This is a genomic window from Ruegeria sp. BG7, assembly GCF_056535685.1.
On record NZ_JBQFIU010000002.1, the window covers coordinates 576,714 to 692,056 of the forward strand.

General features: G+C 55.3%; 108 protein-coding genes, 1 tRNA gene and 1 pseudogene (2 of these 110 cut by a window edge). 55 read left to right on the forward strand and 55 right to left on the reverse strand.

Translation table 11 applies throughout. From position 1 onward, the window contains the following. The 3 genes from ACR3EH_RS20420 to ACR3EH_RS20430 form a co-directional block, all read right to left on the reverse strand. Window positions 1-1,626, reverse strand: partial view of an ABC transporter permease gene (locus ACR3EH_RS20420; RefSeq protein ID WP_171185435.1) — the 5' portion only. 366 nt of this gene lie to the left of the window's left edge; only the first 1,626 of its 1,992 coding nucleotides appear in the window; the start codon lies at window positions 1,624-1,626; its stop codon lies beyond the left edge, outside the window. Next, on the reverse strand, window positions 1,623-2,645 hold the full coding sequence (locus ACR3EH_RS20425) for a quaternary amine ABC transporter ATP-binding protein (protein ID WP_171185433.1): 1,023 nt from the start codon (window positions 2,643-2,645) through the stop codon (window positions 1,623-1,625). The genes ACR3EH_RS20420 and ACR3EH_RS20425 overlap by 4 nt, the downstream gene beginning before the upstream one ends. A gap of 75 nt (window positions 2,646-2,720) precedes the next feature. Beyond that, a complete protein-coding gene (locus ACR3EH_RS20430; protein ID WP_171185431.1) occupies window positions 2,721-3,656 on the reverse strand; it encodes an ABC transporter substrate-binding protein in 936 nt (311 codons plus the stop codon). A 215-nt stretch (window positions 3,657-3,871) separates the two neighbouring features. Here ACR3EH_RS20430 and ACR3EH_RS20435 point away from each other — a divergent pair, with 215 nt between their 5' ends. Further along, window positions 3,872-4,645, forward strand: a complete 774-nt coding sequence (locus tag ACR3EH_RS20435; RefSeq protein WP_171094839.1) for a DeoR/GlpR family DNA-binding transcription regulator — start codon at window positions 3,872-3,874, stop codon at window positions 4,643-4,645. 4 nt (window positions 4,646-4,649) lie between these two features. Here ACR3EH_RS20435 and ACR3EH_RS20440 read toward each other — a convergent pair whose 3' ends face one another. From ACR3EH_RS20440 to hutI, 13 genes are all read right to left on the reverse strand, one after another. Further along, entirely contained in the window at window positions 4,650-5,405 is a 756-nt protein-coding gene (locus tag ACR3EH_RS20440) for a methyltransferase domain-containing protein (protein ID WP_171185429.1), read from the reverse strand. Beyond that, window positions 5,402-6,022, reverse strand: a complete 621-nt coding sequence (locus ACR3EH_RS20445) for a DUF452 family protein (RefSeq protein WP_171185427.1) — start codon at window positions 6,020-6,022, stop codon at window positions 5,402-5,404. The genes ACR3EH_RS20440 and ACR3EH_RS20445 overlap by 4 nt, the downstream gene beginning before the upstream one ends. Then, window positions 6,019-7,305, reverse strand: coding sequence for an adenosylmethionine--8-amino-7-oxononanoate transaminase (gene bioA / locus ACR3EH_RS20450; RefSeq protein ID WP_171185424.1), 1,287 nt, complete (start codon window positions 7,303-7,305; stop codon window positions 6,019-6,021). Before bioA ends, ACR3EH_RS20445 begins: the two co-directional genes overlap by 4 nt. Then, window positions 7,302-7,922: a dethiobiotin synthase gene (bioD, locus tag ACR3EH_RS20455; RefSeq protein WP_171185422.1), complete on the reverse strand. Its 621-nt coding sequence runs from the start codon at window positions 7,920-7,922 to the stop codon at window positions 7,302-7,304. The genes bioA and bioD overlap by 4 nt, the downstream gene beginning before the upstream one ends. Beyond that, window positions 7,919-9,052, reverse strand: a complete 1,134-nt coding sequence (locus tag ACR3EH_RS20460; RefSeq protein WP_171185420.1) for an 8-amino-7-oxononanoate synthase — start codon at window positions 9,050-9,052, stop codon at window positions 7,919-7,921. The genes bioD and ACR3EH_RS20460 overlap by 4 nt, the downstream gene beginning before the upstream one ends. Further along, window positions 9,049-10,029, reverse strand: a complete 981-nt coding sequence (bioB, locus tag ACR3EH_RS20465) for a biotin synthase BioB (RefSeq protein WP_171185418.1) — start codon at window positions 10,027-10,029, stop codon at window positions 9,049-9,051. Before bioB ends, ACR3EH_RS20460 begins: the two co-directional genes overlap by 4 nt. Before the next feature lie 114 nt (window positions 10,030-10,143). Beyond that, window positions 10,144-10,992 (reverse strand): carboxylating nicotinate-nucleotide diphosphorylase, encoded by an 849-nt coding sequence (gene nadC, locus ACR3EH_RS20470; protein WP_171185416.1) that lies wholly within the window; start codon window positions 10,990-10,992, stop codon window positions 10,144-10,146. Beyond that, window positions 10,989-12,557, reverse strand: a complete 1,569-nt coding sequence (locus ACR3EH_RS20475; protein WP_171185415.1) for an L-aspartate oxidase — start codon at window positions 12,555-12,557, stop codon at window positions 10,989-10,991. Before ACR3EH_RS20475 ends, nadC begins: the two co-directional genes overlap by 4 nt. A 6-nt stretch (window positions 12,558-12,563) precedes the next feature. Continuing rightward, window positions 12,564-13,613, reverse strand: coding sequence for a quinolinate synthase NadA (gene nadA, locus ACR3EH_RS20480; RefSeq protein ID WP_171185413.1), 1,050 nt, complete (start codon window positions 13,611-13,613; stop codon window positions 12,564-12,566). A gap of 143 nt (window positions 13,614-13,756) precedes the next feature. Continuing rightward, window positions 13,757-15,439 (reverse strand): urocanate hydratase, encoded by a 1,683-nt coding sequence (hutU, locus tag ACR3EH_RS20485; RefSeq protein WP_171185411.1) that lies wholly within the window; start codon window positions 15,437-15,439, stop codon window positions 13,757-13,759. Next, complete coding sequence (hutG, locus tag ACR3EH_RS20490) at window positions 15,436-16,230, reverse strand: N-formylglutamate deformylase (protein ID WP_171094860.1); 795 nt, start codon at window positions 16,228-16,230, stop codon at window positions 15,436-15,438. The genes hutU and hutG overlap by 4 nt, the downstream gene beginning before the upstream one ends. Next, the gene (gene hutH / locus ACR3EH_RS20495) at window positions 16,227-17,765 is read right to left on the reverse strand and encodes a histidine ammonia-lyase (protein ID WP_171094862.1); all 1,539 of its coding nucleotides are present in this window, start codon (window positions 17,763-17,765) and stop codon (window positions 16,227-16,229) included. Before hutH ends, hutG begins: the two co-directional genes overlap by 4 nt. Further along, window positions 17,762-18,973 (reverse strand): imidazolonepropionase, encoded by a 1,212-nt coding sequence (hutI, locus tag ACR3EH_RS20500; RefSeq protein WP_171094864.1) that lies wholly within the window; start codon window positions 18,971-18,973, stop codon window positions 17,762-17,764. Before hutI ends, hutH begins: the two co-directional genes overlap by 4 nt. An 84-nt stretch (window positions 18,974-19,057) precedes the next feature. Between hutI and ACR3EH_RS20505 the strand changes: the two genes are divergently transcribed. Together ACR3EH_RS20505 and ACR3EH_RS20510 are read left to right on the forward strand one after the other, a co-directional pair. Further along, the gene (locus ACR3EH_RS20505; RefSeq protein WP_171185403.1) at window positions 19,058-20,419 is read left to right on the forward strand and encodes a formimidoylglutamate deiminase; all 1,362 of its coding nucleotides are present in this window, start codon (window positions 19,058-19,060) and stop codon (window positions 20,417-20,419) included. Window positions 20,420-20,499: 80 nt separating this feature from the next. After that, entirely contained in the window at window positions 20,500-21,201 is a 702-nt protein-coding gene (locus ACR3EH_RS20510; protein ID WP_171185402.1) for a GntR family transcriptional regulator, read from the forward strand. Here the strand turns inward: ACR3EH_RS20510 and phnY are convergent. Together phnY and ACR3EH_RS20520 are read right to left on the reverse strand one after the other, a co-directional pair. After that, the gene (gene phnY / locus ACR3EH_RS20515) at window positions 21,195-22,643 is read right to left on the reverse strand and encodes a phosphonoacetaldehyde dehydrogenase (protein ID WP_171675956.1); all 1,449 of its coding nucleotides are present in this window, start codon (window positions 22,641-22,643) and stop codon (window positions 21,195-21,197) included. The genes ACR3EH_RS20510 and phnY overlap by 7 nt on opposite strands. Window positions 22,644-22,768: 125 nt before the next feature. Continuing rightward, complete coding sequence (locus ACR3EH_RS20520; protein ID WP_171185398.1) at window positions 22,769-23,743, reverse strand: LysR family transcriptional regulator; 975 nt, start codon at window positions 23,741-23,743, stop codon at window positions 22,769-22,771. Between the two features lie 362 nt (window positions 23,744-24,105). On the opposite strand from ACR3EH_RS20520, the gene ACR3EH_RS20525 reads away from it, so the two are divergent. From ACR3EH_RS20525 to ACR3EH_RS20535, 3 genes are all read left to right on the forward strand, one after another. Then, on the forward strand, window positions 24,106-27,306 hold the full coding sequence (locus ACR3EH_RS20525; RefSeq protein WP_171185396.1) for a beta strand repeat-containing protein: 3,201 nt from the start codon (window positions 24,106-24,108) through the stop codon (window positions 27,304-27,306). A 63-nt stretch (window positions 27,307-27,369) separates the two neighbouring features. Next, window positions 27,370-29,130: a type I secretion system permease/ATPase gene (locus ACR3EH_RS20530; protein ID WP_171185394.1), complete on the forward strand. Its 1,761-nt coding sequence runs from the start codon at window positions 27,370-27,372 to the stop codon at window positions 29,128-29,130. Next, window positions 29,127-30,497 carry an HlyD family type I secretion periplasmic adaptor subunit gene (locus ACR3EH_RS20535; protein WP_171185391.1) on the forward strand — a complete coding sequence of 457 codons (1,371 nt, stop codon included), beginning with the start codon at window positions 29,127-29,129 and terminating at the stop codon, window positions 30,495-30,497. Before ACR3EH_RS20530 ends, ACR3EH_RS20535 begins: the two co-directional genes overlap by 4 nt. Window positions 30,498-30,590: 93 nt before the next feature. On the opposite strand, the gene ACR3EH_RS20540 is transcribed toward ACR3EH_RS20535, so the two are convergent. Then, window positions 30,591-31,223 (reverse strand): TetR/AcrR family transcriptional regulator, encoded by a 633-nt coding sequence (locus tag ACR3EH_RS20540; protein ID WP_171185389.1) that lies wholly within the window; start codon window positions 31,221-31,223, stop codon window positions 30,591-30,593. Between the two features lie 147 nt (window positions 31,224-31,370). Between ACR3EH_RS20540 and ACR3EH_RS20545 the strand changes: the two genes are divergently transcribed. The 5 genes from ACR3EH_RS20545 to mtnA all read left to right on the forward strand — a co-directional run bounded on the left by ACR3EH_RS20545 (window position 31,371) and on the right by mtnA (window position 36,369). Further along, on the forward strand, window positions 31,371-32,300 hold the full coding sequence (locus ACR3EH_RS20545; protein ID WP_171185387.1) for an AEC family transporter: 930 nt from the start codon (window positions 31,371-31,373) through the stop codon (window positions 32,298-32,300). Window positions 32,301-32,405: 105 nt separating this feature from the next. Then, window positions 32,406-33,239: an S-formylglutathione hydrolase gene (gene fghA / locus ACR3EH_RS20550; RefSeq protein WP_171094884.1), complete on the forward strand. Its 834-nt coding sequence runs from the start codon at window positions 32,406-32,408 to the stop codon at window positions 33,237-33,239. A gap of 3 nt (window positions 33,240-33,242) precedes the next feature. Beyond that, window positions 33,243-34,700 carry a Si-specific NAD(P)(+) transhydrogenase gene (gene sthA, locus ACR3EH_RS20555; RefSeq protein ID WP_171185386.1) on the forward strand — a complete coding sequence of 486 codons (1,458 nt, stop codon included), beginning with the start codon at window positions 33,243-33,245 and terminating at the stop codon, window positions 34,698-34,700. Continuing rightward, window positions 34,697-35,152 (forward strand): YaiI/YqxD family protein, encoded by a 456-nt coding sequence (locus ACR3EH_RS20560; RefSeq protein ID WP_171185383.1) that lies wholly within the window; start codon window positions 34,697-34,699, stop codon window positions 35,150-35,152. The genes sthA and ACR3EH_RS20560 overlap by 4 nt, the downstream gene beginning before the upstream one ends. A gap of 122 nt (window positions 35,153-35,274) precedes the next feature. Then, the gene (gene mtnA, locus ACR3EH_RS20565) at window positions 35,275-36,369 is read left to right on the forward strand and encodes an S-methyl-5-thioribose-1-phosphate isomerase (protein ID WP_171185381.1); all 1,095 of its coding nucleotides are present in this window, start codon (window positions 35,275-35,277) and stop codon (window positions 36,367-36,369) included. Between the two features lie 98 nt (window positions 36,370-36,467). Here the strand turns inward: mtnA and ACR3EH_RS20570 are convergent, their stop codons facing one another. After that, window positions 36,468-37,703 (reverse strand): MFS transporter, encoded by a 1,236-nt coding sequence (locus ACR3EH_RS20570; RefSeq protein WP_171185379.1) that lies wholly within the window; start codon window positions 37,701-37,703, stop codon window positions 36,468-36,470. A 148-nt stretch (window positions 37,704-37,851) separates the two neighbouring features. Between ACR3EH_RS20570 and zapE the strand changes: the two genes are divergently transcribed. Next, window positions 37,852-38,910 (forward strand): cell division protein ZapE, encoded by a 1,059-nt coding sequence (gene zapE, locus ACR3EH_RS20575; RefSeq protein WP_171185377.1) that lies wholly within the window; start codon window positions 37,852-37,854, stop codon window positions 38,908-38,910. Window positions 38,911-38,972: 62 nt separating this feature from the next. On the opposite strand, the gene ACR3EH_RS20580 is transcribed toward zapE, so the two are convergent. The 4 genes from ACR3EH_RS20580 to ACR3EH_RS20595 all read right to left on the reverse strand — a co-directional run bounded on the left by ACR3EH_RS20580 (window position 38,973) and on the right by ACR3EH_RS20595 (window position 45,218). Continuing rightward, window positions 38,973-40,247 (reverse strand): bifunctional folylpolyglutamate synthase/dihydrofolate synthase, encoded by a 1,275-nt coding sequence (locus ACR3EH_RS20580; protein WP_171185374.1) that lies wholly within the window; start codon window positions 40,245-40,247, stop codon window positions 38,973-38,975. Continuing rightward, on the reverse strand, window positions 40,244-41,173 hold the full coding sequence (gene accD / locus ACR3EH_RS20585; protein ID WP_171185372.1) for an acetyl-CoA carboxylase, carboxyltransferase subunit beta: 930 nt from the start codon (window positions 41,171-41,173) through the stop codon (window positions 40,244-40,246). Before accD ends, ACR3EH_RS20580 begins: the two co-directional genes overlap by 4 nt. Before the next feature lie 60 nt (window positions 41,174-41,233). Continuing rightward, a complete protein-coding gene (locus ACR3EH_RS20590; protein ID WP_371732116.1) occupies window positions 41,234-42,043 on the reverse strand; it encodes a CPBP family intramembrane glutamic endopeptidase in 810 nt (269 codons plus the stop codon). Window positions 42,044-42,110: 67 nt separating this feature from the next. After that, entirely contained in the window at window positions 42,111-45,218 is a 3,108-nt protein-coding gene (locus tag ACR3EH_RS20595) for an ABC transporter transmembrane domain-containing protein (RefSeq protein WP_171647163.1), read from the reverse strand. A 249-nt stretch (window positions 45,219-45,467) separates the two neighbouring features. Here ACR3EH_RS20595 and ACR3EH_RS20600 point away from each other — a divergent pair, with 249 nt between their 5' ends. From ACR3EH_RS20600 to ACR3EH_RS20610, 3 genes are all read left to right on the forward strand, one after another. Continuing rightward, window positions 45,468-46,229 carry a DUF6478 family protein gene (locus ACR3EH_RS20600; RefSeq protein ID WP_171185366.1) on the forward strand — a complete coding sequence of 254 codons (762 nt, stop codon included), beginning with the start codon at window positions 45,468-45,470 and terminating at the stop codon, window positions 46,227-46,229. A gap of 11 nt (window positions 46,230-46,240) precedes the next feature. Beyond that, a complete protein-coding gene (locus ACR3EH_RS20605; RefSeq protein ID WP_171185364.1) occupies window positions 46,241-46,600 on the forward strand; it encodes a hypothetical protein in 360 nt (119 codons plus the stop codon). A gap of 78 nt (window positions 46,601-46,678) precedes the next feature. Continuing rightward, entirely contained in the window at window positions 46,679-48,205 is a 1,527-nt protein-coding gene (locus ACR3EH_RS20610; RefSeq protein WP_171647161.1) for an MFS transporter, read from the forward strand. A 112-nt stretch (window positions 48,206-48,317) separates the two neighbouring features. Here the strand turns inward: ACR3EH_RS20610 and ACR3EH_RS20615 are convergent, their stop codons facing one another. From ACR3EH_RS20615 to ACR3EH_RS20640, 6 genes are all read right to left on the reverse strand, one after another. Further along, on the reverse strand, window positions 48,318-49,658 hold the full coding sequence (locus tag ACR3EH_RS20615; protein WP_171185360.1) for a S41 family peptidase: 1,341 nt from the start codon (window positions 49,656-49,658) through the stop codon (window positions 48,318-48,320). 6 nt (window positions 49,659-49,664) lie between these two features. Beyond that, on the reverse strand, window positions 49,665-50,795 hold the full coding sequence (locus ACR3EH_RS20620) for a murein hydrolase activator EnvC family protein (protein ID WP_171675954.1): 1,131 nt from the start codon (window positions 50,793-50,795) through the stop codon (window positions 49,665-49,667). Continuing rightward, the gene (gene gpmI / locus ACR3EH_RS20625; protein ID WP_171185356.1) at window positions 50,792-52,309 is read right to left on the reverse strand and encodes a 2,3-bisphosphoglycerate-independent phosphoglycerate mutase; all 1,518 of its coding nucleotides are present in this window, start codon (window positions 52,307-52,309) and stop codon (window positions 50,792-50,794) included. The genes ACR3EH_RS20620 and gpmI overlap by 4 nt, the downstream gene beginning before the upstream one ends. Window positions 52,310-52,411: 102 nt before the next feature. Further along, a complete protein-coding gene (locus ACR3EH_RS20630) occupies window positions 52,412-54,082 on the reverse strand; it encodes a sulfatase-like hydrolase/transferase (protein WP_171185354.1) in 1,671 nt (556 codons plus the stop codon). Window positions 54,083-54,152: 70 nt separating this feature from the next. Next, window positions 54,153-54,389 carry a (Na+)-NQR maturation NqrM gene (gene nqrM / locus ACR3EH_RS20635; protein WP_171094920.1) on the reverse strand — a complete coding sequence of 79 codons (237 nt, stop codon included), beginning with the start codon at window positions 54,387-54,389 and terminating at the stop codon, window positions 54,153-54,155. Between the two features lie 14 nt (window positions 54,390-54,403). Next, window positions 54,404-55,429, reverse strand: coding sequence for an FAD:protein FMN transferase (locus tag ACR3EH_RS20640; RefSeq protein WP_253746462.1), 1,026 nt, complete (start codon window positions 55,427-55,429; stop codon window positions 54,404-54,406). A gap of 374 nt (window positions 55,430-55,803) precedes the next feature. On the opposite strand from ACR3EH_RS20640, the gene ACR3EH_RS20645 reads away from it, so the two are divergent. Continuing rightward, window positions 55,804-56,328, forward strand: a complete 525-nt coding sequence (locus ACR3EH_RS20645; RefSeq protein ID WP_171094924.1) for a CBS domain-containing protein — start codon at window positions 55,804-55,806, stop codon at window positions 56,326-56,328. A gap of 2 nt (window positions 56,329-56,330) precedes the next feature. Here the strand turns inward: ACR3EH_RS20645 and ACR3EH_RS20650 are convergent, their stop codons facing one another. Continuing rightward, entirely contained in the window at window positions 56,331-56,996 is a 666-nt protein-coding gene (locus ACR3EH_RS20650) for a metallophosphoesterase (protein ID WP_371732117.1), read from the reverse strand. A gap of 283 nt (window positions 56,997-57,279) precedes the next feature. Between ACR3EH_RS20650 and ACR3EH_RS20655 the strand changes: the two genes are divergently transcribed. Next, window positions 57,280-58,293: an NAD-dependent epimerase/dehydratase family protein gene (locus tag ACR3EH_RS20655; RefSeq protein WP_171185348.1), complete on the forward strand. Its 1,014-nt coding sequence runs from the start codon at window positions 57,280-57,282 to the stop codon at window positions 58,291-58,293. Between the two features lie 57 nt (window positions 58,294-58,350). Here the strand turns inward: ACR3EH_RS20655 and nqrF are convergent, their stop codons facing one another. From nqrF to ACR3EH_RS20685, 6 genes are read right to left on the reverse strand one after another with little or no spacing between them, the layout of a single operon-like run. Beyond that, window positions 58,351-59,574: an NADH:ubiquinone reductase (Na(+)-transporting) subunit F gene (gene nqrF, locus ACR3EH_RS20660; RefSeq protein WP_171094931.1), complete on the reverse strand. Its 1,224-nt coding sequence runs from the start codon at window positions 59,572-59,574 to the stop codon at window positions 58,351-58,353. 10 nt (window positions 59,575-59,584) lie between these two features. Next, the gene (gene nqrE, locus ACR3EH_RS20665) at window positions 59,585-60,193 is read right to left on the reverse strand and encodes an NADH:ubiquinone reductase (Na(+)-transporting) subunit E (protein WP_050603817.1); all 609 of its coding nucleotides are present in this window, start codon (window positions 60,191-60,193) and stop codon (window positions 59,585-59,587) included. Continuing rightward, window positions 60,193-60,846, reverse strand: a complete 654-nt coding sequence (locus ACR3EH_RS20670) for an NADH:ubiquinone reductase (Na(+)-transporting) subunit D (protein ID WP_152460184.1) — start codon at window positions 60,844-60,846, stop codon at window positions 60,193-60,195. The genes nqrE and ACR3EH_RS20670 overlap by 1 nt, the downstream gene beginning before the upstream one ends. Beyond that, window positions 60,846-61,661 (reverse strand): Na(+)-translocating NADH-quinone reductase subunit C, encoded by an 816-nt coding sequence (locus ACR3EH_RS20675; protein WP_171185346.1) that lies wholly within the window; start codon window positions 61,659-61,661, stop codon window positions 60,846-60,848. The genes ACR3EH_RS20670 and ACR3EH_RS20675 overlap by 1 nt, the downstream gene beginning before the upstream one ends. After that, a complete protein-coding gene (locus ACR3EH_RS20680; RefSeq protein WP_171185345.1) occupies window positions 61,654-62,862 on the reverse strand; it encodes an NADH:ubiquinone reductase (Na(+)-transporting) subunit B in 1,209 nt (402 codons plus the stop codon). The genes ACR3EH_RS20675 and ACR3EH_RS20680 overlap by 8 nt, the downstream gene beginning before the upstream one ends. Window positions 62,863-62,867: 5 nt before the next feature. Beyond that, a complete protein-coding gene (locus ACR3EH_RS20685; protein WP_171185343.1) occupies window positions 62,868-64,211 on the reverse strand; it encodes a Na(+)-translocating NADH-quinone reductase subunit A in 1,344 nt (447 codons plus the stop codon). A gap of 298 nt (window positions 64,212-64,509) precedes the next feature. Here ACR3EH_RS20685 and ACR3EH_RS20690 point away from each other — a divergent pair, with 298 nt between their 5' ends. Both ACR3EH_RS20690 and ACR3EH_RS20695 read left to right on the forward strand, forming a co-directional pair. After that, entirely contained in the window at window positions 64,510-65,625 is a 1,116-nt protein-coding gene (locus ACR3EH_RS20690; RefSeq protein WP_171185340.1) for a THUMP domain-containing class I SAM-dependent RNA methyltransferase, read from the forward strand. Between the two features lie 108 nt (window positions 65,626-65,733). Beyond that, a tRNA-Pro gene (locus tag ACR3EH_RS20695) sits at window positions 65,734-65,810 on the forward strand. Between the two features lie 63 nt (window positions 65,811-65,873). Here the strand turns inward: ACR3EH_RS20695 and ACR3EH_RS20700 are convergent. From ACR3EH_RS20700 to ACR3EH_RS20715, 4 genes are all read right to left on the reverse strand, one after another. Further along, window positions 65,874-66,245: a hypothetical protein gene (locus tag ACR3EH_RS20700; protein ID WP_171675952.1), complete on the reverse strand. Its 372-nt coding sequence runs from the start codon at window positions 66,243-66,245 to the stop codon at window positions 65,874-65,876. Further along, window positions 66,221-66,460, reverse strand: coding sequence for a hypothetical protein (locus ACR3EH_RS20705; RefSeq protein WP_171185337.1), 240 nt, complete (start codon window positions 66,458-66,460; stop codon window positions 66,221-66,223). The genes ACR3EH_RS20700 and ACR3EH_RS20705 overlap by 25 nt, the downstream gene beginning before the upstream one ends. Then, complete coding sequence (locus tag ACR3EH_RS20710; protein ID WP_171185335.1) at window positions 66,447-66,848, reverse strand: hypothetical protein; 402 nt, start codon at window positions 66,846-66,848, stop codon at window positions 66,447-66,449. Before ACR3EH_RS20710 ends, ACR3EH_RS20705 begins: the two co-directional genes overlap by 14 nt. A gap of 330 nt (window positions 66,849-67,178) precedes the next feature. Beyond that, on the reverse strand, window positions 67,179-67,592 hold the full coding sequence (locus tag ACR3EH_RS20715) for a MerR family transcriptional regulator (RefSeq protein WP_153218054.1): 414 nt from the start codon (window positions 67,590-67,592) through the stop codon (window positions 67,179-67,181). 76 nt (window positions 67,593-67,668) lie between these two features. Here ACR3EH_RS20715 and ACR3EH_RS20720 point away from each other — a divergent pair, with 76 nt between their 5' ends. From ACR3EH_RS20720 to ACR3EH_RS20770, 11 genes are all read left to right on the forward strand, one after another. Beyond that, a complete protein-coding gene (locus ACR3EH_RS20720; RefSeq protein WP_253762079.1) occupies window positions 67,669-68,076 on the forward strand; it encodes a mercuric transporter MerT family protein in 408 nt (135 codons plus the stop codon). 15 nt (window positions 68,077-68,091) lie between these two features. After that, entirely contained in the window at window positions 68,092-68,394 is a 303-nt protein-coding gene (locus tag ACR3EH_RS20725; protein WP_253762077.1) for a heavy-metal-associated domain-containing protein, read from the forward strand. A 10-nt stretch (window positions 68,395-68,404) separates the two neighbouring features. Further along, window positions 68,405-68,656 carry a hypothetical protein gene (locus ACR3EH_RS20730; protein WP_171675949.1) on the forward strand — a complete coding sequence of 84 codons (252 nt, stop codon included), beginning with the start codon at window positions 68,405-68,407 and terminating at the stop codon, window positions 68,654-68,656. Beyond that, the gene (gene merF / locus ACR3EH_RS20735) at window positions 68,653-69,036 is read left to right on the forward strand and encodes a mercury resistance system transport protein MerF (RefSeq protein ID WP_037941655.1); all 384 of its coding nucleotides are present in this window, start codon (window positions 68,653-68,655) and stop codon (window positions 69,034-69,036) included. The genes ACR3EH_RS20730 and merF overlap by 4 nt, the downstream gene beginning before the upstream one ends. Further along, on the forward strand, window positions 69,036-69,173 hold the full coding sequence (locus tag ACR3EH_RS20740) for a hypothetical protein (RefSeq protein ID WP_153218051.1): 138 nt from the start codon (window positions 69,036-69,038) through the stop codon (window positions 69,171-69,173). Before merF ends, ACR3EH_RS20740 begins: the two co-directional genes overlap by 1 nt. A 1-nt stretch (window position 69,174) precedes the next feature. Beyond that, window positions 69,175-70,605, forward strand: coding sequence for a mercury(II) reductase (merA, locus tag ACR3EH_RS20745; RefSeq protein ID WP_216601653.1), 1,431 nt, complete (start codon window positions 69,175-69,177; stop codon window positions 70,603-70,605). A gap of 21 nt (window positions 70,606-70,626) precedes the next feature. Beyond that, window positions 70,627-71,979, forward strand: coding sequence for a dihydrolipoyl dehydrogenase family protein (locus ACR3EH_RS20750; protein WP_037941653.1), 1,353 nt, complete (start codon window positions 70,627-70,629; stop codon window positions 71,977-71,979). A gap of 56 nt (window positions 71,980-72,035) precedes the next feature. Beyond that, complete coding sequence (locus ACR3EH_RS20755) at window positions 72,036-72,362, forward strand: YnfA family protein (protein WP_171675946.1); 327 nt, start codon at window positions 72,036-72,038, stop codon at window positions 72,360-72,362. Between the two features lie 568 nt (window positions 72,363-72,930). After that, window positions 72,931-74,229, forward strand: a complete 1,299-nt coding sequence (locus ACR3EH_RS20760) for a TAXI family TRAP transporter solute-binding subunit (RefSeq protein ID WP_171675944.1) — start codon at window positions 72,931-72,933, stop codon at window positions 74,227-74,229. Window positions 74,230-74,422: 193 nt separating this feature from the next. Next, on the forward strand, window positions 74,423-76,297 hold the full coding sequence (locus ACR3EH_RS20765; protein WP_171647149.1) for a DUF3604 domain-containing protein: 1,875 nt from the start codon (window positions 74,423-74,425) through the stop codon (window positions 76,295-76,297). 234 nt (window positions 76,298-76,531) lie between these two features. After that, window positions 76,532-76,942: a PaaI family thioesterase gene (locus tag ACR3EH_RS20770; RefSeq protein ID WP_170741046.1), complete on the forward strand. Its 411-nt coding sequence runs from the start codon at window positions 76,532-76,534 to the stop codon at window positions 76,940-76,942. 50 nt (window positions 76,943-76,992) lie between these two features. Here ACR3EH_RS20770 and ACR3EH_RS20775 read toward each other — a convergent pair whose 3' ends face one another. Beyond that, window positions 76,993-78,387 carry a pyridoxal phosphate-dependent decarboxylase family protein gene (locus tag ACR3EH_RS20775; RefSeq protein ID WP_171675942.1) on the reverse strand — a complete coding sequence of 465 codons (1,395 nt, stop codon included), beginning with the start codon at window positions 78,385-78,387 and terminating at the stop codon, window positions 76,993-76,995. Window positions 78,388-78,823: 436 nt separating this feature from the next. Then, a complete protein-coding gene (locus ACR3EH_RS20780; protein WP_171675940.1) occupies window positions 78,824-79,147 on the reverse strand; it encodes a 5-aminolevulinate synthase in 324 nt (107 codons plus the stop codon). 442 nt (window positions 79,148-79,589) lie between these two features. Here ACR3EH_RS20780 and ACR3EH_RS20785 point away from each other — a divergent pair, with 442 nt between their 5' ends. The 6 genes from ACR3EH_RS20785 (at window position 79,590) to ACR3EH_RS20810 (ending at window position 85,031) form a co-directional block, all read left to right on the forward strand. Beyond that, window positions 79,590-80,117 (forward strand): hypothetical protein, encoded by a 528-nt coding sequence (locus ACR3EH_RS20785; RefSeq protein ID WP_171238398.1) that lies wholly within the window; start codon window positions 79,590-79,592, stop codon window positions 80,115-80,117. A 378-nt stretch (window positions 80,118-80,495) separates the two neighbouring features. Beyond that, window positions 80,496-81,041, forward strand: coding sequence for a hypothetical protein (locus tag ACR3EH_RS20790; protein WP_171675938.1), 546 nt, complete (start codon window positions 80,496-80,498; stop codon window positions 81,039-81,041). A 578-nt stretch (window positions 81,042-81,619) separates the two neighbouring features. Then, on the forward strand, window positions 81,620-82,771 hold the full coding sequence (gene rsgA, locus ACR3EH_RS20795; protein ID WP_171675936.1) for a ribosome small subunit-dependent GTPase A: 1,152 nt from the start codon (window positions 81,620-81,622) through the stop codon (window positions 82,769-82,771). Next, on the forward strand, window positions 82,689-82,880 hold the full coding sequence (locus tag ACR3EH_RS20800) for a MerR family DNA-binding protein (RefSeq protein WP_480634858.1): 192 nt from the start codon (window positions 82,689-82,691) through the stop codon (window positions 82,878-82,880). The genes rsgA and ACR3EH_RS20800 overlap by 83 nt, the downstream gene beginning before the upstream one ends. Window positions 82,881-83,229: 349 nt before the next feature. Further along, window positions 83,230-84,387, forward strand: coding sequence for a sensor histidine kinase (locus tag ACR3EH_RS20805; protein WP_480634859.1), 1,158 nt, complete (start codon window positions 83,230-83,232; stop codon window positions 84,385-84,387). After that, window positions 84,384-85,031, forward strand: coding sequence for a response regulator (locus tag ACR3EH_RS20810; RefSeq protein ID WP_171185294.1), 648 nt, complete (start codon window positions 84,384-84,386; stop codon window positions 85,029-85,031). Before ACR3EH_RS20805 ends, ACR3EH_RS20810 begins: the two co-directional genes overlap by 4 nt. Window positions 85,032-85,105: 74 nt before the next feature. On the opposite strand, the gene ACR3EH_RS20815 is transcribed toward ACR3EH_RS20810, so the two are convergent. The 4 genes from ACR3EH_RS20815 to ACR3EH_RS20830 form a co-directional block, all read right to left on the reverse strand. Beyond that, a complete protein-coding gene (locus ACR3EH_RS20815) occupies window positions 85,106-85,942 on the reverse strand; it encodes a hypothetical protein (protein WP_216600409.1) in 837 nt (278 codons plus the stop codon). Window positions 85,943-86,088: 146 nt separating this feature from the next. Next, window positions 86,089-86,970 (reverse strand): cation diffusion facilitator family transporter, encoded by an 882-nt coding sequence (locus tag ACR3EH_RS20820; protein WP_171185292.1) that lies wholly within the window; start codon window positions 86,968-86,970, stop codon window positions 86,089-86,091. Between the two features lie 165 nt (window positions 86,971-87,135). After that, window positions 87,136-87,963 (reverse strand): c-type cytochrome, encoded by an 828-nt coding sequence (locus ACR3EH_RS20825; RefSeq protein WP_171185290.1) that lies wholly within the window; start codon window positions 87,961-87,963, stop codon window positions 87,136-87,138. Window positions 87,964-88,057: 94 nt separating this feature from the next. Continuing rightward, window positions 88,058-88,525 carry a c-type cytochrome gene (locus ACR3EH_RS20830; RefSeq protein WP_171185288.1) on the reverse strand — a complete coding sequence of 156 codons (468 nt, stop codon included), beginning with the start codon at window positions 88,523-88,525 and terminating at the stop codon, window positions 88,058-88,060. A gap of 86 nt (window positions 88,526-88,611) precedes the next feature. On the opposite strand from ACR3EH_RS20830, the gene ACR3EH_RS20835 reads away from it, so the two are divergent. Next, entirely contained in the window at window positions 88,612-89,457 is an 846-nt protein-coding gene (locus ACR3EH_RS20835) for a LysR family transcriptional regulator (RefSeq protein ID WP_171185286.1), read from the forward strand. 405 nt (window positions 89,458-89,862) lie between these two features. On the opposite strand, the gene ACR3EH_RS20840 is transcribed toward ACR3EH_RS20835, so the two are convergent. Further along, on the reverse strand, window positions 89,863-90,696 hold the full coding sequence (locus ACR3EH_RS20840; protein ID WP_171185284.1) for an IclR family transcriptional regulator: 834 nt from the start codon (window positions 90,694-90,696) through the stop codon (window positions 89,863-89,865). A gap of 231 nt (window positions 90,697-90,927) precedes the next feature. Here ACR3EH_RS20840 and ACR3EH_RS20845 point away from each other — a divergent pair, with 231 nt between their 5' ends. From ACR3EH_RS20845 to ACR3EH_RS20875, 7 genes are all read left to right on the forward strand, one after another. After that, window positions 90,928-92,022 (forward strand): TRAP transporter substrate-binding protein, encoded by a 1,095-nt coding sequence (locus ACR3EH_RS20845; RefSeq protein WP_171185282.1) that lies wholly within the window; start codon window positions 90,928-90,930, stop codon window positions 92,020-92,022. 81 nt (window positions 92,023-92,103) lie between these two features. Then, the gene (locus tag ACR3EH_RS20850; protein ID WP_171185280.1) at window positions 92,104-92,712 is read left to right on the forward strand and encodes a TRAP transporter small permease subunit; all 609 of its coding nucleotides are present in this window, start codon (window positions 92,104-92,106) and stop codon (window positions 92,710-92,712) included. Continuing rightward, window positions 92,705-94,069 carry a TRAP transporter large permease gene (locus ACR3EH_RS20855; RefSeq protein ID WP_171185278.1) on the forward strand — a complete coding sequence of 455 codons (1,365 nt, stop codon included), beginning with the start codon at window positions 92,705-92,707 and terminating at the stop codon, window positions 94,067-94,069. The genes ACR3EH_RS20850 and ACR3EH_RS20855 overlap by 8 nt, the downstream gene beginning before the upstream one ends. Next, window positions 94,066-95,421: an amidase gene (locus ACR3EH_RS20860; protein ID WP_171185276.1), complete on the forward strand. Its 1,356-nt coding sequence runs from the start codon at window positions 94,066-94,068 to the stop codon at window positions 95,419-95,421. Before ACR3EH_RS20855 ends, ACR3EH_RS20860 begins: the two co-directional genes overlap by 4 nt. A gap of 4 nt (window positions 95,422-95,425) precedes the next feature. After that, window positions 95,426-95,620, forward strand: a complete 195-nt coding sequence (locus ACR3EH_RS20865) for a hypothetical protein (RefSeq protein WP_171185274.1) — start codon at window positions 95,426-95,428, stop codon at window positions 95,618-95,620. Window positions 95,621-95,624: 4 nt separating this feature from the next. Then, a complete protein-coding gene (locus tag ACR3EH_RS20870; protein WP_171185272.1) occupies window positions 95,625-96,587 on the forward strand; it encodes a 2-hydroxyacid dehydrogenase in 963 nt (320 codons plus the stop codon). A gap of 14 nt (window positions 96,588-96,601) precedes the next feature. Then, window positions 96,602-97,474 carry an NAD(P)-dependent oxidoreductase gene (locus ACR3EH_RS20875; RefSeq protein ID WP_171185270.1) on the forward strand — a complete coding sequence of 291 codons (873 nt, stop codon included), beginning with the start codon at window positions 96,602-96,604 and terminating at the stop codon, window positions 97,472-97,474. Between the two features lie 691 nt (window positions 97,475-98,165). Here ACR3EH_RS20875 and ACR3EH_RS20880 read toward each other — a convergent pair. Further along, entirely contained in the window at window positions 98,166-98,519 is a 354-nt protein-coding gene (locus ACR3EH_RS20880) for a Rossmann-fold NAD(P)-binding domain-containing protein (protein WP_171185268.1), read from the reverse strand. Between the two features lie 316 nt (window positions 98,520-98,835). Between ACR3EH_RS20880 and ACR3EH_RS20885 the strand changes: the two genes are divergently transcribed. The 6 genes from ACR3EH_RS20885 to rfbA all read left to right on the forward strand — a co-directional run bounded on the left by ACR3EH_RS20885 (window position 98,836) and on the right by rfbA (window position 105,552). Continuing rightward, window positions 98,836-99,885, forward strand: a complete 1,050-nt coding sequence (locus ACR3EH_RS20885) for a M10 family metallopeptidase C-terminal domain-containing protein (RefSeq protein WP_480634860.1) — start codon at window positions 98,836-98,838, stop codon at window positions 99,883-99,885. Continuing rightward, a complete protein-coding gene (locus ACR3EH_RS20890; RefSeq protein ID WP_480634861.1) occupies window positions 99,843-101,783 on the forward strand; it encodes a hypothetical protein in 1,941 nt (646 codons plus the stop codon). The genes ACR3EH_RS20885 and ACR3EH_RS20890 overlap by 43 nt, the downstream gene beginning before the upstream one ends. Before the next feature lie 417 nt (window positions 101,784-102,200). Next, on the forward strand, window positions 102,201-102,770 hold the full coding sequence (rfbC, locus tag ACR3EH_RS20895) for a dTDP-4-dehydrorhamnose 3,5-epimerase (RefSeq protein WP_171187862.1): 570 nt from the start codon (window positions 102,201-102,203) through the stop codon (window positions 102,768-102,770). Then, window positions 102,767-103,807: a dTDP-glucose 4,6-dehydratase gene (gene rfbB, locus ACR3EH_RS20900; protein ID WP_171187860.1), complete on the forward strand. Its 1,041-nt coding sequence runs from the start codon at window positions 102,767-102,769 to the stop codon at window positions 103,805-103,807. Before rfbC ends, rfbB begins: the two co-directional genes overlap by 4 nt. After that, on the forward strand, window positions 103,804-104,667 hold the full coding sequence (gene rfbD / locus ACR3EH_RS20905; RefSeq protein WP_171187858.1) for a dTDP-4-dehydrorhamnose reductase: 864 nt from the start codon (window positions 103,804-103,806) through the stop codon (window positions 104,665-104,667). Before rfbB ends, rfbD begins: the two co-directional genes overlap by 4 nt. An 18-nt stretch (window positions 104,668-104,685) precedes the next feature. Beyond that, window positions 104,686-105,552, forward strand: coding sequence for a glucose-1-phosphate thymidylyltransferase RfbA (rfbA, locus tag ACR3EH_RS20910; RefSeq protein WP_171187856.1), 867 nt, complete (start codon window positions 104,686-104,688; stop codon window positions 105,550-105,552). A gap of 126 nt (window positions 105,553-105,678) precedes the next feature. On the opposite strand, the gene ACR3EH_RS20915 is transcribed toward rfbA, so the two are convergent. Beyond that, window positions 105,679-106,557, reverse strand: a complete 879-nt coding sequence (locus ACR3EH_RS20915; RefSeq protein ID WP_480634862.1) for a glycosyltransferase family 2 protein — start codon at window positions 106,555-106,557, stop codon at window positions 105,679-105,681. Window positions 106,558-107,120: 563 nt separating this feature from the next. Here ACR3EH_RS20915 and ACR3EH_RS20920 point away from each other — a divergent pair. From ACR3EH_RS20920 to ACR3EH_RS20930, 3 genes and pseudogenes are all read left to right on the forward strand, one after another. Continuing rightward, complete coding sequence (locus tag ACR3EH_RS20920; RefSeq protein WP_171187854.1) at window positions 107,121-108,029, forward strand: class I SAM-dependent methyltransferase; 909 nt, start codon at window positions 107,121-107,123, stop codon at window positions 108,027-108,029. Continuing rightward, a pseudogene (locus ACR3EH_RS20925) lies at window positions 108,029-109,293 on the forward strand (glycosyltransferase WbsX family protein). The gene ACR3EH_RS20920 and the pseudogene ACR3EH_RS20925 overlap by 1 nt, the downstream one beginning before the upstream one ends. Window positions 109,294-109,421: 128 nt before the next feature. Beyond that, window positions 109,422-110,699 carry a glycosyltransferase WbsX family protein gene (locus ACR3EH_RS20930; protein ID WP_216601668.1) on the forward strand — a complete coding sequence of 426 codons (1,278 nt, stop codon included), beginning with the start codon at window positions 109,422-109,424 and terminating at the stop codon, window positions 110,697-110,699. On the opposite strand, the gene ACR3EH_RS20935 is transcribed toward ACR3EH_RS20930, so the two are convergent. The 4 genes from ACR3EH_RS20935 to ACR3EH_RS20950 form a co-directional block, all read right to left on the reverse strand. Further along, window positions 110,593-111,507, reverse strand: coding sequence for a TylF/MycF/NovP-related O-methyltransferase (locus ACR3EH_RS20935; protein WP_480634863.1), 915 nt, complete (start codon window positions 111,505-111,507; stop codon window positions 110,593-110,595). The two genes, ACR3EH_RS20930 and ACR3EH_RS20935, sit on opposite strands and share 107 nt — an antisense overlap. A 489-nt stretch (window positions 111,508-111,996) precedes the next feature. Next, window positions 111,997-112,287: a dockerin type I domain-containing protein gene (locus ACR3EH_RS20940; RefSeq protein WP_171648131.1), complete on the reverse strand. Its 291-nt coding sequence runs from the start codon at window positions 112,285-112,287 to the stop codon at window positions 111,997-111,999. A gap of 418 nt (window positions 112,288-112,705) precedes the next feature. Next, window positions 112,706-112,924, reverse strand: coding sequence for a calcium-binding protein (locus tag ACR3EH_RS20945; protein WP_217352363.1), 219 nt, complete (start codon window positions 112,922-112,924; stop codon window positions 112,706-112,708). A 159-nt stretch (window positions 112,925-113,083) separates the two neighbouring features. After that, a complete protein-coding gene (locus tag ACR3EH_RS20950) occupies window positions 113,084-113,311 on the reverse strand; it encodes a hypothetical protein (RefSeq protein ID WP_480634848.1) in 228 nt (75 codons plus the stop codon). A 113-nt stretch (window positions 113,312-113,424) separates the two neighbouring features. Here ACR3EH_RS20950 and ACR3EH_RS20955 point away from each other — a divergent pair, with 113 nt between their 5' ends. Further along, window positions 113,425-114,330, forward strand: a complete 906-nt coding sequence (locus tag ACR3EH_RS20955) for a hypothetical protein (protein ID WP_480634864.1) — start codon at window positions 113,425-113,427, stop codon at window positions 114,328-114,330. Further along, window positions 114,327-114,653, forward strand: coding sequence for a beta-barrel domain-containing protein (locus tag ACR3EH_RS20960; RefSeq protein ID WP_480634865.1), 327 nt, complete (start codon window positions 114,327-114,329; stop codon window positions 114,651-114,653). The genes ACR3EH_RS20955 and ACR3EH_RS20960 overlap by 4 nt, the downstream gene beginning before the upstream one ends. A gap of 96 nt (window positions 114,654-114,749) precedes the next feature. On the opposite strand, the gene ACR3EH_RS20965 is transcribed toward ACR3EH_RS20960, so the two are convergent. Then, window positions 114,750-115,343: the 3' portion of a response regulator transcription factor gene (locus ACR3EH_RS20965; protein WP_171187842.1), read on the reverse strand. It continues 108 nt past the right edge of the window; the window shows 594 of its 702 coding nt (coding positions 109-702); the start codon falls outside the window, past its right edge; the stop codon is at window positions 114,750-114,752.

The window sequence follows — 115,343 nt, forward strand, 5'->3', positions numbered from 1 at the left end:
CGCATAAAGGACGATTGCGATCAGCGCAGTGAAATCTCCTACCCGGAACAACATCACAACGGGGATCAGATAAACAAAGCTGGGCAGGGTTTGCAGCGTGTCGATCAGCAGGTTGATCACCGCTCCGGCGCGTTTGTTCAACGCCGCCAGTACCCCGAGAGGCACCCCGATCAGCGTAGCAAGGATCACCGAGGCTCCGCACAGATAGACCGTCACCATCGCCTTGGACCACAGGCCCGACACAAGGATCAGAGAGGCCATTCCTCCACACAGCAGCGCCAGCCGCCAGCCGCCCGCGTGCCAGCCCAACAGGGTCAGCATTGCAATGGCCCACGGCCACGGGATGCCCAGCAGAACCGTCTTTATCGGGATCATGAACCACGTGAGGAAGAAGACCTTGATCGCCTCGAAAACGTCGAAATAGTTGACGTTCAGATACTCGACGGTGTTATCCCAGAACGCGCCCGTGGTGATTGTCTGGCTGTCGGGATACTCCAACAGCAGCGGCGAGAACTGACCCAGCACCCAGGTCACAACCAACAGGATCAACACCAAAACAGTCCGGCGATGGCGCGCAACCCACGAGCCCGGTTGTTCGTGATGCACCTGCCCCATGCGTTCGGCAAATGCCTGGCTGAGACGATCGACAGCGATGGCCAATACTACAATGGCAATCCCGGCCTCGAACCCCGCGCCAATGTCCAGACGGCGCAGTGCAGCGAGCACGTCAAAGCCCAGCCCCCCAGCCCCGATCATCGACGCGATGATAACCATGTTCAACGTCAGCATGATCACCTGATTGACGCCCACCATCAGGCTGTGGCTGGCCGATGGCACCAACACGCGCCACATCAACTGTCGCTGGGTCGTGCCAGCCATGCGACCGAAATCGAGGATCTCGGGGTCCACGCCCTTGAGCGCCAGCGTGGTGATCCGCACCATTGGCGGCGTGGCGTAGATAATCGTGGCAACCAAAGCCGAGATCGGACCAAAGCCAAACATGAACAGGATCGGCACCAGATAGGCAAAGATCGGAATCGTCTGCATCAGGTCCAGAATGGGCGAGATGATCTTTTCGAACAGCGGATGGCGATAGGCGAGGATACCCAATAGCAGCCCTCCGCCCGCTCCAATCGGCACCGCGATCAGGACCGAGGCCAGCGTCACCATCGCGCTTTCCCATTGCCCGAAGACAGCGAGATAGATGAAACAGGCCCCGACCAATGCGGCAAGTGCCCAGTCACGACAATATTGTCCCAAAGCGATGACAGCGGTGATCACAACGATCCAGCTGATCGCAGGCAGGATGACCTGCGCGTCATTGCCCTGACCGCTGACAAACCCGTCCGCCAATAAGGCAAGCACCAGATTATAAGGTTGTTCAATCATCCACGCGATGGCGCGGGTGACATCGGTGAACGAGACGGGCCCGATGGCAGCGTCCTCGATCAGCCACGTCATCGCCGAGGAAATATAGGTCTTGAACGGGATCACCCAGGCCGAGGGGAACTTGGTCAGCCAACGCGCATCCAGCGCTTTGCCCAGATCGCGGCCATAGTACCCAAGCACGATTGTGATCAGAACAAGGGCCAGAGCAATGGCCTGCGCCCGGTTCAACCGGATCATGCCGCATCTCCGTCGCCGAATAGTACATGCGCAACAGCTTTGCGATCAATCGCTCCCACGGGTTGCCCCTCCGCATCCACAACAGGGATCGGCGCATCGGCGGCGATGATGCGTTCGGCCACGTCAGAAACGCGGGCAGATTGCGCAATTGGCTCTCCTTCACCTGCGGCGCCGGGGGTCATGACGCCGCCGACGGTCAGAACCTTCGAACGCGGGATATGTCTTGTGAACTCAGCCACATATTCCGTGGCAGGGTGCATCACCAGCTCTTCCGGAGTGGCGATCTGAATCACTTCGCCATCTTTCATGATGGCGATGCGGTCTGCCAGGCGGACAGCCTCTTCAAAGTCGTGCGTGATGAAGACGATGGTCTTGTGCAGGCGTTCCTGAAGCCGCAGAAACTCGTCCTGCATCTCGCGCCGGATCAGGGGGTCGAGGGCCGAAAACGGCTCATCCAGAAACCACAGATCGGGTTCGGTCACCAGCGAACGGGCGATACCCACACGCTGTTGCTGGCCGCCGGACAGCTCACGCGGATAGTAATCCTCGCGCCCTTTCAGACCAACCAGTTCCACCACTTCGCGAGCCTTCGTTTCGACCTCGGCTTTTGGTGTGGCCTGAATGGTCAGAGGGAACATCACATTCTGCAAGACGGTCAGATGTGGCAGCAATGCAAAATGCTGGAACACCATGCCCATCTTGTGGCGTCGAATTTCAATCAGTTCTTTATCGTTTGCACGTAACAGATCAGCGTCGTCAAAAATGACCTCACCACCAGTGGGTTCAATCAAGCGCGACAGGCAACGAACCAAAGTCGATTTCCCCGACCCGGACAGCCCCATAATGATAAAGATCTCGCCTTCCGCGATGTCGATATTGGCGTTGCGCACGGCCCCAATCAAACCTGCATCACGGATGTCATCCGCCGACGGGTTGGGGTTTTGCTTCAACAGCGCTTCAGCGTTTGGCCCGTATAGTTTCCAAACGTTGCGGCAGGACAGTTTCGTCTTGGGGGGCATCGGTGTGGTCCGGTAAGTTTGCAAAAAATGGCCAGAGCGGTCCGAGAGAGCGAAAGGGCCGCTCTGGCCAGTGGATTATTTTGAGATCCAACCCGACCAGCGGTCTTTGTTGGTCTCCATCCACTCTGAAACAACACTGTCAATTTCCACGCCGTCCAGATCGGCCTTGCCGACCATCGCGCTCATTTCGTCATTGTTGATGTTGTACGCCTCGATGATGTCATAAGCGCCGGGCCATTTTTCCTGCAAGCCGGACCAGGCGGCCTTCCAGATTGGCCCACGCGGTTTGCCGCAGTCATAAGCCATGTCGGGGTTCACACCAACCGAAGGGTCGCTATAGCATTCGGCCGAAAATGGCGGGAATTCTACGAATTCACCCTCATACTTGGCCGGCGCCCAATGGGGTACGTAAACCCACAGAACGATCGGATCTTGCCGCTGATAGGCAGATTCAAGCTCGGCGAACAAAGCGGCATCGGTACCCGCATGTACCACCTCGAAATCCAGCTCCAGAGCTTCGACACGCTCTTCGTCGAAGCCGCCCCAGGTCACGGGTCCACCGACATAGCGGCCGCTTGGAGCGGTTTCAGCGGTCGAGAATTCTTCCGCGCAATCGCGCAGAGCTTCCCAATTCGGCAGCCCCGGGCAACGCTCTTTCATGTAGCTGGGATACCACCACTCTTCGATGGCCATCAGACCGGTTTCCCCGACATTCACAACATTGCCCGAAGCCGTCGCTTCGTCCAATGCCTCGCGGCCGGTTGTTTCCCAGATTTCCATCGCCAGATGCAGGTCGCCCGTTTTCAGGCCAGCGAATTGGGCAATGTAGTCAGCCTGAACGTATTCGACGTTGTAGCCCGCTTCTTCAAGGATCGAACCCATGATCTTGGTATTGATCAGCTGACCGGACCAGTCGTGCAGCGTAAGCTTGATCGGATCAGTGGATTCCACCGCCCAGGCTGACGTAGCAGCCGCAACGGCAAGTACCGAAAGTCCCAGTTTGCATTTCATAACACCATCTCCCTGTCGTGAATTTTTTGATGAATCGGTGGCATTGAAGACAGACCAACACACTGTGGGGTTTTGTGTCAATAAAAACCAAGTAAAGCCACATATTTTTAATTCTGAGCTCAAATATTCTACTATGTTTTGGCGTAATGTTGCTTTCTGTGGGTGTTGCGGTATCCTTGAACTACTCGTATGACGAGACTATCAGAGCGAAAAACATGAACCTTAAAACAACCAACCAACGAGAAGAAGAGATTCTGCGCGCGCTGTTTCGCACAGGCGGATCCTGTCGCGTAAGCATCCTGGCGAATGAGTTGGGCGTTACGCTGGAAACCATTCGGCGCAATGTGCGCAATCTCGAGGAACGCGGCATCGTGCGTAAGGTTCATGGTGGCGTCCATCTGTTGGAGGACATCCTGGAGCCGTCGCTGGAAAGTCGGCTAGACAAGAAGGTTGATGCAAAAGAAAAGCTGGCCAAAGCAGTGGCCGAAGTCATCAGCGACGGAGATTCGGTCTTTCTGGATATTGGCTCGACTACAGCTTATGTGGCGCAGGCTCTGTGTGACCATAACAACCTGTTTGTGGTGACGAATTCGGTTTTTGTTGCCCAGACTCTGGCGTCCCGGAACAATAACCGGGTGTTTATGGCAGGCGGTGAACTGCGCCCCCATGACGGCGGCGCGTTTGGTGTTGAGGCACAAGACCTTATCAAACGTCTGAACGTCCGGTTTGCTGTTCTGTCGGTTGGGGCGGTCAATGCCGAGTCCGGCTTTATGCTGCATGACCTGCAGGAGGCCAACCTGGCGCGTATCGCCGCCCAGAATGCCCAGGTTCGCATCGTGGTAGCTGACGGAGAAAAGCTGGGTAAGCGCGCGCCGGTCACTTTGGACTCTGCCAGACAGATCAATCTGTTCTTTACGGACACCCGTCCGTCAGAGGATATCCGCCAGATGTTGTCTGCAAACGAAATTGATCTTGTTGTCGCCGAATAGGTGCCTATCGCTTTTGAGCGACAATCCAGATCGGGTGATATGTCAAAGACACCCCGTTGGCCGTTCCAAAATTTCGCACATAGTCTTCTTCAAACCGGGCCAGAGTGGACTTGGTCCATGTCCCTTTTGCACGCCCATTCACCCCGGTTCTGCGCAGATATTTTAAAACGTCCCTTGGTGTTTTGAAGAAAGATGGCCGTATGCATTCTCCAGCAGCCAGAACCTGCATCGACCCTTCGACAGCTGCGACTAATGAACGGGCTTCGCAAAGGCCGGGTGCGTGTGCAGTTGATCCGATGCGGGACAACTCTTGATATTGCTGCGGTCCAAATCCTGAAATGGCCAACCAACCCCCGGGGGCCAAGGCATCGACGGCCTGCTGCAACAATCCGGCCGGGTCTTCCATCCACTGGATCATCGAGGCCGAGGCGACCAGATCAATCTGATCGGGCCATTGCACCGAGCGCACGTCGCCTGAGATAAATGCTGCTGCTTCGGCCTCTGCCGTCACTTGGGCTTGTGGCGCGATGTCGTTCACGATGAAATCGGGAAGATCGAAGTTTTGCCGCAGCATTCTGGTCAGGTGGCCGGTACCACATCCCATTTCAAACGTTGTGTGAAACTGAGCCGGAGCACCGACACGGCAGAGTTCAGAAACCAGTTTTTCCGCGACCCAAGCCTGTTGACTGGCTGTGTCGTGATAGGTTTCGAAGCTTCTGCTGAAGCTTCGTTGCACCTTATCCGCCAGTTGCACGGTCATGACAGCCACTCCGCCCAGGTCTGACCCGCTTGGAAAGGCACATGGGGCCCGGCGATGGATCTGACATCGCCGGAAGAATGAGCCCAGGCCGCCTCTTGCGCCTTCGTCGGAATGACGCGGTCACGCTCGGGTATCCACACCAGATCAAACCCAGGGTCCGATGCCGGTCCGCGTTGAATCACCGAATGCAGCTCTTTTTGTGCGGTGGATATGTCCAGTTCCGGAGCGTCGCCGCGCAAGCCAGCGCGGCGGCAAAATTTGGCAAAGCTGGAGGTCGTAAGCTGATCCGCCGTAGCCCGGATCATGTCAGGCGCTATTCCGCGGTCAGCACAAGACGGGTGCAACGTGCCGCTGACCGCAACCAGCCGGTCGGGACGAAACGAAGTGTTGGCCAACCAATGCGCAGCGGATGCGACGCCAAAGGAAAACGCGAGCATGTCGACACGGTCAAAACCTGTCAAATCAGGCAAGGGATCATCAAGCCGGGTATAGTCATCAATCAGCAAAACAGACGCGTCACCGGTCAGACCCTGGAACGGTGCAGCACCAAGCGCCCAACCCCCGAACACAATGATCAGAGCGCCGTCGTCTGATTGCTCCAGCCACCTGTGCTTCATCCCTGCCCCCCGGCCAGCCCGACCATTGCACTCGTGACCTGGCTGAGCTCATCAGGAGAGATGACGTAAGGGGGCATACAATATATGTTGCGCGCGAAGGGGCGTAGCCACACTCCGGTCTTTGGGGCCAGCCGATGGGCGACAGAAGGATCAACTGTATCCTTCATTTCGATGACGCCGATGGCACCAAGGGCTCTGACATCCGCTACGCCGGGCAAATCGCGGGCTGGCTCCAGTTCGGCGCGCATCTGGGCCTCAATATCAGACACCTGTCGTTCCCATTTTCCCTCGGCCAGCAGATCGAGGCTGGCCGATCCTGCAACACAAGCCAGCGGATTGGCCATGTAAGTCGGGCCGTGCATGAACACGCCCGCTTCACTGTTGCCGATGCCATAAGCCACTTGCTCGCTGGTTACTGTTGCCGCGAACGAGATATGTCCACCGGTCAGCGCTTTGCCCAAGCACAGAATATCGGGTTTGACGTCAGCGTGATCGATGGCGAACAACTTGCCGGTACGGCCAAAGCCGGTTGCAATCTCATCGAAGATAATCAGCACGTCGTGGGCATCGCACAAGGCGCGGGCCGCGCGCAGCCATTGAGGGTGATAGAAATACATGCCACCTGTGCCTTGAACCACAGGCTCAAGGATCAGCGCCGCCAGTTGGTCGCCTTTTTCGGCAAGCAACCGTTCCAGCGGCTCCAACCCGTTCTGCGCAGAATCTGCGGGCCATTCGTCACCCAGCCGCACATGAGGGCGCGGCAGGAAGTGCTGGATTGACAAAGCCCCGCGGAACAACCCGTGCATACCGGTGACCGGGTCGCAGACACTCATAGCCTTCCAGGTATCGCCGTGATAGCCGCCCCGAATGGTGGCGAACTCGAATTTACCGGTGCGGCCATGGGCCATTTGGTTTTGCACCGCCATCTTCATCGACACTTCGACCGAGACCGAGCCACTGTCACAGTAGAAAATGCGGTCCAGTCCCTCGGGCAGCATGTCGACCATCCTGCGCCCCAGATCTACGGCCGGTTGGTGTGTCAGCCCCCCGAACATCACATGGGGCATCTTCTCCAGCTGTTTCTGCATCGCAGATGTGATCGCAGGGTGTTTGTGACCATGGATTGCACACCACCATGAGGACATGGCGTCGATCATCTTCACGCCGTCTTGCCGGTACAGATAAACGCCCTCGGCCCGGTCGATCAGGTGCATCGCGCCGGGGTTGGCCACGTTGGTGTAAGGGTGCCACAGGTGGCGGGCGTCAAATTCGAGCGGGGTCACAGGAACCTCCGAATGGTGGCAACGTCTATCGCCGAAAAGGCATCTGCCAGGCTTTGCTGTGTCAAATCGCTGAGCATCGGAAGCCGCCCAAGGTGACGAACATTACTCATCTCAACGATAGTTTGTTCAACATCCGGCTCAGCCTCACCGACAAAAGCAACACCCACGACCTCGCATCCCGCTCGTCGCAGGGCCATCAAGGACAATGTCGTGTGGTTAATCGTTCCCAGCGCGGTGCATGCGACCAAGACCACCGGAGCCCGCCATTGCGCGATCAGGTCCAGATAATAGCTTTTACGGTTCAGCGGCACCATCAGGCCCCCTGCCCCCTCAACGACCAGCGGCCCGTCAACTTGCGGCACAGCAAGGCGCGACAGATCAATCTCAACACCCATGTCTTCGGCAGACAGATGGGGTGAGGCAGGCATGTTCAGGCGATACGCCTCGGGCAATACTTCCGCACCGGACAATAAGCGGACGGTTTCAGTGTCTGTTGCGTCCTCCAAACCCGACTGAACGGGTTTCCAATACCGGGCATTCAGAGCCGCTGCCAGACCAGCGGAAAAAACGGTTTTTCCGACGCCCGTGTCGGTTCCGGCAACGATCAGCGCGCTCATGCTGCCTCCGATTGATAGCTGGCGATAGTTTCAAACAATGCCGAGATGTCTTCGTGGGCGATATTTCCGGTGATCGACACACGCAGTCTGGACGTTCCCTTGGGAACGGTGGGGGGGCGAATGCCGCGAATGTCAAAGCCCTGCTGCTGCAAGCCAGAGGCCGTCGCCATCGTTCTGGCCTCGTCCCCCAAAATAACCGGGATGATCTGGCTGGTGAGCGCCGAATCCGGCAATCCCGCTTCCCGGGCTACATCATGCGCATGGCCAACGCGTTCACGTGCAGCAGCAACCAAACGATCATTGGCAGCCAACTCTTGCAGAGTGGCCCGCACAAGAGCAGCGTTTAAAGGTGAGGGCGCGGTTGCGAAGATAAAAGGTCGTGCCCGGTTGATCAGCGTTTCAATCATCACACGCGGACCACAGATCAGACCGCCCGCAACGCCCAGACCCTTACCGCAGGTGTGCAGGGTCAGCAGATCCGCATTCAGGTCATGCGCCAAACCTTTGCCGTTTAGGCCGAAAATACCAGTAGCGTGCGCTTCATCCACGACGAGAACGGCGCCGGACTCACGGGCCAGGGACGAAAGGTCTTCCAGCGGAGCAAGATCACCTTCCATGGAATACACGCTTTCCACAGCAATCCAGATGTGGCCCGCACCACCCGTTGCCCGCCACTCGGCGAAAACATTGCGCGCATCTTCTAAGTCATTGTGGCGGAAGGCACGTAGATCCGCGCGGCTGGCACGCATCCCTTCATGGGCACTGGCATGAACCAAAGCGTCATAAAGCACCAGATCTCCAGCTGCCGGCAGGGCGGAAAAGATCGCCTGATTGGCCTGAAACCCTCCGCCCATGAAAAGCGCGGCTTCAGATCCAAAGAACGCGGCAGCTTCCTGTTCCAGCGCCTCATGTTCAGGGTGATTGCCCCGCAGCAGGCGCGAGCCTCCGGACCCAACCGGCACACCGCGCGCCAAGGCGGCCTGCGCTGCATCTTGTAGCAGTTTTGACCCCGCCAAACCCAGATAATCGTTCGACGCAAAATCCAAACCCTGCGCAGGGATCAAAGCCCGGCGGCGGTGCCGGGCTTCAAGTGCATCAAGCATGGATTCCAGCCGATCGACTGCTTTCATTCGGCAGCTTCCGTGCGCTTATGCTCTTCCGCAGTTTCAGCCTGAATGCCAAGTTTCGCAAACAGGATTGAGTCGGTGTCTTCCTCGGGGTTTTCCGCCGTCAGAAGCGTATCGCCAACAAAGATCGAGTTCGCTCCGGCGAAGAAGCACATCGCCTGCATCTCATCGCTCATGTCACTGCGCCCGGCGGACAGGCGAACATAGGATTTCGGCATCAGGATTCGTGCGGTTGCGATGATCCGCACAAAGTCGATAGGATCAATCGGCTCTGCATCGGCCAATGGTGTATCCGCCTGCGGCATCAGCATGTTGATTGGCACCGAATTCGGCGGAGGGGTCATGTTGGCAAGTGTCAGCAGCATGTCGATACGATCGCCGGTATGTTCGCCCATACCAAGAATGCCGCCCGAGCAAACTTTGATACCGGCTTCCTGCACCCGGTTCATCGTGTCGATCCGATCCGAGAATGTTCGGGTGGTGATCACTTCGGAGTAATAACGTTCGGAGGTGTCGATGTTGTGGTTGTAATAGTCCAACCCGGCGTCGCGCAGCTGAACCACCTGAGTGTCATCCAGCATGCCCAACGTCATGCAGGTTTCCATGCCCATCGCCTTAACGCCTTCAACCATGGCGACCAGCGCCGGCATGTCGCGCGGCTTGGGCTCGCGCCATGCGGCCCCCATGCAGAACCGGGTCGCTCCGCCATCTTTGGCTTTCTTAGCCTCGGCCAGAACACGCTGAACCTCGATCAGCTTGGACGCTGGCAGGGTCGATCCGTTGCGGGCCGATTGCGAGCAATAGGCGCAATCCTCGGCGCACCCACCGGTCTTGATCGACAGCAGCTTCGAGGTCTGGACCTTGTTGGGATCAAAGTTCTCACGGTGCACGGTTTGTGCCCGGAACAGAAGATCCATCAAGGGAAGATCATGAACAGCTTGCGCAGATTTTCGGGTCCAGCCGGAATGAGGGATGATCATTTTATCTATAAAACTTCCTGCAGCTTGCGTTGCTGCAGATTTATTATCGATAAAACTGAATTGCGCAACCGTGTTGGCGCAAACGAACCCAAATCAAGCGGAAATGCCGCGCCTTCAGAAATCCAGCCCCAGATCCACAGTGCGCGCAGAATGCGTTAAGGCACCGGACGAGATATAGTCCACGCCGGTTGCGGCGATGGACGCCACCCGCTCCAGGGTTACGTTCCCGCTGGCTTCGGTTTTCATCTGACCATCTACCATGGCAACAGCTTCGCGCAGCATGTCGTTGTCCATATTGTCCAGCAACACGACCGAGGCTCCGCCAACTTTCAGGACCTCTGCCAACTGGTCCAGACGGTCAACTTCGATCTCGACCGCCATCATATGGCTGGCCTGGGCCTTGGCGGCTTCCAATACCTGACGAATACCGCCCGCAGCAGCGATATGATTGTCCTTGATCAGGATCGCGTCGGACAGGGAATAGCGGTGATTGTAACCGCCTCCATGCAACACGGCCTGCTTTTCAACGATACGCAGGCCAGGCGTGGTCTTGCGCGTGCAGGTAATACGAGCGTTGGTGCCCTTGGTCTGCCCCACAAATGCGGCGGTCTTGGTGGCAATGCCGGTCAGACGACCGGCAAAGTTCAGGGCGACCCGCTCACCCGACAGGATTGAGGCAGCAGATCCCTTAATGGTCATCAGCGTGTCTCCACGACGACAGGGCGCGCCGTCTTTGACCAGCACTTCAACCTCAAGCGCGGGGTCCACAAGGCGGAACGCGATTTCGGCGACCTGCATACCCGACACGACAGCATCTTCGCGTGCGTTCAGCCGGGCCGTATATGTGGTCTCCTGCGGGATCACGGTTCGGGTGGTCACGTCGCCGTAGCTTCCCAAATCCTCCATCAGCGCAGCGCGGATCACAGGTTCAAGGATCAGATCTGGCAGGGTTGCAAATGTCATGTCGGTTCCTTGCAAGCTTCGGCCCGAATGCGCAGGGCCTCAGAGAGGTACATTTTGGACCGTTCACCGGGTTGGCCACCGGTGTCAGGGAAGTCAGAGCGTTCATGCGCACCGCGACTTTCTTCGCGCTGCAAAGCAGAGGCCGCAATCAGCGTCGCCGTCGCGCACATGTTCCTGAACGAGGGACAATCACCATGGCGCGCCTCTAACTCGGCTATGGTTTTCAATGCGCGGGTCAGTCCTGAACGTTCCCGGACGACACCGACATCACGGGTCATGGTATCGCGCAACTCTTGGACTGCTTGCGCCGTATCAGATGCCTCGCAGGGAGCGAACTGCAAGTTTATCGGGTCGGTATTTGTACCGGCGGGCAGCGACTTCGCTATGCTCTCAGAACAGATACGGGCAAAGACCAGCGCTTCGAGCAACCCATTCGATGCCAGACGGTTGGCCCCGTGCAGACCCGTCGAAGACGCCTCACCACAGACCCACAACCTGTCCAGGCTGGCCCGACCATCTGTATCCGTGGCAATGCCGCCCATATGATAATGGGCCGCCGGGGCGACCGGGATCGGGTCGCTTGCGGGGTCAATACCGTTGCGCGCGCAGGAGGCTGCCACTGCGGGAAACAGCTTATGAATTCGCGCACCCAAGGCGTCGCGTGTGTCCAGCATAGGTCGATTGCCTGCCTGCACTTCGGCAAAGATCGCACGCGCCACGACGTCGCGCGGGGCCAGTTCAGCGTCCGGGTGAACGGCCTGCATGAACCGGCTGCCCCGCTTGTTGATCAGGATCGCGCCTTCCCCACGCAGCGCTTCGGTGGCCAAAGGCGCAGGATCTTCACCCACATCCATAGCTGTAGGGTGAAACTGAACAAACTCGGCATCAGCAATAAGCGCCCCGGCGCGTGCGGCCATGCCAATAACCTGCCCCCGAATGCGTGCCGGGTTTGTGGTCAGCGCATAAAGCCCGCCCGAGCCGCCACCCGCCAGCAGCACCGCAGGTCCACGTAAAGTAATGGGTGCAGAGCCAGTCTGTCTTGCCTCCTGCAGCACCACCCCCGAGACTTTGCCCTCGTCCACGTCCAAAGCCACCGCAAGGACGCCTTCCAATATCTGAACCGAAGAAGTCTCGCGCACGCGCTCGATTAGGGCAGCCATGATTTCACTGCCCGCCTGATCGCCTTTCACGCGCACGACACGGGCGAAACTATGCGCGGCTTCTCGCGAAAGAACGTAACCGCCATCTTCAGTGCGGTCGAAGGGCGTGCCAATCTCGGTCAAGTCAAAGATGTATTCTCGTGCTTCGCGAGTGACCAGGTCGGCCACATCAGGCTCGACGGTGCCTGCACCGGCATTCACGGTATCGACGGCGTGCCTCTCCGGGCTGTCCGCCAAATCCATCGCCGCCGCGACACCCCCTTGCGCCCAAGCTGAGCTTGCCCCCTGCCCCAACGGATCAGGCGAGATCACCACCACCGGGCGCGGTGCCAGCTTCAACGCCGCATAAAGCGCGCCGATACCGGCCCCGACAATGATGACCCGATCCGTGGTAACGTCGGTCATTTGAAATCAGATGCCCAGCTTGCGGGACAAATCGATCATGGCCTGAACGGATTTGCGTGCCTTTTCCGCCACGTCTTCTGCAACTTCGACCTGACCTTCCATCGTGTGCAGGGCATAGAGGATTTTTTCCAGCGTGATCTTCTTCATGTACGGGCACATGTTGCAGGGGCCCACAAAATCGACCTCGGGCAGCTCGTCGGCAATATTCGACGCCATCGAGCATTCGGTGATCAGCATCGCCTTTTCGGGCTTCTCGTCATGCACGTATTTGATAATACCGCTGGTCGAACCCGAATAATCCGCTTCGGCCACCACATCTGGCGGGCATTCGGGATGAGCGATCAGCCGTGTGCCTGGATTCCATTCGCGGAAATCGCGCAGGTCTTGAGCTGTGTATTGTTCATGCACGATGCAGGACCCAGGCCAATAAACCACGTTCTTGTGGCTTTGATTTGCGACATTCTGCGCCAAATATTGATCCGGCGTCATAATAACCGTGTCGCTTTCCATCGCGTTCACGATCTGCAACGCGTTGGATGATGTGCAGCAAATGTCGGAACCCGCTTTGACCTCGGCTGTGGTGTTCACATAAGACACAACCGGTGCACCGGGATATTTGGCCCGCATCTCTTCGATTCCGTCCGCGGTGATCGATTCTGCCAGCGAACAGCCAGCCTCCATATCGGGCATTAGAACGGTTTTCTGAGGGCTCAGGATTTTCGACGTCTCGGCCATAAAATGTACACCGGCCTGGACGATCACATCCTCTTCCACCTCGCTGGCTTTGATCGCCAATTGCAAACTGTCGCCGACGAAATCAGACACACCATGGAAGATCTCGGGCGTCATGTAATTGTGCCCAAGGATCACAGCGTTACGCTCTTTCTTAAGCGCATTGATGGCACGCACATAGGGCGCATAGATTGCCCAGTCCGGTGGGCTGACCACGCGGTCCATACGGGCAAACGTGTCATTCATCTCATTGGCCAGCGTGGCCGATGGGGCGAGGTCATAGACGTCCGAAAGAACCGAGCGGACATGTGTAATATCGAGCAACGGGCGAGCCACCTTTGTCAGTTGTCGTTAGCCTTGCTGGCTGCTTAACGGCTTAGCCCTAGCCGAAAGACACCCGGTTCGAAACCGGAAATTTCGGCGTTAGCGCTAAGCCATGCAGACAAATTCAAAGATGGATGAACAATTCAGCCCAGAATGCCCGGCAAACGCAGCCTATGTTCACGTGCGCAGGCCTTGGCATCCTCATAACCAGCATCCGCGTGACGCCAGACGCCCGAGGCCGGGTCGTTCCAAAGCACTCGCTCCAACCGCTTGGCTGCTGCATCCGTGCCGTCGGCGCAAATGACAACACCTGCGTGCTGAGAGAAGCCCATGCCAACACCGCCGCCGTGATGCAGCGACACCCAAGTGGCACCTGACGCGGTATTGACCAGAGCGTTTAGCAAAGGCCAATCGCTGACAGCGTCAGAGCCATCTTTCATTGCCTCGGTTTCGCGGTTGGGCGAAGCGACCGAGCCGCTGTCCAAATGGTCTCGGCCGATGACAACGGGCGCTTTCAGTTCGCCGTTTCTGACCATCTCGTTAAATGCCAACCCAGCCTTATGGCGGTCGCCTAACCCGATCCAGCAAATACGCGCGGGTAGGCCCTGAAACGCGATGCGCTCTTGCGCCATGTCGAGCCAATTGTGCAGATGGGTGTTCTCGGGGAACAGTTCCTTCATCTTGGCATCGGTCTTGTAGATGTCTTCAGGATCGCCCGAAAGCGCGCACCAACGGAACGGGCCTATGCCGCGGCAAAAGAGCGGGCGGATATAGGCGGGGACAAAGCCGGGGAAGGCAAATGCGTTCTCCAACCCTTCATCCTGCGCCACCTGCCGGATGTTGTTGCCATAGTCCAGCGTCGGTACGCCTGCGTTCCAGAAATCGACCATTGCAGCGACGTGCTGTTTCATCGAGGCGCGTGCGGCTTTCTCAACGGCCTTGGGATCGCTTTCACGTTTGGCGGCAGCTTCGGCCAGGGTCCAGCCCAAAGGCAGATAGCCATTGAGCGGATCATGGGCGCTGGTCTGGTCGGTAACGATATCGGGACGCATCCCACCGGCCTGCATCCGCCGGTAAATCTCGGGGAAAATTTCAGCCGCATTGCCTAATAGACCAACGGACTTAGCCTCGCCCGCTTTTGTCCAGCGGTCGATCATGGCAAGCGCCTCGTCCAGCGTCTCGGCCTTTTCATCCAGGTACTTGGTACGCAGACGGAAATCGATGCTGTCCGGGTTGCATTCGACCGCCAGACAGCAGGCCCCGGCAAAGACAGCCGCCAGAGGCTGCGCGCCTCCCATGCCGCCCAGACCACCAGTCAGAATCCACTTGCCGGTCAGATCGCCGTCATAGTGCTGACGCCCGGCTTCGGCAAAGGTCTCATAAGTTCCCTGCACGATGCCTTGCGTTCCGATATAGATCCACGAGCCAGCGGTCATCTGGCCATACATCATCAGACCCTTCTTATCGAGCTCGTTGAAGTGATCCCAATTGGCCCAATGCGGCACAAGGTTTGAGTTCGCGATCAGCACCCGAGGCGCATCCGTGTGCGTGCGCACAATGGCCACCGGCTTGCCGGATTGCACGACAAGCGTCTCATCCTCTTCTAGATCCTTGAGGCTGGCGACGATGGTATCAAAATCGTTCCACGTCCGCGCTGCGCGCCCGATGCCGCCATAGACCACCAACTCATGCGGGTTCTCGGCCACATCCGGATGCAGGTTGTTCATCAGCATCCGCATCGGCGCTTCTGTCATCCAGCTTTTGGCATTCAGTTCCGGCCCTGTGGGCGGATAGACGTCGCGGGTGTTCTTGCGAGGATCGGTCATGCAGCAATCTCCAATGCGGTGTCCTGGATGGCGTCCAGTATATCTTTGAGCCATCGGCGCAGCCGGTTGGCTTTGGTGGTGTCATATGTCCAAGGCGCAGTTTCAGCGCTCAGGTAGGTGGACTGCGCTAGTTCCATCTGAATGGCGTGGAAGCCCTCGGTAGGGCGGCCATAATGCCGAGTCGTCCATCCGCCTTTGAAACGGCCATTCAAAATGGTGCTATAAGGTGAGGATGACGCGAACTCATGTGAGATGGCTTCAATAACTGACGCGCACGTCACGCCATTGTTTGTTCCGATGTTCAGATCAGGCAGAATGCCATCGAAGAGAAACGGAATGTGGCTGCGGATCGAGTGGCAATCATACAAAATGGCTATCCCGTGGATCGCCTTGACCCGCTCAAGCTCGGCCAGCAGCGCGGCATGATAAGGCGCGTGAAACGCCTCGCGTCTTTCGACAATATCCTTCTCTGCTGGCGGGATATCCCAGATGTTTTGCCCGTCAAAATCTGTAAGCGGCACCAAGGTCGTCGTGTTTTGACCGGGATAAAGCGATACGCCGCCCGGGTCGCGATTTGCATCAATCACATAACGATGAAAAGTTGCCCGCACAGTGGTCGCACCGGGCAGGAGCCCCTCGTAAAGCGTGTGGATGTGCCAATCCGTATCCGCCAACTCCCTGCCCCGTGTATTCAACTTGGCTTCGATCGAGGCGGGCACATCGGTGCCGGTATGTGGCAGGCCCAGAACGATAGGGCCATCGCCCCGCGTGACTTCGACCGGGCCGCTCACGCGCCAAGCTCCGGCATCGCGACACCTGTGCCATGGGCGATCTCGCCACTTGCAATCAGGGCCGAGGCTGCTTCGATCTCGGTCGCCATATATCGATCATCGCCCAAGGCTGGAACGACCGCCCGCAGGCGCGCCATCACGCCTTGTAGCGTTTCGCTTGTGGGCAATGGCGCTCGGAACTCGACACCTTGCGTCGCGCAAAGCAATTCGACACCCAGAATACGTTCCAGATTGGTGACCATCTGTCCCAATCGCCGCGCGCCATGGGCGGCCATCGAGACGTGATCTTCTTGATTGGCCGATGTGGGCGTTGAATCTGTAACGCAGGGATTGGCTAAGTGCTTGTTCTCGCTCATCAACGCGGCGGTTGTCACCTCAGCTATCATATAGCCCGAGTTCAGGCCGGGATTTGGCGTCAGGAAAGGCGGCAGGTCAAAACTCAGTGCCGGATCGACAATCAGCGCAATACGGCGTTGCGCAATCGCCCCGATTTCGGCCACGGCCAGTGCGATCATATCCGCTGCGAATCCCACCGGCTCGGCGTGGAAATTTCCACCCGAGACGATCAGCCCGGCCTCGGACAGAACCAAAGGATTGTCGGTGGCTGCGTTCGCTTCAATCTCAAGCGTGGTTGCTGCTTGGCGCAACACATCCATGGCGGCACCTACCACCTGAGGTTGGCAGCGGATGCAATACGGGTCCTGTACGCGGGTGTCACCTTCTCGATGGCTTTCTCGGATTACCGAGCCTGCCAGAATGGCACGCATCGTTACGCCTGCCTCGATCTGGCCGCGATGACCGCGCAGTGTGTGGATCTCCGGCTGCAATGGCGCGGTAGATCCCATGATTGCATCTGTGGTGAGAGCCGAAGTGACCAATGCGCTCTGCGCCGCTTGCCACGCACCAAACAGCCCTGCCAGTGCGAAAGCCGTCGAGAACTGAGTGCCGTTGATCAGTGCCAGCCCTTCCTTAGGGCCCAACTCAACGGGTGTTAAACCCGCCGCCGCCAACGCCTCACCACCGGGCAAAACACTTCCGCCGAATTCGGCCTCTCCCTCGCCCATCATAACGGCGGCCATATGCGACAGCGGTGCCAGATCGCCTGACGCACCAACCGATCCTTGCGCGGGGATCAGCGGGGTCACACCTTCGTCCAGCATAGCCTCAAGCAGGTCGATCAGTTCCAGCCGCACGCCAGAGGCACCGCGTCCGAGGCTGAGCAGTTTCAGCACCATCATCAGCCGCGCAACCGCGCGTGGAATGGCGGGACCAACACCACAGCAATGGGACAGAATTAGATTGCGTTGCAGCGTCGCGGTGTCCTCGGCCGCGATCTTGACGCTGGCCAGCTTGCCAAAACCGGTATTGACCCCGTAAACCGCAGCGGCGCCCGCCGCTGCATCGGCAATACGGGCATGCGCCGCGTCGATACCGGGCCGGCAACCCGGATCCAGCCGCACGGCAAACTCTTCTCGGAAAACCTGTTCCAGCTGCAGCAGAGTAACAGCGCCGGGGATGAGCGTGAGGGTCGTCAAATTACGCCTCCGAGTATTCGGGTGTGAAGGGGATTGAAGCCAACGCGATAGGCCAGTTCCGCCGGATGGGTGATGTTCCACACAGCCAAGTCCGCGCGCAATCCAGCGACGATCCGCCCGCAATCCTGCAGACCCAACGCGCGCGCCGCATGGGCGGTGACCCCGGCCAGAGCCTCTTCGGGTGTCATACGAAACAGGGTGCAGCCCATATTCATGGTCAGCAACAGTGAAGTGACCGGAGCTGATCCGGGGTTGCAATCGGTGGCAAGCGCCATTGGCACACCATGTTTGCGCAACAGATCTATTGGCGGGGCCTGCGTTTCGCGCAGAGTGTAGAAGGCCCCCGGCAGGATTACCCCGACAGTACCGGCATCGGCCATGGCCCGAACGCCTTCTTCATCCAAGAATTCGATGTGATCGGCGGACAACGCATCATAAGAGGCGGCCAGTTTTGCGCCCCCAAGATTGGACAACTGCTCGGCATGGCATTTGACCGGCAGGCCAAGTTCTTTCGCCACATCAAACAACGGAACAAGTTGATCGGGAAGGAATGCGATACCTTCGCAAAAGGCATCCACCGCATCCACCAGACCCTCTTTATGGGCTGCGCGCAGGGTTGGAATGCAGACCTCTGCAATGTAGGCCTCGGGCCGGTCTTTGTACTCCTCTGGCACTGCATGTGCGCCCAGAAAACTGGTTACGACACGTACCGGGCGATGATCCGGCAACGCGCGGGCAGCGCGCAGCATGTTCAATTCCGTATCACGATCCAGACCATAGCCGGATTTGACTTCGATCACCGATACACCCTCGGCCAGCATTGCGTCCACGCGAGGCAACGCCTGTGCAATAAGGTCATCAATGCTGGCGTTACGCGTGGCTTTTACCGTCGAGATGATACCCCCACCCGCGCGCGCCACTTCTTCATAGCTTGCACCGTTCAATCGCATCTCAAACTCGACGGCGCGGTGGCCACCATGCACCACATGGGTGTGGCAATCGATCAGCGCGGGCGTCACCAGACGACCTTCAAAGTCGGTTCGGGGCAGCGCGGCAAATTTGCTGGGCAGTTCAACCCGAGGACCCACCCAGGCAATACGGCCGTCTTCGACTGCAATCGCCGCATCTTCGATCAGCCCATAGGCCGTAGATCCCGCGATCATCGTTGTCGCGTTCAGATCTGAAAATACCCGATCTTGCGAGTGCATCCGACTCTGCGCCTCCTTGCAGTTCTCTCTTTTCTCGTACATTTCTATATGTAATATGTCTATCCATAAAATGAGGTGAAATTCATGGCGATCTTTGCGAAACGTGCTCTGTTGAGTACGGGATGGACAAATAACCTGCGGGTCGAGATTGAAGACGGCAGAATCGCAGCCTTGCACGCCGAGACATCGGCCCAGACCGATGATGTGTCTGTGGATACTTTGCTGCCTGCCCTGGCCAACTTGCACAGCCATGCATTTCAACGCGCCATGGCCGGAATGACCGAATACCGCATGGCAGGTCGCGACAGCTTCTGGACATGGCGTGATCTGATGTACCGCTTTACGACGCACCTTACACCAGACCAGATCCAGAAGATCGCCAGCTTGGTGTATATGGAGATGCAAGAGGCCGGATACGCCTCAGTTGGAGAATTCCACTATCTGCATCACCAACCAGATGGCTCGCCCTATGACCGACTGGCCGAGTTGTCTGACCGGATCATGGCAGCCGCTGTCGAGACAGGGATAGGACTGACCCATCTTCCTGTGCTGTATTCCTATGCCGGGGTGGGCAAAAAACCTCTAGAGACGGGGCAAGCTCGGTTCGGTAACGATGTGGATCGTTTCTGCATGTTGGTGGATCAGGCCAAGGACGCGCTCGGAAATTTGCCCGAAGACTGCCGGGTCGGCTTCGCGCCGCATTCATTGCGCGCGACCTGTCCTGGCGATCTCGCGCGGGTTTTAGCGACGCAAGGTGAAGGTCCTGTTCATATCCACATCGCCGAACAACCCAAGGAAGTGTCCGAGGTGATGGCCGGTCTGGGCGCCCGCCCGGTTGAGTGGTTGTTGGACAATGTTCATGTCGATGCCAACTGGTGCCTGATTCACGCCACGCATATGACCGAAGACGAAACACAGGCCATGGCCGCCAGCGGTGCCGTCGCGGGACTGTGCCCTGTGACCGAGGCCAACCTGGGGGACGGCCCATTCAATGGCCCCACATTTTTAAACGCAGGCGGGTCGTTTGGCGTAGGGTCGGATTCAAACGTCCTGATTTCGCTGACCGAGGAACTGAGGACGTTAGAATATTCACAGCGTCTGCGGGATTTGGCGCGCAACGTGATGGTGGTCGGAGAAGGGTCTGTGGGACAGACGCTGTATTGTGGCGCAGCCAAAGGCGGAGCACAGGCTCTGGGCCGCGATGCCGGTGTGATAGCCAAAGGCAAACTGGCCGACCTGATAGCCATCGACTGCCAGAACCCAGCGCTTTGTGCACTGACATCTGAACAATTGTTTGATGGGCTGGTGTTTTCAGCAAAGGACGAGGTTGTCACCGATGTGTGGTCGGCGGGCCGCCATCAGGTGCGAGGGGGTCGCCACGTTGCACGGGATCAGATCGTATCAAATTATCAACGAACCATGGCGGATCTTCTTGCAAAACTGTAACGGGTCGCTCTGCCCTTTACGCAGCACACCAAAAACGCTCATAACAAGTTTATGAATATGCTTAACGGAAAAACCACAGCGTGACCGATCAAAAACATGTCGGCTTTCAGGATATTCGGGATGAGGTCATCAACCGAATTCAAACCCGCGTCTGGCCGCAGGGCAGTCTGTTGCCAACGGAACTGGAACTGGCGGCCGAATTTGGCGTTGCGCGGGCTACGGTTAACCGCGCCCTGCGCGAGTTGGCAGAACAAGGTATCGTGACCCGAAAGCGCAAGGGGGGCACGCGTGTCGTGACCACGCCTGTAAAGCAAGCCAAACTGCCGATCACAGTGGTGCGCCAAACCATCGAAGAGATGAACGCCGAATATCGCTATGCGCTTGTCAGCAGAAGCGTGATTGATTGCCCCGCTTGGCTTCAGGCCAAGTTGAGCATTCCAGAAGGCGCGCAGGTCGTGCATCTGCGATGTATGCACCATGCTGACAACCGGCCATTTCAGTTCGAAGAACGCTGGATCAACATCAGCACTGTGCCTCAGGTCGTAAACGAAGATTTTCTGACCACCGGCCCAAATGAGTGGCTGTTGTCAGAAGTGCCATTTTCGAACGCCGAAATCGCCTTTACTGCCGTTCCCGCAACAGCACCCTTGCAGGAATTTCTTTCTGTTCCCCCCGGAACACCCCTGTTTCAGTTGGAGCGCACAACATGGTTCCGCAACGACCCCGTGACTTTCGTGCGTATGACGTTTCATCAGGGGTACCAGATGCGCACCACCTACTGAGGCCAGGGCAACGAATAGGTTTTGACGTTGGTGAAGAACTTCATCGCTTTGATCACGCCTTCCTTTATCCCATTTCCGCTATCCTTAATCCCGCCAAAGGGTGACATCTCGATCCGATAACCGGGCTGTTCCCAGATGTTGCAGGTGCCCACATCCAGCCCATTTATATAAGCGATAGCCCGGTTCAAATCGTTGGTGCAGACACCAGAGGACAACCCAAAGGCAGTGCTGTTCGAAATCTGCATCACATCCACGTCGTTATCCGGCACACGAACGATGGGTATGATCGGACCGAACGTCTCTTCCATCACCAACTCGCTGTCATGGGGCACATTGTCGACAACGATTGGCGGTAACAACGCGCCCTTCCGCGCTGGGTGGTACAGGATGTTGGCCCCCTGCTCTGCCGCTTTTCGCACACGATTCTCAAACAACGCTGCCGCTTCGGCATGGATGACGCAACCCAGCTCGGTCTCGGGGTTCTGAGGATCCCCGAACCGGATAGCCTTGGCCTTTTCCAGCACCAACGGAACAAACCGATCCGCCACGCTGTGTTGCACCAGAATGCGTTTTATGGCGGTGCATCGCTGACCTGAATTCCCCGTGGCCCCCGCAACTGCGATCGTTGCTGCGCGTTCCAGATCAGCATCGCCCAGATCATTCAGCACGATCAGCGGATCGTTTCCGCCCAACTCCAGCGCCTGCCGCTTGTAGCCTGCCTTTGAGGCGATCAGCTTGCCCACGGGGACACCACCGGTGAACGTGATGATGTCGATATTTTCATTGGTGATCATTTCGTCGCCAATGTCCTGTGGCCAACCGGTGACGACCTGGAACATCTCGGGCGGCAGGCCCGCCTCGTATAGAATGTCGGCCAGTGTCAGTGCTGTCAGCGGTGTCAGCTCGGTTGGCTTGCAAACCATACAATTATTGGTCGCAATTGACGGAGCGATTTTGTGACTGACCATGTTCAGCGGGTGATTGAACGGAGTAATCGCACTGATCGCCTTGACAGGTTCACGCTTGGTGAAGATTTTCCGTTCCTTGCCGTTTTGGGTCAGATCGCAGGAGAACACCTCGCCATCGTCTTTCAAAGCTTCCGCAGCGGCGAATTGAAATACGTCTTGTGCGCGTTTGGTTTCATAGATCGAGTGCTGAAGGCAAATCCCCAGCTCAAGCGTCAGCCACTTGGCCAGATAATCCCGCCTTTCTCCAATCAACTCGCCGGCACGCCGCAGGATTTGACTGCGCTCGTACCTCGTCAAACTAGGGGTGTAGTGCGCCGCGATCTCAAAAGCGTGCCGCACGTGCTGGGCAGTGCCAGCCGGAACAGTTCCAATCAGGGCATTCGTATAGGGGTAGTGAACCGGAACAGTGTTTTCGGTGAACACGACCTGTCCCCCGATGCGCATTCCGTCGTGACGGATTTCCGATTTGGTCATGCTCCGATCCCTTGCCCCAAGAGCCACAGCTAAGACATCTGCGGCATTCGACACGCCAACCGATAGAACCGCCCTTTGCCCTACGTCAATAGGCCGCTCGGGCAGCGCGGGCGATTATTAAACTGTCAGGCTTTCTCAGGCACTGGGACGCAGGGCTTGGTTTTACCTTCAGTTAGACCATCCGGCTGATAAGTCGGGATCACGCCCTGAGGTGGATTTTCCAGAATATAGGCTCCGATGCGCGCGAGCATTGGTTTTCTCGGGCAATTGGGGCGCGTCGCGGCGCCGAGATCGCGCAGGTGCCCTGGTGCTTCAAACGGAATGAAGTGCAAAGGCCAGTTGTCCCGCTTGAACTGTTCTGCCGCCAATGCCGAGACAATTGTACAATCGTCTGAATGGCAAATGTGACGGCAAATTGTCTCAAACCGCAAAGCGGTCAGATCAAAGCGCTTGCTGATCCGGGTTGTACCGTCCTGCTGTGGAAGCCGATCCTCAAGATCGTAGCCAAAACTGTGCGGCAGCCGGATAAAATCATGCGGCGGCACCTCTTCGGGGATAATCGAGGTAAGCGTGCACAGCGGATGCCCTTGCCGCAAAGCCAAAAACATTGGTTCGGACCAGATGGAAGTGAAGTCTAAACTGGCGCTGTTGTTGACCTTGGCCACCAGCGCCATGTCCAATGTGTGGTCTTCGACCATATTCAACATGTTCTGGGGCAGATCTTCTATCAGCGTGACGCGCATCCTGGGAAAAAGCTTGTTGAAAAGCTCTGAAAAGTACCCCGTCAGATATGGGGCCAGCGTCGGCGTCATGCCTATGGTCAGCGGAACCGCCTCGGGGTCGCGAAATTCAATCGCTGTATCGCGAATTTTCTGGGCGTCTTTCAGAATGCGGTGCGCAATCTCGACAATGCGTTCGCCGCACAGCGTTGGGCGCACCTCGTTGTTCAGACGTAGGAACAAGTCAGCGCCCAGCTCCTGTTCCAGCTTTTTGATCTGGTTCGACATCGCCGGCTGAGACACGTTGCACGCAGCAGCCGCCTGACTGAACTGGCCGTGTTTGGCGATAGCAAGGACATATTCCAAATCTCTGAGGTTCAACGGACATCCAATCCTGAGGCAAATTTCACGATTTGATCAGCTATCAAGATACGATTTGGCGACAGATTTCAGAAGGTCACCGGGGCCAATCAGGCCCGCTTATCGCTCACATCCGCTAACAAATCTGTCAGAATTCGAAATTGAATAGCTTTCCGATCGGTGGTGCCGTTGGCGTAACCCCTTTGTTTGTTGTGAAAATGCCTGCGCCCACCTCACGAAATTCGTGAGTATTCGCGCCGGTTATACACCCGATTTGAACCATGAATTTCAGCCGCCGCGCGGGGCGGCCTAGTCCTTTGTTGCGTCGGTAGCCCGGACAGATGGGCCGCCAGCACAAACGCAACCTAATGACGGAGTGATCCATGCTGTCCCAATTCGCAGAAAGCCTGCGCGCCCGTCTCTTGACTACGTCAACCCTGGCGCAAGAGACATCCCGCGATGGCCAAACCCTCATCAACAACTTCTTTCAATCCACTGTCGTGGACGACACACCCGCCTTTGTTCTAGCAAATGATTTTTCGCGCCTGCTGAACTTTGGCGAGATCGTCACCAATAACGCTGTTGCCGCTGTTCAGGCTCAGGGGCAGGACGTCGATGTCTTCAACTTCCGCTCGGGCCGGATTGAAGCGAACAATGGGCCTGACGCATTGGCCACTGGTGTCCAAGTCACCGGAAGCGCTGCGGTTCGCAATTTCGGCGAGATCGCGGGTGAGTTTAACGGCGTGCAGTTTGCTGGTGCCGAAAGCTCGGGCAGCCTGGACAATTTCCGCGGTGCTGTCATCTCTTCCGACAGCCGAGCGGTTGATATTCAGGGCCAGGGCATAGATGTGCGCAACTTTGGCGACATCGTTGGCACTGGCGACCAGCGCAATGGCACCATCTATACCAACGCAACGGCCGAGGACATCTCGATCTCGAACTTCACCGGCGGTACGATTGATGCTGGCGAAGGCAACCAGGGCGCAGGTATTTCCCTGCAGATCGGTGATGAAGCCGGTGACCGCGTGCAAACCGATGTATTCAACGGCTTTGGCGCAACCATACAGGGTCGCGGTCAAGCGGCTGCCAACACCCCGCTGGCGGGCGACGGCATCCGGATCGACGACGGCGCTGAAGGCACCATCCTGGAAACCGAGATCATTAACAGCGGCCTGATCTCGACCGAAAGCAATCAGGGCACAGCGGCTGGTATTCGCATCGCAGATGGCGCAAATGCCGAAGGTGAGATCCTGAACACCTCAACCGGTGTGATCGAAGGCCCTCGCAACGGCCTTTACATTGGCAATGGTGAACATGATCTGGACGTACTGAACTTTGGCACCATCCAGTCGGGCAGCCGCGCGGTTAATATCGACGGATCTGGTGTCGATCTGATCAACGGCGGGGATATCCTTGGCACCGGTGACCAGCGCAACGGCACCGTCTACGCAGATGATACTGCACGCGATTTTTCGATCAACAACCTGGCGACAGGCGCGATCGATGCAGGTGAGCACAATAACGGTGCGGGTATCTCTCTGTCGTTGGCTGAAGACGGCAATGGTGACATTGAAATCGAGAACGCAGGCGTCATCGCCGGACGTGGCAACGCGGGTGCCGCGCTGGGCACGGCGGGCGACGGCATTCGTCTGGAAGGTGTGCGTCAGGACAGTGGCTTTGCGCCTGCCTCGTTTACTGGCACCATCACCAACAGCGGGAGTGTCACGTCCGAAGGTGGAAACGGTACGGTTGGCGCGTTCCGGGCAGTGAACAATGTCAATTTCCAAGGCCGGTTGATCAATGAAGAAACTGGTGTGTTCGCAGGCGGTCAGAACGGCGTCTACTTTGGAACCGGTGACCATTCCGGCGGATCGTTCGTTAACCGCGGTCTCGTCACCTCGGACAGCCGCGCGCTGAACATCGATGGCGTTGGGCTTGAGGTGCTCAACGAAGGCCAAATCATTGGCACCGGAAATCAGCGCAATGGCACTGTTTATGCGGATGGCACAGCCGACAACTACGCGTTCACAAACACCGGCTTGGTGGATGCGGGCGAAGGCAACAATGGCTCTGCCGTGTCTTTGCAAACCGGTGACGTGTCGGGCGACGTTGTATCGGCGGTTGTTGTGAACGAAGGTACGCTGCAAGGTCGTGGTGACGCGGCCGAAGGCAATCAGGTCGGCGATGGCCTGCGCCTGTTCACCAGCCAGGATGACGCTTCTTTTGCCGGTATTGTGGTCAACGAAGGTCTGATCGCAGGGGCCGAAGGTTCGGATGCCGCCGCCGGTATCCGCGTGGATGGCGGCCTGAATCTGCTGGGTGCAATCCTGAATGAAGGTGAAATCCGTGGTACGGTTAATGCCATCGATGCGTCTGATGCAGGCACCGTTACAATCGTCAACGACGACGAAGGTGTGATCAACGGCAATGTTCTACTGAGCGACGGTGATGACATCTTTGTTGATCTGGGCACCACCAATGGCGATATCGACGGTGGCGCAGGCGATGATGTTCTGATCGCCGGCGATGCAGACAACGTTCTGACCGGTGGTCTGGGCAATGACTTCATCGACGGTGGAGAAGGCATCGACACCGCAGACTTTTCGGATCTGGATGTCGCAGTCAATGTTCGTCTGGACGCCAATGGCAACGGCACCGCCACACGCGATACCGGTTTCAACGTGTCAATCACGGATGCGGTAGTCGCGGCGCCGGACCAATTCGGAGCAAACATTCCGGATGGCGCTTGGTTTGTAGAGGAAGCGGTTCAGGGCAACCTGTACTACAACATCCACACGACCGATTTCCCTGCTGGTGAAATCCGTGGACAGTTGCTGGTCGACAGCGATGTAACCGAAAACGGTATTCGCACAGTGTCTCTTAGCGGCAGTCTGGACGCGGCACAGGAGCCTGGGCCAACTTCGGACAGCCTAGCGACGGGCGAGGCAACTGTTGTCATCACTCAAAATCTGGCAACGGGCGAAGTCAGCTATTCCAGCGACCTGAGTGTTGTGGGCCTGAACGAAGCCGACCTGAACACGCCGATCCCCGGTGTCGTTTCCGCCATCCATCTGCACAACGCACCTGCCGGTCAGAATGGCCCGGTCGTGCAGGACACGCTGGTCGATGCAGGTGCCACACTTGATGTGGATGCGCAGGGTGGAACTGGTGTCATTGGGCAGGACGTCATCGAAAATCAGATCGAAACCGACATCCTGCAGTCCATTGAAAACGTTGTCGGATCCGATGATGGCGACGTGATCTTCGGCAGCGATCAGACCAATGTGCTGAACGGTTCGGACGGTGATGACCTGCTGAACGGTGAAGGCGGCGACGACGTCCTCATCGGCGGCGCTGGGGCGGACACGTTCCAGTTTGGCGCGAACTTCGGAAACGACGTCATCGAGGACTTCGAAGTAGGTCTGGATCAGTTGCAATTTGGCGACTTCGGTCCTGACTTTGGGGCGCAAGTCAACGTGGCTCAGGACGGTGGCGATGCCGTAATCAGCTTCGGAGATGAGGGTTCGGTCCGCCTGGTTGGCATCAATGTCGCCGAACTGAACGACGACGATTTCGTTGCATAAGCAAATAGTTGGCGGGGCGGCTCGTGGTCGCCCCGTTTTTCCAAACCGGAAAGGATCAACACGATGTTGCAGAAAACCAATCCCGTCAAAGCCGCCTGGGGGTCGCTACGCAAAGGATTTGTCACAGTTGCCTTTTTTAGTCTGTTTCTGAACCTGCTGATGCTGGCCGGACCGATCTATATGCTGCAGGTCTATGACCGAGTCCTGACCAGCCAGAATGCCGACACACTGATCGCCCTGTCGCTTCTGCTGGCGGGGGTCTTTGTGGTGATTGCCTGCCTTGATCTGATACGGATGCGCATCCTGGGCCGCTTAGCTGCCCGGTTCGAGATGAAAGTCGGAGCGCCCGTTCTGGGGGCCGCGATGAAACGTCGTGTGCAGGGGGAATCCACCCCCGGCGACAATCTGGTCGAAGACGTAAACGGCTTTCGCGAGTTCATATCAGGCACAACACTGACCGCCTTTTTCGATGCACCGTGGATACCGCTGTATCTGTTGGTCCTGTATGTCTTGCATCCCCTTCTTGGGCTGCTTGGACTGGCCGGAGCTCTGACACTGACCGTAATGGCCCTGATCAACAACGCCCGTGCACACAAGCCGATGCAGCAGGCAGCGCACGCACGCGGCCGTGCAGAGGCACTGTTTCGAACCGGAGACAGCAATGCCGAACTGGTCCACGCGCTGGGCATGAAGTCCGATCTGGTTCGGCGCTGGACTGCCCTTCAGGTCGATGCGCATCGTCAGAAGACCCGTGTAGCCGACCGGATCGCCAGTTTCTCGGTCATGTCCAAAACTCTGCGCATGGGGTTGCAATCCGCGGCTCTTGGCCTTGGCGCGGCGCTGGCGATTACTAGTGAAACCACAGCTGGCGTCATGATCGCGGCGACCATTGTTTTGGCCCGCGCTCTTGCCCCAATCGATCAGTTGATTGGGCAATGGCGCACATTCCTTGCCGCACGCGGCTCGTACGCCAAAATCACAAAACTCACCGAGGATTTCGCGGAAACGCCTGCCAATCTACACCTGCCTCGTGCGTTCAAATCTCTGGATGTCAGAATTGCGCAAGCGGGTCCGCCACGCGCGGTCAATGCCACTCTGCGCAGCATTGATTTCAGTTTGGCTGCTGGCGATGTGCTGGCAATCATCGGCCCCAGCGGTTCCGGGAAAACAACACTGGGCAAGATGCTGACAGGCATCTGGCACCCGCAACGGGGTGAGGTTCTGCTGGACAGCAGCCCGATGTCGAAATGGAACCATGAGGATCTGGGCAAGCAGATCGGCTATCTGCCGCAGGATGTGGACCTGTTTGACGGCACGATCCGTGAAAACATAGGTCGCTTTGCGGCTGCCATCGATGATGCCGAGGTTCTGCGCGCCGCGCGCGAGGCCGGAGTGCATGAGCTGATCAGCAGCCTGCCAGATGGGTATGAAACACGCATCGGTCAGGGATTCTTCCTGTCTGGCGGACAACGACAGCGCCTTGCCCTGGCGCGCGCGCTTTATGGTGATCCGTTTGTGCTGGTGCTGGACGAACCGAACTCGGATTTGGATGCAGATGGCGAAAAGGCTCTGCGTGACGCCATTCTGGCAGCTCAGGCCAGGGGCTCAATCAGTATCGTGATGACCCACCGCCCGGCCACATTGCAGGCGGCCAACAAGGTCATGGTTCTTCGCAACGGATCACAAGCCCAGTTTGGCGACAAGGGTGACGTTTTGAAGGTCAAAACTCAACACGTTCTCAAATCGCCCGCACAACGCGCAACCTCCTGCAAGCCCACCCTGCAACTATCAGAAAACGCCCGCATTACAGGAGCCGCACAATGACCCGTATCGTTCCCTATGCTTCAAACGACACAACACCAGACCTTTACAGTGCGCGGGTTGTTGACGTGACCGAAGCGACACCCGGCATCCGGCTGTATGTACTATTTGGCCTCTTCACATTGCTCGCGTTTGTTGGCGGCAGCATCTACTGGGCCTTCGCATCCAGACTTGACGGCGCCGTCGTGGCCCCTGCGTCATTTGTCGTCGAAGGGGATCGCAAAACGGTTGAGCATCTCGACGGTGGCATCGTCCGGTCCATTCTGGTCGCCGATGGTGAGGCCGTTGAACAGGGGCAACCTCTGATCCGGCTGGACAGCACCGAGATTGACGTCGACCTCAGCGTGCTGGGCAGCCAGATCGGCGAGCTTTCTGTCCGTCGCGCGCGACTGATTGCGCAGCTACAGGGACAGTCTCAGTTTGACGAAGCCACCGCCCTCCAGAACTTTGAAGAAGATATGAATCGTCTTCACTGGGCTTCAGCTTTTCTGACACAAAAACAACTGTTTGACGCCGAACATCGCGCCCGCGCGACCGAAGCGGAGATCAACGCACAGCGCATTTCGGCGCTGCGGGATCAGATTGAAGGTCTGAACGAGCAGCGGATCAGTACGCAAAACCAGATGTCCATCACACTTGCAGAGTTGGAAAGCCTGCAGACCCTTCTGGACAAAGGCCTGGTTGCGATCACCCGGGTCAGCGCCCGCCAGATCGAGGTTGAACGGCTTTCGGGCGTCGATGCGTCGCTTCGGACACAGATAGCCCAAGCAGAAAACCAGGTCAGCGAGTTGAAGCTGACAATGATCAGTCAGAAAAAGCTGCGCGATGAAGTTCTGGCCGGAGAACTGGCTGTCGTCGATGCCCAGCTTGATCTGCTGCGCCCGCAGTTCTCAGGGACCGTGGAGCGCCGTAAACGGATCGAAATCCTTGCGCCAGTCAGTGGCCGTGTCGTGAACCTTACCGCTTCGACCACAGGAGGGGTGATCAGACCCGGTGAACACATCATGGAAATCGTGCCCGCAGACCAAGCTTTGATTGTCGAAGCGCGCGTGAAACCCGGCGACATCGACAAGCTGAAGATCGGTCAGGCCACGCGTATCCGTTTGTCTGCCTTCGCCCAAGCCGACGTTCCCGAAGCGCAAGGAGCCATTGTCGATATCTCTGCCGACGCGCTGGAAGACGAACGCACGGGCGAGGCCTACTACAAAGCGCGGGTCAAACTGGATGATCAGCAATCCAAAGAGGTAGCGGCCTTGGATCTGGTGCCCGGCATGCCGGCAGACTTGTTTGTCACCACCGGCGAACGCTCTGTTATTGCCTATCTGGCCCAGCCCATAAGTGAACGCCTTGCGCGAACATTTATCGAGTAAAGGCTTTCAAAAGACTTTTGGAATAAAGCCTATTAGTATCGAGTGCTTTGGTGAGTGAGCGATGGTCTGCGTGCCTGTTCGGGCCGCGGGCCATCATTTTTTCATATTTTCGCAGCCGTAGCTGGCCAAGAACATATCCACCGCTTGCGTCGCGACCTCATCGATCTCACTCTGGTTAAAGCTGTTTTGAATTCCAAATGCAGCACGCGCCCAGATGCGTACTTTGCACAGCTCGGAAAACTGTTCCGCCGCGATGTTCACATTTTCGATGCACAGTTCGCCTTTTGCCACCGCCTTTTCAAGATACGCTGCCATCTGCCTTTGGCCGTTTTGCGGACCTGCCTCATAAAAGGCGCGGCCCAATTCGGGGAACCGGTCCCGCTCGGCTACGCAGATCCGAAATACTTGTTGTGCGAATTCGGATACAAGAAAAGCAGTGAGCTGCGTGGCCGCGATCTGCAGCACCTCGCGCGCAGGTTTGCTCTCATCAATCATTGACAAAATGCGCTCAGACATCAGACGACATTCTGTTTGCGCAACTTCCATGAACAACAGGCGCTTGTCCGGGAAATAGCTGTATAACGTTGCCTTTGACACGCCTGCTGCGCGGGCAATGTCGTCTACGCTTGCACCTTCGAACCCATCTGCCATGAAAACCTCTCGGGCCCCGCGCAAAACCTGATCGAACTTACGGCCTGTGCGCAGGATGGTGGCAGTTTGGGTCATGTCATCTCCGGGATTGGTCTTTGCTGTAGTTTATAAACCGTTCAGTTCAGATACAACGATTTTCGCACTCCATGAAACCGTAACCCAGGGCGCGCGCCGTGGTGTCAAAGGCTTGCGGCGCAGACAAACCATGTTAGGAGTCTGTCCATGGTCGAAGTTTTTCTGCGCACCCTTCCCTTTTTTGCGATTATCGGCCTGGGATATTGGGCGGGTCGCACTCGGTTTTTCACCGCCGAGGCTACTGCTTACCTTACAAAATTTGTCTTCTTCTTTGCACTTTCAGCCATGCTGTTTCGCTTTGCAGCCACCTTGCCGTTTGCCGAAATCTTCAATGCGCGTCTGGTGCTTGGATATCTGGGCGGTACAGTTGCTGTTTACGTTTTGGCAACATGCGTTGCCTGGCTGCGAGGGCTGGATGTTCCAACAGCAGCTGTCGAGGCACAATGCGCAGCCATTGGCAACGTAGGCTTTCTGGGACTACCGATGCTGGCGCTCTTGTTCAGCGAAGCTGCCATCGGACCAGTGATGGTGGTCCTTACCGTGGATCTCGTTGTATTTTCCTCGCTCATTGTAATCCTGATCAACGGAGGCCGCGACGGTAAGCTTACCTTGGGCACGTTCAAGCTGATCGGTCTTGGGCTGGTTAAAAATCCGATGATCGTGTCCATCTCGGCCGGGTTGGTCTGGTCGTCTTTGGAAATCCCTGTGCCCGGACCTTTCTACGACTTTCTGACCATTCTGGGCGGCGCAGCCACCCCCGGCGCTTTGTTCGCCATTGGGGCGTCTCTGGCCGGTAAGTCGGCCGAACGCATCGAAATCGCCGCTTGGTTGAGCTTTTGCAAGCTGGTGATACACCCGGTTTGCGTTGCCGTTGTCCTGTTATGGCTGATGCCGATCGATATCTTTCCAGCCACCGTTGCAATCGCGGCAGCCGCTTTGCCTGTTGCCGGCAATGTTTACATGCTGGCCGCCCATTACGGCGTCGCGCCACAGCGGGTCTCGGCGGCCATTCTGCTCTCGACTGCAACCAGCATCCTAACTGTACCCTTGGTCATCGCTTGGCTGAGTGGTCTCTAACCTTCACCTTTTCGAAAAATACTCTCGCGACCAGCGGTCGCGGACTTTACGCCGCGTCTCTGGATCGTTAGCCATGTCGCGACTCTAATGTAAGGACGATGCCTGATGGAAACCCTCTCGGAAAACGCCTGTTTCGGTGGAGTGCAGGGCGTGTACCGCCATGCCTCTTCGGTCTGCCAATGCGACATGACTTTTGGCCTTTTTCTTCCGGCTGAAGCGAAGGATGGGCCGGTTCCCATCCTGTGGTATCTGTCCGGCCTGACCTGCACACATGAAAACGCCATGACCAAAGCGGGTGCACAGGCCTGGGCTGCAGAACAAGGGATCGCCATCGTATTCCCTGATACTTCCCCGCGTGGCGAGGGGGTCGCGGACCATGAAGACTATGATCTGGGACAGGGCGCAGGTTTCTATGTGAACGCGACGCAAGATCCATGGGCCCCACATTTCCAGATGTGGGACTACATCGCAGAAGAACTGCCCGCCTTGCTGGTTGAAAACTTCGCAATCGACAGCGAACGCCAGGCCATCACCGGGCATTCCATGGGCGGTCATGGAGCCCTGACATTGGCGATGAACCTGCCCGGCCGGTTCCGCTCGGTTTCGGCCTTTGCTCCGATTTCGAACCCCACGGGTGCAGATTGGGGGCGCAAACAGTTGAGCGCTTATCTCGGTGACGACGAGACCCTATGGGCCAAGCATGATGCGTCGTTGTTGATGAAGGACAAAGGCTTCGACGGTCCGATCCTGATCGACACAGGCGCTAATGACCAGTTCATGGACCTGCTGCGCCCCGAAGCGCTGGCCCAAGCCATCGCCGAACGCCGTCAGCAGGCAACCTATCGCTTCCAGCCCGGCTATGATCATTCGTACTTCTTCGTTTCCACGTTTATGGAAGACCACATCACATTCCATGCTGAAGCGCTGTACGGAGACTGAGGCATGAGCAAATACGATTACGACCTGATCATCATCGGGTCTGGCCCCTCGGGTCGGTCAGCGGCCATTCAGGCGGGAAAACTAAAACGTCGCGTTCTGGTCATCGACCGCAAGGATCGCTTCGGCGGCGTGTCGGTTCATACCGGCACCATCCCGTCCAAGACCTTGCGCGAGACGGTTTTGAACCTCTCGGGCTGGCGCGAACGCAGCTTTTACGGCCGTTCCTATCGGGTCAAGGACCAGATCCGCGCCGAAGATCTGAAAGCCCGTCTGCATATGACACTCGACCATGAGGTCGATGTGCTTGAGCACCAGTTCAACCGCAATCACGTCGATACATTGGATGGTCTGGCCAAGTTCGTCGGACCCCATGAGGTTGAAGTTGCCACCGATGCCGGTGAGACCACGCGGGTGACGGCCAACAAGTTTCTGATTGCCACAGGAACTAAAACCTATCGCCCCGAATACGTACCCTTCAACGGCAAGACCGTGGTTGACGGGGACGAGTTTCTGGAAATGGCCGAGATCCCGCGGTCGCTGGTTGTCATTGGCGCGGGCGTTATCGGGGTCGAATACGCCACGATGTTTTCCGCCCTGGACGTGCGGGTGACTTTGATCGAACCGCGCGACACGTTCCTAGACTTCATCGACAGCCGTTTGATCCATGATTTCACGCATCAGATCCGAGAAAATGGCGTTGACCTGCGATTGGGTTCGGCTGTTGAAAAGATCGAAGATGCCGGTGAACATGTGGAAGTGACATTGGATAACGGCCGCCATGTTCGGGCAGAAATGCTTTTGTTTGCTGCCGGACGCATGGGCGCGACATCAAAACTCAATCTCGATGCTGTTGGGTTGGAAACAGATCACCGCAACCGGATCAAGGTGGATCGTAAGACATACCAGACAGCAGTGCCGCATATCTATGCGACCGGCGACGTGATCGGACACCCATCTCTGGCCTCGACGTCTCTGCAACAAGGACGCGTGGCGGCCTGTCACGCACTTGAAACACCCACACTGCCGGAAAGCCCGTGGTATCCCTACGGCATCTACTCGGTTCCCGAGATTTCAACCTGCGGCATGTCCGAAGAAGAACTGCAGGAACGCGGTATACCCTATGAGGTCGGCGTCGCCCGGTTCCGCGAAACATCGCGCGGGCATATCATGGGGTTGGAGCACGGGATGCTGAAAATGCTGTTCTCTCTCAAGACCCGCCGGGTCTTGGGTGTCCAGATTGTTGGCGAAGGCGCGACCGAACTGATTCATATCGCGCAGGCTGTGTTGAACCTTAAGGGTACCGTGGATTATTTCGTTCAGAACACGTTCAACTATCCGACCCTGGCCGAGGCTTACAAGATCGCCGGGCTGGATGCGTTCAATCGGATGCCGATCCCTGAAGAGTTCAAGGTGCGCAAAAAACCGGCTGAACCCGCCAGGAAAGAGGCCAAGAAGGCGTGACCACGCTTTATGTCGATGGCGATGCCTGCCCCGTAAAAGCCGAAGCTGAGCGGGTTGCAACGCGACACAAAATGCCCATGGCCCTGGTGTCCAATGGCGGGCTGCGCCCTTCGGCCAATCCGCTAGTCCAGGTTGTCATCGTCTCGGAAGGCGCTGATGAGGCCGACAAGTGGATCGCCGAGCGCTGCGGCGCAGGAGATGTCGTGATTACATCCGACATCCCTCTGGCTGCCAAATGTGTCGAGGCAGGCGCGCGGGTTCTGCGCCCGAACGGTGAAGCCTTCACCGCAGCCAATATTGGTCAGCAACTCGCGATGCGCGACTTGATGGCTGACCTACGCGCCGCCAACCCGCTTGGAACGGGTGGTGGTGGACGACCCTTCAGCAAAGCCGACCGGTCGCGGTTTCTGGATGCATTGGAACGGGAAATACGCGCAGCCACGCGCGGCTGACTGTAACAGAAGCCGATCCAAATTACTGATACGAAATCAGAAACGACCGTTTACAAGTCCCGCGTATGAACGCACCCTGTGTTTGAATTCTGATCAGACCATTCGAACACGGAGACTGCATTATGCAAGTACAGGACACTCACTATCGATCGATTTGGTGGGACAAGTCGGAGGGTGAGGTTCGGATCATCGATCAACGCTGGTTGCCGCATGATTTCTGTGTCGTGACCCTGAAAACTCTGAACGAGTTTGCAGCGGCAATTCGGGATATGTGGGTCAGAGGTGCACCTTTGATCGGCGCGACGGCCGCTTTTGGCATAGCTGAACAGATGTCCCGTGACAGTTCAGAAGCATCGTTTGATGCTGCATATGATGTTCTGCACGCAACGCGGCCCACCGCAATCAACCTACGTTGGGCTTTGGACAGATGCCGAGAGGTTCTGATGCCGCTGGCTGCGTCAGATCGCGCCGAACACGCCTGGGCCTTGGCACAAGACATAGCGGACGAAGATGTCGAAATCAACGCGGCGATTGGTCGACACGGGTTAGCGTTGATCAAGGAGATCGCCGCGCGCAAGCCTGCTGGCGAACCGGTACGGCTTTTGACCCATTGCAATGCGGGTTGGCTGGCGACGGTAGATTGGGGCACAGCCACAAGCCCGATGTATCATGCGCATAACGAAGGCATCCCTCTGCATGTTTGGGTGGATGAAACTCGGCCCCGCAATCAGGGTGCGCTAACCTCATGGGAACTGGGAGAGCATGGCATCCCCCATCGCTACATCGTGGACAATGCCGGGGGGCACCTGATGCAGCATGGGTTGGTTGATCTGGTCATCACAGGCACGGACCGCACAACAGCTCAGGGCGATGTGTGCAACAAGATCGGCACCTACCTCAAAGCTTTGGCCGCGCATGACAACGGAGTGCCCTTTTATGTCGCCTTACCCTCCCCAACCATTGACTGGACGGTGCGCGACGGTGTGGCTGAAATCCCAATTGAGGAACGCGATGCAGGGGAAGTGACGCATGTCCTTGGCGTGGATGAGAATTCGGCCATAACAGATGTTCGCGTGGCTCCGGTAGGGACAGAAGGGGGTAATCCTGCCTTTGATGTCACCCCCAACCGATTGGTAACCGGGCTGATTACCGAACGTGGCGTGTGCGAAGCCTCTGCAGAAGGTTTGGCAGGCTTGTTCCCGGACAGGGCTGGCTAGCTAATCCCGCACAAGCCGTATGTCGCTTGTCAGCGTAAACACAAAGGTTCTTGATCTGCCCCGGCTCTCTTTCCGTTGGCAGATCAGGACAAAAAGCGTCAGGCCGGAACAGCCGTGCGGTTCTCACGGATGGGCAAATGCACGATCGCGCTGAACGCGCCAATTGCCACGCCGATCCACCAAACCATGCTGTAGTCGCCGAACTGGTCATACATACGACCGCCCAGCCAGACACCCAGAAAGCTGCCAAGCTGATGGCTGAAAAAGATAATGCCGTATAGCGTGCCCATATACCGCAAGCCATAAAGGTGCGCCACAAGGCCCGAGGTCAGTGGCACAGTGGCCAACCAAAGTGATCCCATTACCAGAGAAAACACAATAACCGAGATTGGGGTGATCGGCAGCAGGATGAATAAGGCCGCAGCCAATGTTCTGCCTGTATACACTGCAGCCAGCAGGTATTTCTTGGGAAAGTGATTTCCTGCCCAACCGGCCAGCAACGTACCACCGATATTGGCCAGACCAATCAGCGAAATCGACACGGCCCCAAGCGCTGAGGTTGAGGTGATGCCAACGGAATGCAAAACGCCACCAGGTTGGATCGGGCCGCACATCTCGGTCACAAATGCCGGGAAATGAGCGGTGATAAACCCAAGCTGATACCCGCAGCTAAAAAAACCCAGAAAGATCAGCGCATAGGAAGGATCACGGAATGCCTTCCCTAAAATCTCTCCCATGCTTTCATGCAGTTCCGCCTTGCTTGCCGTCTGAGGGGCGCGCATGAAAGGCAGAACAAGAACAAGTGCCAAAATCGCAACCGCAAACACGATGAAGACTTGCTGCCAGGGCAAGAAGGTCATCAACCATTCAGCGGTAGGTGCCCCGAGCACCTGCCCAAAGCTACCTGCGGCTGTGACAATGGCAAGCGACATGGATCGGTTTTCATCAGAAGATGCACGCCCGACCACGGCAAGAACCACGCCAAACCCGGTTCCGGCAATGCCGAAACCCACCAACCAGGCGTATATCTGATGTTCAAAAGGTGTGACGGACCACGCCGATAGCACCATGCCAGCAGCATAGGTCAAAGCACCCAGTATGATGGCCTTGCGGTCGCCGACTTTTTCGGCAATTGCACCAAAGATCGGCTGGCCAATTCCCCAAGCGAGGTTTTGAATGGCAATCGCCAAGGAGAAATCAGTACGCAGCCAGCCAAACTCATCCGCGATTGGAATCTGAAACACGCCGAAAGAGGCGCGCACGGCAAAGCTGACCGTGATGATGATACATCCGACAATAAGGATCGGATTCAGCAGGCGGGCGGATTGCGGCATTCAGACCTCGGGCGTTTCTCGCGATGGACCGTATCGTTTTTCCGGATGGCGTCAATTCAGCAGATTTGTGGTCACGGATAACCAAATTTGATGTGTTGAGAAAATGGTTTCTTTTCAACGCGCGGTGGGGCGGGTAAGGCTCGGGGTTATGACGGATCTGATATCGCTATACGAGGCCCGCGTCGCGGATGGAACTCTGACCCGCGACGACGCGCAAGAGGCCGTTCTTCCCCAATTCGAACGCATCCGTGCGGCGCTGTCCGAGCCCGTCAAACGTGGTTTTTTCCGTAAGGCACCCCCACCCCCCAAGGGGTTGTATCTATGGGGCGGAGTCGGGCGTGGGAAATCTATGCTCATGGACATGTTCGTCGAAACGTTGGGCGATACTCCGGCGCGACGTGTCCATTTTCACGCGTTCATGCAGGAAATCCACGCAGGTATGCATAAAGCCCGGCAAGAGAATGTCGAAGATGCTCTGGCTCCAGTGGCGAAGGACGTGATCAAATCCGTCCGTTTGCTGGCATTTGATGAGATGCAGATCACCGACATCACCGATGCGATGATTGTTGGACGTCTGTTCGATCTGTTGCACGAGGGCGGTGTCGTTGTCGTTACAACGTCAAATCGGCACCCGGACGATCTGTATAAAGACGGGCTGAACAGGCAGTTGTTCCTGCCTTTCATTGCGCATATCAAAGAACAGCTACGGGTTTGGGAACTGGTTTCCCCAACCGATTACCGCCAAAACAGGTTGGAAGGCGCGCCGGTTTATTTTGCACCAATAGGCCCGGAAGCCCGGCAGAACATTCGGGAGGTCTGGAAAGATCTTGCGGGCGGCGCTGCCGAACCGCTTGTGTTACAAGTCAATAGCCGCGCGGTAGAACTGCCAGCCTTTCGCAACGGGGTTGCACGGGCTTCGTTTTACGATCTGTGCGGGCGGATGTTGGGACCTGCTGATTATCTGGCAATTGCCGACGCTGTGAAAGTGCTGGTGCTGGAAGACATCCCACGCTTGTCGCGGAACAACTTCAACGAAGCCAAACGGTTCGTAACCCTTATCGATGCACTTTATGAGGCCAGGGTCCGCTTGATCTGTTCCGCAGCGGCCGAGCCCGAAATGCTGTATGTGGAAGGTGAAGGGACGTTCGAATTTGAACGCACAGCCTCACGCCTGCGAGAGATGCAGGACAAAGATTGGGGCTCCTAGGGGGCTTTGCCCCCGCCGCGCTACGCGCGCCTCCCCCAAGGTATTTTCAAACAGAAGAAGTTTTAGCCGTTTTCGCGCAAAACATTGCCTGCAAGGTAGAGCGAGCCGCAGATCAACACACGAGCTTGAGGGTCTTGGCTTGTAATTGACGCCAGCGCGTCTGACACGCTGCCTGCCGTAGACGCGGGCAAGTCAACTTTTGCCGCAGCAGTCGCCGTTTCTTCTGCGCTGAGTGTCGCGGCTTCACCCGGAATTGATACCGCAGTCAGGCTTGCGGCTTGTCCGGCCAGCGGTGCGAGATAGCCTGTCACGTCTTTGGTGTTGAGCATACCGCAAATCATATGCGTCGGTTTCTGTGGCAGTTTGGCCAGCACATCAGCCAGCGCAATTCCTGCAGCCGCGTTATGACCGCCGTCCAACCACAGCTCGGCCTGCGGTGCCTGTTCGATCAACGGGCCGGTTTTCAGACGCTGCATACGGGCGGGCCATTCGGCTTTGGTCACGGCAGCCTCATAGGCATCATCGCCCATATCCAGATGGCGCAAAACGGCCAGGGCTGCGCCCGCATTCTGAATTTGGTGCGCGCCCAGAAGGTTGGGCGATGGAAGATCCCGCAATCCGGTTTCGTCCTGATAGATCAAGCGTCCGTTTTCCTCATGCACGTGCCAATGTTGACCATGGACCAACAGAGGCGCGCCGAGCCGTGCGGCCGTGTATTCGATGACTTCGAGGGCTTCGTCCTGTTGAGGCCCAACGATGCAGGGCACGCCGGGTTTTATGATCCCAGCCTTTTCGGCGGCGATCTTGCCCAACGTGTTGCCCAGAAACTGCTCATGATCGATCGAAACCGGCGTAATCACAGTCACTGCAGGGTTTTCGACCACGTTGGTAGCGTCCAGACGCCCGCCCAGGCCGACCTCAAGAAGAGTATAGTCCGCTTTTTCTCGGGCAAAGGCCAACAAAGCCGCGCAGGTCGTGATTTCGAAATAGGTTATGTTTTCGCCGCCATTGGCGGCGTAACATTCATCGAGAACTGCAGTCAGATCGGTTTCTGAAATCAGGTCTCCGGCAAGACGAATGCGTTCGTGAAACCGCGCCAAATGGGGCGAGGTATAGGCGTGTGCCGAGAGCCCTGCCCCTTCGAGCCCCGCGCGGATCATGGCCTGGGTCGAACCTTTGCCATTGGTTCCGGCAATATGGATAACCGGGGGCAGTTTGAGCTGTGGATTATCCAGCGCCGCCAGCAGACGCCATACACGGTCCAGGGTCAGATCAATGATCTTGGGGTGCAACGCCATCATTCGATCAAGAATGGCGTCAGATGTCTGAGCGGTCATTTCTGGCCGGTCTCTTCAGCAGCGACTTCTTCGGCTATTGCCGGTTCCGGCGCAGGCAGATCACCCTTGATCGCCGGGGGCTGGTTCATCAACATCCGTGTGATGGTGATCAGCTCTTCGCGCATGTCGGTGCGTTTGGTAACACGGTCCAGCATGCCGTGATCCAACAAGTACTCGGCGCGTTGGAACCCTTCGGGCAGCTTTTCCCTGATCGTTTGTTCAATCACACGCGGGCCAGCAAAACAAATCAGCGCGTTGGGTTCTGAGATATGGACATCGCCCAACATGGCATAAGACGCGGTTACACCCCCGGTGGTGGGGTGGGTCAGAACGACGATGTAAGGCAAGTTCGCCTCTTTCAGCATCTCAACAGCTACGGTTGTCCGCGGCATTTGCATCAGGCTGAGGATACCTTCCTGCATCCGAGCGCCACCTGCGGCAGAAAACAGGATCAGCGGGCGCTTGAGCTTTACGGCCTCTTGCGCGGCGGCAATGATCGCGTTGCCGACATACATGCCCATCGACCCGCCCATGAAAGAAAAGTCCTGCGCTGCTGCGACAATTGGGGTGCGGCCAATTTCGCCCAAAGCAACCAGCATCGCTTCTTTTTCGCCGGTCTTCTTCTGGGCTGCTTTCATGCGGTCGGGATATTTTTTCTGATCGCGGAACTGCAGCGGATCGTCCTTGGGGGCCGGAACGTCAACTTCAGTGAAAACACCGCCATCAAACAGGTGCTTGAACCTGTCACGCGGGGTAATTGCCATATGGTGGCCACACTGGGTGCAGACGTTCTGGTTCTCGGCCAGTTCGCGGTGGAACAGCATCGTCCCGCACTCGTCGCATTTGTGCCAGAGGTTTTCCGGCACTTCACGGCGCGAGAAAATCGAGTTGATCCGGGGGCGGACGTAGTTTGTGATCCAGTTCATGTCGGAACCTTGGCTTTTACGGTGTTGACGTCAAATAAGACGCAACGGAAGGAAATGCAATCAGCGCCTGAGCGCAAGTCGCGCGGCCAGCCAACAAACGAACATCATGACCAGATCCACCAACAGCCAAGGCCGCAGCTGTTCTGCGTCGGACGTGTCAAAGGGCAAGACAAACAGAGCTAGCCCGCTCAGACTGTCGGGTAGAGAGATGAACAGCAAAGCGATGACATTGTTGAAGAAATGCAGGGCTATGGCAGGACCTAATGTTCCTGCTCGGGCCGTCAGATCCGAAGCCAACAGGCCAAAAACGAAGGCCCAAAGCGCAATCAACAGCGCGTTTCCACCCGCCGCGTCGGGCGCATAGTGACCCACCGCAAACAAGATCGATGGCACACCCATCCAAATGATCGGTGAGTTGAACCGGGCGGCAAGGGTTTGCTGGATATAGCCGCGAAACAGGATTTCTTCGGCGCTGACCTGAATCAGGACAGCAAATGCCGCAACTGGAAGCAAAAGCACCCATGTGGTCAGCGGCAATTTTTGGGTCAGTTCCCCTCCCATGCTGTAGGGAGGCAGCAGAAATCCGATGACACCGAGTATCAGCAAGGCTTTCAAAACGCTTACAAACTGGGTCTCGGCCAGACGTCGTTCACCCAAGATGGACCATAGTGTTCGGTGTTGCATCTTGCGTGCCGCCACGGCGACCCCAAACGTTATGAACCCGAAACTGACCAACAACAGAATCAACGCCAGAGGCGAGCTTCCCGCCAAAAGCTCCTGCGCCCATTCGTTCGGGCCCATCGCCACGAGTGCAGCGAAGAAAACCATGTTCAGCAGGCTTACCAAAACACCAATGAGCAAGAGACCCACAAGCAGGCGCCACAGTTCTGGGCGCCTACGCGCGGTTTCCGTCAAATAAGCATGCGGGAAATAAGCCTTAGGCATGGTTATTCGAACTCTCTGGCTCTTCTTCCTGAGTGACTGTAGGCAGCAATTCCTCTGGGTTTTGGGCAGCGGAAATCCTGTTGGACAGCGTTGTCAGGTAACCCGCAACTGTCCGAAGCAACTGCGTGGCAACGGTTGCGTCGCTTTCCACCACAGCACGCAGCTCTTCGGCCCCGATACGCAGGAAAAGACAATCCTCTGTCGCGACAAGATCCAATTGACGATCTTCACCCGTGATGATTGACAAGTCACCAATAAGGCGACCAGGTTCAATGATCGAGATCGGGCGTCGTGTTCCGTCTTCGTTGAACCAATCCAAACGAGCCTGACCCGTAATGCATAGATAAGCGGCGTCCGGGGCCTGACCACGCGAGAAGATGACCTGCCCGGCCTTGACTTCATACCATTGGGCCGAGAAAGCCAGCAGCCGTTGATTGCGCCCGTCCAGACCTGAAAACAATTCTGTGGCTGATAGAATTTCAAGCTTCCGGCTCAGATCATCAGTTGTTCCACCAGTATCTTCAGGTTTGGTTCGGGATACTCCGTCGATCCTTCCCTCCTTGATTTCTACAAATAGATCATAGGCTTCGGGATGGGCAAAATGATCTTCCATGAAGATCATGATTGAGTCCGGCAAAAGCTCTCGCAGTTTCAGGCGGGTCCGCAACCGGCTTTCTGAATCGTGGCTGGCCAGCGCCTTGTCCAGAATCAAAACATCGGGGCGCTTGATTCCGGCGCGTGAAAATGCAGCGCGTTCCTGAAAGACGGTCGGCAGGTTGTTACCGCCCAGACCAGAGGGCAGATCATAGATAATGGCGGCAGCTCTGCGGCGCAGGCCCGCTTCGTTCATAGCCTCGGCCACCACATCTTCGATTTCTTCCGCATGTGCGCCCGCCAACAAGGACACGCGCCCATAGATCGCATTTTCCATTACTGTCAGCCGCGGGACATATAGATCAGGAGTGACAGGCGTAAACAGCCCATCCATTGCGCCCCGCAACCGCTCGGCGTGGCTTTTGCGGATCGTCAGGATCTTGTCCTTGTATTCTTCGGGGAAATCCGGGCCGATCTGCTCGGCTGTCAGCAGGAAAGGCACAGTCAGCAGCAAGGCGTGGTCTTCTTGGCTGAGTTCCGTTTCACCTTTGGCTTTGCGCTGATCTTCTATGTCGAGCAACCGGTGAAACATGTCTTTCGACATGCCAAGCCGCAGGAACAGGGGGTGATCCGCGCCGTCCCGTCCGAATGTTTTACCGAGTGTGTCCAGAACCGCGTTGGAAATGCTCAGAGCCTCGTCCGCCAAATCATGTACGCTGAGCATTTTTACAAAACGGGCGTCCTCGACCAGAAAGTCAGGAGAAATATCGCGGGACGGCGCGGCAAAAAGCAGGTTACCACCCAATGGAACCGCCGGATTAAATCGTTCCGGATCGAAACGATAGACATACCGGTCAAGACCTTTGGCTTTCAAACGCTCGGCAATCGTTTCCCGAAGGTTGACCACTTCCCGCGCCAAAACGGGGTGAATTTCAGGATTAAACTGCGTTCGCAGTGTACGACGGAACATGAACTCGTCGATGCCCATGGCTTCGACAAGCTGGAACCACCAATCGCGAATATCCTCGATACCGTCCAGACCTGCGAGACCGGGATCGATCCATTCATCGTCCAGCGAATCTGGGGGATTGCCAGACCGGACTGCTTCAATTTGCTTGCGGGACGGCGTTCTCTGAGTTTCAGCGCCATGCTGGGGATGTGTCCGCAACGGCATCATCAGGTTATCGCCCAGCGTTCCATCAAACAGATAGGGCCGCGAATAGGCATAGCCAATCCGGGCCGCAATCACAGCTTGGTGCAAGTCATTCAAGTTGTGCCCGGAAACGATCACGTCCCCCTGTACAGGTAAAATCTCGCGGGTCAAAAGCTGACCCAAGGCACTTCTTTCCGCGGCGTGAGAAGACTGGATCGCAACGCGCGCCCCGTGCGGGATAGTCAGATCCAGATCTTCCAGAATAGTTTTGCCGTCGCTATCGCGCACCGTCACGTTGCGCAGCTCAATTGCCCCATCCAAGCGCGGAATCGCTTCGGGTTCTCCGGAAAACAGCTCTTCGGGTATCATGTTGTCGGGGGCGAACCGTTCAGTCACGACCTCCCACCGCAGAGACATGTCCTGAACCTGATTGTAATAGGTCAGCAAATCCTTCCATGGGCCACTGAGGTCCTTATAGGCCCCAAGTGCTGCTACCAGAGCACCCACCGTCACCTCACCCGTGATCGCCAGATATCCGCCCACAGAATAGAACAGGAACGGCGTCATCTGAGTGATCAGATTGTTGAGGAACTTCATGAAGAATTTCTTGTTGTAGATCTTAAAGCGGATCTCGAACAATTTCCCCAAACGGTCGCTGAACTGGGCCAGACGATAACGCCAGCCGCCATTGGTGCGCAGGTCACTGATCCCCGCAGCGCTTTCACCGATTTCCGAACTCAGACGCCGGACTTCCTGAATACGGTCTTTATTCAGCAGGTTGATTTGTCGTTGCAATTTGGGGATCAGCCAAGCCTGTAACGGGATCAATGCGATACTGGCCAACCCGAACCACACGCTTTGCATGAACAGGAACGTGACAATGGTCATCATCTGGCCGAACTGGAACACGGGCTGAGCAATCGCATCGCCCATCAGTCCACCCATCGGCTCAGCCTCGGATGTGATCATCGAAACCAATTCACCCTGACTGGTCGTGGCGAAATAGGATTTTGGAAAGCGCATCGACCGCTCAATCAGCGTAAAACGCAATCGACGCAGCATACGCTCGGCCAGGACGCCCTTCATCGTATTGATGCGCATCTTCATCAAGCCGCTGGCGATCACCGTGCCCAGAAACGCTACGCACAGTATCAGCAGATAGTGGACCTGCGATACCGTTATACCCCAAATGGTAACCGTATCACCCGGAGCACCGATGGCATCATTGATGATTTGCTTGGGCAGTTCCAACGAAGCATAGAGGAACGGAAATGACAGCACTGTCAGCAACAACAAGACCAATTGCTGTTTCTTCGAGTACTTCCAAATAAAAGAAAATAAAGTGGGCTCCATTTACTGGCCTTATCGATAGCTAAACGGATGTGTGGCTAAAACTGGGTGACCCATGTTGCAGGGCCCGACGGTACGCTCTGACTCTGCGCTTTGCAAGGCAAGACAGGCACGCACGCATCCGTTCGCGCCTAACCGAATTTTGCTTTGCACCCAACTGAAAAACGCGGATCGAAGATCGCAATTTCGTTATTGCGGGTTTGTTCCCGAAGGCGTCTTGACTAAAGAGGCTGTGTATCGGACGACGAGGCCATGGGCAGGATTCTGAATCGCTATCTTTATCGCAAGACACTGGAACGTTGGCGACGGGCTGCACAGCGTGTGCAAGACGCAGGACAAGCGGACCTGCGGCAACAGCGTGATCAGGCGCGCGCATTGCGAAGCCATCTTGATCAGTTGATCCAAACAGCAGATTCTCGTCTTATTCGCCCAAAGATCGGGTCCATGCAGTTTGCCAAGCCTGTCGGCACGGACTGGAGTTGCAGACCGGACCTGTGGCGCGGACCGTTGGCGCAACCCGGCGTTGCTTCGGCCCCGCGCAAAACGGCACTTGATGCGCACGTCAGCCTGTTTCATGACTGCCCCCTGTCCGAGATTACAGTGCGCCAAATCCGAAATCGGGATACAGGCGATCTGGCCCCGTTCAGTCTGGCCGTTGAAGTCTTTAGTTTTGAAGGCTCATTTCTTTCGGTGTCCGTGGATCTGCCGGGCGATGCAACACAGAATCTGACGCGTGAGCATTTGATACGGATGGAGACCGTAGTTGACTGCGAACGATCCACCGGGCTGTTCGCGCGCCTCAATATTCAACACGGTCCCAATTCTGAACAGGTACTGCGCCAGTTGAGCGCGTCTGACGCCCGAAACACCGTAGATTTCGATCTGGCCCATCTGCCCCTGAATGAACGCCGGATCGAAAAGATCTGGGTAGATTTGATCTTTGAGACCCCAAGCATGAACCGGATGGTGGTGCGGGACCTGGCGTTCTGCCGCTTCCATCGTGCCGATTTGTGAGGCAATCGGATATGACACAAACCAACTTGACCTTCCTCCGGTTCGAAAATGGACTCTGGCAAGCACATGTTCGGGCTGGACAGGAACCTACGATTGAGGTGCGGTATCGCGGCGAACTGCTGGAAAACGTTAATCTGGCACCCAACGAAAACGGGTGGGATTTGAACATAACGGTGCCTGTTTCAGCTCTGTCTGAAGGCGTCCACAGCTTCGTCATAACCGATCTGGCAACATCGGATAAGCTTGGAGATTTCACCGTCATCGCCGGTGAACCCGCAGCAGATGATCTGAGGACCGAAGTCGCGTTGTTGCGGGCTGAACTGGACATGCTGAAACGCGCGTTCCGCCGGGTTTGTCGGGGCGACGACTAAGCCCGACTAAGCCAAGTCTCTATCTTTTATACCAATTTCCGTGCATCATGGGCATATTCAAAACGGATCGCGCCCGATATGGATCGCAGTAGTATTGTTAAAGTCATCGCGTTGATGGTGACAGGGTTTGGCATCGGCATCGATTTTACCGGTGCTCTGATGCTGGTCCCCGCGATTGAAAACAGCTTTGATGCCGATATCACCAGCACCCAATGGGTTTTGAATATCTACGCCCTGTTTTTTGCGATGACCATGGTAGCCGGAGGACGACTGGGCGATATGTACGGTCATCGAAAGATGATGATCATCGGCCTGTGCATTTTCCTGTTTTCGTCGGTGATGTGCTTTTTCTCGCCCAACCTTGATTTTTTGATCCTGGCGCGTGCGTTGCAAGGCATCGGCGCCGGCTGTGTTTGGCCCTGCACACTTGCGTTTGGGGCGACTAAAGTGTCCAAACCTGAACATCGGGCTCTTGTAATGGGGCTCATTCTGGCAGGTGTGACCACCGGCAATGTATTTGGCCCAATGATTAGCGGATTGGCTGTAAACTTGGGCGAATGGCGGTATTTCTTCCTGGCCAACGTCGTCTTCTCCTGCATTTCGATGGCCACCGCCCTAATCCTGATGGAGCGCGAAACGCAGCACAAACAGGACGAGCATCTCGACTTGGCTGGCATGGGCCTGTTGGCGTTTGCCGTTCTGTTCCTGCTGTATGGGTTGGATGTTGGCGCGGATTGGGGATGGACGTCGGTACCGTTGTTGATGCTTTTCTTCATCAGCGCCGTGCTTTTCCTCTTGTTCCCCAAGGTAGAAAAACGCGTTACCGAGCCTTTGCTGCTGCCGCAAATGATGCAGAACCGTCAATTCAAGATCACGCTTGGCCTGAATATGTTCAACGTTTCAGCCGCCTTTGTTGGGTTGCTCTATTTTCCTCAGTACATGCAAAAAGTGCTGGGCTGGTCGGCATTTGAATCCGCATTGGGGCTTGCTCCGCTGACCGTTTTGCTGGCGGTGGGGTCGATTGTTTCAGGCACGCTGTACAATGATTTCGGACCCAAACGGCTGCTGTTCTGGGGTTATATGATTGCCACAATCGGTGCCGCGACCGTTGTCATTCTGCCAAGCGATCTGGGTTACTTCCGCATTCTTCCGGGCATGGCGATGATCGGTTTGGGAGCGACCCTGACCGTCGGACCATCGGGTACAGCTGCCGTTTGCGCCGTCAAGCCTGAGCGGGCCGGACTGGTCGGCGGGCTAAGCTTTATGACCCATCTGGTTTACGGAGCCATTTCCGTCGCCTGTGCCACTGCTGTTATGTACGTCGTCAGCTTGTCCAAACTGCGTGATGGCCTGCATGCCGCCGGTATCAAACTATCTGAGACCGATTTAAGGGCAATCAACGGCAGTACACTGGATACGGCTTCTGCACATGCGGTGATCAGCCGTTTGAGCGCCGGCGATTTGGCAAAGGTTCAATCCGCCTTGTCCGATGCTTTTAACAGTGGCATGAGCATGGCGTTTGTTTTTTCGACAATATCCGTATCGGTGGGTATCGTGCTGGCGCTGTTGTTGGACGAAAAGAAACTGCACAAGATCGAGAGCTAGGGCGCTTTCAAGACCCGCTGACTCTCGCGATCCCGACCAGCGCCCTATTCAGAAAAGCAACCAACTGCGCATTCAAATAAAAAGGGCCGCGTTCATCGCGGCCCTGATTGAGTTATTGAGAAGGTCCATTCGGATTGAACGCGGACAGGCCCTTGAGGATGTCAATGGCATAAGCCAGTTGGTAATCCTCTTCCCGCAGTTCAGCCGTCGCTTCAGCCTTGGCACGGTCTTCTTCAATTTGGCGAATTTCATCCTCGCTCAGGCTGTCATTGTCCAGGCTACCACGCAGCTCGGCCTCGGACCGGGTAAAGCGGCTGTCCTCTTCCTCTTCAGTCTCGGGCTGCGGACGCGGTTGTTCCACGATGATATCCGGGCTGACACCCAGGGCCTGAATAGAACGACCCGATGGAGTGTAATAACGCGACGTTGTCAGGCGCATGGCCCCGTCACCGCGCAGCGGCATGACTGTCTGCACAGACCCCTTACCAAAGCTTTTTGTGCCCACCACGATTGCGCGTCGGTGGTCCTGCAAGGCGCCTGCCACAATTTCGGACGCCGAGGCCGAACCGCCGTTGATCAGAACAACGATTGGTTTGCCTTCGGCCAGATCGCCCGGCGCGGCATTAAAGCGCTCGCCCTCTTCCGGGTCGCGGCCACGAGTCGAAACGATTTCGCCTTCGTTCAGGAACGCATCCGACACTTTGATCGCCTGCGTCAGCAAACCGCCCGGGTTATTGCGCAGGTCGAGGACAAATCCATTGACCTTGTCAATGCCACCGGCTTCTTCGATCTGTTCCTGCAAACCTTCTTTAAGGTTCGGGAAGGTCTGGTCGTTGAACGTAGTCACACGCAGAACCACACTGGTGCCTTCAGTGCGCGCACGAACAGCCGTCAGTTTGATCGTATCCCGGATGATTGTAACGTCGAAAGGATCCGGCTCACCTTCACGAACGACGGTGATCACAATCTCGGACCCCACCGGGCCACGCATCAGGTCAACAGCCTTATCCAGCGTAAGGCCCAGAATGCTTTCGCCATCGACATGAGTGATGAAGTCCCCGGCTTCAATTCCGGCTGCGTCGGCAGGAGTGTCGTCAATCGGCGATACGACTTTGACAAAACCGTCTTCCTGCGTGACTTCGATGCCAAGCCCACCAAACTCACCCCGCGTCTGAACACGCATCTGTTCGGCATCGTCGGGCGACAGATAGCTGGAATGCGGATCAAGCGAGGTCAACATGCCGTCAATGGCGGCCTCGATCAGTTCTTCGGGTTCGACCTCTTCAACATATTGCGCGCGGATGCGTTCAAAAATGTCGCCAAACAGATCCAGTTGTTCATAGACGCTGGCCTTGTTTTCGGCCTCCTGCGCCAGCAGGGGTCCTGCAATCTGTGTCGTTGCAAGAATACCTGCCAAAGTTCCGGCCAGACCGGCCATCACAAATCTCTTCATACTCGCTTATCCATCCTTGTCGGTCCGGAACCATGTTTCCGGGTCCACGGAGCTATTGTCTTCTCTTACCTCTATATAGAGCGTTTCTGAGCGATCAGTTCCAGTGCCATCACCGCTTGTTGACAATATTGCGCCAATTTCGGGCGTTTCACCGGGCATCAACCCCACCGGAGTGCCTTCGGGGATCACTTGCCCGGGGTTGCCATAGACCTCTTGCAAGCCGGAAAACACAAAAAGCAGCCCGGGCTGCGGTTCAAGAATGACCAGATTCCCCAAATCCAACAGGGGGCCTCGGTATCGGATCGTCGCTGCAGTGGGTGATGTGACCAAGGCGCGCGGGCGGGTTCCCAGCACCAAACCGGCGCGTGTCACCCCCGCAGCATCCGTTTCTCCAGCCTTGTGCAACAAGACGCCCTGGACCGGCAAAGAAATCTGCCCTTTCTGACCCGAAATATCCGCATCGGTTTCAACAATCTCACCTTCCGAGATTTCGGACAGACCGCTAGCAAACCCATCCAACGTTTCCGTTGAAGAAATCAAAATGGCCGTGCGTACCGGATCTTCGACAAATCGTCTGGGCAGATCTGTGCGATCGGCGATGGCCTCGCTCAGACGCGTGCGCGCATCCTGCACCCCGCTGAGACCTTCGGTTAGTGTTTCCGAAGCGCTTTGTTGTAACAGACGCAGTGTCTGCACTTCGTTCAAATCATCTGCCAGAGCCTGCGCTTTGGCGTTCAAGCCCGGAGTGACCTCGGACAGCATTATACCGGCCCGCGCCGCGCCCAATGGGCCCGATGGATGCAACATCAAAACCGGAGGCGCCGTTGTTTCAATGGTTTGCAAAACGCCGATCAACTGCCGGACGTCCTTTTCGCGCGCCCGCAACTCGGCGCTCAGCTGCGCCTCGCGGGTTGCGGCCTGGCGCAGCCCTTCCCGCATCGCGCTCAATCCCGCCTCGTAGGCCTGGATCGATTGGGTAAGCGCACGTACGCGGTCTCGGGCACCGTCAGCCTCGCTTAGCGAGATTGAGGCGTCCTCCAACATCTCTGCGGCTTTCAATGCCGCCAGCGATGAATCTGACTGGGCCAGCGCCGGAACGGCTGAAATCAGGAAAGCCGCAAGGGTCGCCAGTTTCATGACAAAAGGCTTTCTCCGGTCATCTCTGGTGGTTTTGGCAGGCCCATCAATTCAAGCAAGGTTGGAGCCAGATCCGACAAACGCCCCTGCCGTAACTGCGCCCCTTCTGGCCCACCGACCAGCGCCACAGGCACAGGGTTCAGTGTATGAGCGGTATGTGGACCACCCGTTTCGGGATCAACCATCATTTCGCAATTGCCATGATCTGCGGTGACAATCATCGCACCGCGGGCCTTTTCCAGTGCAGCAACAACTTGCGCCAGACCCTGATCCACAGCCTCACACGCTTTGATCGCCGCCTTCAAATCACCGGTATGGCCCACCATGTCAGGATTGGCATAGTTCGTGACAATCAGGTCATACCCATCTTCGATAGCCTCAACAAATTTGGCCGTCACCTCAGCCGCCGACATTTCGGGCTGCAGATCATAGGTCGCAACCTTTGGCGATTTCGGCATAAAACGGTCTTCACCCTGTTCAGGCGTCTCTTTGCCGCCGTTCAGAAAGAAAGTTACGTGTGGGTATTTCTCGGTTTCGGCCAACCGGAACTGGCGCAGCCCTTGTTTGGCCACCCATTCCCCCAGAGTATTCATGATGGCCCGTTTGGGAAAAACCGTGGTCATGTAGGCGTTGTGACCGTCCGAATATTCTACCATGCCCAGCAGTGCCGAGAGAGAGGGCCGCGGCCCTGTGTCAAAGTCGGAAAACCCGGGCTCTCCAATGGCGCGCAGGATTTCCCGTGCCCGATCAGCACGAAAATTGAGGCAGAAAAACCCGTCGCCGTCTTGAACGCCCGTGTAACCATCAAGAACAGTCGGGGTGATGAACTCGTCTGACTCGGACTGGTTATAGGCATGATCGACCGCACCATGGGCGCTTTGCGCCGCCCTTCCCTGCCCTTTGATCATTGCGACATAGGCTTCGCTGACACGTTCCCAGCGATTGTCCCGGTCCATGGCAAAATAGCGTCCGCAGACGGTCACAATGCGCGCGTTTTCAGGCAGGCGCTCTTCCAGTTCCGCGATATAGGTCAGCGCCGATTTTGGCGCTACGTCCCGCCCATCGGTGACTGCATGCAGCGCAACAGGGACGCCAGCATCGGTGATCGCAGTCGCCGCGGCGACGATATGGTTCAGATGCCCATGCACGCCACCGTCCGAGACCAGCCCCATCAGATGCGCTGTCCCGCCCGCCGCTTTCACTTTGGAGATAAATTGTTGCAGGGCTTCATTTTCGAAAAATGAGCCGTCTTCGATCGCCAGATCGATCTGACCCAAATCCATGGCGACAACGCGACCTGCGCCGATATTGGTGTGGCCAACTTCTGAATTGCCCATTTGTCCACTTGGCAGACCTACATCGGGGCCATGGGTGATCAGCGTTGCATGAGGGCCATTGGCCATGATCGTATCAAAAGTCGGCGTATTTGCCAGAAACGGCGCATTGGCTTTGGTGTCTTCGGACAGACCCCACCCATCGAGAATGCACAAGACAACAGGTTTGGGCGCGGCCATAGAATTTCTCCGATTACTGCTCGTGCGCTTCTTCTATCGCCTTGCCTTCGGCGGGTGAACCACCTTTGGGCAGGTGAAAAAGATTTAATAGACGCAGAGGCGCTATTCCTTGAGGTAGCTCTTGTATGGACGTGCCTTTCGATTTCGGTACTTCACAGTAAGGTCCAAAGGCGCGTCATTTTCATCATACACACCCAAGACAATGCCTCGGCCTCTACTTTTGGTACGCATGTCGATCAATTGCTGTTCCGACCTCGTGGTGCGTTGTGACGGTCGCCGCGCCCATGCGAACAGGTGATCATACATTTCAGCGATCACGTTTGCATGCTCTGCGCTGTTGCCCAGATCATTCAGTTCCTGAGGATCGTTTTCCAGATCAAACAGGATCGGTCTGTACCCGCCTTCGCAATGGATCAGTTTCCACTTTTTGTTGGCCACCATGAACATCACCGCTTCGCGAACCGACACTCCTACGATATCAGCGATCGGTGAGCCTGAGTAATCATATTCGCAGATGACAAAGTCCCGGGGCACCTCTTCTGCGGTCCCATGCAGGATGGGCAGCAACGAATGACCTTCAAGGATATGAGTGGCAACGTCACCGCCTGCCAGATCAACAAAGGTTGGAGCCAAATCGATGGACTCGACCAGCGCATCACTGACCGTCCCACGGGTCGCATTTGCTTCAGGCGATGGATCATAAATGATCAGCGGCATTTTGGTCGAAGCATCGTGAAAAAACGTCTTCTCACCCATCCAATGATCACCAAGAAAGTCACCGTGATCCGAGGTTAGAACGATCATCGTGTCGTCCATCCGCCCGGTTTTTTCCATCCAGTCGAACAGACGCCCCATCTGGTCGTCGGCTTGTTTGATCAAGCCCATATAGGCTGGGATCACCGCCTCACGCACATCCTGTCGCGAAAAGGTCTGACCAATCTTTGTGTCCATGAACGCCTTGAGCACCGGATGCGCATTTTGCCGTTCAGCCTCGGATCGCACTACGGGCAAAACATGTTCTGGACCGAACATTGAGGCATAAGGTTCTGGCACGATGTAAGGCCAATGCGGTTTGATAAAGCTCAAGTGGCAGCACCACGGTCCGTTATGTGATTCCATGAACTCAATACCGCGCCCTGTCAGATAAGGCGTTTCACTGTCTTCTTCGGCGATGTTGGCCGCTTCGGGCGCGTTCTTCAGAAACCAGCCGGACAGCACGTTGCCCTCGGCATCCAGACCTGAATTGGCAAAATCATGCCATGGATTGTCGCTCTCGTACCCCTTGGCCTTGAGGAACTTGTTGTACTCCTTCGCTCCGTGCGGATCGTAAAACCCGTCGGGACCCTCGGGCAGCATACCGTCATCGCGTTCGAACACGTCAAAGCCGCATTCGGCAACCCGGGCACCAATCAGGCTGTCGGGTTCCAGCCCCAACCGCGCCATGCCTTCGGCATCGGCGCGCATGTGGGTTTTGCCGACCAGCCAGCAGTCCATTCCCGCCTTGCGCAGATGATCACCCATCGTGATCTCGCCGACTTTGAGCGGAATACCGTTCCAAGACGCCCCATGCGAATGCACATAGCGCCCGGTATAGGTCGACATGCGCGAACTGCCGCAGATTGGTGACTGAATGTAAGCCCGGTTAAACCGCACGCCTTTGGCTGCCAGGCGATCTATGTTTGGCGTGTGCAGGTGCGGATGCCCGTAACAGCTCAGATAGTCCCAGCGTAGCTGGTCGAACATGATGAACAGGATGTTTTTTGCCTTGGCCAACGCGACGCCCCTAAACCTTACGGAAACTTAGTTAGCCATTTCCGTCCGCAGTGCGAAGCAAAACTTTGCTTCAGGCCTGACGTTCCATCTGCTCCAGCATCTTCTTGGCGCGCTTGCATTGCAGCTGATCGCGCAACGGGCTGTTGGGATCCACGTCTTTTTGGCAGACAACGCATTTATCAGCACCCGATATGGCATTCAGACCACCACAGCTGCCTTTGATGGTCTTGCCCATCAGCATGACGCCGAGTGACATACCCACCATAACGAGGGCGAGAAGAATAAAAGCCAGAATAAAAGTGCTCATCTCAGCTCCTCCAGTCAGTTCGATTCCAGCGCGTCTTTGAACGCGGTGCTATGGGCAGTAATATAAGCTTCTTCACCGCCTGTCACATCCCGCGAGATGAAATACACGGCAAGTTTATGCTCTTCCGCCAGTTTCAGGCCCTTTTCCTGACCCAAGGCCAGCATCGCGGTGGCCCATGCATCGGCCATCATCGCGTTTTCGGCCAAAACAGTGACAGAGGTCGTCCGGTGCGTGATCGGGCGTCCGGTCGTGGGATCGATAATATGCGAATAGCGCACGCCGTCCTGTTCGAAGAAATTCTTGTAGTCGCCCGAGCTGGCCATGCCCAGGTCATTCACTGACACGATCAGCTGAATGCTCTGACTGCCCGTTTCCGGTTTTTCGATGCCGATGCGCCAAGCTTCGCCCTTTTCGTTCTGACCCATGGCAACCAGATCACCACCAATTTCAACCAGGTAATTCTCGATTCCGGCGTCCCTTAAGGTTTCGGCAACCGCATCGATGCCATATCCCTTGGCAATTGCAGACAGGTTGATACCGACGCTGGCGTCAGATTTCGCAAGAGTTCCGGCTTCGTCATCCAGCGTCAGCAGACGGCTTTGGCCGACGCCGTTTAACGCGGCCTGGATGTCAGCGTCAGACGGCACCGGATCTTCGGGCTTACGAGGGCCAAACCCCCATAATTCGATCAGTGGGCCAAGGGTCACATCGAAAATTCCACCGGTTTTTTCGTGCACGTCGTTGGCAGCAGCGATGACCAAACCGAATTCGTCCGAGATAGTCATCGGCTCTGTACTGGCCGACGCCGAAAAGACAGAGACCTCGGAATTCGAGTCCCAGTTCGACATCTTCGCGTTGACCTCAGCCAATGTCTCATCGACCGAGGCTGCAAGTTTGGCCTCGTCCAGATCGTCGCCTATGGCAGTGATATTGAAGGTTGTCCCCATCGTTTCACCGGACAGGCGAACCACTTCGGGCTCCTTGTCCAAAAAGCAGCCGGAAAGAAGGGCAACAAGGGCCACAAAAGGCAAAAGACGCATAGGGCGAGCTCCGGGAATTTCTGTGCCCGGCATATGCCAGTGACCCTCGTCAGAGTCAAATCGACATCAGAGTTTTAACGGCAGAAAACCCAATACCAAAAGCCCAACCCCAGCCGGAACTCCAAACAACCACGCTCGCTTCTGCCACCCCGGGGCCTGGTGCTTCCAGGCCATGCGAAAGTTGTGACCACACACGACAACCGCAAAGAAGATCAAAGCGGCCACAGGCGGTGTAAGGTAGAGTCCACTCACAAGCTTGATCGTCCTTTGTTGACCCAGATTTCGTGCATTCGGGCATTTGCACCCTATACAGGTCGTTTAGCTGCGCTAAGGTGAAAGGGAAAGACATTGCAAGAACCATAAGGAGATTGCCCATGGCCCCAACCTCTTACCAGTCACCAACACGCGGCGACAAGGCAGACAAGACGACGTATAGCCAATCGGCAGAATCGAACTTGTCGCACTCACAGACCACCGTGGCCAAACTGCTTGAGGGAAAAGGGGACGCGGTATTTTCGGTGCGGCCAAACGATACGATCCATTCGGTGGTCAACACGCTTAAGGACAAGCGGATCGGGGCCGTTTTGGTGACAGATCAAAACGGAGCCTTGCAAGGCATCCTGTCAGAGCGCGACATTGTGCGGCGCATGGCAGACACACCCGGCCAGACCTTGCCGCAAGCGGTCGAAGACCTGATGACCAAAGAGGTCAAGACCTGTACACCAGACGATCTGCTAAACGATGTGCTGAAGACAATGACCGAAGGTCGTTTCCGCCATATGCCCGTTCTGCGTGACGGCCATTTGAGTGGCGTCATCACTATCGGAGACGTCGTGCATTTCCGATTGAAAGAGCTGGAATACGAAGCCCTTCGAATGAAGCAGATGATTGTCGGCTAGGATCAGCCCGTCGAAAGGAACCTGACGCCTCCGTCCTCGATCTCCGCGGCCGTCAACCGGCCTGAGGCAAAAGCGCCCGTGTCAATCGACAGGACCCTGTTTCTGACACGGGGCTGGTTTACGATTGTGTGACCGTGCACCACCCATTGATCATCGCCGCGCGCGGTTCTTGGGAACATGGGATGTCCCCAAAGGCAGATCTGACGATCCTGAGCTTCGACAGGGCGACGAGGGTCCAAAGCCGCGTGAACAATAGTGACGTTGCCACTGGTCCAGGTCAGGGGCCGCTTTGTCAGCCATTCCAGCAATTCCTGACCCATCGCTTGTCGTAGGCCTTCGGCCAGTTCCTTGACTTTCCGGCTTTCTTCCAGGTCTCCAGTTGGTTTGAGCCCGAATGACGCCAGCGTATGCAGACCTCCGTTTCGAAACCAGAGCCGTGCATGGCGTTCTGGATCATCCAAGAAATGCAACAACATCTCTTCATGGTTACCAAGGAGGCAATGGACGTTCCGATCTGATGCGTCGCTCAGATGGTGCAGATGGCGCAACACTTGCGCGCTGAAAGGCCCCCGGTCAATGTAGTCTCCAACAAAAACCAGAGGGCTTTGATCATCCAAGCGTGGCAACAACGCATGCAACAAATCCAGACGGCCATGAATATCAGCCACCGCCGTCACTCGCGTGGTGGGGGCGATGTCACAGGGGAAGGTATCGGTTGCTCGCCCTGTTTTGCGTTGAAGTCGCTGTCTGATCCAATTGCTTATCATACGGTCTGTTCCCTACCCTTCTCGCCTATTGGCGGCAATGAACAACTGATTGAGCAGGCAAAGTGTTGACCAACGGCCATAGGTTGTCCGATATGGCCTTGAAAGTCGTCAAACGCCATTGGTCTGGTTCATGGACCAAAGCCGTTTGGTCAGCCATGGTTTTGCAGAGCGTTCAGAGGGTTTTATGAAGCGGGTATTGATTACGGGCTCTGCGGGGTTCATCGGTTTCCACCTGGCCAAGCTGCTTCTGGCAGAAGGGTTCCGGGTGCATGGCTATGACGGAATGACCGATTATTACGATGTGACCCTGAAACAGCGCAGACATCAGATCCTATTGCAAACCCCAGGGTTTACCGCGACCGAAGATCGGCTGGAAAACTATGACCGTCTGGTGCAAGTGGCGGACGAGTTCCAACCCGATTTCATCGTCCACCTGGCGGCCCAAGCCGGTGTTCGGCACAGCCTCGAATACCCCCGAAGCTATATCGAATCTAACGTCGTTGGCACGTTCAACGTAATGGAAATCGCGCGTCAGCATGAGGTCGAGCATCTGTTGATGGCTTCGACCTCGTCCATCTATGGTGCCAACGAAGAAATGCCGTTTACCGAAACGGAAAAAGCGGACACGCAATTGACCATCTACTCTGCCACCAAAAAGGCGAATGAGGCGATGGGGCATTCCTATGCGCATCTGTGGAAGCTGCCGACCACGATGTTTCGGTTCTTTACGGTCTATGGCACCTGGGGGCGGCCCGATCTGGCCTATTTCAAGTTTGTGGCCGCCATTTTGGAAGGTCGTCCCATTGATATCTACAATCATGGAGACATGTATCGGGACTTCACCCATGTTGAGGATCTTGTGCGCGGGATCAGATTGCTAATCGATGTGCCCCCGGTCCGGCCGGCCAGCCGTGAAGACATTGAGGACGGCGACAGCCTGTCACCCGTAGCACCCTATCGTATCGTCAATATTGGAAACGGCGACAAAGTGCGCTTGATGGATTTCATCGAAGCTATCGAAGAGGCGGTTGGACAGAAGGCAATCAAGAACTTTATGCCGATGCAGATGGGCGACGTTCATGCGACATGGGCTGACAACCGTTTGTTGCAGCGGCTGACCAATTACCGTCCACAGACGGACCTGAAAGACGGCATAGCCCAGTTCGTTTCCTGGTATCGGGATTATTACGGAAAATAGCGTCGTGTGACGGCCAAAACGAAAAAACCGGCGCTTGAAGCGCCGGTTCTTGTTTTCTTACCCGCCAAAATCGTCGAGCATGATGTCTTCTCGGTCCACGCCCAGGTCCAGCAGCATGTTGATGACCGACTGGTTCATGATGGGCGGGCCACACATGTAGAATTCACAGTCTTCTGGCGCGGGATGGTTCTTGAGGTATTCTTCGAACAGGACGTTATGGATGAAACCGGTATAGCCTTTCCAGTCATCCTCGGGCTGCGCATCCGAAAGCGCGACATGCCAATCGAAATTGTCGAACTCTTCGGCCAGTTGGTCGAAATCTTCGACAAAGAACATCTCTTTCTTCGACCGCGCGCCGTACCAGAAGCTGATCTTGCGATCGCGATTTTCCAGACGTTTGAGCTGGTCAAAAATGTGGCTGCGCATGGGGGCCATGCCCGCACCACCACCGATGAACACCATCTCTTTTTGGGTCTCGCGCGCGAAGAACTCGCCAAACGGACCCGAGATTGTGACCTTGTCACCCGGCTTCAAGTTGAAGATGTAAGATGACATCTGACCCGGAGGGATACCTTCCGAGCCCGGAGGCGGTGAAGCTACGCGGACGTTCAGCATGATCATGCCCTTCTCGTCCGGGTAGTTGGCCATCGAATAGGCGCGCTCGATCGGTTCCGCGACAACCGACTCGTACTGCCAAAGATTGAAGCGGTCCCAGTCTTCGCGATATTCCTCTTCCACGTCGAAATCAGTGTATTTCAACGCGTGCGCAGGGGCTTCAATCTGAATGTAGCCACCCGCGCGGAAGTTCACGTCCTCGCCTTCCGGCAGATCCAGCGTCAGCGCCTTGATGAAGGTTGCCACGTTCTCATTCGAACGCACCGTGCATTCCCATTTCTTGACGCCAAAGACCTCTTCGGGGACTTCGATGTCCATATCCTGCTTCACGGCCACCTGACAGGACAGTCGGTCACCGCACGAGGCTTCGCGTTTGGTGATATGGCTTTCCTCAGTGGGCAGGATCGACCCACCACCCGAATGCACGCGCACCCGACATTGCGCACAGGTGCCACCACCCCCGCAAGCCGAAGGAACAAAAAGCTTTTCGGCCGCCAGCGTTTGCAGCAATTTGCCGCCAGCTGGTACGGAAATGGTTTTCTCGCCATTGATTGTGATGTTCACGTTGCCGGTCGACACCAGCTTGGACCGGGCGGCCATGATGACGGCCACCAGTGCCAGAACGATGACGGTGAAAAGAGCTACGCCTAGGGTAAAGGTTTCCATTGACGCCTCCTTACAGTTTCACGCCCGAGAAGGACATGAAGGCCATGGCCATCAATCCTGCGGTGATGAAGGTGATGCCCAGACCCTGTAGGCCGTCGGGAATGTCCGAATATTTCAGCTTTTCGCGAACACCCGCCATCGCAGTGATCGCCAACGCCCAACCAAAGCCCGAAGACAGGCCATAGGTTGCCGCCTCGGCAAAGTTGTAGTCACGCTCGACCATGAACAAAGACCCACCCAGAATGGCGCAGTTCACTGTGATCAGCGGCAGGAAAATCCCCAGCGCGTTGTAAAGCGGCGGGAAGTACTTGTCCAAAACCATCTCGAGGATCTGAACCATCGCCGCGATCACGCCGATATACGAGATCAGGCCAAGGAAGGTCAGGTCCACATCCGGGAAGCCAGCCCAGGCAAGTGCGCCCGGTTTCAGCAAGTAGTTCAGCAACAGATTGTTCGCGGGCACGGTGATGGCCTGCACGACCATAACCGAAATACCCAGACCCAGCGCGGTTGAAATCTTCTTGGAAACGGCGATGAAGGTACACATCCCCAGGAAGAAGCTGAGCGCAAGGTTTTCGACAAAGATGGCCTTTACGGCCAGTGAGATCAGACCTTCCATTAGTGGGCCTCTACCTGCTGAATTTTGTATTCACGCTCTTCCACCTGGTTCGGCTTCCATGTGCGGAAGGCCCAGATGATCAGACCGATGATGAAGAACGCCGACGGGGGCAGCAGCAGCATGCCGTTGGGCACGTACCAGCCACCGTTGTTGACGGTCTCCAGAATGGTAACGCCGAACAGCGACCCGGCGCCGAACAACTCACGAATGAAGCCGACCAGCAGCAGGATCAGACCATAGCCCATGCCGTTGCCCATGCCGTCGATAAAGGACGCAACGGGCGGGTTCTTCATCGCAAACGCCTCGGCGCGGCCCATCACGATACAGTTGGTGATGATCAGACCGACGAAGACCGACAGGGTTTTCGAGATCTCGAAAGCATAGGCTTTCAGGATCTGGTCCACGAGGATCACCAGCGAGGCGATGATCACCATCTGTACGATGATCCGGATCGAACCGGGAATCTGGTTGCGCAGGCAAGAGATGAAGAAAGACGAGAACGAGGTCACGAAGATCACCGCCAGCGCCATCACCATCGACACCTGCAGCGACGAGGTCACCGCCAGCGCCGAACAGATGCCCAGCACCTGCAAGGTGATCGGGTTGTTGTCGACAAGCGGGTCGACCAGCATCTCTTTCTTGGTCTGAGACATTAGAACTCTCCTGCTTGCAGCTTGGCCAGGAACGGAGCATAGCCCGCGTCACCCATCCAGAATTTCACCAGGTTATCGACACCAACCGAGGTCAGGGTCGCCCCTGCCAGAGCATCGATATAGAAATCGGGACCGGCCGCAGGTTGCGATTTGGACACCGTGATTTGCAGATCACCATTGTCATCGCGCAACTTCTTGCCATTCCACAACGCTTTCCAGCGCGGGTTATCCACCTCGGCCCCAAGGCCGGGGGTTTCGCCGTGCTGATAGAATTGCAGGCCGTAGATATCGTTGCCGTTATTCTCCAGCGCAATAAAGCCATAAAGCGTGGACCATAGACCATAGCCGTGCAGCGGCAGGATCACCTTGTCCAGATCACCTGCATCATCACGCAGTAGGTAAATCACGCGGTATTTCGACTTGCGACCAATGCCCGCGGGATCATCGTCCAGCGCAACGCTCAACTCAGGGTCGCTGGCAGCAGCGATGTCGTCGAAGGTGGTCGGGTCGAACCGATCATCGACGAAGTCACCGGTGGACAGTTCCAGCACATGCGGTTCAAAAGCGGCAAACGCTTCGGTCACATCGATGCCGGGTTCAAAAACGCCCGCAACTTGCAGAACGTTGACCTGTTTGTCCTTCAGTCGGTTGGTTTCCTGTACCGGGCGCAGGCTAACGGCTGCGGCGGAAACGACCATCGAGGCGACAAGACAAACGGCGACGGCGATGAAGATCGTTTTGCCAACCGAGTCCGGCGAGGCCGCCAGAAACTTGGCAATCGCGCCCTTCGGTTCTTGGGAATGCGTATCAGACATGGCGACGCGCCCTCCGTTTAATGTTGGCCTGAACGACGAAGTAATCGATCAGCGGTGCAAAAACGTTCCCGAACAGGATTGCCAGCATCATGCCTTCGGGGAAAGCCGGATTGATCACGCGGATCATCACAACCATGACACCGATCAGAGCGCCATAGATATAGCGACCTACGTTGGTGTGGCTGGCCGAAACCGGTTCGGTCACCATAAAGGCCAGACCAAACGCGTAACCGCCCAGAACGATGTGCCAGTACCATGGCATCGCGAACATTGGGTTGGTGTCCGAGCCAATGAGGTTCAGCAGCAGGGTAAAGCCGATAGTTCCGGCCAGACAGCCCACAATCAGCCGGTAATTGGCAATCTTCGTCGTCAGCAGGAAGGCCAGACCGATCATACACGCCAAGGTCGATGTCTCACCAAAGCTGCCCTGGATCTGTCCGAAGAACGCGTTTGACCAGGTGATGCCTTCAGCCGCCAGCGCCTGAACGCCGTCAGCCGCCGAAACCGCCAGTGCAGTTGCACCCGAGAACCCATCAACCGGGGTCCAAACCGCATCGCCCGACATCTGCGCAGGATAAGCGAAGTACAAGAAAGCCCGGCCAACCAGCGCCGGGTTGAGGAAGTTCTTGCCTGTCCCACCAAACACTTCCTTACCGATCACGACACCGAAGATAATCCCCAATGCGACCTGCCAAAGTGGCGTGGTTGCTGGCATGATCAGCGTGTAGAGCATTGATGTGACAAGGAAACCCTCGTTCACCTCGTGCCCGCGCACGGTTGCGAAGATGACCTCGAAAATACCACCGGCGACCAGCGTGACGATATAGATCGGTAGGAAATACATCAGCCCGTGCATGACATTGGCAAAAATGCTTTCCGGGTTCAGCGAGATGCCAAACATCTGCAGAATGGCGATCCGCCATCCAGTTGCGGAATCAGGCCCAAGCGTGGCTATAGCTGAATTGGCCTGATAGCCGGTATTGTACATTCCCCACAGGATACACGGGATCGTCGCGATCACGACATAGGTCATGATCCGCTTCATATCCACGTAAGACCGCGCATGAGGGGCAACGGTGGTCACAGTTTTCGGAGTGTAGATAAAGCTTTCGACCATCTCGTAGATGGGGAAATACTTTTCGTACTTGCCGCCCTTGGTAAAGTTCGGCTCGATCCGATCGAAGAAGCTGCGCAAACCCATTTGGATCAGCCCTCCTTTTCAATCTTGCTCAGGCAGTCGCGCAGCGCCAGCCCGTATTCATATTTCGCTGGACAGGCAAAGCCCACAAGGCCTAGGTCCTCTTCATCCAGCTCCAATGCGCCCAAGGCTTGGGCGGTGTCGGTATCCATCACCAACAAAGCGCGCAGTAACTGTGTGGGCAGGTAATCCTGCGGCATCAGTTCCTCGAACACACCGGTTGGCACCATCGCGCGACGTCCACCATTCAGGTTGGATGTAAAAGCGTACAGCTTCTTGGCAAACGCAGAACCCAAAACGGGCTGAACAGAAAACTTCGATGGCATTGGACGAATCCAGCCCATCGGAATTTGATCGTGATCTTCACGTATGATACTGATCTGGCGCGCAAAACGACCCAGATAGGCTGTCGGTCCATCAGCTTGCTGACCAGACAGGATTGAGCCCGAGATGATACGCGGCGTGCCGTCCACGTTCACCTCATCACGGGTCAGGTCATCCGTGGATGCACCCATAACGGTGCGTACTAGGCGCGGCTGACGCGCCCCGGGTCCGGTCAAAGCAATCACAATATTGGGATCCAAATGACCCGTTTGCATCAGGCGGCCGATTGCAATGACATCCTGATAGCTGATGGTCCAGACCTGCTTTTCACCAGCCAGAGGCTCGAGAAAATGGATATGGGTACCCGCCAGACCAGACGGGTGCGGTCCAGAAAACGCCGCCGCTTCTACGCCGGGAACATCTGCTCCGGGGATCGCATCGCCGTCCTTCTGGCACAGAAAGGTTTTTCCTTCGGTCAGTTTGGTGATCGCTGCCAGACCCGAGTTGAACGCCTCGGGCGCTTCAGCGATGATCGACGCGGCGTCTGGGGCCAGCGGATCACTGTCCATGGCAGTTACAAAGATTGCTGTCGGTGCGCTGCCAGGCTGCGGCATTTTAGAATATGGCCGCGTGCGAAACGCGGTCCACAGGCCAGCGGCACACAGTTTGGCGGTCACACCTTCTGCGCTGTTTGCATCGCCAACGTTCGAAAAATCGACGCCGTTGTCATTTGCATCCGACACTTCGATCACAACGCTTTGCAGGACACGGCGGGCACCCCGGTTGATGGCAACCACTTTACCGCTTACCGGCGCAACCATCATCGCCTCTGGTGCGTCCTTGTGACAGAACAACGGTGCACCCCGTTGAACATCCTCGCCCTCTTGCACCAACATCTTGGGCTTCAGGCCGATATAGTCTCCACCCAAAACGCCGACGGTCTTATAATCCGGCCCCGGATGGATGGTCTGGTCGGGAGCGCCTTCAACCGGCAGATCCAACCCTTTTTTAAGTTTGAAAGTTTGCATGTCGCTACGTTCTTCCAAGCCTTCATTGCTGCGCCTGCATTGCTGACGCCAGTTGGGGCCATGCAATAACGCGGAAATTCATACCACTTGTCGCGAAAGCGACAAAATGGGTCCAAATTCCGCAGGCATAATTCCGATCACGGACCCTTTACGCGGGGACGCTTCTAAACGCAAACCTGTTACCGCCAAAAGTTATCTTGAAACCGCACTTTCCCGCTATTTACTCGGCAAAGTGACACATTTCGGGCGCCAAAAAAAGCGTGTCGCACCCGCGAAGGTTCCGGTGTAAGCAACCAAAATGGAACAAAACGCAGACCTCGACATCTTTCTGATTGCGACACCGGGCCTCGAAGGTCCCTTATGCGCCGAGGCGCAGTCGAACGGATTCGCCCAGGCGAAAGAGGTTCGAGGCGGCGTAACGTGCCGAGGATCTTGGTCCGAAGTCTGGCGGGCCAACCTGACCTTGAGGGGTGCGAACAAGGTTCTTGTGCGGTTGGGGAACTTCCCGGCGGTGCATCTGGCTCAGCTGGACAAACGGGCCCGCAAATTTCCGTGGAAAGAGTTCCTGCGCCCGGACGTTCCGATCAAGGTCGAGGCAACAAGCCGCAAATCCCGGATTTACCATGCCGGAGCCGCCCGACAAAGGATCGAACGCGCGATATCCGAGACATTGGGGGCTCCGATCTCATCTGAAGCCAGCCTAAGGGTCCTTCTGCGAATCGAAAAAGACATGTGCACATTGTCGATCGACAGCTCAGGCGAGCTTTTGCACAAGCGCGGGCATAAGGAAGCGATAGCCAAAGCGCCGATGCGGGAAACAATGGCCGCCATGTTTCTGCACGACTGCGGCTACACCGGTAACGAACCTGTCCTTGATCCGATGTGCGGGTCAGGCACGTTTGTGATCGAGGCCGCCGAAATCGCCCTGGGCTTGCTGCCCGGCCGGTCGCGCAGTTTTGCTTTTGAAGACCTTGCCAGTTTTGATCGCGACCATTGGAAATCAATGAGAGACTGCATCACCAGCAAGGAAACTGGGCTAACCTTCTGCGGCTCGGACAGAAATGCAGGTGCGATTGAAGCTGCCACAGCAAACGCCAAGCGAGCGCAGGTGAGCCAAGCGACACAGTTTCATTTGAAGTCGGTTAGTGACATGAAACCGCCGGAAGGCCCAAAGGGGCTGGTAATTGTGAACCCGCCTTATGGTGCACGGATCGGAGACGAAAAGCGGCTGCGCTCGGTCTATGGTGCAATGGGCAAAGCCCTGATGAGCCGATTTCAGGGGTGGCGGGTTGGAATAGTGACCAGTTCCGCTTCCTTGGCTAGGTCAACCCGTCTTCCACTATTGGCGCCAGGCCCGGTGGTCGACCATGGCGGCACAAAAATTCGCCTGTACAAAACGGATCCACTCGGCTGACTCCGATTATCAAATTGCCGTGCCCTGTTCCGCCAACGATTTCCCACGTCCAAGCCCCAAAATCCTCTTGCGCATCGGAACCGCCGGGTATAGATCACCCGCCACGGTCGGAGTGTAGCTCAGCCTGGTAGAGCACTGTCTTCGGGAGGCAGGGGTCGGAGGTTCGAATCCTCTCACTCCGACCAATAAAATCAAATACTTACCGTGTGTGAGTTTTTGATGGATTTCTACAATCCCACACCAAGTAATCAATTCACGCCCATTTGGCCGATTTGCCTAAGCACACGTCGTCGTGCCAATTCCACGGCAGCAATCTGGTCGTCAGCGCTGTGGACCCGATACAACAGTTGAGCGTCCGATAGTCGGGTGTGATCCTCAACTATCTGGGGAGGCGACATCGCGGCTCTCATCGCCTGCACATCGGCCTGCTCTTCCAGTTGCTTGGCAACGGGCAGGTCCTCGTAGACGATCAACAGTTCAGGCGGCGAGTAGTGCATCCCGTCCTGCTCCGCCATCAAGAGCGCCCATTCATGTCGAACCTGCGCCGGTGACATCTGTCCGTTGCGCTGGATGAAGGTTGCAGCCAGCTTCAACGTCACCCGCCATTGTCGATCAGACACCAGCCTCGGATCGTCATCGATCTCTGCGCCACTTCCGACCGCGTGACAAGCCTTGTTGTAAACATGAGCCATCGGTGGCTTTGCTGGATGGCAGCAAGGTCGTCGCGCCTGCGCTGCAAGTCCGTTGGGTTCTGTTCGACAAAGGCTGTAATCACGGCATCATGTTCAGCCTGCGCCGGGTCGATGATCTCACGTTCGCTATCAGGCAGATGCATTTGCTTTCTCCTTTTCGGCGTAATTCTCAAGCAATCTCGGAAGCAACTCTTCTTCATCACTCGGTGCTTCAGTCTTGTTCTCGGTTTCGCTGGGAAGTTCACCGGCCCAGATGCGGTAGTACGAGGCGACCCGGTGGGTGGCGTAAGGCTCGGCTACTTCTAGCTTGAAGCTCTCGCCGTCGATCACCTCCCACATGAAGTCACTTACATACGGCGGTGGATATGGGTTTCCGGGCTTGGTCAGCCAGTGGGTCATATTTGGCCGCACGATCATGTCCGACCGCACCCACATACCGGGTTTGATGTCGTTGGGTATGGCGTCGGCGGGGCGGTCCTGACCCCAAGGGATCGGATCGCTCCAGCCGAGCGCATTATTCAAGTCTGTCATAGTTGATTTCCTTTTCATCGATTGATGCGCATCCCGTCAGATCGATTGATCTACTGGCGACCACCCTTGGAAACGGGTTGGTGGTCAGGCGGGTTGCCTGACGCTCTGGATGCATTGGGTTGGGAAGACCGGACTTCCTGTAGGGGTCCTCAGAAATAGGGCGAACGGATCGTTCTTGGCTCTGGACCTATAAACAGGTCACAGCGTCAACGGCTGCTTTTGACCCAGAGCAGACACTTGCAGAAAACACGGCTATGACCGGGTTGCGGACTTTTCGGGCTTTCGCTGCGCCGTTCACGAAGGTCCGCTGCCCCCTCTTCTCAGGGCGGACTAAGCATCGAGTAAGGCGTCGATCACCGCGCATTCCGGGGCAGCATCGCCGGTGCATCGCGCAACAGTGTCCGACAGGACGCGCTCGATGCGCTGCAGATCGGCAATCTTGGCCTGAACGTCAGTCAGATGATCTTCGGCGATGATCTGCACCTCGGCGCATGTCCGGGATCGGTCATCGACCAGCCCAAGCAGCCCGCGAACCTCTTCGAGAGAAAAGCCTAGATCGCGGGACCGCATGACGAATTTCAGCCGCTTGACGTGGGCATCGTCGTAGCTTCGGTAACCCTTCGTACTGCGCGGCGGGTCCGGCATGATCCCGATTTTCTCGTAGTAGCGAATGGTTTCCAGGTTGCAGCCCGTTGCGCGTGCCAAATCACCCCGCCGAATTGATCTCACGCTTGTGTTACTCATTTCGCAAAAAAACCCCTTGAGCCTGTATCAGCTACAGACCCTAGAACGGTGGAAACATCTGTTCAAGGAAGATTCGATGGAACAACATTTGGCAGAACTGCCGCAATCTCGGTCGCAGAAAACTGGCGACGAAACCACCAAGGGATGGGGCGTGACCGGCCTCGGCGTCATTGGTGCGCTGGCGATGACTTCTTGCTGCATCCTTCCATTGGTGCTGGTCAGCTTTGGCGTGACAGGCGTGTTCATCGCGCAGCTCGGGGCGCTCTATGCCTACAAATGGTACACCTTCGCGCTGAGCGTCGCGTTCTTGGGATACGGCTTCTACAAGGCTTACAAGCCCGTAGATGCCGAGTCCTGTGCCGACGGCACCTGCGCGCGCCCCATCGACCGCCGCATCATGCGGGCAACCCTCTGGGCCGCTTCCGCGATTGTCGCTGTCGCGATGATCTTTCCCTACCTCACCCCCTTCATCCTGAAATTCTGAACGAGGACCATGACCATGAAGCACCTCCTGATATCTGCCCTGACCGTCGCCGCACTCTCAACTCCGTCTTTCGCCGAAGAGCGTCAGGTCGAGATCGCCGTCAGCGATCTGACCTGCCCGTCCTGTTCGTTCATCGTCGCCAGTTCCATGCGCGGTGTTCCTTCGGTCGAGATCGCCGAGTTCGAGGACGGCCCAGAATACGGACAGGGCGTTTACAGCGTGACCTACGATGACGCCGAAACTTCCATCGAAAGCATCATCGGCGCGGTGACGGCCAATGGCTATCCGGCGCACGTGCTGCCCGACACAGCCTCCTGAGCCGTCTGCAATGCGTGACAATTTGATGGGTGGCCTACTGGCCTTCGGAGTAGCGGCTCCGGTCGTGGTCGTCTGCTGCGGCGGCGGAACTGCCGTGCTTGCAGCGTTGTTCGGCGGCGTTGGGGCTTGGCTCTCTGGAATGAGTGGCAATGCCATGCTGGTTTTGGCGGGTCTGACCTACCTGATCCTCCGCGCACTGCGTCGTTCACACATGAAACGGGCCTCCAGCACCGAACCATCACGAAGAAAGACGGCCCATTGACTGACACACCAGAAAATCCCGACCGACTGCTGAAATGGGGGCTTGGCGGTGCGCTGTTCGCCGCGCTCTGCTGCTTTACGCCGTTTCTGGTCGTCATCATCGCTGGCGTCGGATTGTCGGCCCTATCGGGTTGGCTCGATTACGCCCTGTTCCCGCTGCTGTTTTTCAGCCTCGCCGTGGTGGCACAGGCCTTTTGGCTGCGCGCTGGCAAACCGGGACCGGCCCCGAAACTTTGGGCCACCGGCCTCGCGGTGGCCCTGTCGATCCTGATCATTCTTCTCGAATTCAGGTTCGCAATACGGATCACAATCGGCGTTTTCGCCGCCACAGCACTCTACGCGGTTCTGCTGAACCGTGCGCAAAAGAAAGGAACGCTCTAATGATGATGGGATGTTGCACCGCCACCGGTATGTTCTTCGGTCTTCTCGGCATGCTCACACCGCTGATCGCAATCGGCGCGGTCATTTATCTGTTCGCTGCCAAATCGAACAACCCCGAGTATGGTGAGGCGCGCTGAGATGAAAGACCTGAACAAAAACGACGACGGCCAAGGCGGCTATAACCTGATCGTCCTCGGGGCGGGGTCGGCGGGGTTCTCCGCCGCAATTACCGGCGCGGATGCCGGAAAGCGCGTCGCTCTCGTGGGACATGGCACCATCGGCGGAACCTGCGTCAACGTGGGATGCGTGCCGTCCAAGGCGATGATCCGTGCGGCAGAGGCCGTCCATGGTGCAAAGGCTGCCAAGAGATTTCCGGGTCTATCGGGGCAGGCACACGTGGATGATTGGCACACACTCGTCCAGTCCAAGGACGATTTGGTCGCGACCCTGCGCCAGAAGAAATACGCGGACCTTCTGCCGGAATATGAGGGTGTCGATTACATCGACGCCGGTCCCGCGCGGCTGATCGAAGGCGGCGTGACAGTCGGTGAGCGAACCCTGACAGCGCCGAAGACCATCATCGCCACGGGCGGGCGTCCCGTCCTGCCGACCATCGACGGGATCGAGGACATCGGCGCGCTCGACAGCACCAGCCTTCTGGAACTCGAAACACTGCCGAAGAGCCTGATCTTCATAGGCGCGGGCTACATTGGCGCGGAACTGGCCCAGATGATGAGCCGCATGGGCGTGAAGGTCACGCTCGTCGCCCGTTCGCATCTGTTGCCCGGCGCGGAACCAGAGGTCTCGGAGGCATTGGCGGCGGCGTTTGAGGCCGAAGGCATCACCCTTCTGACCGGGTTAAGCTACGACACTGTGCGCCGCGACGACGCAGGCGTGACGCTACGCGTGATCCAGAACGGAAAGCCTGTCGAAGTGACAGCGGATCACCTCGTTTCGACCGCTGGCAGGCGGGCCAATACCGAAGATATGGGCCTGGACGCAATCGGCGTTGAAACCGACGCGCGCGGGTCCATCGTCGTCGGCGAGGACATGCAGACATCGGTGCGAGGCATCTATGCGGCGGGCGATGTGACCGACCGTGACCAGTTTGTCTATATGGCGGCCTACGGTGCAAAGCTCGCCGCCAAAAACGCGGTTCTCGGCGAAGACCATCGCTACGACAACGCCGCGATGCCCTGGGTGGTGTTTTCCGATCCGCAGGTCGCGGGCGTCGGTCTCGGTGAAACCCAGGCGCGGAACGCGGGCTTCGACGTCAAGACGTCCATCGTGCCCCTCGATCAGGTGCCGCGTGCGCTGGCGGCCCGCGATACGCGCGGATTGATCAAGCTGGTGGCGGACAGGAAGACCGACCGGCTGCTTGGTGGCCAGATCATCGCGCCCGAGGGGTCCGATACGATCCAGACCCTCGTCATGGCGCTGAAGTTCGGCATGACCACCAAGGCACTCGGCGAGACGATCTTCCCGTATCTGACAACGGTGGAAGGGCTGAAGCTGGCGGCTCAAACCTTCGATATGGACGTGGCAAAGTTGAGCTGCTGCGCCGGATAGACTCAAGGATAGGACCAGAAAATGAGCGAAGACTACGACCTGATCGTCATCGGGGCTGGCATGGCAGGCGTGGCCGCGGCGAACAAATGTGGCGCAGCAGGATGGCGTGTGGCCATTGTCGATGCGCTGCCCTACGGCGGCACCTGCGCATTGCGCGGCTGCGATCCAAAGAAAATCCTGCGGCGCGGTGCGGAAATCATGGACGCGGCACGGCTCATGCAGGGCAAGGGGATCGATCCCGGTGATCTGTCGATCAACTGGGCCGATCTGATGGCACACAAGCGTGGCTTCACCGATCCCGTGCCGGACAAGATGGAAAAGGGCCTGTCGGGCAACGGCGTCGAAACCCTGCATGGAGCTGCCCGCTTCACGGGAGACAACACGCTGGAGGTCGATGGAACGGCATATCAGTCGGAACGGTTCCTCGTGGCCGCCGGTGCCATGCCCAGGCCGCTGAGCTTCACAGGGGCCGATCTCGTGATCGACAGCACGGATTTCCTCAACCTGGAGGCCCTTCCCAAACGGGTTCTTTTTATCGGCGGCGGCTTCGTGTCCTTCGAGTTTGCGCATATCGCCGCACGGGCCGGAGCCAACCCGATCATCGTGGATCGTGGCGCCCGGCCCTTACGCGGCTTCGATCCCGATCTGGTCGAAATGCTGATCGAGCGCGGCACCGGTATCGGCGTGGACCTGATGCGCGAGACCGAAATCGTGTCGGTCTCGGAAGCCAGTGGAGCATTAAGTGTTGAAGTGAAGTCAGGCGATGAAACCCGAACAATCGAAACCGATCTGGTCGTGCATGGCGCGGGCCGGGTTGCAGCCCTGGCCGATTTGAATCTTGAGGCGGCCGGTGTTGACTACAGCGACAAGGGCATCGTTGTAGCCCCCCATCTGCAAAGCACGACAAGCAGCGCGGTCTATGCCGCCGGAGATTCCGCCGACACCGATGGTATGCCGCTGACGCCGGTCGCGGTGATCGAAGGGAAGGTCGCAGCCTCCAACATGCTCAAGGACGCGCAGACCGTACCGGACTATGCCGGTATTCCAACAGCCGTCTTCACCGTTCCGGAACTGGCGCGTGTCGGCATGTTGGAAAGTGAGGCAAGGGACGCCGGGCATGACGTAGATGTCCGGTTCACCGACACGAGCGGTTGGTACTCGAACTACAGGATCGGCGAGACCTCCGCCGCCGCGAAGATCCTCGTGGACAGGTCGAACGGCAAGATCCTCGGCGCGCACCTGTTCGGCCCGGAATACGGCGAACTGATCAATTTCTTCGGGCTGGCAATCAAGCTGGGCCTGGCGGCCAAGCAGCTTAAGTCGATGACGGCGGCCTATCCAAGTGTTGGATCGGATTTGGGGTCGCTTCTTTGAATTTGAAAGATTTTTCCTAATAGACCCGATCCTCCTCGGAACGTATGTCTCGCCCGATGAAGACGGTTCTTATCTACTTCGTCGCTGCGCTGGCCGAAATTGCCGGATGCTTTGCTTTCTGGGCGTGGTTCCGGCTGGACAAGAGCGTGTTTTGGTTGGCACCGGGCATGCTGTCCCTTGCCGCTTTCGCCTGGCTACTGGCGCTCAGCCCCGCCGATCAGGCGGGCCGCGCCTATGCAGTCTACGGTGGCGTTTACATCGTATCGTCCCTGCTGTGGCTATGGGGTGTGGAAGGCCATCGCCCGGATCAATGGGATGTAGTTGGAGCGGTCATTTGCCTTGTCGGTGCGGGTATTATTCTCTGGGCACCGCGCAGTATTTGAGAGGTAGCCGCAGACGGGGTGAAGCGCTGAATCGTTCGATTAGATCGCCTTTTGGCTCACGCGTTCCGACAACTCGGCGCTGCTTTCCCTCTGCATCGCGGCTGCGATCAAGCAGGTTTTCTATCGCCCTCGAAAGCAGCCATAAATCCTTTACGCAGCATCGGTCAAAGTGGGCTCGGTGCGGTCATTCGCTCGATTCAGCTGACAGTCTGCATTGCGGACTTTGCCGCCATTGGCCCGCTTTCACCGAAGGACCACAGACAGCCCAAACCGGACACTCGCAACAAGACTTTGCAATTTCCGAGATGCGGGGCATTGCCGACAAAAAAGACAAAACAAAACTCTGGTTTACGATAGGATAAACCGTTGCTTAGACGGCCAGTTTTTGATTTTAACCTCGTTCAAGCGTTCTTGGTTTTTTGCGCTACCAACTTAATCTTCGGGGATACTTGAACCTAAGAACTCGAACTTTCGAGTGCTACCCACTGTGATCGGTTTCTCGTTGGCAAAAAGACTGCTATCAAATGAGAACGAATTATCGGTTCCGATCATATGAATGTGAGAATAAATGCGCTTAGCTCTTTTCATTCTCTTTCCGATTGTGTTTATCGGGTTGCTTGTTTTTCTGATCTTTGGCTTGAAACCGCCCAACAGTATTAAGCTGGCTGCTGGCATAAGCGGCGGCGGATATTGGCAAGTTGGACAACTCTACAAAGCAGAACTTGCACGTGACGGCATTCAGGTAATTTTAGTTGAAACCGAGGGGTCGGTTGAGAACATTCAGAAACTTGTTTCTGGCGAAGTGGATGCCGCATTTGTTCAGGGTGGCCTGGAAATACCTCAGGACGAGAACTTACAGTCTTTGGGCGCCATTTTTCTTGAACCCATGGTGGTGTTCCGCGGAAAGTCGAGTCCAGTCGGGGCCAATGCAGGAGAATGGGGAGACATTCGCTTAGCTGCAGGAACCAAGGCGTCCGGTACTCGCGCCGCCGCTTTAGCGCTAATTGAAGCCGCCGGGTTGCAAAATGTCGGCATAGACCTCGTCAATGTTGGGGGCAATGATGCGATAAAGGCGTTATATGCCAACGAAGCGGATGCAGCGTTGTTTGTCGCTCCACTTGATGCACCTTACCTTATGGATGCAATCTTTGATCCAGAAATCATTTTCGTCCCTATGGCTTTGGTCGACGCCCTTGCATTGAAACTTTCAGGAGCGAATTCGGTAACTGTACCAGCAGGATCAATCACACTCGACCCTCCGAGACCACCAGAGGATGTTAAGATCTTAGCATTGCGAGCTTCACTTATAGCCGCATACGATCTGCACCCTGCGGTAACCGATAGGTTAGTGAATGCAGCAAAGAACATTCATGGCGAACCTAATATTTTGCAAAGTGCGCGCGAGTATCCAAACACGGCTTCGCCGCCTGTGCCATTAAACAAAATTGCCACAGAGCTCATAAACTCTGGACCAAACTTTTTGCACGGCGTCTTGCCATATTGGATCGCAGCGCAGTTTGGCAGCGTATTGTTATTGCTGTTGCCTTTATTGTTCGTAGTACCGTTTCTGCGGATCGTCCCGGCCGGTTACGTGTGGTTTCAAAAGCGCCGCGTCTGGCGTTTTTATCAGCGCATTGCTGCGCTTGAGGAAGAACTCAGCAGGGCACAGACCTCAACTGAAGTAGAGGAGGTCGCCAAAGATATCGAAGAAGTAGATACGGCCCTTACAAATCTGAATCTGCCGCTCGCATACCGCCAGGGAGCATATGATGCACGTTTGCACATAGATTTAATTCGACAGGAGATTGCGCGTCGTCGAACTGCCAAAATTGATGGAACCTCGACGTTCTCTAGCAAATCAACTTAGAAGACCATTTTGATTTGAGACTTCGGTACAGTCGTGTGCTTTAGTTATTGCGTGAACAGTGCTTTGGGCTCGCAGCCATCGTTAGTAGAGTTTTCTTTAGCGGCAGCTATGCTGGGCGAACATAGTTCAGACTATGCGGAATAGTTACTTGTATTGAACGATGTAAACTCTGAATAAAATAAGAGGTTAGGAAATGTTCCGTTTAGCATCTATTCTGACTATCGCGCTTGCGGCTGGTGCGCAGGCCGAGGACGTCCCAAACGCTCAACCTGGCGACAGAGAGTATTCCCCTTACCCACAACAAGACTTTCCAAACCAGGTCTTTTTCGGCGATACTCACTTGCATACCTCTTACTCCGCTGATGCTGGTATGATCGGCAATATACTTGACCCTGATGCAGCGTATCGTTTCGCCAAAGGCGAGGTGGTGACATCTAGCACTGGCGTCGAAGCTAGGTTGCGCCGACCACTAGATTTTCTGGTCGTTGCCGATCACGCTGAGAACTTGGGTCTCGCGCCGCTGTTAGCGGCTAAAGATGCCACGCTGCTCTCCACGGAGTTTGGCCGGCAACTGAACGCGGCTGTCGAGGCCGGTGATCCCGTTGGCGCATGGTCGATTTGGAGCCAAGCCAAGTCCACTGGCACAGACCCATTGGCGGATTATCAGGAGATTTACCAAACAGCGTGGAGCAACATTACCTCCGCCGCTGAGGCACACAATCAACCGGGTTTGTTTACTGCGCTTATCGGGTTCGAGTGGACCTCAAACCCACAGCGGAACAACCTGCACAGGAATGTCATATTTAACGGTGGTAAAGAGGGCGCTGACAAGATCATCCCGTTCTCGAACTTTGATAGCTTCGACCCCGAAGACCTTTGGGCATGGATGGAACAAGCTGAAGAGACAACAGGCCAAAAGCTGCTTGCGATCCCGCACAATGGCAACTTGTCCAACGGGTTGATGTTCGACGAAGTGCGCTTGTCCGGTGAACCGTTCGATGTTGAGTATTTCAAACAGCGAGCCAAGTGGGAACCGATCTACGAAATCACGCAAATGAAAGGTGACGGCGAAGCACATCCCATGCTGTCACCAGACGATGAATTTGCCGACTTCGAAACGTGGGACAAAGGACAACTTGGACCAGAGCCCAAGACACCGGAGATGCTTCCGCGCGAGTATGCACGGGCCGCATTGCGCCGCGGACTTGGATACGAGGCGCAAACTGGGACAAACCCTTTCAAGTTTGGCGTGATCGGCTCAACCGATGCTCATACATCGCTGTCCACGGTTGGCGAGGACAATTTCTTCGGGAAAGTCGCAGCTGTTGAACCTACTGCTGACCCGATCCGATTTGAAGAGGTCGTCGGCGGTATTGGAGGTGACGAGAGTGTCGCTCAATATGCATGGCAGACTTCGGCGTCGGGTTTGGCGGCCGTTTGGGCAAGGGAAAACACCCGCGAGGCCATTTGGGATGCGTTTGCTCGGAAAGAAGTCTATGCAACCACGGGTCCGCGCATGCGTGTTCGCGTTTTTGCGGGGTACGAATTTGATGAAGCAGACCTGCCGCGCGCGGATTTTGCCGCGTATGGATATGAAAATGGCGTCCCGATGGGGGCGGATTTGCCAGCGGATAGTGACGGTCGGTCTCCGCGCTTTCTCATCCGTGCGCTCCGTGACCCCGATGGAGCCAACCTCGACCGCATTCAGATTGTCAAAGGCTCGCTGAACAGTGACGGCACAACATCGGAACGTGTTTACGACGTTGCTTGTGGCGGGCGTGAACTTGTAAACGCGGCGTGTGACGGCCCGGTTGGCAATACGGTGGATGTAGAAAACGCGTCTTGGACAAACGACATCGGCCAGGCAATTCTCGCCGGATATTGGGAAGACCCGGACTACGACCCGACGCAAAGCGCGTTCTATTACGTCAGAGTGTTGGCAATACTGACACCGCGGTGGACAACATATGATGCCAAGGTTTTCGGAACGGAGATCCCAGACGAAGCACCGCGCTCAATACAGGAGCGGGCCTACACATCACCAATTTGGTACACACCTCAGGGATGAGTGACATTAGGTTAAGGCTAAAAATCACTTAGTCTGCTCTGGGCTCGATGCGGTCATTTGCAAAGTACTCGTGAGCGTCTGCTGTGCGGACCTTCCGGACCTTCACCGCAGTTGCTCGAATGTCCGGTTGCAGCGCATTTCATTACCCGCATCGGTAAGACCAAATGCGCAAGTTCTGGGTCGATTTCAGGTATCTCAGATGCAAGCCTGCAATCGCCACTGAAAGTTGAGGGTATGGAATTGAATATCAGACAAAGACTGGCTGAGAATGAATGGAAGGGCGAAATCGGCTTCACCATTGAAAGCCGCGAGCCTGAACGCGTGGTTGCCAGAATGCCGGTAACTGAAGCTGCAAAGAACCCGTTTGGAACGATGCACGCGGGCGCTTTGATCTGGTTTGCCGATATCGCAGCAACCTTGTGTGCCATCGGCGATCTGGACAGTATTGGTGAAGACGGGTCAGGCTTTCCGCTCGCCGTTGATCTTCATACCGTGCTGTCGGGCAATGAAAAGGCAGGCGATCTGATTGCAACCTCCACAACGGTCAAACGCGGTGGCAAGCTCATTGTCATTCGCACCGAGGTTCGCGGAGAAACAGGGCGTCTGTTGATCGACATGACAACCACGCATCTTCGCGCCGGTTGACCAACTGGAAAGCACCCGCCCTTCTTGCGGCGGATGCATGTTTCCTTGCCTCAAACCGTCGTCAGAAATTCCGTCAACTGATCAATTATCGCTTCATCCGTACGTCCATTGGTGACGCAGGCCCGCAAAACCGGTTTGCCCTCGAACATCGCCTTGGAAATCCAGAAACGCCCATCTTCGTGAACCGCATCGACATAGCGTTGCACGGCGTCGTGCCCTTCCGGCGGAACCATGCAGCTTACCCCCATGAGAGACTGGTTTGCCTTTGTCCAACCCGCATTTCTAAGATTTTCCGTGAACCGGTTGGTCAGTCGGATGGTACGCTCGACATGGTCGCCGTAGCCGTCCCATCCGGCGGCACCAAGGGCGAGGAACAGGCGCAATCCTACGAAGCGGCGTGACCACTGATTGGAATTCACATAGAAATCCTTGGCTGCCTCGCTTTCCGGCATGTAGCTGGCCGAGATACGGAAAACCTGTGCGGGTATGTCGGGGCGCGAGGTCAGAAACATGCCTGCGCCCATCGTGGTGGCGAACCATTTGTGGGCGTCAATCGTGATCGAATCCGCTTGCTCAATGCCGTCCAGTGCGGTTCGCCCTTCGGTGCTGGCGATCATCGCCCCACCCCATGCCGCATCGACGTGAAACCACATACCATGCTCTCGCGCCAGAGCACCGCAAGGTTTGAGGGGGTCGATCATCCCGGCATTCGTGGTGCCAGCCGTAGCTACGATCAGGACCGGGACACAACCGTTTTTCGAATCATCATCAATGGCGGTCGCAAGACAACTTGCGTCCATCTGGCCTTGGCCGTCAGTTGCGATCAATCGAACGGCGTTGCGCCCGATGCCCGCCGAATGCGCCATCTTCAACCATGCAAGATGGCTTTCCTTCGAAACGTAAATCGTTGGTTGGCCACCGAACTCATAGATACCCTTGTCGCTGTACTCCGGGCATTTGGCCTGCAAGGCACATAAAACAGCCGCCGAATTGGCCTCAGCCCCACCACTGGTAAAATGCCCCCCGGACCCCTTGGGAAGCCCGGCGCGCCTGGCCAGTTCATTGATGACATGCTGTTCAATTTCGACAGCGGCTGGCGCATGAGAATACACACAGATTTGCGGATTGAAGGCTGACGCGATCCGGTCGGCACATTCCGAGGCAAAGGTTGGCGCGGGATTGAACAGACCAAGATATCCCGGATGAGTCATCTGAACGCTGCCGACATCTAGTGCATTAATCACCCAATCCATCAGGGGTTCGAGTTCTTCTGCCTGATCAAACTGCTTGGATTTCAACTCTCCCAACCAGTCAGGCGTTAACTCAGCCGAGGTCGCCTTGCGATTGGCATAGTCGCGGCGTGCCTGACTCAAGCGCTCGGTCAACGCGTTTTCCGCGTCTGTTATTTGGTCAAAATCCGGGAAGAGTGCGTCGCGTCCGTGCATCGGGAATTCCTGTGGTTGTTTGGTGTGAAACTATCCGTGCTGAATAAGTTCATCGACCCGAAACATGCGGTATTCACGCGGCAATACTGCCAAATTACTATCCCGAACTGGACCAATGACGGCTTTCCGCACATCGCTTCAAAATGAGCGAGGCGCAGCATTGGTCACTAAGGGCTCAAGGCCGTCATCTGAGTCTTTCAGTCAGATGACGGCTTAGGAACGGATAGCAGTCTTTGTTGGTGGTCGTTCCGAGAATTTTCGCTTGAAGGTCTGCATTTTACGGCAGCGGACGTTCGCTGAAATCTGCTAAGCGGCAGAGTTGCGGACATACCCTCCGTTGCCGTCAGAACACTTAGAAATTGCTCCCGACCCCATTGGGCGAACAAGTCATCGTTGGCCCGAGCGTAGCGTATCGCGCCGGCCACCCCATGTCCGGTCAGTGCGAGACGATCGCGAGCCCCGCGAATATGAGCGCGCCGCCTGTCCAATCGCGCGGCTCTAGCCCTTCGCCGATACTGTAGGCGTAGGTCAGTACGATCAGCGTCTCGAGCGCAATTATTATTAGATACAGCTCGGAAAGTGGAACTGTGCGCATCAGCACCACCTCGGACTGGGTGGCGGCAAGAAAACCCAGAATGATCAGAGCGAGCGCCACCGCCGTCCATTCGGCTGAGGCCAGTTTCATTCCGATGGTTGCAACGCCATACCCCACTGCCGCCAAGACGGCCAAGGCCAGTGGTTTCAACGCCAGAAACTCCATGTTTCAAATCCTTCACCGTGCGCAAAAAAAACCGCGCACCTCTCATGAACCAACATTCTCTGCGTAGGATTTTAGCATGCGTATTATGTCGCATCAGTGAAGCCGATTACTTTATTTTAGCGAAGTGAAAGCCGGTAAGAGTATTGCTTATTCAGATGAAGCGAATAGCTGATACCCGCCTTCGAAACGGATGCTGCGCCTGACCCAAAGTCTGAAAAGGGCTCGGTTCGGTCATTCGCAGTATTATCGTGAGCGTTTGCTTCGCGGACGAAACAGACGTCGCTACAATCGAATATGCTGATCTAACTTGCTTGTAATCTATGTCCGCCATACGATTTGCGTAAAAGCTCCAGCTCGAAGTTCGATCTGATCATTTACACGGCGAGCGTACGCCGCCTAGTATCGCAATGCCGAAACGAAAGACTTATGCGGGAGTATTACTATGAAAACGACAACCAAGGCTCTTTTTGTTGCTGCCGTGCTGGCCTGCGGTGCAACTGTCGGGAATGCCAAGGACAAAAACATTCTGCCGAAAGACAATGCGGAGTTCGTAAACTATGGCGAAGAATCCGGCTGGAACATCTTTGTGGACAAGAGCCGGAACACCTGCCTGATAGAACGGGTCGATGAGAATACCAACGTCGTGCAAATGGGTCTGACCCCGGACAAAGAGTTTGGCTACATGGGTGTCTTCACCAAGGCGGACATGGAGTTTAAGGATGACAAGGTCGAGCTACTCATGGACAACAAGTTGTACTACGGAGATACAACAGCGGCGCCGCCCAATCTGGCAGATGGTTACAAGGGCGGTTATCTTCTAGCCAACAACCCTGACTTCGTAACAGACGTTATGGAACGCGAGTCTATGATTGTAATGCCAGAGAGTAATTTTGCTTTCGAAGTAAGCCTTGCTGGAACAAAGAAGGCAATAGAAGCGGCGCGTGAGTGCAATGCCTCTCTAACCAACTAATTTGACTCAAAATCTCAAGGTCGCTCACGTTGTGGGCGGCCATTTTTTTGGCGATATGACCCCTAAACGATATAAACAACGGTACTCAGCCTACAGCCTTGTATGAGCTTCCCCAACTGAATTGGTCCACTGCTATATTTAGGAAACGGAGGACCAAGAATGGCAAGCAAGAGACCGAAACCTGAAGCGTTGTCCGCCCAAGCACTCAAGATTACGTGTGCGCTCTGGTGGAAATCTGATGCTCGAGAACTTCGGTCCTTGCTGATGCTGACTGACAAACATCTTTGAAACTGCGAAGCGGTGTGGCAACGTTTGGCTATCCTGCGAAACTGTGTGCTACTTTACAGACTTCCATCATCAATCTCATTAGGAGAAGACATGCTAGTCAAACTTCTTGCGTCCGCATTTTTCTTGATTTTGCCCGCGCTCAGTTTCGCTCAAACAGCTGAGCGCAGCGTGACCATCGAAGCCGATGCGACAGTTAAGTCGGTCGATCCGGACACTCGCCTTATCGTGCTGCAAAACTCAGAGACGGGCGAAGAAGAGACCATTGTTGCGGGACCGGAAGTCGTAAACTTCGACCAAATTGAAGAAGGCGACACAGTCAAAGCCGTTTACACACTGGGGGTAGCTGCAAGCATGGCGTTCCCCGGCGAGGTTGACAGTATGGTTGAATTGGAAGCCCAGGCTGGAGAGGGATCAACACCGGGCGTGGCTGCCGGAACGATGGTTACGTTAATTCTGACTTTTGTTTCCTTCGACGCCGCGAGCTCAATCGCCACTGTGACGGACAGCAGCGGCACGGAACAAATGATCGAGGTTGAAACGGATGTTGGTCGTGAGTTTGTTGAACAGCTTAGCCCGGGAGACAGAGTAGCTCTGAGCTTCACGGAAGGTCTCGCTGTGGGAATTGTTGAAAAATAGGCGTCGTCCGCAGCGCAACCTCATAAGGCGTACCTGTTGTTTCTTATGTCGCCACCAATGGAACAACTCGTCCCACAGCTTCCGCCCCCACAAAGCTCTTAGCATTGTTGGTCCAAATTGGGCATCGAAAGGTGGAGAAAACCCGCCTTCCAAAAAGGGATAAGGCAGAGGTCATACAATGGTCTCTGCCACCGTATCGATCCGGCACGCGATGAATCACAATAGGCCGCTTTGGGCTCCCAGCGGTCGTTCGCAGCGTTCTGTCTGCATGACCGCTACGCGGACAAAACCGACTTCTCCTTCGTCTCTTCGAATGGCCCCTTCTGATAATCGGAGAAGAGATCCATATCAGTCATCGGCACTTGTGTTGTGTGTATCCACACCCCATATATTTCCTACCCGAAATGGAGACTTCATGTCCTGGTAAGGAAGGGAGGCAGAGCGCCTCCAGGTGCACATCGAACAATTGAAACAGCTCCGTAGCCTCAAGGCTGATGGCTCCTCATGATGTGCACATTCGTTTCCTACCATCATCGCTCAAGAATAGCTTGGGCTAGAGACATGAAAGTGGACACCCCATGAAACGGGACTACACAGATTTCCTTCCGCAACGCGCGCGAGACGCCGGAGCACGAACTAATCTCAACCCCCTTCAGGCACTGGGATGGCAACCCTTTTTCGCCCAACAGATCAGCGTAGACGAGCTAACGGCAACACCTCCCGCTCGCGTCGTAGAAGTGCATCGCAATGGGCTGCACGTCCTCGGTGACAGTGTTGATGATATACTTCCTCCCAGGCCGGATGTGACTGTCGGTGACTGGTTGATGCTGAAGCCTTCGTGCCCACAATCCAGTCGGGTTCTTGAGCGCACAAGCTTAATCAAGCGGCGCGCACCTGGCACAGACCGGCAGGAACAACTTATTGCCGCGAACATTGATACGGCTTTCATCGTCACGTCTTGTAATCAGGACTTCAAAGTGGCCCGGCTCGAACGCTATGCCGCTCTGGCATTTGAGGCCGGGATCACCCCCGTCATCGTCGTGACAGAGACGGACCTTGCGACGGACCCGCAAAGCTATACCGACGCGGCCCGCGCTGTGTCTGAGATGATCGAGGTGGTCGCACTCGACGCCCGCGGAAGTGCTCCCCGAAAGCACCTTTCCTCGTGGTGCAGGTCGGGCAAGACGGTGGCGTTTCTGGGCTCCTCCGGCGTTGGCAAGTCGACGCTGACCAATGCCTTGCTCGAAAGCCAATCCATCGAGACCCAGGCCATTCGTGAGGACGATGCAAAGGGGCGGCATACAACAAAGAGGCGCGAGCTTCATGCGATGCTCAATGGTTGTCTGATCCTCGACACCCCCGGCATGCGAGAACTACAGCTCACCGATGCTGCGGACGGGATCAATGACCTTTTTGCCGACATTCAGGAGCTTGCCGCAGGTTGTCGCTTTAACGACTGCCAGCACGAGACCGAGCCGGGATGCGCTGTATTGAAGGCCGTTGAACAAGGTACCCTCGATGCTGTTCGGCTAGGGAGATGGCGTAAACTCTTGGCCGAAGATGCCTTCAACTCGGCCAGCCTTGCGGAACGCAGGTCGCGGGACAAGGCGTTCGGGAAGATGGTTCGCGGCGTCAAGAAACACAGAGATGTCAGAAGGAAGTGCCGAAGACTGCCGGTCGGTGAAAGAATTGGCCGAGACACACATTGCCAGCGTTCGAAGCAAGATTGATGAGCTCAGACGTCTGGAGCGTGCCTTGAGTGAGCTTACCGCCAATTGTGATAGTGGTAACGTGCACTGCCCGATGCTGCAAAGACTGAAAATGATGGATGATATCTGACTCTGGCCACCGGGCGGAAGCTCAGGGTCTGAGATTTGGCCAGATCAGGTCAGACCAAGGTCTGTGGTGCGGCAACAGATTGTAGTTCATAGTCGATTTCACGATGAGAGAGAAAGTAACTGACCTGACGATTGACAATTGGTCGCTGTCGCGAGTCTTTCTTGCAGCCAGCATTTTAGTGATGGGCATTGCTACCGCAATCGTCGGGGTCTGGGTGTCAAATCAAATCCAGAACGCAGTCGTGCAAAACTCCGCCAACTCTGCCGCGCTATATATGGAAAGCGTAGTATCCCCACTCAGTCAGGAATTGGCACATGGCGACCGCCTCTCAGACCAAGCGAGCCTGGCGTTGGACGAGATTTTCATGACCCAGCCAATGCGTGACCGTATCGTTTCCTACAAATTCTGGAAGCAAGGCGGTGTGATTGCGCATGCCTCGGATACAGACATCATTGGAAACCGTTTCAATCCAACGGATGATCTAAGGCGGGCGTGGAACGGTGACATCTCCGGCTCTTTCGAAGAGCTTGATCATGCCGAGAGCGCGGCCGAAGCAGCATTGGGGATACCACTACTTGAAGTTTACAGCCCCATCCGCGAACTCTGGTCCGGCGAAATCATCGCAGTTGCGGAGTTCTATGAACGAGCTGATCAGCTTGAGTTGGACTTAGCCAAGGCCAGACGAACAAGCTGGTTGGTCGTCGGTTCCGCATTTCTGGCAAGTACTATTGTTCTGTATTCCATCGTCGCAATTGGTGACAAAACAATTCGACGACAGGGGACTCTGCTTAAACAGCGCCTGACAGAAAGTGAAAGGATGGCTGAGCAAAATGCCCAGCTGCGGTTGCGTGTGGTCGAGGCGTCAGAGAGATATGCCACGCAAACAGATCGGTTCCTCAAGAACCTTGGAGCTGAGCTACATGATGGCCCTGCGCAATACCTGTCGCTCGCCGCCCTTAGACTGGAGGCGGCGTTTTCCAAAGATTCGGAAAGGCCTAAAGAGGCGGAGGAAATTCAGCAGTCTTTGCAAAAAACGCTGGCTGAAATTCGTGCTATATCGCGAGGGCTGTCCGCCCCGGACATCGACAGCCTGTCACTCGTCGATGTTGTGAAGAGAGCCGTAGAGGATCACTCCGAACACAGCCCATTGCGTCCGGATATTTCATTCCTGGGTAGCCAGGCCCCAGAGCTGTCATTGTCCGACAAGCTGTGCGTTTTTCGTTTCCTTCAGGAGACGCTTTCCAATGCCGCGAGATATGCTCCAGCTTCCAAATGCACTGTTATCTCTGAGGTGCAGAGCGACTGCATAGTTGTGAAGGTCAAAGACGACGGACCTGGATTTGACAGGTCAGAAGAAACCGCGTTGCGAGACGATGGTGGCCAGGGGCTTATGGGCTTGCGAGATCGGGTCGAGAGTATTGGTGGCAGGTTCGAAGTCGCATCGATACCGGGCGAAGGCACCACCATTGCTATGACACTCTTTCCCAGAAAGTTAGGCGCATCATGACTACATCTGTCGTAATAGCTGATGATCACCCGATATTCAGGGATGGTTTGCAACGAACGTTGGATGAAGCTGACGGTTTCGAAGTTTTGGCCGCTGGGTCCAACGCTGAAGAGGCAGTGTCGCTGGTCGGCACGCATCAGCCGGACATAGCTATTCTTGACCTCTCTATGCCTGGTGGCGGGATAAGCGCGACACGTAAAATTGCGGCAATGGAAAATCCACCCGTCGTTGCAATCTTGACGGTCTCAGAGAACAGCAGCGATGTCGCGGACGCATTGGAGGCGGGCGCGATTGGGTACATTGTGAAGGGAGTAACCGCGAGCGAACTAACCGCTTCCTTACGCAGCATCGCCGCAGGTGAAGGGTTCGTTTCTCCGGGTTTGGCCTCGCGGGTATTGCTTCAAATCAACGCTGACAGTGGCATGTCTGTTAACAGCAGCATTCTCGATGACCTTACACATCGTGAGGAAGAAATACTTCGACGCGTGGCCAAAGGACTGAGCAATCGTGAAATCGCTGACGAGTTAGACCTTCAGGAAAAGACCGTGAAGCACTACATGACGGCAATCCTGTCCAAGCTTCATGCGCGAAATCGGGTAGAGGCTGCAATCATCGCCCATGATGTATGGAACAAAGCAGAATAACTTCTTTTTCTTTCAAGAAGATGGCGGCCCTCACCAAGAGAAGCCGCCAACGAATCTTCGACTGGAGTTGCTGTTCAGTTAGCAACCGCCTGTAGCCTCCGGCGATCAGATGCCGTTGCGTTTCTCTCAACAACAGTCCGGTTGTACGGGTCTTTCAACTCGTAGCGCCCGAACTCGATCTCTTCCTTCCAACCATTGGCATAGTTAACTTCGATGTTGTTGCCTTGGATTTCCACTTTCGTGGGCCGACTTCCGGCAGTGCCGCCTTGCCCAGAGGAACGCACGCTGTCGATTGAGATACCATTCGCCAAAGACCGAAGCCTAGAGACGTCAGCGCCAGTCGCGGGGCGCTCCTCAACAGTTCGGTTCTGAGCATTCTTTCTCTCATACCGACCGTTTTCGATCTCTTCCTTGGTTCCGTCGGCGTAACGCACTTCAATGCCGTTAGCGCTTGTTTCGACCTTCGTTATCCCCGCCGAACCCGACGGTTTGCCCCCTGCTTGAGACCGATCCTTCTTTCCGCTACCTTCATTGGAACGTTTGGAGTCATCATCGTCATCATCATCATCGTCGTCGCGACCACTTTTTCCTGACCCCGAATTGTCATCACGGTCATCATCTCTGTCGTCGTCGCGATCATCATCTCTATCGTCATCACGATCATCATCCCGGTCATCGTCTCGGCCGCTGCTACCGGACCCTGAGTTGTCGTCTCGGTCATCATCTCTGTCGCCGCGACCATCCCCGTCGCTTCCCCTGCCGCTTTTGGCAAAGGCATATGACGGTTCAAAGTGTAGGCGACCATCGGCATCAAACGCTGGCACATAAGGCGTCGCCGCAATCAACGAAGCCAACGCCGCTGTACTAAGAAGTTGACCCAGCTTTCTTTGAATTTTCATTTTCGCCTCCAATTCTGATCATCACGCTTCGTGACATTGAAGACAGGTTACTTCTGGTTCGGCTTTCCCACATCGGGCTTAGGTCTGACGAATTTCAAGCCGAACGTCTTAGTCTGATCAGTCAATCCTAGAGAGTTTCGCTGAGCCATTTGATCAGTTCAGTGGGAACTAACCCCGTCACCCTTCAACTCGTCATCAGGTTCGAGGTGAATGACAAAGACCGAACCCGGATACAAACGATCCAATTCTTCCTCGATGTCATTGCATATATCGTGCGCTGCACTGACTGGCATGGTGCCGTCCACAACAAGGTGAAACTCCACGAAGATGACATTTGCGGATCTGCGCCCTTTGAGGTCGTGGTACTCTAAGGCGGCGCCGAGATTTGCTTCGATTGCGTTGGAAACAGTCTGCAAGTCATGGTCCGAAAGTGTCACATCCATCAGGCCATCGACGGACGACCGAATAACTTTCCAGCCCTCCCACAAGATGTTCAGCGCAACAAGAATTGCCAGGATCGGGTCGAGGATCAACCAGCCGGTGGCAAGCGCCAGTATCAGACCTGCGATGACACCAACTGAGGTCATGACATCTGTGAAAATGTGCCGGGCGCTTGCCTCTAATGCAGGCGAACCCTCGTGCCTGCCGGTTTTGAGCAATAGGTAGGCCCATGCGCCATTGACGCCCGTTGCAATGACATTGACGGCGATTCCAAGAACTGGCGCGTCCTCAAGATGCGGGTTTGGGAGCGCCATCACAGCTTCTCTGATGATCAAGATCGCCGCCAGCACAATCAGTACGCCCTCAGCGACGGCGGAAAGATACTCAGCTTTTTTGTGACCAAAGGGGTGGTTTTCGTCAGGGGGTATGTTGGCAATCCGAACCGCAAAATACGCCAGCAGTGCCGCAACAACATTTACGGTAGATTCCATCGCGTCCGACAATAGCGCCACCGAGCCTGTCAGCCACCAAGCCAACAGTTTTAGGGCCAGTACCGCAATGGATATCGGAATGGACCAAAGAGCGATTTTTTGTGTCATTTGGCCGCGACCCTCAGTCAATCATGAACAGAAACTCGGGGGATTGGTGAGCTCCGATGTTAAAAACGTAAAACAGGTGTTTGGTGAAAAGGGAATAGGCCTCACAGCTTCCAACTGGCGATCGGCAACAGCATCTGGTCCCCGCAGCATGGCACCAAACGACTGTTACTCGGATGGAAACCCCGTTGACGAAACAGGAACAGCTTTGAGATAGGCAGCAATCGCCAGACGATCCTCATCCGTGAGACGCGATGTGTTTTCGATGACGTCCACCATCTCACCACCTGCGCTGTCATAATCCGGCGTGAAACCGGATTTCAGGTACTCGGCGATGTCAGCCTCGGACCAATCAAGCTGGTCTGAGGTGAGGCCTGGGATTCGACCTTTCCCGTTTGGATTTGGTGCACCTGTCAGCCAAAGGTCTCGTTTCAGACCACCTAAGCCATTTCGCGGCGTGTGGCATTCGGCGCAGTGACCCAACGCCTCCACCAGATACCGGCCTTGCCTTTGTTGGTTGGTCAGATCACCTTCGACTACCCAGCCTGGCGACATGAACAAAAGCTTCCATCCCCCCAGTCCGCGTCGAATGTTGAAGGGAAAGTGAACCTCATGCGGAACGCTTGCAGTTGTGGCTGGTGGCAGAGTGCTGAGGAATGCGTGAAGCGAAACGATGTCATCCGCTGACATGTTGGCGTAAGATGTGTAGGGAAACGCTGGAAAATAGTGCTGCCCTTCGGCTCCGGTCCCATGGATCAAGGCGTTGGCCAGATCCATGGCTGACCAGGACCCAATACCGACTTGTGGGTGACTGGAAATGTTGGGGGCGATGAACGTGCCAAACTCCGTCTCAAACCGGCGACCACCGGAGAGCCTAAGCTTTTCTTCACCAACCGCGTCCGGCGCTGAATGACAGGATGCGCATCCTGCGGCGTGGAAAACGATTTCACCTCTGGCGAGATCTGGGTTCAAACCGTCAAGTTGAGATCGATCCATTCTTTGTGGTCGGGTCAGCACCAAACCGGCCAACCCAACCAAAAGTGCAACGAAAGCAGTGAAAAGGAAAAACCGCTTCACAGCTTTCTACCATTTAGTCTTTCGGTGCTCTGTACGCTTTGTGACATGCCGAACAGCTTCCACCCAGATCGCCCATAGCCGCTTTCAGGGCATCAACATCTTGGCCAGCCGCAGCCTGCATCGCAACAGCGGCGTCTGCCATGGCCTGCCCTTTCGCACCAACGTCAGGGAAGTTTTCCCAGATCGCAGGTAGCGCTCGGGAGGACGGATCGGAAACATTGTCAGATCCCTTTGGCCACATTGCGGATTGGTCGATCTGCGTTAGTACAACAAGGTTGTTTGCAGCCCGTGTTGCGGCCTCGGCGTCATAATCCACCTCGCCTTTGGCCATGCCGCCAAGCGTACCAAGATTGAAGGCATAGAGCTGCATGATTGAGGTTCGAGCTTTCACAGCCGGGTTTTCACTTTCGTGGGCGATGGCTGTGCCAATTGCGGTCAATGACAAAAGACCCGCTGCGAAGATTGAGAACTGCTTCATCATGATGTGTCTCCCTGTTCAATGCTCCGAATGTTAGCTTGAACGAATTTTCTTGTAATTGTTTGTTATTGGTCGTCACTTGTTAATTTATGAACAACGAAAACTGGGATGATATTCGATACGCGCTAGCCGTAAGCAAATACGGTTCGTTGAACGCGGCGGCGACGGCCATGGGCGTCACGCATGCCACAGTCTTGCGCAGAGTGGCCGCATTCGAAGAGCGCAATGGCTGCCGGATTTTTCAAAAAAGCCCGTCAGGATACTCCATTCTCCCCGAAGCCAGTGCGATCTTTTCGGCCATGGAAAGCGTCGAAGACGCTGTGCTGTCGGTGGAGCGAGCGGTTGTCGGAGCAAATCGTTCCCCAACGGGTCACGTGCGCATTACATCGACTGATAGTCTTTGTCAGATTGTTCTCCCTAGAATACTGAACGAAATCTCACGCCTTTACCCAGGTTTGAACCTGACTCTGCTAAGCCAGAACAGCCACCATGATCTTTCCCGACTGACAGCAGACATTGCTGTGCGCCCTTCGATAAAGCTCGGGGAAGGGCTAATCGGGGAGCGTGCAGGAACGCTGTCCTTTGGTGTCTTTGACGATGGTTTCCCAAATCGCAAATGGATGAGGCTTGATGGGGCGTTAAGCCGTTCACTTCCTGCCAAATGGCTGAAGGCGAATGTGAGCGCCGACGAAATGACCAACGGAGCGGACAGTTTTCTGGTGCTACAACAGATGGCTGCGTCGGGAGCTGGTAAAACCTTTCTGCCGTCATTTTTTGGCGACGTGGATACCCGCCTTAAACGGTCACAGGACGTGAATCCTAAGATCGAGGTTCCGCTGTGGGTCGCAACGTTAGAAGAAATCTCGCAAACTCCAAGGTTTGCTGTAGTTCAGAAGGCACTAGTCGAACGCATATCGGAAGCGCTGGCTAAGTGATATTGTGCAACTGAGATTTTCGAGTTCTTAAATTTTTGAGTTTCCAAATTTGCAATGCCCAGTCGGAAACGTTCGCATTGGAGCATCCCTCAACTGCGCAGGTGCCCGAAGAAGAAATCGTCAAACTCTACTACGACTAAGCGCTCGGGGCCGGAAACGGCGCCCTGCCTGACTTTCGCAGCGTTTCAAGTTTCACCTTCGAACCGCCTTGGCAATCGAGACCCATGCCCCCAAAGGAAAAGTATGTAGCGACAGCCACCGACAATGAGCTGGGACTTGTCGCCTGACCATCAATTAGATGCCCAGTACCGGAAACTCGTGCGCCGTTTGGCGTCGGACAAATTGGGCTCAATGCAGACACCTAAAAAAGGGATGCTCATTAGCGGGAAGTTAACCACCCAAAGACTAGCTTTGCAGTCTTTCTGAGATATCCGTCGCTGCCTTGACAACCGATGCCGCCAGAGTTTCGAGCTTACTGTCTGGAAATCTTGTAATTGGTCCCGAGATCGAAACGCCAGCCACAACCTTTCCCAAAGAGTCGAATACAGGCGCTGCGATACAACGCATTCCTGGGAAGCGTTCTTCGTCGTCCAACGTCCAGCCCCGATTCCTGGATTTACGGAGCTCTTCCCGTAACTCCTTTATGTCAGTAATTGAATTTGGTGTCTGACTTACCAGTGTTAGCGGCGTTAAAAGACTCTCTAACTCAGCCTTGTCCATAAAGGCCATGATGGCTTTACCCACACCGGATGTGTGAAAAAAAGCCGCTGTCCCGTTCTTGAAAGAGGCCCTTATCGGATTATCGGATTCGACTTGGGTAAGGTAAAGCAATTGCCCACCTTCCTCGATTGCTAGATTTGCAGTCTCTCCAGTTTCTTCGGACAGCACCCTCATCACTGGCGGTGCAACTTCCAGCAAGTTTGACCCTTCTTCAAAGGTGCTGCCAATGCGATACGCTTGTGGGCCTATACGCCATTTGCCTTGCTCAACATCATGAATAACCATGCCACGCCGCTGAAGTGTTGTCAGAAGCCTGTGCGCCGTTGCAGGCGGTATGTGTGTAACCTTTGAAATCTCAGCAAGCGTAGCAGAGCGTGTGTCGGCTATGTAGATCAAGACACGAATACCGCGATCAAGTGCCCCAACAGGTGGTGCGCCGATGTTCTCTTCATTCGACTTCCGTCGCGGACGTCCTCGACGATTGGCAGTTTTGTGTTCGTTCATAATCAGTGAAACCAATACCCTGTTTCTTAGCTTAAGACTCTAGCCCGGCAGTAACAGTAAAAAAATGAAAAATATTAATCAATGTATTTCAGTGGTTTAGTGGAAATTTATACTGAAAAGAGTAGGTTATTCCAAAATATTTTGAAAATTTTGGAATCTGATTTATCGTTGTATCCATTCGCTGAACAGCGGATTGGCGCCAGCACCGAAGCAGAAAACGGAGATGGCGCAGTCAAGGGAGGAAACATGACAAAATCTTTGAACCGCAGAAACTTTCTGCGTGGCTCTGCTGTTGTGGGCGCTGGTGCGCTCGCGGCCCCGGCGGTCCATGCGCAGGAAGGAACAAACCTCAAGATGCAAGCTGCCTGGGGCGGGGGCATCTTTCTTGAAAATGCACAGTCTTACGTAAATCGCGTCAACGAAATGTCCGGTGGCAAGCTGACGATCGAGCTACTGCCTGTGAACTCGGTCGTGAAAACTAGCCAAATGCAGGACGCGGTTCATCGCGGCGTACTGGATGCAGCGCACTACGTACCAGCGTATTGGTACTCCAAATCCAAGACAGCGTCGCTGTTTGGGACCGGTCCGTGTTTTGGATGGTCCAGCCAAGAAGTCCTGGGTTGGGTAAACTACGGCGGCGGGCAGGACCTGTTTGACGAGTTGATGGGGATCCTCGGATTGAACGTCGTGTCCTTCTTTAACTCGCCAATGCCGGCACAACCGTTGGGCTGGTTCAAAGAAGAGATCACAAGCTCTGATCAAATGAACGGCTTGAAGTATCGTACCGTTGGCCTTGCGGCAGATGTTCTGCTCGAGATGGGTATGTCGGTTGTGCAGCTTCCTGGCGGGGAAATCCAGCCCGCGATGAAATCTGGCCTTATCGACGCGGCCGAGTTCAACAACCCGACATCAGACCGCGACTTTGGCATGCAGGATGTGTCCAAGCACTATCACTTGGCATCCTTCCACCAGAGTCAGGAGTTCTTCGAGGTTACCTTCAACAAAGACAAGTTCAACGCTCTGGCGCCCGAGCTTCAAGCAATCCTGAAATATGCTTCGGAGGCCGAAAACTCCAACTTCTATTGGAACAACACAAAGCGTTACGCAGATGATTTGGTAACGCTGGCCGAAGAGCAAGGGGTGAACGTGTATCGCACACCTGACAGTGTGATGCAGGCCCAGCTTGAGGCGTGGGACGTTGTAGTCGATAGGATCTCAAATGAAGATCCATTCTTCGCCAAAGTTGTCGATAGCCAGAAGGCCTACGCAAAAACAGTGATGAACTACCTCAACCTGAACCAGCCGGACTACAAACTGGCTTACAAGCACTATTTCGGCTGAGGCCTGACGATTTCTGAAAACGGGAAGCCGCGCAGTTGTGCGGCTTCCTAAACTCCGGGCAGAACAGGCGAGGAACTGACCTTGATCAAGACAATCCACGCCATCGAAGGGCTAAGCCAATGGGTCGGCAAAGCCTTCGGTTGGTGCATCCTAATTCTGACACTTTCGGTGTCCTACGAAGTGTTCGTCCGGTATGTGCTGAACAAGCCGACCGTCTGGGCGTTCGATATGATGGTGCAAATGTATGGCGCCTTGTTTCTTATGGCCGGGGCATACGCTCTTGCGCAAGATGCTCATGTCAGGGGCGACGTTCTTTACCGACTGTTCTCTGTCCGCTGGCAGGCGCGTGTCGATTTCGTTCTGTACATTCTCTTCTTCTTCCCGGGCATGTTTGCGTTGTTCTGGTACGGATGGGAAATAGCGAAAGACAGTTGGCGCTATGAAGAGGTGAGCTGGAACAGTCCTGCCCGAATCCAAATCTACTTTTTCAAAACTCTGATCCCAGTTGCTGGTTTCTTGCTGATGTTGCAAGGACTTGCGGAAATGGCGCGATGCTGGTTGGCGATGCGAAATGGTGTCTGGCTTGAGCGACTGGATGACGTGCGCGAGACCGAGGACATGTTGATGGAAGGAACTATCGACAAAATCCGGCCCTTGGGCACCAAAGAAGGAGGCCGCAACGATGACTGATCCTCAGGTCGCCATCTTGATGCTCAGCCTCTTTATTGTGCTGGTGCTACTTGGCTTTCCGATTGCTTTCACTTTGCTCGCCATGGGTGTGGCATTTGGGTACTACGCCTATTACCAATCCGCGCCGGAGAGCATTGCGGACATCTTCAACAACAACATCTTCTATCTTCTCAACCAAAACACCTACTCGGTGATGGAGAACGACACGCTTGTTGCCATCCCACTATTCTTATTCATGGGATACGTGGTTGAACGAGCAAACATCGTTGATCGTCTGTTTTTCTCGCTGTACATGGCTGCCCGAAACCTACCCGGGTCACTAGCCATTGCCGCACTTCTGACCTGCGCTGTTTTTTCGACGGCGTCGGGGATTGTTGGTGCGGTTGTTACCCTGATGGGCCTGCTGGCCTATCCAGCGATGGCAAATGCCGGGTATCAACGTAGCTTCGCTTCTGGCGTTATCTGTGCGGGCGGGACTTTGGGCATTCTGATCCCGCCTTCGATTATGTTGATCGTCTATGCCGCGATTGCTGAGCTTTCGCCATTGCGTTTGTATGCTGCAGCAGTTTTTCCCGGGCTGCTGCTGGCGGGGTTGTATATCGTCTACGTGATGGTTCGTGTCTGGTTGAATCCATCGCTCGCACCGAAACCACAAGAGGACGACATCCCGCCAAAACGACAGATCTATATGGATCTGCTGGTATCATTCGTACCGCTGACCGTTTTGATCATGCTGGTGCTTGGCTCCATCCTTGGAGGATTGGCGACCCCGGCTGAAGCAGCTGCAATGGGCGCATTGGGCGGGCTAGTGCTGGCAATGCTTTATCGGTCGCTCACGTGGGACAAGGTCAAGCAAAGCGTCTTCCTAACAGCCAAGGCTACCGCAATGGTGTGCTGGTTGTTCGTGGGTTCCTGGACCTTTGCCTCGATCTTTTCCTATCTCGGTGGGCATGACGTGATCGAGCATTGGGTCGTTGGCATGAACCTGCAACCCTGGCAGTTCCTGGTGCTTGCTCAGTTGATAATCTTCCTGCTTGGCTGGCCGCTTGAATGGTCCGAGATTCTCATCATCTTCGTGCCGATCTTTCTGCCTATGCTGGAGACGTTTGGGGTCAACCCGTATTTCTTCGCGATGCTGGTTGCTCTGAACTTGCAGACCTCGTTCCTGACACCGCCGATGGCCATGTCAGCGTACTACCTAAAAGGGGTTCTCAAGAACCAGATCCAACTGATGGAGATTTTCAAAGGTCTGATGCCCTATCTGGCCATCGTGATCCTGTGCATGGTGCTGATGTACCAGTTCCCGGGCATCGCGCTTTGGTTGCCTGACTACCTGTTTGGGGTTTGGGTGCCATGACCAAGCATGATCTGTCGTTGTTCTCGGCGATCCAATCTGCCGAGGGCATTCGGGACGGACGTTTTTCTTCCGAAGCACTAGTTGAAGATTGCCTCAAGCGCATTGAAGAGACCGACAGTGTCATACGCGCCTGGGCTTACCTTAGCGCAGGCTTAGCGCTGGATCAGGCGCGCGAGATGGATCGCATCCGGAAGGCAGGCCGGGCGACTGGTCCACTGCATGGTGTGCCCGTAGCGTTGAAGGACATTGTCGACACAAAGGATATGCCCACCCAGCGAGGGACACCGATCTTTGCGGGTCGACAACCTGAAACAGATGCAAGGCTAGTTGAACTACTTCGAGAGTCTGGCGCTGTCATCATGGGCAAGACCAAGACAACCGAGTTTGCCTTTATGCACCCGACTGACACCACCAACCCCTTCGACCCGAATAGAACACCCGGGGGGTCATCAAGCGGATCGGCCGCAGCCGTTGCGGCCAGACACGTGCCTTTGGCTATTGGTACACAGACCGGCGGGTCGGTCATCCGTCCGGCCTCATTCTGCGGCGTATACGGCTTCAAGCCGACCCGTGGTATGATCTCGCGCAGCGGGGTTTTCAGGACGTCGGTTTCTTTGGATCACGTTGGGGGGTTTGCCAACTCGCTTGAGGATATCGCTTTGCTGTCAGACGTGGTGGCCGGATATGACCAAAGCGATCCTGCCAGCTTTGCTCGGCCGCGCGCGGAAATGCTGACCGGCGCTCAGGCGGAAGTTCCGGTCGAGCCGAATATTGCCTGGCTGGATTTTCCGTTCAACGACCGCCTCGATGCAGATGCCCGAGATGGCCTGAATGCAGTGATTGACAGCCTAGGCGGCCGGGTCGAGCGTTTTTCGGTATCCCCTCAACTGGCTGATCTGATCAACGTGCACAAAACGATCTATGATTACGAAATTCGCCAGAATATGATGGAAATATCGAATACACATTGGTCGGAAATCAGCGCCGAGATGCAATCCGCTATCAACCGCGGCGCAGATATCAACGAGGCCCAATACGAAGATGCCTTGTCCGTCATGGCATCTGCTCAAGGCTTTTTTGCAGAGTATTTCAATGAATTCGACGCAATCTTGGCCCCGGCTGCAACAGGCGAAGCTGTTCCACTGACTGCGGGGAACACCGGCGATTCCGTTTTCTGTCTGACCTGGACACTTGCGGGTTTGCCATGTCTCACGCTGCCATTGCTGGTCGGACATAACGACCTGCCCATCGGCGTCCAGCTAATTGGGGCTATCGAAGAGGATGACCGACTTTTACGCACGGCATCCTGGGTTCAACGCAGCTTAAGAGCACAGGAACAAAACGGAGAGTAAACGTATGTCACGTCTGACAAACATTCTCATGGGCATAATCGGCACAGGACTGATGATGATTTTCGTCCTTGGTCTCGCGCACAGTATCTCGACAGGATTTGCCGGGTTCTGGGGCGGTCTGCCATTCCTTTGTATTGCAGTCTTCGTAATAGCGCTTGCGCTATATAATTTGTGGGAAGACGCAATCAAAAAGGACTGATCCAATGAGCGATAAACCAGTCCTCTGGCTACCACGTCGATTATCCGATGCTACCGTCAATCGCGCGCGCCGGGACTATGACGTAATCCTCAACGAAGCCGATACACCGGGCACCGCGGAAGAAATCATCGCAATGAGTTCAAAGGTCGACGCGATGATGCCCTGCCATTCGGAACACTTCTCGAGCGAGGTTGTGTCGCAACTAGACCCGCGCTTGAAGATTGTTGCTAACCATTCCGTTGGCGTTGATCACTGCGATCTTTCGGCTTTGGCGGCAAAGGGAATTGCGGTGACAAACACTCCCGATGTTCTTTCTGATGCAACGGCAGAATTGGCAATGCTGCTCTTGCTCGGAGCGGCGCGACACGCGGTTCGAGGCGATCGCCTGATGCGGTCGGGCACCTGGGACAGTTGGAGCCCGTCTTTCATGGTTGGCAAGCAAGTCACAGGTGCGCGCCTCGGCATCATCGGGATGGGGCGCGTGGGTCGGGCATTTGCAAAAAAAGCCCGCGGGTTTGAAATGGAAATTCACTATTTCAATCGCACCCGCCTGTCGGCCGATCAGGAAAACGGAGCAATTTACCACGAAAGTATCGACACTTTGCTTCCAGCCGCCGACTTCCTGTCACTTCATTGCCCTGCCACCCCCGAAACTCTTGACCTGATGAACGCCAAACGTTTGTCCGAGCTACCGACCGGAGCAATTCTCGTGAATTCCGCCCGCGGTGCCCTTGTAGATGAAGACGCGCTGTTGGACGCGATCGAAAACGGAAAGCTTTCCGCTGCGGGCTTAGATTGTTTCAAGACGGAACCGGGGGGTAACCCAAAGTTCGCCGGGTACGAGAACATCTTCATGTTGCCGCATATCGGAAGCGCAACGACGAAAACCCGCGACGCAATGGGCTTTCGCGCCTTGGATAATTTGGACGCATTCTTTGCTGGCAAAACACCCCGAGACCTTTTGTAGAAGAGGACACTTTAATGGCAAAACTAGCTTTCCTCGGATTAGGCGTAATGGGTTACCCAATGGCCGGACACCTAAAGGCAGCGGGGCACGACGTTACGGTTTACAATCGAACAATCGCCAAAGCCGATGCGTGGGTGGCGGAACATGGTGGCTCTACGCGCGCTACACCCCGCGAAGCTGCCGAAGGTGCAGAGTTCGTAATGACATGCGTCGGGAATGACGATGATCTTCGGAACGTTTGCATTGGGCCAGACGGCGCATTCGGTGGCATGTCACAGAGCGCAACGTTAGTCGACCACACAACTGTCTCTGCCAAGGTCACGCGCGAACTTTACGCTGCGGCGAAAGAACAAAGCCTGGGTTTTTTGGATGCGCCAATCTCCGGCGGTCAGGCCGGGGCAGAAAACGGCGTTCTTTCGATTATGTGTGGAGGCGATCAGCCCGTATACGAGGCTGCCGAACCTATCATGCAAGTTTACTCAAAAATCTGTCGACGTATCGGCGAGAGCGGTGCTGGGCAATTAACAAAAATGAGCAACCAAATCGCAATCGCAGGATTGGTTCAGGGATTGAGCGAAGCGCTGCACTTCGCCGAGAAAGCGGGCCTTGATGGACGTTCTGTTGTAGAAGTTATCAGCCAAGGCGCGGCCGGTAGTTGGCAGATGGACAACAGACACGAAACAATGCTCGAAGATCATTTCGACTACGGGTTTGCAGTTGACTGGATGCGCAAGGATCTGGGTATCTGCCTTGATACAGCCAACGAAACCGGCGCAAGTCTGCCAGTAACCGCACTGGTTGATCAATTCTACAAAGATGTCCAAAAACTTGGGGGCGGTCGATGGGATACTTCTTCGCTTCTCAAACGCCTTAGGGCGCTTGACTAAACCACTAAATATTGAAGCGGGTCGAGGTAGTCGGGTTCGCACACTTGGGCGTTTGTTGTCTAATTCGGCATGGTTCAGGGCGGGAGTGCCTCTGGCGACGGTTCATGTAGAAGTAGCACCAACAAAGCTGCACAGATTGATGTATCTGCGGGATGGCACTGTGCAGGCAATGCTGGCCTTGATGCCCTGGCAACTATGCGCCTTTGCGGGCCATCAGATCGGCGTATCTGCTTTACGATTGTCTACACAGCCCACTGCTTAACTCAGTGTGTCGAAAAACTAACGAATGAGCACGAGGTTCGGGCGTTTGATGAGATCTCCCATGTGGAGTCCGACTACAAGTCCAAGGCAGTAAAGGTTTCGATAGATGCCGTAGCGGAGTTTTTCAACAGTGAACAGTTGAAGCAGAGGTCATGCAATAGCGTCTGCCTCCGCCGACAAGCGGACGTTGGCCCGAAGCTCAGCAATGGCCACTTCGGGCTCTGAGCAGTCGATCAACTTGATTTTTGCAAAACGACAGCTTCCGAAAATCGAATGTCGTCGCATTGGACCATGCCATTGAAACAGAGAGATTGTCTCGACTTTTTCAATATCTGCTTTCGGGGCTGGGTACGAACGCGACCTGCTGCAGCGCCGCAAGTCCGCTTCGAGCCCATTTTAACCGATGCTGCACATTGCACGAATGTCGGCTTTAAGCGGATGGCATCGGAAAGGTCGAAAACGCGTCGTCCTGCGGTGCGTATCCAAGCACTTTGCAAGTTTCGGTTAGATCAAGCCGCTTAAATCGATTGTTAGAGATGCCGTGCGCAATAAAGCTTCCTTTGATTTCGGCTTGAAGCGTCTGGTCAATTAGATGCGTCGCGTCACGATGACTGAGCCACGCGCTGAGGTCACGCAGTGTTTCAAGTCGCGGGCCGTCCGCAGGTTCGAACGCCACTATTCTCAAGGAGACGCAGGATATGCCGTGCCGAGTCGCATAAAGCGAACACAAGGCTTCCCCATAGCACTTGGTGACGCCGTAGAGATTGGCCGGAGCAACAGCCATCCCCGGAACCGGTGGGAAGGTTGATGGCTGATTTGCTGACCGAAAGGTGTTACGACGCCTTCCAAACGGTTACGCTTCGTCGCGCCGTAACATCACGAAACCGCAGAAGCTGAAAAAAACTGCGGCATGTGAACAAATACTGTTCAGTAACACCGGGCGTCCTGCTAAAAAGGTGGCCTAATTCAAGGAAACCGTTGCCAAACTTTGAGGCGAATTCCTGACTTTTATTTCGTGTTTTACGGGGCTTGCCACATTTAGGACAACTTAGTCGAGCAACTAGAACGCGAACAAACCCAGCGAAATTCAAGGCTGTGAAATGCTTGGTACTACATTTGTAACTCCCCCTCCTTCAAGCTCCCCACTTAGTGCAATACAGGGTAGTATTGCCTATGGTGACGGGAATCCGTCCACTGCGACGCAGATAACTTATGCGTTTGGGGCCGATTTCGGTTCGCAAGCCTGGACGTCAGCATATAAAGCCGAGTTTCGCGAAGCTCTTGCTGCGATAGAAGCGGTAACGAATATTTCGTTTATAGAAACAACTAACGTATCAAGTGCTGACATAGTGGAAATCATCGCGCCGAGTTCTTATTTCGGCGACTCCCGAACCCTTGGATTTCATTATACGCCATTTTTTGGCCCATCGCTGGGCGCTTACAACACCGCATTTTGGCAAGCCAATTCTGGCCTTGGCGGTAACGGTGATCCAGGTGGCTTCTTCTTTACTACCCTTATTCATGAATTGGGCCACGCACTGGGGTTAGGCCACCCACATGATACCGGCCTGGGTACAACGATAATGAGCGGCGTGACCTCAGCGTTTAACTCTTTTGGGGTCGGAAACCTCAATCAGGGTGTCTACACCGTAATGTCATATAATGACGGCTGGACCTCTCAGAACGGTGGCCTGCGTTTAACGGCCACTTATGGAGGTTCTACCGGACTTGGAGCGTTTGATATTGCAGCGTTACAGGCGATGTATGGAGCGAACACAACGTACAACAGCGGGGACAATACCTTTGTCCTGCCTTACGCCAACTTTGCGGGCACCGGGTACCAGGCAATTTGGGACACCGGTGGGAATGACACCATTCAGCATGTTGGCAGCTCGGATTCTTGGATCGACTTAAGGCCCGCCACGCTGGACTACAGCGACACCGGCGGCGGAGTCGTCTCTCACGCGACGGGAGTAAGGGGTGGTTTTACAATTGCGCACGGCGTTGTCATCGAGAATGCGTCGGGCGGATCAGGCGCAGATGTTATCGTAGGGAATACCGCTCAGAATACTCTGTGGGGAATGCTGGACACGACAGAATATACTCGGTGTCAGATGGAACCAACAACAACACGATCTACGGTGGCTTAGGCAACGACACGATTTATCTTGCCATGGGGTCCGGGGCCGATCAGGTCTTTGGAAACGAAGGTAACGACACGGCCGTCGTGACTCGTAACGGCGGCACATTCACCGGAGGGACCGGAACGGATACCGTCAGGTTCGTCAGCGCCATCAGCACATATCTGTTTATCGACAACGGAAGCACTTATGAATTTCTCGATGTCGTATCGCGAGTTTCGTTCACAATCGCCAACGACGTAGAGTTAGTCCAGTTTTTGGATGGGGTACAGCAATACACCCGGGCGGGCATCCAAACCGCAATGCAGCTCACAGATATCGACAACCAGGGCACCACGCTAAAGCACGCAGCACAGGGCCTTTACGTTGTGGATTCGGGTGGTTCCAATCTGGGGCTGATTTATAATGGCCAAGCAGTAGGCGCGGCTTCGTTCGCTGGCTGGCAAGCTATTCAGGCCGAAGCATCCGGCGGAGATTACCGTGTGTTGTGGAAGAATAGTGACGGAACATATCTTGAATGGGTCGTCGACAGCAGCGGTCAATTCAAAGGCAGCAACTCTGTCGGCAATGTTGTAAGCTTGGAAACGTTCTACAACGCTGATCTGAATAATGACGGTACGATCGGGCACACATCGACCAATATCGAATCCAATGGATCTACCACCCTCGGGTCCACAACGCAAAACGTGTATCTCATAAATGGCACCATCGAGCTTGCTCTGGGTGATGGCACCACAGTTGGACCCAACAGCATTGCCGGGTGGCAAGCCATTCAGGCCGAAGCCGCATCGGGCGGAGGTTACACAGTTCTCTGGCAAAGCACCGGTGGTGTCTATGGTGAATGGATCGTCGATGCTTCTGGTCGACTGCAAAGCAGCAGTGTCATCGATGATGTCAGGGACGTAGAAGCAAATTATGGTGTCGACCTGAACTCCGACGGTCAAATCGGCCATTTCACGACCAACATTGAATCCAATGGCTCCACCACAATTGGGTATTCCACACGTGGTGTCTATGTGATCGGTGGAAGCATCGATTTGACCGATGCTGACGACGCTTTGGTCGGACCCAGCAGCATTGCCGGGTGGCAAGCCATTCAGGCCGAAGCAGCATCGGGCGGAGGCTACAGAGTTCTCTGGCAAAGCGCCGGTGGTGTCTATGGTGAATGGACCGTCGATGCTTCTGGTCGACTGCAAAGCAGCAGTGTCATCGATGATGTCAGGGACGTTGAAGCAAATTATGGTGTCGACCTGAACTCCGATGGTCAAATCGGCCATTTCACGACAAATATCGAATCCAATGGCTCCACCACACTTGGGTATTCCACACGTGGTGTCTATGTGATCGGTGGAAGCATCGATTTGACCGATGCTGACGACGCTTTGGTCGGACCCAACAGCATCGCCGGCTGGCAAGCCATTCAGGCCGAAGCAGCATCGGGCGGAGGCTACAGAGTTCTCTGGCAAAGTGCCGGTGGTGTCTATGGTGAATGGACCGTCGATGCTTCTGGCAAATTTCAGACAAGCGTTATTATCCCCGACGTCTCAAGTGTCGAAACCTTCTATGGCGCCGATATCGATGGCAGCGGTACAATCGGAAAGGCGCTGCCTAAGCTGGCAACGACAGCGTCCGTCGAGCCGAAACTGGCGTCTGTAGCTCAGGCTTTGGACCTGACGGATTGGGACGAGACCACCGAACTTTTGAAGTTTGCACCCGAAATGACTGCTGATGCAGACGCTGAGGATATTTATACACTGGTGGAAGCGCTCAGTGCTGGGGGCTCGATGCTGCCCGGCGTCGACGGTCAAGTCGACTTTAAATGGTTCAGTATTCCAGAGAACGCAGGAGATAGAGACGTCGAACCGTTGATTGCAACTTTGTTCGAGGAAGATGGTTTCCTTCTCTAGGCCTCACGGCCCCGGAAGTGACTGAACAAACACACGGTAATAGCGCGAAGTGTGGATATCCCTTAATGCGCGATAGCATCAGATGTGGGAATCGCTGAGTCAAAACGTCTTGGCGATCCTCACACCCGAATGCGCATCTCTTTGCTATGGCAAAATGCGCCGGATCAGATTGACGTCTCTAACTTGAAATGGCGGCATCGCATGCCACCACCAACACTCGCGCAATCGCGTTTTTGACCCCGCATTGGCCTAAGCAAACAACCGCGCCAACAAGGCAGACATAAACATAAGCCTTCTGGAACATGACTCTACAGCCAAATATTGCCTATTCTGGAACATGGGATGTGGTGAATCCAAACCATATATGACATAGCTTCTTGGAACTAAAAACCGCTTAAAGAGAAGAAATTAGCAACGATGGAAATAGTCGCGCTTTCCATTCCGGACGTGAAGTTGATTACCCCGAGGCGTTTTGGCGATCATCGCGGGTTCTTTGAAGAAACTTACAATGCAGACAGTTTTGCCGCTGCTGGCATAGTCACACCGTATGTTCAGGACAATCACTCGCTCTCCAGCGCAGTAAACACTGTACGAGGGCTGCATTTCCAGGCCCCACCCCGGGCGCAGGCCAAGCTGGTACGCTGCGGACGCGGCAGGCTGTTCGACGTTGCCGTGGACATACGAAAAGGGTCTCCAACCTATGGCAAATGGGTTGGCGAGGAGTTGAGCTTTGAGAACGGACGCATGCTGTTGGTGCCTGCGGGTTTTGCACATGGTTTCGTGACCCTGGAGCCGGATACCGAGATCGTTTACAAGTGTTCCGACACCTACGCGCCGGAAACGGAAGGTGCTCTTCTGTGGAATGATCCCGATGTCGGAATAGATTGGCCGAGCAGTAGCTCAGCTCCCCAACTCTCCGAAAAAGACAAGGTTGCCCCTTGCCTTCGTGATTTGGACTCCCCTTTTGTGTTTGAGGCCGGGCAATGAAAATACTTGTTACAGGTGGCGCCGGTTTTATTGGCTCTGCCGTTATTCGACGCGCTGTTTCAGATGGTCATTCCGTCATTAATGTCGATGCTCTGACATATGCTGCATGCCTGGATAATGTTGCCTCAGTTGCCGATTCTCCGGCCTATGCATTTGAGCACGCTGACATTCGGGACGCCGAGGCGATGTCTGCCATTATGGACAAGCACCGTCCCGATGCGATCATGCATTTGGCTGCAGAAAGCCATGTGGACCGTTCGATTGATGGTCCTGCGGCTTTTATCGACACAAATCTTACCGGCACATATGTTTTGCTGGAGGCCGCGCGCGCCTATTGGCAGAGCGCAGGGCGACCAGAAAGTTTCAGGTTCCACCACATTTCAACGGATGAAGTGTTCGGGTCATTGGGGGCGACCGGTTTTTTCACTGAGGACAGCCCATACCAGCCAAATTCGCCTTATTCTGCTTCGAAAGCAGGGTCAGATCATCTGGTCCGCGCTTGGCTGGAAACTTATGGGCTGCCGGTGGTTCTGACCAATTGCTCAAACAATTATGGGCCATTCCAGTTCCCGGAAAAGCTGATACCCGTGGTCATCCTGAACGCTTTGTCCGGGCAGCCGATCCCGATTTACGGGAAAGGTGACAACATTCGTGACTGGCTGCATGTCGAGGATCATGCCGAAGCGTTGTTGCTGGTGCTGGAAAAAGGCGAACTTGGTCGCAGCTATAATATCGGCGGCGAAAACGAGATGACCAATCTCGACCTTGTCAGGATGCTGTGCAAAATCCTGGATCGGCTGAAACCGGGCTCTGCGCCCTACAGCGATCTGATCACGTTTGTTACGGATCGCCCGGGTCATGATCGTCGTTATGCCATCGACCCGGCCCGTATCCGCGAGGAACTGAACTGGCGCCCGTCATACACCCCTGAAACCGGGCTTGAGCAAACCGTGCAATGGTATCTGGACAACACAGACTGGCTGAACGCTTTGCAAGCACGCAGCGGTGTAGGAAAACGCTTGGGGACTGGCAAATGAAAGCGCTGATATTCGGCCATAGTGGCCAAGTGGCGACCGAACTACGCCGCCGCGCAGACAGCCATGGTATAGAGGTTGAGGCGCTGGATCGCACCAAGGCGGACTTGTCGAACCCTCCGCAATGTGCGGAAGCTATCCAAGGCACTGATGCCGACGTCATTATCAATGCTGCGGCATACACAGCAGTGGACAAGGCCGAAGAAGACCTCGATCTTGCGCAACTTGTTAACGCAGACTCGCCCGGAGCAATGGCGCGCGCAGCCACGGAACGGGGCCTGCCCTTTCTGCATATCTCAACGGATTACGTATTCGAAGGATCTGGCACATCCCCTTGGACAACTGATCACCCAACAGCACCTTTAGGCGCTTACGGCAAAACTAAGTTGGACGGAGAACGCCAGATCGCTCAAGCGGGAGGATGGCACGCCATTCTGCGAACCAGTTGGGTTTTTTCGGCCCATGGGAATAATTTTGTCAAAACCATTCTCAGACTTGCTGAGACCCGCGACAGATTGACAATTGTTGCCGACCAGATCGGCGGACCAACACCCGCAGCTGATATTGCCGATGCTCTTCTTGTTATGGCGAAAAGCAACGCGGGTACTGAAGGCGGGCTATTTCATTTTTCCGGCGCTCCTGATGCCAGCTGGGCGGACTTCGCACGCGAAATCACTGTGCAGTCGGGCTTGACAACTCAGATCGAAGACATCCCCTCGACGGACTACCCTACCCCGGCCCCAAGACCACTGAATTCGCGTTTGAACTGTGATCGCCTGAACGCTGTGTTTGGAATTGGTAGACCGGAGTGGAAAACCGGTCTGAGCGACGTTTTGCGCGAGCTGAATTCAGCGACTGGCTGATCCCTGAAAGGAAAGAGCATGCAACGTAAAGGCATTATTCTTGCCGGAGGGTCCGGCACCCGGCTTTATCCGATCACCATGGCGGTTTCCAAGCAACTGCTGCCGATCTATGACAAGCCAATGATTTTCTACCCTCTGAGTGTTCTGATGCTCGCGCAAATCCGCGAGATTGCGATCATCACTACACCTCAGGATCAGGATCAGTTCCAACGCATGTTGGGCGACGGCAGTCAGTACGGGCTTTCGATCACCTGGATTGTTCAGCCGTCCCCTGACGGCCTTGCACAAGCTTACACTCTGACCGAAGACTTTCTGGCTGGCGCTCCATCCGCTCTGATTTTGGGCGACAATATTTTCTTTGGGCACGGACTGTCCGACCTTCTTCTGGAAGCGGACCAATTGAAACGCGGGGGGACTGTCTTTGCCTATCGCGTGGCCGATCCCGAACGTTATGGGGTCGTGGATTTCGAAGGTTCGAAAGCACGTGCGATCATCGAGAAACCCGAAGTTCCGCCATCGAACTATGCAGTAACTGGTCTTTATTTCTTGGACGGAGACGCTCCGGCGCGAGCACATGAAGTGCAACCTTCAGAGCGCGGAGAATTGGAAATTACATCGCTTCTAGAGATGTATTTGCAAGAAGGTTTGCTGGACGTACAGACCATGGGGCGTGGATTTGCGTGGCTGGATACCGGCACGCATGGCTCATTGTTGGACGCGGGCAATTTCGTACGGACCATCGAAGCGCGTCAAGGTATGCAGACCGGAAGCCTGGACGAGATCGCATGGGCAAACGGCTGGATTGACAATGAAGCGCTTGAAGAACGCGCGCGACTGTTTGCCAAGTCCACTTATGGTGTCTATCTGAAACAATTGATGGACTAGAAGCGAAATCCCCGACGTGACATCGGAGTGTTAACGCAGAAAGCCTCGGCATTCGCCAGTCGGACTGCGTTTGCGGTCCACAGCATTCTTTTGGGCTTCTTGAATTATCTTCAACAGACGAATGCGTTATTGGTGCCCGGTTTCACGCTGAGTGGGACTTGAAAGGAACCGGGCGAACGCTTCGGCTCTGCCAGACTCCGCGCAAAAATGAACGTTGTTTTGAACGCTTTCGGGCTGAAAACAACACGACCGGCGACAGCATCTGCAAAAGTGCGGTTGCAAGCGCTCGGGGAAAGCAAATGGAACGTTGTGTTTCCGAGCCACGTACACTCGCGATTGCCCCATAAAGAACCCCTTCAATCCGGCAACTGCGGCGTTGCTGGGCGAAGAAGTGCCTTGAACATGCGTAACTTGCGCATCATGAAGATAGTACAACGGACCACAAACGGCCTTGAGCCTAAGGCTTATGTCATCGTCTTCGTGGTACAAAAAGATTTCCGGATCAAACCCCCCAACAGTTTCAAAAGCGGAACGACGAACCAACAGAGCCGCACCGAGAAGAACCGGGAGTTCCAGATCACCGTCAACCTTTTTAGTGCGCAGCGCTTCACTGCGTGGCGTAATAACACTGGAACGACGAAAACTCGGTTTTCCGGATTTGTTTAGGATCCTCGGATTAAACGCAGATGCGGTGGGGTAACGATCCGCACCTGCCTGCATGGCGTCCAATGCCCCTGCCAAGAGTATGGAATCAGGGTTCAAAAACAGAATCAGATCAGATTGCGCACGTTCAGCACCCAGGTTGCAGGCAATACCAAACCCCTTGTTTTCTTTGTTTCTAAGCAATGTAGCCCCGTGCGCATCGGCCAGCTCCTGTACTGCTTCGACATCGTCTGAGGCGTTGTCTACCAATATCGTGCTCACGCCGTCCGGGATGGAACCCAGCATGTCATGCAAAACACTGCTGCTGTTAAAGCAAACACTTATGATGGTGATCTGTGACAAATGCGCCTGCTAACTATTATCAAAACTGTGCGGTACGTGATCTTAAACACCAGTCGGGTCAACCCCATTTCTGAAACTTCACTTTTTTGTACGCGCTATTCTGAACACAAAATAACCGTGTTGATACAATAACGCCTTATACAAATTGTACTAAAGCGTCGTTCCAATTTGGTTTTTGTGGCGAAAAAGGACGCATCCATAAGCTAAACGCGAGCGCCAGTGTGAAGCGGTAAATGGCATCAAAAATGTGCGCCGAACCCGGTTTGAGCAATGTTGAGCACTACGACTGCTGCTACCGTTGCGGAAAGGTTGCGTGTGTCATACCATCTTGAGGTAATTGTTGGCAAAAATGCGCGCAGATCACCCCCGTGGCATTGGAATGCTGTAGCGCAGACATTGTCGTTCCTGAATATCTGTGCGAAGGTGTCGGAGGTTCTACAAAGACAATCTGGAGGTGCCACATCGAGACTGACACTTACTTGTAGAGTCTGGGATTGCCGAATAAACCCAAACGATATAGCAGCCATATTGTAAATCGATATCAGCGTCACGGAAGTAATATTGTGAGCGAAAAACACACCTACGAATACGACATTGACATGAACAGTGATGTGGCGCCGGCTCGTGTGCTACGAATGGTGAAACCAGGATCAAAGGTTCTCGAGATTGGCGCTGGACCGGGCTCGATCACACGGCATCTTTCCGGAACATTGGACTGTGACGTTGTAGCGCTTGAAATCGATCCCACTGCAATCGAAAAACTGAAGCCTTTTGCGCGTTCAGTGTACCCGATGGACTTAAACGATGCCGCATGGAGCGACGTGGTGCGTGAAAAAGACGGGTTGTTTGATTATGTTATAGCGGCAGATGTCTTGGAGCACGTTTACGATCCCTGGTCTGTCCTGTCAGGCATGAAATCTCTGTTGAACGACAGCGGATCTGTAATCCTTTCTTTGCCGCATGTTGGCCACGCCGCTGTCGCTGGATGTTTAGTTGACGAAGACTTTGAGTACCGCGATTGGGGCCTGCTGGACCGAACGCATATTCGGTTCTTCGGCATAAAAAACGTACAGCAACTGCTTGCTTCGCAAGGAATGAGCATCGAACAGGCCGAGTTTGTTGTGCGAAGCCCGGAAATGACGGAGTTTTGCCACCGTTGGAGCCGTCTGCCAAATGACGTGCAAAGCGCCTTGCAGCGGAACCGCTTTTCCCACGTTTTTCAGGTGATCAGCCGATCCGTTCCGAAAGAGCGCGCCGAGAACGACCTCTACTTGATGAATCTCCCCGTTGAGCGACCCGATCAAGAGACAGTAGACTTGTGGACGAACATGATGGCGGGTCTGCCTGTGTCTGAAGACTCAGACCTTCAGTCTACAATCGGTGCAGCAAACTCTAACGAGATCATCAAACCCGGCCCTTTGGCCAAAAAGAAAAAGAAGTCACTTGCACGGCGTTTGGGGTTGAAGAAGTAATGGCCTCTAAAAATGCCAATCGTGAATTCGAAAATATCCGTACGATTGCTTACTACCTACCTCAGTTTCATCCAATTCCGGAGAACGACGAATGGTGGGGTAAAGGCTTTACCGAGTGGACAAATGTAACCAAGGCAAAGCCGCTTTTTACCGGACATTACCAGCCGCACTTCCCGAGCGATCTTGGCTATTATGATCTGCGGGTTCGAGAAACCCGGCTTGAACAAATCGAAATGGCCAAGGCAAGCGGTATTGATGGGTTCTGCTACCATTACTATTGGTTTTCAGGCAAACGCCTGCTTGAACGCCCAGTCGATGAAATGCTTGCGGACCCAGACAGCGACATGCCCTTTGCCTGTGCTGGGCAAACGAAAACTGGACGCGCCGCTGGGATGCTGCTGAACATGAGATATTGATCGCACAAAAGTATGCGCCCGAGGATGATCTGGAGTTCATCAAATCGATCGAACCGTTCTTTCGCGACCCACGCTACATCACCATAGACGGTGCGCCCATTCTGATCGTGTACCGCCCTCAGCATCTGAAAAATGCTCTCAAGTCCGTGCAAGTTTGGCGTGACTATTGCGCGTCTGTCGGGATTCCAAAAATTCACCTCACCTGTGCGCTGACACATCGAAACTGGGATTACGCCTCGTTCGGGTTTGATTCCGGTGTTGAGTTCCCACCGCATGGGATCAACGTGCCGAATTTATCAGCAGAGGTGGACCTGCACGGAGACTTCGAAGGGTTGTGCGTCGACTTCTCAACGATCGCGGAACAGTATCTTGGCCACAAGTATGGGCCGGAAAACAACGTTTACCGCTCGGTTTTTCCGTCATGGGATAATACAGCCCGGCGCAAGGAAAACGCGATGGTTGTGTTGAACGGAACCCCTGAAAATTACGAATACTGGTTGTCGAGCGCATTGCGGCAAACAGCTCAGGACTTTCCGGGTCAAGAGAGATTGGTCTTCGTAAACGCCTGGAACGAGTGGGCAGAAGGATGCCATCTGGAGCCTGATCGAGAGTTTGGGCACGCGTTCTTGGACGCGACTCAATCCGCTCTTCTGGGGTCCAAGCTGACGGGTTGGACACATGTTGGTGTTCCAAAAGAATCGCAGCGGAGTGACAGCACCAAAGGTGCTGCAAAACCAGTACCGTATGGTGCGAACAAGTCGCTGCCCAAACGAGCATTTCGACTTTTACGTGATACGGTCAGCGGTCGGCTGCTTAAAGAATGGCTGGCAAAGTCTCACACAAAATAAATACAGAGAGTGGGTCGTTTGCATGTTAAGTGTTGATGCATCTAAGTGAGCTTAAGTTGGTTTAGTCCAAAGCTTAGAAAGACATCTGTTGACCGGAAGCACCGAAGCGCTTGAGTATGAGAATATCTATGCCTATCAAAGATACCCTGCTTTTCTATGTGCTTTCGGCAGCTTCGAAACTCAGCCCCCCTCTTTCATCACGTACCGCTCGGAGGTTTCGAAACTCTGCCAAAAAAAGAGACCCCAGACGAGCAACCACACACAATCAGCATCTGGGTCGGCAAGGCTTTGAGAGTGCCGTTCGAGGTGATGAGTTTGTCCCATTCGATCCGCAACCAAAAGCTGAACCAGCGGTGCGGGCAATTGCACATTACTTGCCGCAGTTTCACCCGTTCAAGGAAAATGATGAATGGTGGGGCAAGGGTTTCACGGAATGGACCAATGTTGGCAAGGCGATCCCGAACTTTCCGGGCCACTACCAACCGCATTGCCCTATCCACTTGGGCTATTACGACTTGCGAGTGCCTGAAATCATGGTCGAACAAGCCCGGATAGCAAAAGCATACGGGATCGGCGGCTTTTCCTATTACTATTACTGGTTTGCTGGAAAAACTCTGATGGAGGATCCGTTAGAGAAAATGCTGAACACCCCTGATGTTGACATACCCTTCTGCCTGACTTGGGCAAACGAAAACTGGACACGCCGCTGGGACGGGCGCGAGCACGATGTACTGATTTCGCAGAACCACTCAATAGAAGATTCATTAAACCTTCTGCGTCACATCCGTAAGTATTTTGACGACCCGCGATACATCCGGATAGACGGTAGACCTGTGTTCATCGTTTATCGAGCGAATATTATTCCTGACATTCAGGAGACAACAAAGGCTTGGCGTCAAGAGGCGCAACGCTGGGGCGAGACTGATCTTTATCTCGTAGCAGCCCAGACCTTTGACATCGGGGACCCTCAGGAACTTGGCTTTGATGCCGCGATGGAGTTTCCGCCCCATCAGGTGAAGCGCACCGACATCACCGATGAGATGGGCGTTTACAACCCCGAGTTCACCGGGGCTATTTTGGACTATGACGCCGTGGTTGACGCAGAACTTGGCAAGAGTGAACCGGATTATAAGCTGTTCCGGTCATCAACGCTTTCCTGGGACAATACAGCCCGCAATCAGGATGCGCCGCGCATTATGGGCAGGTTTTCGATTGAAGCTTACAAACGCTGGACAGCTCATTTGGGCAATCAGGTCCTAACGCAGGAAAAATACAGCGCTGACGAAAAAATCGTCTTCATCAACGCATGGAATGAATGGGCAGAAGGAACACATCTTGAACCGGATCAACGGTATGGGTTTGCCTATCTTCAGGCAACCTACGATGCGTTACCCAAGAAACAGTAAGTTCGTTGGGTTCTTTGCGTTTTACCAAAGAACCCATCACATTTTGTTTTTGTACTATCGAGTTTTTGGAAAAACACGCCAACGCCGTCGATTTCATGAATTGCTGGGGTGTGTATCCGATTTCGTCGAAATAGTCATGCACGGCCGCCTTGGCGGCGGGAACGACGTGATAATCATCCACAATGATCCAACCACCTTTCGAGATTTTTCCAAAAAGGTGCTTTAAGGGATCTATCGTCGATTCATACATGTCACCATCAAGTCTAAGAACCGCGATTTGCTTGCTTGGGACCAAAGGCATCGTGTCTTTGAAAAAGCCTTCGATGAAAACAACTTGATCGTCCAGAAGATCAAATTTTTCAAAATTGGAACGGACCGCATCTGCAGAAACTGCCAAAGCATCGTATTTGTGAAAATCCGACCCCTTGTCGTGGGGATACAAATCTTCATTCGGCTCAGGAAGACCCTGGAAGGAGTCGCACAAAACTACGCGACGATCATTTATGCCGTATGCGAAGAGTACAGCTTTGGCAAAAATGCTCGCACCGCCGCGCCAAACCCCGGTTTCCACAAAATCTCCCGGAACTTTGTTTCCAATAACCGACTCGACCAAAGTGCGTACGTTAGCCAGACGCTTGCTGCCAACCATTGTGAACGCCACAGATGGCCAATCCCATCCATGTTCACGGTTCACCGGGTTGTAGTCCGGTTTGGTATCACCAATCAAAATTGGCGGGTCCTCGTAGATCGTACCGTCCAGAGTACGAGCGACCGTGGTCAAGTATTTTTCGCGGAGATCGTGGAACATTTTAGGGACTACCTTGATTTGATGGCCCTGGGGCCCGAGCTTGTTTTTCTGAGGGTACTATGAATATTTCCAGCGCTGAACCACGCTTGACGTTCTTTCGAACGCTACACCTCCTGCTCGTAGTTGGTTTCGACTTTGCCGAATTGTTCAAAACATAGCCAGTCGATACGAATCACAGATACCAACTCGGCTTTTCTTGATCAAGGCGCGGAATTACAACCGGCAAAGTGCGGACAATAACGCCAGACAATTCTACCCTTTTGCTTTGTTGCAACAGTGATCGTCCGACGACGTACTTGCAATACCAGCCTCCCATCAAGAGTATTAGAACTTATCTTCTGGGGGTGTTTCATGACGCGGTAACTTGCGCACCTGAAACCGGTTGCTGTTGCCAAAGCCTGCTTGTCTGACACCAGCGCAGCAGGCTTGAGCATGGGACAAAGCCAGGAGATGCCAGGATCAAGACGTTATCAACGACCGTTGCACAGTTCATGCGGCTTCCAAATAGCCCAGCAAAATAGATGTCATATCCGCATCAATTACCCCATTTACAGCAACCACGTGAGCACCCGCCTCATAGTCGACATTGTCTGTACTGACCCCCGACAAGTCTGAATTTTCATCCAGGAAAACCCATTGCAGATCGGGTGCCGAGGGTTCTCCGACTACAACCTGAAGGATCGCAAGCGCATCTAATGCGTTGACGGACCCGTCCTGGTTAACGTCGGCGGCAATCAGGTTTTCAGTCGTTGCTGAACCCCATGTTGGGTCCAGACCCACGGAAATGCGCAGGACCTTCTATGCGTCCAGAGCATCGGTTTCGTTGCTGGCCGTGGAGTAATATTGATGACGTCCAACCTACCAGGGTATGTTCCGTCTGGGAGGTCCACATGGAACATACCTTGCTCATCAGCCGTGGGAGAGACTGTACCACCACCGTCAGGCGTAAACCTGATCTCTGCATCTGAAAGACCTGAATTAGCTGTTTCGCTGTTTACAGAAACGGGCCCAGCTAAACCATCGGAGCTATCAGGTGTCAAACCACCGAAATTCCCGAAATCGACTGGAATGTGATCGGGCCCTTCAAACCCAGTGCCAAAAACATCGCTAGCCGACAGCGGCCCACCAGTGGCCGAGTGGACGTCAACCACTTCATCACGGTATTCGATCCGAGCACCTTGCGCGGTGCTAGTTACAGTCAATTGTTGAGGTGACCGTAAAAGCAGATAGTCGAACATGTCCAACCGATCCACACCTGGTTGAAATCTGAGATCGTGGTCAGCCCACTTCCCGACTGTATCACAAAAATGTCGGAACCTGCACCTCCTGACATTGTTGTTGCACCTGCCCCAGCGATCAAAATGTCGTCCCCTTGCCCTCCAATCAGAGTTGTATCCAGAATACTATCGCTGAGCATGCCGCCTGATGCCGTCCCGGACACGGTAGCAAAATCTGTCTTCACTGAGCCCAGATCGTCTTTTGGAACTGTATGAACCGTGACGCCGGCTTCTTGTTGCGATGAGACCAGAATTTGCAGCTCATTCCCAAAATGCGCAGCGCTGAGTGATTCGACGTTCTACAGACCGCTTGCCAATGTGTCCTCAGAACTGTCGAGGTGAACCAACTGGCCGTGAGTTGTCAGCGTAAAGAGGCTCACCCCGTCATCACCCCCTCCAGCAACAACAAATACGCGTCCGTTGACTTCCACCACCGCCAGGTCCTGAACCGCTGCAAAACGAGTATCGAGCGTATCCAGCACATGGTTCGTGGCAGTCAGGCCCCCGTCCTGGTCCAATTGCAACACGCTAACAGAGTTGCTACCTGCACCTGCGACTACCACCCAGGATTTTCCATAAGCCTCTATCGATTCAACAGCGTTTGGCGTCGAAATTCCAAGCGTTTCCAAGGTGTCACTGTGTGATCCTGTCTTGCCTAATCTCTGCCGCGGTTTGGGCACATCTGACCGAGCTTGACGATGTAACGCGCGTAGACGGTCGAATTGTCCCGTCCGGTGATATCCAAGTAATCGATGCAAGCGAACCCGGAATTCTGCGCGCGCTCCATGTGCGCGAAGGTCAACTGGTGGACAAAAACACAATGCTTATGGAGCTTGATGCCACGCAAATCGATAGCAAGCTCAGTCAGGAACAACAACGCGCATTCGGGTTGATGGCACGCGCGAGGCGGCTTCAGGCGGAGATAGACGGAACACAGCTGAATTTCGACGCGAAACTGATTTCTGGAGCACCAAGCGTCGTACGCTCGGAAACAGCGCTGTATCAGGGCCGGCAAGCCGAGTTGGCGGCAGAAATTGCAATTTTGGAACGTCAGCGGCAACAGAAACACCGTGAGTACGAAGAAGGCTTGGTTGATCAAGTCACAGCCGTTGAGACGCTAACGGTTCTTGAGGAAGAACGTGCGATTATAGCCCCCTTGGTCGAAAGCCAGATGGAGCCGGCGACAACCTTACTGGCCTTGCGCCGAAGCGAGGCAGAGTGGCAGGGGCGCAAGGTGCGAGCCGAAGCAGTGACCAACAGGCTAAAGACGGGCCTGGAAGAAATCGATCATCGCATCCAGGCGGCCCGTAGCCGGTTTCGAAGTGCCGCGCTGACCGACCTTGCGATTGCCACGGCTGAATTGGCGGCCTTGCAGCCGGCACTGCCTGCTTTGCGCGACAGGGCTATGCGAGCGCAGTCCGCTCTCCGGTGCGGGGCATCGTTAACCGCATTCACCAGACAACCATCGGAGGGCATACAAGAAGTGGCGAAGAGCTTGTCGAAATCGTGCCTCTGGACGACACGTTGCTTGTTGAGGCATACGTGAAACCCGAGGACATCGCATTTATGCGCGCCGGGCAGCCTGTGAAAGTCAAGATCACAGCCTATGACTTTGCCCGATATGGCGCCTTAGATGGTGAAATCATACGCTTTGGTGCCGATACAATCACGCGATCGGAACGCAATGAAGAAGAAGTATTCGTCGTAGAAATCCGAACGAATAACACCATGTTGGACGGGAATGGCATTGCGGTCGAGATTATTCCAGGCATGATCGCAGAAGTGGACATTCTGTCCGGTCGCAAATCTGTTCTGGACTACATTCTGCAGCCTGTCGTGAAGATCAAGGATCAGGCGCTAAGAGAGTAAACCGATCAAGCAAGGCGGCTATATGCCTGATTTTGGCATGAAAGTATGACCGGCGTAGGGGCTGAGTGCCTCAACCTCAGTTGATCAATACTGCTTTTACTTCCAATTAACATCGCCCAGAAAGATGTATCCAGCACCATAAATCGTTTTGATAAGGCGCGGGTTCTTGGGGTCTTCACCAAGTTTGGTTCGCAGCCTGGAAATCCGAACATCCATGGCCCGGTCAAAGCTGTCACCTGCTGCACCGCCCAGCGATTCCTGCATTTGCCCCCGACTGATCAGGCGCTTGGGGCTCTCCAGAAACAACCTCAGAACTTCGCCTTCCGCATGGCTGAACGGGGTTTCTGTACCCGCCCCGTCCTCAAGTACATAGCGGTCAAAATGCGCTGTCCAACCATTGAACACAGCCGTATCCGAGTTTGACGTTGGGCCGCGTGGGGTACGCAACCTGGCCCTTATCCGAGCCACAACTTCTGCCGGATCAAACGGTTTCGTTATGTAGTCATCAGCACCAAGCTCTAAACCCGTCACGCGATCTTGCACTTGTGCACGACCGGATATGATAATCACCGCCGCGCCTTGTTCCAAGGCAAGGCGGTGAACCAGAGCCAACCCATCTGTGTCCGGCAAGGAAAGATCGACCAGACAAACATCTGGCGTCACGCGGTTCAGCGCCGCCTCAAATTCCCG

What these genes read in the sequence shown, in the direction of transcription:
- ACR3EH_RS20530 (WP_171185394.1), top strand. Translation starts at nt 27,370, where the DNA reads ATGTTGCAGAAAACCAATCCCGTCAAAGCCGCCTGGGGGTCGCTACGC.
- ACR3EH_RS20615 (WP_171185360.1), bottom strand. Translation starts at nt 49,658, where the DNA reads ATGAAGAGATTTGTGATGGCCGGTCTGGCCGGAACTTTGGCAGGTATT.
- sthA (WP_171185386.1), top strand. Translation starts at nt 33,243, where the DNA reads ATGAGCAAATACGATTACGACCTGATCATCATCGGGTCTGGCCCCTCG.
- ACR3EH_RS20605 (WP_171185364.1), top strand. Translation starts at nt 46,241, where the DNA reads ATGACACAAACCAACTTGACCTTCCTCCGGTTCGAAAATGGACTCTGG.
- ACR3EH_RS20760 (WP_171675944.1), top strand. Translation starts at nt 72,931, where the DNA reads ATGCGCTTAGCTCTTTTCATTCTCTTTCCGATTGTGTTTATCGGGTTG.
- rsgA (WP_171675936.1), top strand. Translation starts at nt 81,620, where the DNA reads ATGAAACGGGACTACACAGATTTCCTTCCGCAACGCGCGCGAGACGCC.
- nqrF (WP_171094931.1), bottom strand. Translation starts at nt 59,574, where the DNA reads ATGGAAACCTTTACCCTAGGCGTAGCTCTTTTCACCGTCATCGTTCTG.
- ACR3EH_RS20690 (WP_171185340.1), top strand. Translation starts at nt 64,510, where the DNA reads ATGGAACAAAACGCAGACCTCGACATCTTTCTGATTGCGACACCGGGC.
- ACR3EH_RS20655 (WP_171185348.1), top strand. Translation starts at nt 57,280, where the DNA reads ATGAAGCGGGTATTGATTACGGGCTCTGCGGGGTTCATCGGTTTCCAC.
- ACR3EH_RS20720 (WP_253762079.1), top strand. Translation starts at nt 67,669, where the DNA reads ATGGAACAACATTTGGCAGAACTGCCGCAATCTCGGTCGCAGAAAACT.
- rfbB (WP_171187860.1), top strand. Translation starts at nt 102,767, where the DNA reads ATGAAAATACTTGTTACAGGTGGCGCCGGTTTTATTGGCTCTGCCGTT.
- ACR3EH_RS20875 (WP_171185270.1), top strand. Translation starts at nt 96,602, where the DNA reads ATGGCAAAACTAGCTTTCCTCGGATTAGGCGTAATGGGTTACCCAATG.
- ACR3EH_RS20885 (WP_480634860.1), top strand. Translation starts at nt 98,836, where the DNA reads ATGCTTGGTACTACATTTGTAACTCCCCCTCCTTCAAGCTCCCCACTT.
- hutU (WP_171185411.1), bottom strand. Translation starts at nt 15,439, where the DNA reads ATGACCGATCCTCGCAAGAACACCCGCGACGTCTATCCGCCCACAGGG.
- ACR3EH_RS20865 (WP_171185274.1), top strand. Translation starts at nt 95,426, where the DNA reads ATGTCACGTCTGACAAACATTCTCATGGGCATAATCGGCACAGGACTG.
- ACR3EH_RS20785 (WP_171238398.1), top strand. Translation starts at nt 79,590, where the DNA reads ATGAAAACGACAACCAAGGCTCTTTTTGTTGCTGCCGTGCTGGCCTGC.
- ACR3EH_RS20855 (WP_171185278.1), top strand. Translation starts at nt 92,705, where the DNA reads ATGACTGATCCTCAGGTCGCCATCTTGATGCTCAGCCTCTTTATTGTG.
- ACR3EH_RS20725 (WP_253762077.1), top strand. Translation starts at nt 68,092, where the DNA reads ATGAAGCACCTCCTGATATCTGCCCTGACCGTCGCCGCACTCTCAACT.
- ACR3EH_RS20540 (WP_171185389.1), bottom strand. Translation starts at nt 31,223, where the DNA reads ATGACCCAAACTGCCACCATCCTGCGCACAGGCCGTAAGTTCGATCAG.
- rfbD (WP_171187858.1), top strand. Translation starts at nt 103,804, where the DNA reads ATGAAAGCGCTGATATTCGGCCATAGTGGCCAAGTGGCGACCGAACTA.
- ACR3EH_RS20790 (WP_171675938.1), top strand. Translation starts at nt 80,496, where the DNA reads ATGCTAGTCAAACTTCTTGCGTCCGCATTTTTCTTGATTTTGCCCGCG.
- ACR3EH_RS20830 (WP_171185288.1), bottom strand. Translation starts at nt 88,525, where the DNA reads ATGATGAAGCAGTTCTCAATCTTCGCAGCGGGTCTTTTGTCATTGACC.
- ACR3EH_RS20475 (WP_171185415.1), bottom strand. Translation starts at nt 12,557, where the DNA reads ATGACCGACGTTACCACGGATCGGGTCATCATTGTCGGGGCCGGTATC.
- ACR3EH_RS20680 (WP_171185345.1), bottom strand. Translation starts at nt 62,862, where the DNA reads ATGGGTTTGCGCAGCTTCTTCGATCGGATCGAGCCGAACTTTACCAAG.
- ACR3EH_RS20610 (WP_171647161.1), top strand. Translation starts at nt 46,679, where the DNA reads ATGGATCGCAGTAGTATTGTTAAAGTCATCGCGTTGATGGTGACAGGG.
- rfbC (WP_171187862.1), top strand. Translation starts at nt 102,201, where the DNA reads ATGGAAATAGTCGCGCTTTCCATTCCGGACGTGAAGTTGATTACCCCG.
- nadC (WP_171185416.1), bottom strand. Translation starts at nt 10,992, where the DNA reads ATGACATTTGCAACCCTGCCAGATCTGATCCTTGAACCTGTGATCCGC.
- ACR3EH_RS20715 (WP_153218054.1), bottom strand. Translation starts at nt 67,592, where the DNA reads ATGAGTAACACAAGCGTGAGATCAATTCGGCGGGGTGATTTGGCACGC.
- ACR3EH_RS20710 (WP_171185335.1), bottom strand. Translation starts at nt 66,848, where the DNA reads ATGACAGACTTGAATAATGCGCTCGGCTGGAGCGATCCGATCCCTTGG.
- ACR3EH_RS20600 (WP_171185366.1), top strand. Translation starts at nt 45,468, where the DNA reads ATGGGCAGGATTCTGAATCGCTATCTTTATCGCAAGACACTGGAACGT.
- ACR3EH_RS20545 (WP_171185387.1), top strand. Translation starts at nt 31,371, where the DNA reads ATGGTCGAAGTTTTTCTGCGCACCCTTCCCTTTTTTGCGATTATCGGC.
- hutI (WP_171094864.1), bottom strand. Translation starts at nt 18,973, where the DNA reads ATGCACTCGCAAGATCGGGTATTTTCAGATCTGAACGCGACAACGATG.
- rfbA (WP_171187856.1), top strand. Translation starts at nt 104,686, where the DNA reads ATGCAACGTAAAGGCATTATTCTTGCCGGAGGGTCCGGCACCCGGCTT.
- ACR3EH_RS20595 (WP_171647163.1), bottom strand. Translation starts at nt 45,218, where the DNA reads ATGGAGCCCACTTTATTTTCTTTTATTTGGAAGTACTCGAAGAAACAG.
- ACR3EH_RS20645 (WP_171094924.1), top strand. Translation starts at nt 55,804, where the DNA reads ATGGCCCCAACCTCTTACCAGTCACCAACACGCGGCGACAAGGCAGAC.
- ACR3EH_RS20845 (WP_171185282.1), top strand. Translation starts at nt 90,928, where the DNA reads ATGACAAAATCTTTGAACCGCAGAAACTTTCTGCGTGGCTCTGCTGTT.
- ACR3EH_RS20730 (WP_171675949.1), top strand. Translation starts at nt 68,405, where the DNA reads ATGCGTGACAATTTGATGGGTGGCCTACTGGCCTTCGGAGTAGCGGCT.
- fghA (WP_171094884.1), top strand. Translation starts at nt 32,406, where the DNA reads ATGGAAACCCTCTCGGAAAACGCCTGTTTCGGTGGAGTGCAGGGCGTG.
- ACR3EH_RS20505 (WP_171185403.1), top strand. Translation starts at nt 19,058, where the DNA reads ATGGCGATCTTTGCGAAACGTGCTCTGTTGAGTACGGGATGGACAAAT.
- ACR3EH_RS20870 (WP_171185272.1), top strand. Translation starts at nt 95,625, where the DNA reads ATGAGCGATAAACCAGTCCTCTGGCTACCACGTCGATTATCCGATGCT.
- accD (WP_171185372.1), bottom strand. Translation starts at nt 41,173, where the DNA reads ATGAACTGGATCACAAACTACGTCCGCCCCCGGATCAACTCGATTTTC.
- ACR3EH_RS20750 (WP_037941653.1), top strand. Translation starts at nt 70,627, where the DNA reads ATGAGCGAAGACTACGACCTGATCGTCATCGGGGCTGGCATGGCAGGC.
- ACR3EH_RS20825 (WP_171185290.1), bottom strand. Translation starts at nt 87,963, where the DNA reads ATGGATCGATCTCAACTTGACGGTTTGAACCCAGATCTCGCCAGAGGT.
- phnY (WP_171675956.1), bottom strand. Translation starts at nt 22,643, where the DNA reads ATGACCAAATCGGAAATCCGTCACGACGGAATGCGCATCGGGGGACAG.
- ACR3EH_RS20685 (WP_171185343.1), bottom strand. Translation starts at nt 64,211, where the DNA reads ATGCAAACTTTCAAACTTAAAAAAGGGTTGGATCTGCCGGTTGAAGGC.
- ACR3EH_RS20775 (WP_171675942.1), bottom strand. Translation starts at nt 78,387, where the DNA reads ATGCACGGACGCGACGCACTCTTCCCGGATTTTGACCAAATAACAGAC.
- ACR3EH_RS20780 (WP_171675940.1), bottom strand. Translation starts at nt 79,147, where the DNA reads ATGGAGTTTCTGGCGTTGAAACCACTGGCCTTGGCCGTCTTGGCGGCA.
- ACR3EH_RS20445 (WP_171185427.1), bottom strand. Translation starts at nt 6,022, where the DNA reads ATGAAGCACAGGTGGCTGGAGCAATCAGACGACGGCGCTCTGATCATT.
- ACR3EH_RS20670 (WP_152460184.1), bottom strand. Translation starts at nt 60,846, where the DNA reads ATGTCTCAGACCAAGAAAGAGATGCTGGTCGACCCGCTTGTCGACAAC.
- ACR3EH_RS20435 (WP_171094839.1), top strand. Translation starts at nt 3,872, where the DNA reads ATGAACCTTAAAACAACCAACCAACGAGAAGAAGAGATTCTGCGCGCG.
- mtnA (WP_171185381.1), top strand. Translation starts at nt 35,275, where the DNA reads ATGCAAGTACAGGACACTCACTATCGATCGATTTGGTGGGACAAGTCG.
- ACR3EH_RS20800 (WP_480634858.1), top strand. Translation starts at nt 82,689, where the DNA reads ATGTCAGAAGGAAGTGCCGAAGACTGCCGGTCGGTGAAAGAATTGGCC.
- ACR3EH_RS20880 (WP_171185268.1), bottom strand. Translation starts at nt 98,519, where the DNA reads ATGGCTGTTGCTCCGGCCAATCTCTACGGCGTCACCAAGTGCTATGGG.
- ACR3EH_RS20460 (WP_171185420.1), bottom strand. Translation starts at nt 9,052, where the DNA reads ATGAAAGCAGTCGATCGGCTGGAATCCATGCTTGATGCACTTGAAGCC.
- ACR3EH_RS20740 (WP_153218051.1), top strand. Translation starts at nt 69,036, where the DNA reads ATGATGATGGGATGTTGCACCGCCACCGGTATGTTCTTCGGTCTTCTC.
- ACR3EH_RS20535 (WP_171185391.1), top strand. Translation starts at nt 29,127, where the DNA reads ATGACCCGTATCGTTCCCTATGCTTCAAACGACACAACACCAGACCTT.
- ACR3EH_RS20425 (WP_171185433.1), bottom strand. Translation starts at nt 2,645, where the DNA reads ATGCCCCCCAAGACGAAACTGTCCTGCCGCAACGTTTGGAAACTATAC.
- ACR3EH_RS20945 (WP_217352363.1), bottom strand. Translation starts at nt 112,924, where the DNA reads ATGCTCAGCGATAGTATTCTGGATACAACTCTGATTGGAGGGCAAGGG.
- ACR3EH_RS20820 (WP_171185292.1), bottom strand. Translation starts at nt 86,970, where the DNA reads ATGACACAAAAAATCGCTCTTTGGTCCATTCCGATATCCATTGCGGTA.
- ACR3EH_RS20755 (WP_171675946.1), top strand. Translation starts at nt 72,036, where the DNA reads ATGAAGACGGTTCTTATCTACTTCGTCGCTGCGCTGGCCGAAATTGCC.
- ACR3EH_RS20935 (WP_480634863.1), bottom strand. Translation starts at nt 111,507, where the DNA reads ATGTTCCACGATCTCCGCGAAAAATACTTGACCACGGTCGCTCGTACT.
- nqrM (WP_171094920.1), bottom strand. Translation starts at nt 54,389, where the DNA reads ATGAGCACTTTTATTCTGGCTTTTATTCTTCTCGCCCTCGTTATGGTG.
- ACR3EH_RS20525 (WP_171185396.1), top strand. Translation starts at nt 24,106, where the DNA reads ATGCTGTCCCAATTCGCAGAAAGCCTGCGCGCCCGTCTCTTGACTACG.
- bioD (WP_171185422.1), bottom strand. Translation starts at nt 7,922, where the DNA reads ATGAGCGCGCTGATCGTTGCCGGAACCGACACGGGCGTCGGAAAAACC.
- ACR3EH_RS20835 (WP_171185286.1), top strand. Translation starts at nt 88,612, where the DNA reads ATGAACAACGAAAACTGGGATGATATTCGATACGCGCTAGCCGTAAGC.
- ACR3EH_RS20620 (WP_171675954.1), bottom strand. Translation starts at nt 50,795, where the DNA reads ATGAAACTGGCGACCCTTGCGGCTTTCCTGATTTCAGCCGTTCCGGCG.
- nqrE (WP_050603817.1), bottom strand. Translation starts at nt 60,193, where the DNA reads ATGGAAGGTCTGATCTCACTGGCCGTAAAGGCCATCTTTGTCGAAAAC.
- bioB (WP_171185418.1), bottom strand. Translation starts at nt 10,029, where the DNA reads ATGATCATCCCTCATTCCGGCTGGACCCGAAAATCTGCGCAAGCTGTT.
- ACR3EH_RS20580 (WP_171185374.1), bottom strand. Translation starts at nt 40,247, where the DNA reads ATGACCGCTCAGACATCTGACGCCATTCTTGATCGAATGATGGCGTTG.
- ACR3EH_RS20860 (WP_171185276.1), top strand. Translation starts at nt 94,066, where the DNA reads ATGACCAAGCATGATCTGTCGTTGTTCTCGGCGATCCAATCTGCCGAG.
- ACR3EH_RS20765 (WP_171647149.1), top strand. Translation starts at nt 74,423, where the DNA reads ATGTTCCGTTTAGCATCTATTCTGACTATCGCGCTTGCGGCTGGTGCG.
- ACR3EH_RS20440 (WP_171185429.1), bottom strand. Translation starts at nt 5,405, where the DNA reads ATGACCGTGCAACTGGCGGATAAGGTGCAACGAAGCTTCAGCAGAAGC.
- ACR3EH_RS20675 (WP_171185346.1), bottom strand. Translation starts at nt 61,661, where the DNA reads ATGTCTGATACGCATTCCCAAGAACCGAAGGGCGCGATTGCCAAGTTT.
- ACR3EH_RS20570 (WP_171185379.1), bottom strand. Translation starts at nt 37,703, where the DNA reads ATGCCGCAATCCGCCCGCCTGCTGAATCCGATCCTTATTGTCGGATGT.
- ACR3EH_RS20705 (WP_171185337.1), bottom strand. Translation starts at nt 66,460, where the DNA reads ATGCATCTGCCTGATAGCGAACGTGAGATCATCGACCCGGCGCAGGCT.
- gpmI (WP_171185356.1), bottom strand. Translation starts at nt 52,309, where the DNA reads ATGGCCGCGCCCAAACCTGTTGTCTTGTGCATTCTCGATGGGTGGGGT.
- ACR3EH_RS20640 (WP_253746462.1), bottom strand. Translation starts at nt 55,429, where the DNA reads ATGCGTCTTTTGCCTTTTGTGGCCCTTGTTGCCCTTCTTTCCGGCTGC.
- ACR3EH_RS20810 (WP_171185294.1), top strand. Translation starts at nt 84,384, where the DNA reads ATGACTACATCTGTCGTAATAGCTGATGATCACCCGATATTCAGGGAT.
- ACR3EH_RS20770 (WP_170741046.1), top strand. Translation starts at nt 76,532, where the DNA reads ATGGAATTGAATATCAGACAAAGACTGGCTGAGAATGAATGGAAGGGC.
- zapE (WP_171185377.1), top strand. Translation starts at nt 37,852, where the DNA reads ATGACGGATCTGATATCGCTATACGAGGCCCGCGTCGCGGATGGAACT.
- merA (WP_216601653.1), top strand. Translation starts at nt 69,175, where the DNA reads ATGAAAGACCTGAACAAAAACGACGACGGCCAAGGCGGCTATAACCTG.
- ACR3EH_RS20930 (WP_216601668.1), top strand. Translation starts at nt 109,422, where the DNA reads ATGCCTATCAAAGATACCCTGCTTTTCTATGTGCTTTCGGCAGCTTCG.
- ACR3EH_RS20430 (WP_171185431.1), bottom strand. Translation starts at nt 3,656, where the DNA reads ATGAAATGCAAACTGGGACTTTCGGTACTTGCCGTTGCGGCTGCTACG.